This window comes from Micromonospora sp. B9E7, assembly GCF_039871815.1.
Taxonomy (GTDB): domain Bacteria; phylum Actinomycetota; class Actinomycetes; order Mycobacteriales; family Micromonosporaceae; genus Micromonospora.
Genome location: NZ_JBDPLX010000014.1, coordinates 1 through 115,343, shown reverse-complemented (window position 1 = coordinate 115,343; position 115,343 = coordinate 1). Strand labels below are relative to the sequence as shown.

At 70.5% G+C, this 115,343-nt stretch carries 84 protein-coding genes (1 of these 84 running past the window's edge); 51 read left to right on the top strand and 33 right to left on the bottom strand.

The features are described 5' to 3' along the window. From ABGB10_RS22050 to iolB, 6 genes are all read left to right on the top strand, one after another. Positions 1–1,298, top strand: partial view of an extracellular solute-binding protein gene (locus ABGB10_RS22050; protein ID WP_347662788.1) — the 3' portion only. The gene continues 7 nt to the left of window position 1, outside the view; 1,298 of the gene's 1,305 nt are visible here — the last part of the coding sequence; the start codon falls outside the window, past its left edge; the stop codon is at positions 1,296–1,298. A 116-nt stretch (positions 1,299–1,414) separates the two neighbouring features. Then, positions 1,415–2,278, top strand: a complete 864-nt coding sequence (locus tag ABGB10_RS22045; protein WP_347662787.1) for a sugar ABC transporter permease — start codon at positions 1,415–1,417, stop codon at positions 2,276–2,278. Then, the gene (locus ABGB10_RS22040; protein ID WP_347662786.1) at positions 2,278–3,174 is read left to right on the top strand and encodes a carbohydrate ABC transporter permease; all 897 of its coding nucleotides are present in this window, start codon (positions 2,278–2,280) and stop codon (positions 3,172–3,174) included. The genes ABGB10_RS22045 and ABGB10_RS22040 overlap by 1 nt, the downstream gene beginning before the upstream one ends. 5 nt (positions 3,175–3,179) lie before the next feature. Beyond that, on the top strand, positions 3,180–3,857 hold the full coding sequence (locus tag ABGB10_RS22035) for a hypothetical protein (RefSeq protein ID WP_347662785.1): 678 nt from the start codon (positions 3,180–3,182) through the stop codon (positions 3,855–3,857). 84 nt (positions 3,858–3,941) lie between these two features. Next, positions 3,942–5,126, top strand: coding sequence for a glycoside hydrolase family 88 protein (locus ABGB10_RS22030; RefSeq protein ID WP_347662784.1), 1,185 nt, complete (start codon positions 3,942–3,944; stop codon positions 5,124–5,126). A 46-nt stretch (positions 5,127–5,172) separates the two neighbouring features. Further along, on the top strand, positions 5,173–5,997 hold the full coding sequence (gene iolB, locus ABGB10_RS22025; RefSeq protein WP_347662847.1) for a 5-deoxy-glucuronate isomerase: 825 nt from the start codon (positions 5,173–5,175) through the stop codon (positions 5,995–5,997). A 345-nt stretch (positions 5,998–6,342) separates the two neighbouring features. Here iolB and ABGB10_RS22020 read toward each other — a convergent pair whose 3' ends face one another. Further along, positions 6,343–7,353 carry a mechanosensitive ion channel domain-containing protein gene (locus ABGB10_RS22020; RefSeq protein ID WP_347662783.1) on the bottom strand — a complete coding sequence of 337 codons (1,011 nt, stop codon included), beginning with the start codon at positions 7,351–7,353 and terminating at the stop codon, positions 6,343–6,345. A 490-nt stretch (positions 7,354–7,843) separates the two neighbouring features. Here ABGB10_RS22020 and ABGB10_RS22015 point away from each other — a divergent pair, with 490 nt between their 5' ends. Beyond that, a complete protein-coding gene (locus ABGB10_RS22015; protein ID WP_347662782.1) occupies positions 7,844–8,971 on the top strand; it encodes a hypothetical protein in 1,128 nt (375 codons plus the stop codon). Positions 8,972–9,153: 182 nt separating this feature from the next. Here the strand turns inward: ABGB10_RS22015 and ABGB10_RS22010 are convergent, their stop codons facing one another. Then, the gene (locus tag ABGB10_RS22010; protein WP_347662781.1) at positions 9,154–9,498 is read right to left on the bottom strand and encodes a cupin domain-containing protein; all 345 of its coding nucleotides are present in this window, start codon (positions 9,496–9,498) and stop codon (positions 9,154–9,156) included. Between the two features lie 164 nt (positions 9,499–9,662). Here ABGB10_RS22010 and ABGB10_RS22005 point away from each other — a divergent pair, with 164 nt between their 5' ends. Together ABGB10_RS22005 and ABGB10_RS22000 are read left to right on the top strand one after the other, a co-directional pair. Further along, the gene (locus ABGB10_RS22005; RefSeq protein WP_347662780.1) at positions 9,663–10,976 is read left to right on the top strand and encodes a M48 family metalloprotease; all 1,314 of its coding nucleotides are present in this window, start codon (positions 9,663–9,665) and stop codon (positions 10,974–10,976) included. Between the two features lie 28 nt (positions 10,977–11,004). After that, positions 11,005–11,358: a hypothetical protein gene (locus tag ABGB10_RS22000; protein WP_347662779.1), complete on the top strand. Its 354-nt coding sequence runs from the start codon at positions 11,005–11,007 to the stop codon at positions 11,356–11,358. 918 nt (positions 11,359–12,276) lie between these two features. Here the strand turns inward: ABGB10_RS22000 and ABGB10_RS21995 are convergent. The 6 genes from ABGB10_RS21995 to ABGB10_RS21970 all read right to left on the bottom strand — a co-directional run bounded on the left by ABGB10_RS21995 (position 12,277) and on the right by ABGB10_RS21970 (position 25,612). Next, positions 12,277–13,146 (bottom strand): oxygenase MpaB family protein, encoded by an 870-nt coding sequence (locus tag ABGB10_RS21995; RefSeq protein ID WP_347662778.1) that lies wholly within the window; start codon positions 13,144–13,146, stop codon positions 12,277–12,279. Positions 13,147–13,258: 112 nt separating this feature from the next. Continuing rightward, positions 13,259–19,435 (bottom strand): S8 family serine peptidase, encoded by a 6,177-nt coding sequence (locus ABGB10_RS21990; protein ID WP_347662777.1) that lies wholly within the window; start codon positions 19,433–19,435, stop codon positions 13,259–13,261. Positions 19,436–19,450: 15 nt separating this feature from the next. Beyond that, entirely contained in the window at positions 19,451–19,603 is a 153-nt protein-coding gene (locus ABGB10_RS21985) for a hypothetical protein (RefSeq protein ID WP_347662776.1), read from the bottom strand. Between the two features lie 53 nt (positions 19,604–19,656). Further along, positions 19,657–22,638 carry an AAA family ATPase gene (locus ABGB10_RS21980; protein WP_347662775.1) on the bottom strand — a complete coding sequence of 994 codons (2,982 nt, stop codon included), beginning with the start codon at positions 22,636–22,638 and terminating at the stop codon, positions 19,657–19,659. A gap of 255 nt (positions 22,639–22,893) precedes the next feature. Then, entirely contained in the window at positions 22,894–24,153 is a 1,260-nt protein-coding gene (locus ABGB10_RS21975) for a glycosyl hydrolase family 18 protein (protein WP_347662846.1), read from the bottom strand. Between the two features lie 229 nt (positions 24,154–24,382). Beyond that, entirely contained in the window at positions 24,383–25,612 is a 1,230-nt protein-coding gene (locus ABGB10_RS21970; RefSeq protein ID WP_347662774.1) for a helix-turn-helix domain-containing protein, read from the bottom strand. Positions 25,613–25,869: 257 nt separating this feature from the next. Between ABGB10_RS21970 and ABGB10_RS21965 the strand changes: the two genes are divergently transcribed. The 5 genes from ABGB10_RS21965 to ABGB10_RS21945 all read left to right on the top strand — a co-directional run bounded on the left by ABGB10_RS21965 (position 25,870) and on the right by ABGB10_RS21945 (position 32,107). Further along, positions 25,870–26,787 carry a dihydrodipicolinate synthase family protein gene (locus tag ABGB10_RS21965; protein ID WP_347662773.1) on the top strand — a complete coding sequence of 306 codons (918 nt, stop codon included), beginning with the start codon at positions 25,870–25,872 and terminating at the stop codon, positions 26,785–26,787. A 179-nt stretch (positions 26,788–26,966) separates the two neighbouring features. Beyond that, complete coding sequence (locus tag ABGB10_RS21960; RefSeq protein ID WP_347662772.1) at positions 26,967–29,012, top strand: M6 family metalloprotease domain-containing protein; 2,046 nt, start codon at positions 26,967–26,969, stop codon at positions 29,010–29,012. 83 nt (positions 29,013–29,095) lie between these two features. Further along, positions 29,096–29,530: a hypothetical protein gene (locus tag ABGB10_RS21955; protein ID WP_347662771.1), complete on the top strand. Its 435-nt coding sequence runs from the start codon at positions 29,096–29,098 to the stop codon at positions 29,528–29,530. Continuing rightward, positions 29,527–30,111 (top strand): TlpA disulfide reductase family protein, encoded by a 585-nt coding sequence (locus ABGB10_RS21950; RefSeq protein WP_347662770.1) that lies wholly within the window; start codon positions 29,527–29,529, stop codon positions 30,109–30,111. The genes ABGB10_RS21955 and ABGB10_RS21950 overlap by 4 nt, the downstream gene beginning before the upstream one ends. Positions 30,112–30,211: 100 nt before the next feature. Beyond that, on the top strand, positions 30,212–32,107 hold the full coding sequence (locus ABGB10_RS21945; RefSeq protein WP_347662769.1) for a CocE/NonD family hydrolase: 1,896 nt from the start codon (positions 30,212–30,214) through the stop codon (positions 32,105–32,107). A gap of 66 nt (positions 32,108–32,173) precedes the next feature. On the opposite strand, the gene ABGB10_RS21940 is transcribed toward ABGB10_RS21945, so the two are convergent. After that, positions 32,174–33,415: a PQQ-dependent sugar dehydrogenase gene (locus ABGB10_RS21940; protein ID WP_347662768.1), complete on the bottom strand. Its 1,242-nt coding sequence runs from the start codon at positions 33,413–33,415 to the stop codon at positions 32,174–32,176. Between the two features lie 215 nt (positions 33,416–33,630). Then, positions 33,631–35,808, bottom strand: coding sequence for a UvrD-helicase domain-containing protein (locus ABGB10_RS21935; protein WP_347662767.1), 2,178 nt, complete (start codon positions 35,806–35,808; stop codon positions 33,631–33,633). 333 nt (positions 35,809–36,141) lie between these two features. Between ABGB10_RS21935 and ABGB10_RS21930 the strand changes: the two genes are divergently transcribed. Then, positions 36,142–36,801 (top strand): MSMEG_1061 family FMN-dependent PPOX-type flavoprotein, encoded by a 660-nt coding sequence (locus ABGB10_RS21930; RefSeq protein ID WP_347662766.1) that lies wholly within the window; start codon positions 36,142–36,144, stop codon positions 36,799–36,801. A 173-nt stretch (positions 36,802–36,974) separates the two neighbouring features. Here the strand turns inward: ABGB10_RS21930 and ABGB10_RS21925 are convergent, their stop codons facing one another. The 3 genes from ABGB10_RS21925 to ABGB10_RS21915 all read right to left on the bottom strand — a co-directional run bounded on the left by ABGB10_RS21925 (position 36,975) and on the right by ABGB10_RS21915 (position 42,111). Continuing rightward, positions 36,975–39,296, bottom strand: coding sequence for a trypsin-like serine protease (locus tag ABGB10_RS21925; protein WP_347662765.1), 2,322 nt, complete (start codon positions 39,294–39,296; stop codon positions 36,975–36,977). 154 nt (positions 39,297–39,450) lie between these two features. Next, the gene (locus ABGB10_RS21920) at positions 39,451–40,191 is read right to left on the bottom strand and encodes a class I SAM-dependent methyltransferase (RefSeq protein WP_347662764.1); all 741 of its coding nucleotides are present in this window, start codon (positions 40,189–40,191) and stop codon (positions 39,451–39,453) included. Positions 40,192–40,263: 72 nt separating this feature from the next. After that, complete coding sequence (locus ABGB10_RS21915; protein ID WP_347662763.1) at positions 40,264–42,111, bottom strand: glycoside hydrolase family 15 protein; 1,848 nt, start codon at positions 42,109–42,111, stop codon at positions 40,264–40,266. 253 nt (positions 42,112–42,364) lie between these two features. Between ABGB10_RS21915 and ABGB10_RS21910 the strand changes: the two genes are divergently transcribed. Further along, positions 42,365–43,558, top strand: coding sequence for a low temperature requirement protein A (locus ABGB10_RS21910; protein ID WP_347662761.1), 1,194 nt, complete (start codon positions 42,365–42,367; stop codon positions 43,556–43,558). Between the two features lie 79 nt (positions 43,559–43,637). Here the strand turns inward: ABGB10_RS21910 and ABGB10_RS21905 are convergent, their stop codons facing one another. Further along, entirely contained in the window at positions 43,638–44,678 is a 1,041-nt protein-coding gene (locus tag ABGB10_RS21905) for a LacI family DNA-binding transcriptional regulator (protein WP_347662760.1), read from the bottom strand. Between the two features lie 659 nt (positions 44,679–45,337). Between ABGB10_RS21905 and ABGB10_RS21900 the strand changes: the two genes are divergently transcribed. Next, a complete protein-coding gene (locus ABGB10_RS21900) occupies positions 45,338–47,041 on the top strand; it encodes a cellulose binding domain-containing protein (protein WP_347662759.1) in 1,704 nt (567 codons plus the stop codon). A gap of 149 nt (positions 47,042–47,190) precedes the next feature. Here the strand turns inward: ABGB10_RS21900 and ABGB10_RS21895 are convergent, their stop codons facing one another. Continuing rightward, positions 47,191–47,745 (bottom strand): hypothetical protein, encoded by a 555-nt coding sequence (locus tag ABGB10_RS21895; RefSeq protein ID WP_347662758.1) that lies wholly within the window; start codon positions 47,743–47,745, stop codon positions 47,191–47,193. Between the two features lie 505 nt (positions 47,746–48,250). Here ABGB10_RS21895 and ABGB10_RS21890 point away from each other — a divergent pair. The 10 genes from ABGB10_RS21890 to ABGB10_RS21845 all read left to right on the top strand — a co-directional run bounded on the left by ABGB10_RS21890 (position 48,251) and on the right by ABGB10_RS21845 (position 57,005). Then, positions 48,251–49,027, top strand: a complete 777-nt coding sequence (locus tag ABGB10_RS21890; RefSeq protein WP_347662757.1) for a hypothetical protein — start codon at positions 48,251–48,253, stop codon at positions 49,025–49,027. A gap of 510 nt (positions 49,028–49,537) precedes the next feature. Then, positions 49,538–49,867 (top strand): TraR/DksA C4-type zinc finger protein, encoded by a 330-nt coding sequence (locus ABGB10_RS21885; RefSeq protein WP_347662756.1) that lies wholly within the window; start codon positions 49,538–49,540, stop codon positions 49,865–49,867. A gap of 196 nt (positions 49,868–50,063) precedes the next feature. After that, positions 50,064–51,107 (top strand): aromatic ring-hydroxylating dioxygenase subunit alpha, encoded by a 1,044-nt coding sequence (locus ABGB10_RS21880; protein WP_347662755.1) that lies wholly within the window; start codon positions 50,064–50,066, stop codon positions 51,105–51,107. Beyond that, a complete protein-coding gene (locus ABGB10_RS21875) occupies positions 51,104–51,310 on the top strand; it encodes a hypothetical protein (RefSeq protein WP_347662754.1) in 207 nt (68 codons plus the stop codon). Before ABGB10_RS21880 ends, ABGB10_RS21875 begins: the two co-directional genes overlap by 4 nt. Further along, positions 51,307–52,260 carry a PDR/VanB family oxidoreductase gene (locus tag ABGB10_RS21870; protein ID WP_347662752.1) on the top strand — a complete coding sequence of 318 codons (954 nt, stop codon included), beginning with the start codon at positions 51,307–51,309 and terminating at the stop codon, positions 52,258–52,260. The genes ABGB10_RS21875 and ABGB10_RS21870 overlap by 4 nt, the downstream gene beginning before the upstream one ends. Before the next feature lie 30 nt (positions 52,261–52,290). Further along, a complete protein-coding gene (locus ABGB10_RS21865) occupies positions 52,291–53,046 on the top strand; it encodes an IclR family transcriptional regulator (RefSeq protein ID WP_347662750.1) in 756 nt (251 codons plus the stop codon). A gap of 76 nt (positions 53,047–53,122) precedes the next feature. Next, positions 53,123–54,049 carry an SDR family NAD(P)-dependent oxidoreductase gene (locus tag ABGB10_RS21860; protein ID WP_347662749.1) on the top strand — a complete coding sequence of 309 codons (927 nt, stop codon included), beginning with the start codon at positions 53,123–53,125 and terminating at the stop codon, positions 54,047–54,049. Positions 54,050–54,071: 22 nt separating this feature from the next. Continuing rightward, the gene (locus ABGB10_RS21855) at positions 54,072–54,950 is read left to right on the top strand and encodes an amidohydrolase family protein (protein WP_347662748.1); all 879 of its coding nucleotides are present in this window, start codon (positions 54,072–54,074) and stop codon (positions 54,948–54,950) included. A 17-nt stretch (positions 54,951–54,967) separates the two neighbouring features. Beyond that, positions 54,968–55,420 (top strand): MaoC family dehydratase, encoded by a 453-nt coding sequence (locus tag ABGB10_RS21850; RefSeq protein WP_347662747.1) that lies wholly within the window; start codon positions 54,968–54,970, stop codon positions 55,418–55,420. Positions 55,421–55,478: 58 nt separating this feature from the next. Next, a complete protein-coding gene (locus ABGB10_RS21845) occupies positions 55,479–57,005 on the top strand; it encodes a long-chain fatty acid--CoA ligase (RefSeq protein WP_347662746.1) in 1,527 nt (508 codons plus the stop codon). Here the strand turns inward: ABGB10_RS21845 and ABGB10_RS21840 are convergent. The 7 genes from ABGB10_RS21840 to ABGB10_RS21810 all read right to left on the bottom strand — a co-directional run bounded on the left by ABGB10_RS21840 (position 56,929) and on the right by ABGB10_RS21810 (position 64,185). After that, on the bottom strand, positions 56,929–57,816 hold the full coding sequence (locus ABGB10_RS21840) for a PaaX family transcriptional regulator C-terminal domain-containing protein (RefSeq protein ID WP_347662745.1): 888 nt from the start codon (positions 57,814–57,816) through the stop codon (positions 56,929–56,931). The two genes, ABGB10_RS21845 and ABGB10_RS21840, sit on opposite strands and share 77 nt — an antisense overlap. A gap of 39 nt (positions 57,817–57,855) precedes the next feature. Then, the gene (locus tag ABGB10_RS21835; RefSeq protein WP_347662744.1) at positions 57,856–58,668 is read right to left on the bottom strand and encodes an ABC transporter ATP-binding protein; all 813 of its coding nucleotides are present in this window, start codon (positions 58,666–58,668) and stop codon (positions 57,856–57,858) included. Continuing rightward, positions 58,661–59,485 carry an ABC transporter permease gene (locus ABGB10_RS21830; protein ID WP_347662743.1) on the bottom strand — a complete coding sequence of 275 codons (825 nt, stop codon included), beginning with the start codon at positions 59,483–59,485 and terminating at the stop codon, positions 58,661–58,663. The genes ABGB10_RS21835 and ABGB10_RS21830 overlap by 8 nt, the downstream gene beginning before the upstream one ends. Continuing rightward, the gene (locus ABGB10_RS21825) at positions 59,482–60,282 is read right to left on the bottom strand and encodes an ABC transporter permease (RefSeq protein WP_347662742.1); all 801 of its coding nucleotides are present in this window, start codon (positions 60,280–60,282) and stop codon (positions 59,482–59,484) included. The genes ABGB10_RS21830 and ABGB10_RS21825 overlap by 4 nt, the downstream gene beginning before the upstream one ends. Before the next feature lie 71 nt (positions 60,283–60,353). Next, the gene (locus ABGB10_RS21820) at positions 60,354–61,328 is read right to left on the bottom strand and encodes an ABC transporter substrate-binding protein (protein ID WP_347662741.1); all 975 of its coding nucleotides are present in this window, start codon (positions 61,326–61,328) and stop codon (positions 60,354–60,356) included. Positions 61,329–61,524: 196 nt separating this feature from the next. Further along, positions 61,525–62,706: a 4-hydroxybenzoate 3-monooxygenase gene (pobA, locus tag ABGB10_RS21815; protein WP_347662740.1), complete on the bottom strand. Its 1,182-nt coding sequence runs from the start codon at positions 62,704–62,706 to the stop codon at positions 61,525–61,527. An 18-nt stretch (positions 62,707–62,724) separates the two neighbouring features. Then, a complete protein-coding gene (locus ABGB10_RS21810; protein WP_347662739.1) occupies positions 62,725–64,185 on the bottom strand; it encodes a benzaldehyde dehydrogenase in 1,461 nt (486 codons plus the stop codon). 303 nt (positions 64,186–64,488) lie between these two features. Here ABGB10_RS21810 and ABGB10_RS21805 point away from each other — a divergent pair, with 303 nt between their 5' ends. The 8 genes from ABGB10_RS21805 to ABGB10_RS21770 are packed head-to-tail and all read left to right on the top strand — an operon-like array spanning position 64,489 to position 70,680. Further along, positions 64,489–65,307, top strand: coding sequence for a CoA transferase subunit A (locus ABGB10_RS21805; protein WP_347662738.1), 819 nt, complete (start codon positions 64,489–64,491; stop codon positions 65,305–65,307). Between the two features lie 38 nt (positions 65,308–65,345). Continuing rightward, positions 65,346–66,092 (top strand): CoA-transferase, encoded by a 747-nt coding sequence (locus ABGB10_RS21800; protein WP_347662845.1) that lies wholly within the window; start codon positions 65,346–65,348, stop codon positions 66,090–66,092. Beyond that, positions 66,089–66,844, top strand: coding sequence for a protocatechuate 3,4-dioxygenase subunit beta (gene pcaH / locus ABGB10_RS21795; protein ID WP_347662737.1), 756 nt, complete (start codon positions 66,089–66,091; stop codon positions 66,842–66,844). Before ABGB10_RS21800 ends, pcaH begins: the two co-directional genes overlap by 4 nt. Continuing rightward, complete coding sequence (pcaG, locus tag ABGB10_RS21790) at positions 66,837–67,409, top strand: protocatechuate 3,4-dioxygenase subunit alpha (RefSeq protein WP_347662736.1); 573 nt, start codon at positions 66,837–66,839, stop codon at positions 67,407–67,409. Before pcaH ends, pcaG begins: the two co-directional genes overlap by 8 nt. Then, entirely contained in the window at positions 67,384–68,724 is a 1,341-nt protein-coding gene (gene pcaB / locus ABGB10_RS21785; protein ID WP_347662735.1) for a 3-carboxy-cis,cis-muconate cycloisomerase, read from the top strand. The genes pcaG and pcaB overlap by 26 nt, the downstream gene beginning before the upstream one ends. Further along, positions 68,721–69,500, top strand: coding sequence for a 3-oxoadipate enol-lactonase (pcaD, locus tag ABGB10_RS21780; protein ID WP_347662734.1), 780 nt, complete (start codon positions 68,721–68,723; stop codon positions 69,498–69,500). The genes pcaB and pcaD overlap by 4 nt, the downstream gene beginning before the upstream one ends. Beyond that, positions 69,497–69,877 (top strand): 4-carboxymuconolactone decarboxylase, encoded by a 381-nt coding sequence (gene pcaC, locus ABGB10_RS21775; RefSeq protein WP_347662733.1) that lies wholly within the window; start codon positions 69,497–69,499, stop codon positions 69,875–69,877. The genes pcaD and pcaC overlap by 4 nt, the downstream gene beginning before the upstream one ends. After that, positions 69,874–70,680 carry an IclR family transcriptional regulator gene (locus tag ABGB10_RS21770; protein ID WP_347662732.1) on the top strand — a complete coding sequence of 269 codons (807 nt, stop codon included), beginning with the start codon at positions 69,874–69,876 and terminating at the stop codon, positions 70,678–70,680. The genes pcaC and ABGB10_RS21770 overlap by 4 nt, the downstream gene beginning before the upstream one ends. Here the strand turns inward: ABGB10_RS21770 and ABGB10_RS21765 are convergent. The 3 genes from ABGB10_RS21765 to ABGB10_RS21755 form a co-directional block, all read right to left on the bottom strand. After that, the gene (locus tag ABGB10_RS21765) at positions 70,671–72,047 is read right to left on the bottom strand and encodes a permease prefix domain 1-containing protein (RefSeq protein ID WP_347662731.1); all 1,377 of its coding nucleotides are present in this window, start codon (positions 72,045–72,047) and stop codon (positions 70,671–70,673) included. The genes ABGB10_RS21770 and ABGB10_RS21765 overlap by 10 nt on opposite strands. Continuing rightward, complete coding sequence (locus ABGB10_RS21760) at positions 72,044–72,409, bottom strand: PadR family transcriptional regulator (protein ID WP_347662730.1); 366 nt, start codon at positions 72,407–72,409, stop codon at positions 72,044–72,046. Before ABGB10_RS21760 ends, ABGB10_RS21765 begins: the two co-directional genes overlap by 4 nt. Positions 72,410–72,567: 158 nt before the next feature. Then, positions 72,568–73,311 carry an SDR family oxidoreductase gene (locus tag ABGB10_RS21755; RefSeq protein WP_347662729.1) on the bottom strand — a complete coding sequence of 248 codons (744 nt, stop codon included), beginning with the start codon at positions 73,309–73,311 and terminating at the stop codon, positions 72,568–72,570. A 147-nt stretch (positions 73,312–73,458) separates the two neighbouring features. On the opposite strand from ABGB10_RS21755, the gene ABGB10_RS21750 reads away from it, so the two are divergent. The 3 genes from ABGB10_RS21750 to ABGB10_RS21740 all read left to right on the top strand — a co-directional run bounded on the left by ABGB10_RS21750 (position 73,459) and on the right by ABGB10_RS21740 (position 76,824). Continuing rightward, positions 73,459–75,180 carry a phosphodiester glycosidase family protein gene (locus ABGB10_RS21750; RefSeq protein ID WP_347662728.1) on the top strand — a complete coding sequence of 574 codons (1,722 nt, stop codon included), beginning with the start codon at positions 73,459–73,461 and terminating at the stop codon, positions 75,178–75,180. Positions 75,181–75,270: 90 nt separating this feature from the next. Then, positions 75,271–75,840: a sigma-70 family RNA polymerase sigma factor gene (locus ABGB10_RS21745; protein WP_347662727.1), complete on the top strand. Its 570-nt coding sequence runs from the start codon at positions 75,271–75,273 to the stop codon at positions 75,838–75,840. Positions 75,841–75,858: 18 nt separating this feature from the next. Further along, on the top strand, positions 75,859–76,824 hold the full coding sequence (locus ABGB10_RS21740; RefSeq protein WP_347662726.1) for a CU044_5270 family protein: 966 nt from the start codon (positions 75,859–75,861) through the stop codon (positions 76,822–76,824). Between the two features lie 20 nt (positions 76,825–76,844). Here ABGB10_RS21740 and ABGB10_RS21735 read toward each other — a convergent pair whose 3' ends face one another. The 3 genes from ABGB10_RS21735 to ABGB10_RS21725 all read right to left on the bottom strand — a co-directional run bounded on the left by ABGB10_RS21735 (position 76,845) and on the right by ABGB10_RS21725 (position 79,883). Then, positions 76,845–77,603, bottom strand: a complete 759-nt coding sequence (locus ABGB10_RS21735; RefSeq protein WP_347662725.1) for an alpha/beta hydrolase — start codon at positions 77,601–77,603, stop codon at positions 76,845–76,847. 189 nt (positions 77,604–77,792) lie between these two features. Next, entirely contained in the window at positions 77,793–78,878 is a 1,086-nt protein-coding gene (locus ABGB10_RS21730) for an SMP-30/gluconolactonase/LRE family protein (RefSeq protein ID WP_347662724.1), read from the bottom strand. Positions 78,879–79,481: 603 nt separating this feature from the next. Beyond that, the gene (locus ABGB10_RS21725) at positions 79,482–79,883 is read right to left on the bottom strand and encodes a hypothetical protein (RefSeq protein WP_347662723.1); all 402 of its coding nucleotides are present in this window, start codon (positions 79,881–79,883) and stop codon (positions 79,482–79,484) included. Positions 79,884–79,996: 113 nt separating this feature from the next. On the opposite strand from ABGB10_RS21725, the gene ABGB10_RS21720 reads away from it, so the two are divergent. Together ABGB10_RS21720 and ABGB10_RS21715 are read left to right on the top strand one after the other, a co-directional pair. Further along, positions 79,997–81,175: an aminotransferase class I/II-fold pyridoxal phosphate-dependent enzyme gene (locus tag ABGB10_RS21720; RefSeq protein ID WP_347662722.1), complete on the top strand. Its 1,179-nt coding sequence runs from the start codon at positions 79,997–79,999 to the stop codon at positions 81,173–81,175. A gap of 155 nt (positions 81,176–81,330) precedes the next feature. Continuing rightward, a complete protein-coding gene (locus ABGB10_RS21715) occupies positions 81,331–82,005 on the top strand; it encodes an HNH endonuclease family protein (RefSeq protein ID WP_347662721.1) in 675 nt (224 codons plus the stop codon). A 108-nt stretch (positions 82,006–82,113) separates the two neighbouring features. Here ABGB10_RS21715 and ABGB10_RS21710 read toward each other — a convergent pair whose 3' ends face one another. Next, the gene (locus ABGB10_RS21710; RefSeq protein ID WP_347662720.1) at positions 82,114–82,758 is read right to left on the bottom strand and encodes an alpha/beta hydrolase; all 645 of its coding nucleotides are present in this window, start codon (positions 82,756–82,758) and stop codon (positions 82,114–82,116) included. 74 nt (positions 82,759–82,832) lie between these two features. On the opposite strand from ABGB10_RS21710, the gene ABGB10_RS21705 reads away from it, so the two are divergent. Both ABGB10_RS21705 and ABGB10_RS21700 read left to right on the top strand, forming a co-directional pair. Next, a complete protein-coding gene (locus ABGB10_RS21705) occupies positions 82,833–83,198 on the top strand; it encodes a DNA polymerase ligase N-terminal domain-containing protein (protein WP_347662719.1) in 366 nt (121 codons plus the stop codon). A 91-nt stretch (positions 83,199–83,289) separates the two neighbouring features. Continuing rightward, on the top strand, positions 83,290–83,940 hold the full coding sequence (locus ABGB10_RS21700) for a TMEM175 family protein (protein ID WP_347662718.1): 651 nt from the start codon (positions 83,290–83,292) through the stop codon (positions 83,938–83,940). A 209-nt stretch (positions 83,941–84,149) separates the two neighbouring features. Here ABGB10_RS21700 and ABGB10_RS21695 read toward each other — a convergent pair whose 3' ends face one another. Next, entirely contained in the window at positions 84,150–85,997 is a 1,848-nt protein-coding gene (locus tag ABGB10_RS21695) for an Ig-like domain repeat protein (RefSeq protein ID WP_347662717.1), read from the bottom strand. Between the two features lie 410 nt (positions 85,998–86,407). Here ABGB10_RS21695 and ABGB10_RS21690 point away from each other — a divergent pair, with 410 nt between their 5' ends. Together ABGB10_RS21690 and ABGB10_RS21685 are read left to right on the top strand one after the other, a co-directional pair. Continuing rightward, the gene (locus tag ABGB10_RS21690; protein WP_347662716.1) at positions 86,408–87,847 is read left to right on the top strand and encodes an AMP-binding protein; all 1,440 of its coding nucleotides are present in this window, start codon (positions 86,408–86,410) and stop codon (positions 87,845–87,847) included. Positions 87,848–88,103: 256 nt separating this feature from the next. After that, positions 88,104–91,298 (top strand): BTAD domain-containing putative transcriptional regulator, encoded by a 3,195-nt coding sequence (locus ABGB10_RS21685; protein ID WP_347662715.1) that lies wholly within the window; start codon positions 88,104–88,106, stop codon positions 91,296–91,298. 105 nt (positions 91,299–91,403) lie between these two features. On the opposite strand, the gene ABGB10_RS21680 is transcribed toward ABGB10_RS21685, so the two are convergent. Continuing rightward, positions 91,404–91,589 (bottom strand): hypothetical protein, encoded by a 186-nt coding sequence (locus ABGB10_RS21680; protein ID WP_347662714.1) that lies wholly within the window; start codon positions 91,587–91,589, stop codon positions 91,404–91,406. A 272-nt stretch (positions 91,590–91,861) separates the two neighbouring features. Between ABGB10_RS21680 and ABGB10_RS21675 the strand changes: the two genes are divergently transcribed. Genes ABGB10_RS21675 through ABGB10_RS21665 form a run of 3 tightly spaced genes read left to right on the top strand, consistent with a single transcriptional unit; the run spans position 91,862 to position 96,879 of the window. Beyond that, entirely contained in the window at positions 91,862–92,200 is a 339-nt protein-coding gene (locus ABGB10_RS21675) for a hydroxyisourate hydrolase (protein ID WP_088990103.1), read from the top strand. Positions 92,201–92,258: 58 nt separating this feature from the next. After that, entirely contained in the window at positions 92,259–94,058 is a 1,800-nt protein-coding gene (locus tag ABGB10_RS21670; protein WP_347662713.1) for a 2-isopropylmalate synthase, read from the top strand. Between the two features lie 46 nt (positions 94,059–94,104). Further along, positions 94,105–96,879, top strand: a complete 2,775-nt coding sequence (locus ABGB10_RS21665) for an AAA family ATPase (protein ID WP_347662711.1) — start codon at positions 94,105–94,107, stop codon at positions 96,877–96,879. An 88-nt stretch (positions 96,880–96,967) separates the two neighbouring features. On the opposite strand, the gene ABGB10_RS21660 is transcribed toward ABGB10_RS21665, so the two are convergent. After that, positions 96,968–97,825, bottom strand: coding sequence for a metallophosphoesterase (locus tag ABGB10_RS21660; protein ID WP_347662710.1), 858 nt, complete (start codon positions 97,823–97,825; stop codon positions 96,968–96,970). A gap of 214 nt (positions 97,826–98,039) precedes the next feature. Between ABGB10_RS21660 and ABGB10_RS21655 the strand changes: the two genes are divergently transcribed. Together ABGB10_RS21655 and ABGB10_RS21650 are read left to right on the top strand one after the other, a co-directional pair. Beyond that, complete coding sequence (locus ABGB10_RS21655; RefSeq protein WP_347662709.1) at positions 98,040–99,008, top strand: ATP-binding cassette domain-containing protein; 969 nt, start codon at positions 98,040–98,042, stop codon at positions 99,006–99,008. 13 nt (positions 99,009–99,021) lie between these two features. Further along, entirely contained in the window at positions 99,022–99,774 is a 753-nt protein-coding gene (locus ABGB10_RS21650; RefSeq protein ID WP_347662708.1) for an ABC transporter permease, read from the top strand. A 78-nt stretch (positions 99,775–99,852) separates the two neighbouring features. Here ABGB10_RS21650 and ABGB10_RS21645 read toward each other — a convergent pair whose 3' ends face one another. Next, positions 99,853–100,227, bottom strand: a complete 375-nt coding sequence (locus ABGB10_RS21645) for a DUF5988 family protein (RefSeq protein WP_347662707.1) — start codon at positions 100,225–100,227, stop codon at positions 99,853–99,855. A 305-nt stretch (positions 100,228–100,532) separates the two neighbouring features. On the opposite strand from ABGB10_RS21645, the gene ABGB10_RS21640 reads away from it, so the two are divergent. Then, positions 100,533–110,594, top strand: a complete 10,062-nt coding sequence (locus ABGB10_RS21640; protein WP_347662706.1) for a type I polyketide synthase — start codon at positions 100,533–100,535, stop codon at positions 110,592–110,594. Positions 110,595–110,627: 33 nt separating this feature from the next. Beyond that, positions 110,628–115,343 (top strand): type I polyketide synthase (locus ABGB10_RS21635; protein ID WP_347662705.1); only part of this gene is annotated, 4,716 nt, incomplete at its 3' end.

Below are 115,343 nucleotides of genomic sequence, written 5' to 3'. Positions count from 1 at the left end.
GTGCGATACCGGCCGTCATCAGCGCTGCGACGGCCCTGACGCTCGTTCTCGCCGGTTGCGGCGGCGGAGACGAGCCAGTCGACCCCAACGCCCCGGTGACGATCACCCTGGCCGGCTGGACCCTGTCGTCCACGCCCGAGTTCAAGACGCTCGCCGACGGCTTCAAGGCGACCCACCCGAACGTGACGGTGGAGCTCAAGGAGTACGCCGCAGGCAACGACTACGACACCCAGATGATCACGGACCTGGCCGCCGGCACCGCCCCGGACGTCTACGTCATGAAGAACCTCAAGAACTTCTACACGTACCAGAGCGGTGGTCAGCTGCTCGACGTCTCCGACGCCACCTCCGGTCTCGGCTCGAGCCCGGCGCTCGCGTCCTACCAGGTGGATGGCAAGGCGTACGCGGTGCCGTACCGGCAGGACTCGTGGGTGCTCTTCTACAACAAGGACCTGTTCGCGAAGGCGAAGGTGGCGCCGCCGGACGGCAGCTGGACCTGGGACGACTACACCGACGCGACGAAGCGACTGCACACCGGGCTGAAGGGGGCCGGCTCGAACGCGACCGGCGCGTACCAGCACACCTTCCAGTCGACCGTGCAGGGATTCGCGCTCGCGCAGACCCCCAACGCGGACCTGCTCTCCGGGGACTTCGGCTACCTGAAGCCGTACTACGAGCGGTCACTGGACCTGCAGGCGGCCGGCGCGCAGCCGACCTTCGGCACCGCGAAGACCAACAAACTCACCTACCAGGCGCAGTTCGGCAAGCAGCAGTCGGCGATGCTGCTGATGGGCACCTGGTACGTGGCCACGCTGCTCAACCAGCGACAGAGCGGTGACGCCGACAAGTTCCAGTGGGGGATCGCACCGGCACCTCAGTTCGACAAGTCCACCACCGGCGCCTCCGCCACACCGGTCACCTTCGGTGATCCGACCGGCCTGGGGATCAACCCGAAGATCAGCAAGTCGAAGGCCGGCGCGGCCAAGGCCTTCCTCCAGTACGCGGCCGGCCCGGATGCCGGCAAGGCGCTGGCCGGGATCGGCATCACCCCGGCCCAGGTCACCGAGGCGGCCACCGCGACCCTGTTCGGGCTGGACGGCATACCGCAGGACGACCTGTCGAAGTTCGCCTACGCCAAGCACACCATCAAGCCGGAGAACCCGGTGTCGAAGCACACCGCCGGCCTGCAGAACCTCCTCAACGAGACGCACTCGGCGATCCTCTCCGACAGCAAGGGCGTCGACGCGGAGCTGAGCAAGGCGCAGACCCGCGCCAAGAACGAGGTCCTCAACCAGTGAGCTGATGGCGGGCCCGGCGCACCTGAGCCGCACGCCGGTCCCGCCACCATGCCGAACGCTTCCGGAGACTCCCTATGGCAACATTGCCGCGTACGAGACCCAGGAACCGGCGGCTGGTGTCGCGCAACACGGTCGCCGGTTGGTCGTTCATCCTGCCCAACTTCGTCGGCTTCGCCGTGCTCACCCTCCTGCCCGTCGCGGTGCTGTTCTACGTGGCCTTCACCAACTGGAACGTCTTCGGGGTGGCCGAGTGGACCGGCACCGCCAACTTCCGGCGAATGTGGGGCGACGCGAGCTTCTGGACCGCACTGCGCAACACCGCCTACTACACGGTCTTCCACATTCCGCTGACCCTCGCGGCGTCACTCGGGCTGGCGCTGCTGCTCAACCGCAAACTGCGCGGCGTACGGTTCTTCCGCACCGTCGCCTTCTTCCCCTACATCACCTCGATCGTGGCGATCGCGATCGTCTGGAACCAACTGTTCAGCCCGGAGTACGGCCCGATCAACGCACTCCTCGGTGCCGTCGGCGTGGACAACGCGCCGGGCTGGACCACGTCGTCGACCTGGTCGATGCCGGCGGTCATCATCGTCGGCACCTGGCGGTACATGGGCTACTACATGCTGCTGTTCCTGGCCGGCCTACAGACCATCCCGGCCCAGCTCTACGAGGCGGCCGAGACCGACGGCGCCTCACCGTGGCAGCGGTTCGTGCACGTGACCCTCCCGGGGTTACGACACACCACCTTCTTCGTCACCGTGCTGCTCACCATCGAAAGTTTCAAGGTCTTCGACCTCATCCTCGTGATGACCGGTGGCGGACCGGGCCAGTCGACACTGGTGCTCTCGCAGTACATCTACCAGAAGGGCTTCGAGGAGAACCAGTTCGGCTACGCCTCGGCGGTCTCCGTCGTCCTGTTCGCCATCTGCTTCGGCATCACGGTCATCCAGTTCATGGTCAACAAGCGGAGGAACAGCTGATGACCGCGACCGACCTTTCCATGCCCCCACCGGCCGTCGCCGCGCCCGGCGACCGCGGGACACCCACCCGACGTGTCGGGTCCCGGGGCTGGCGGCTCGTTGGGTACGCCGCCCTCGTGCTCGCGGCGGTCGGGCTGCTGCTGCCGTTCTACTGGATGGTGGTGGCGTCGTTGAAGACCAACAGCGACGTCTTCACCATCCCGATCACGTGGCTCCCCGATCCCGTGGTGTGGCGAAACTACCTCGACATCTGGCAGCGCTCGGACATGACGACCTGGTTGGGGAACACGCTGCTGCTGTCGGTGGTCGTCACCCTCCTACAGGTGGTGACCGGCAGCTTCGCCGCCTACGGCTTCGCCCGGGTCCGCTTTCCCGGCCGCAACGCGCTCTTCCTGGCGTACGTCGGGACGATCGCGGTGCCCTGGCAGTCGTACATGATTCCGCAGTTCATCCTCATGTCGAAGCTGCAGTTGTCGAACACGCTGTGGTCGATCGTCGCGCTGCAGGCGTTCGGCGCGTTCGGCGTGTTCCTGATGAAGCAGTTCTACGAGACGATCCCCGAGGAGCTGAGCGAAGCAGCGCGGGTCGACGGGCTCACCGAGTTCGGCATCTACCGACGGATCATGCTGCCGTTGTCCCGGCCAGCGCTTGCCAGCCTGGCCCTGCTGACGTTCGTGACCACCTGGAACGACTACCTCGGCCCACTGATCTACCTGCGCAGTCCGGAGTTGCGCACCATCCAGTTGGGGCTGAACACCTTCATCTCCCAGTACAACGCCGAGTACGCGCTGATCATGACGGGCTCGGTGCTGTCCGTGCTGCCCGTCGCGGTCATCTTCCTGCTCGGCCAGCGCTACTTCATCGAGGGCATCGCCTCGACCGGACTGAAGGGTTGAGGGCCATGCGTTCGCGCCACAACACCATCGCGGCCGTCTTCGACGGGTTCTACGTCGCGCTCGTCACCAACCTTCTGCTGGTACTCGGTTGCCTGCCACTGGTGACGCTCGCGTTCACCACCGAGACGGCACGCTCGTGGCCGCTCTACGCGCTGACCGCCCCGCTCTGCGCGCCCGGGCTCTGCGCGGTCTTCGCGGTCATGTCCGCCTACTCCGCCGGCGACACCGGCGGCGTGCTGCGCACCTACGGCCGCGCCTGGCGAGCCACCGCCCGGCCGGCGATGCTCTGGACGGCGGCAGCCATGGCCGCCCTGGTCGTGCTCGCCGTCGACGCCCGTGCCGCGTGGGGTCACCGGGTCGGGGCACTCGCCCTGCCGGTACTGGCGACCCTGATCGTCCTCACCGTCGCGACCACGCTGCTCGGGTTGGTGACCGTCGCCGAGCGACCCACCGCGCCGCTGCGCGAGGTGGCCCGTGCCTGCGTGTATCTGGCGGTGCGCCGGTGGTACCTCACCGCCGTGTCTCTGCTCGTGCTCGCGCTGCTCGCCCAGATCCTGGCGGCCCGCCCCGCGATCGCGCTCGGCCTCGCCGCCGCGCCGCTGCTCTACGTCGTCTGGGCCAACAGCCGCTTCACCCTGCGGGCCGCCCTCGACCCACCGACGATCGCACCCCAGCGCACCTGACCAGCACGTTCCAGCCATCGAGCGGGGACGCCGATGACACACCTGCCCGGCACCGGACCGGACCCACGAGGGAGAACAACATCCATGACGGCGACCGACGTCCGTCCCAGCTCCGACGCAGAGGCCACGGCGGCTGCGGTGGCCGCCGCGATACGCACCGTCGACGCGAACATCGCCACCTTCGACGACCGGTACCCCGCGGACACCACCGACGCCAACCGCTACCCGCTCCGACCACCGCACGCTGGCCAACCCGAGGGCGCCAACGTCGGCTGGACCACCAGCTTCTGGCCCGGCATGCTCTGGCTGGCACACGACCTGACCGGTGACGACCGCCATCTGCGGGCCGCCCTGTCCCACGTGGCCAGTTTCGCCGGCCGGGTGAACCGCGGCATCGACCTGGACACCCACGACCTCGGGTTCCTCTACACCCTCGCCTGCGTCACCCCGGCCCGCCGTACCGGTGACCCGCAAGCCCGAGGCGCGGCTCTCGCCGCTGCCGACCACCTGATGACGCGCGTGCTCGAACCCGCCGGAATCATCCAGGCCTGGGGCGACCTCAACGACCCCCGCCAACGCGGCCGCACCATCATCGACAGCCTCATGAACACACCGCTGCTCTTCTGGGCCAGCCACACCACCGGCGACGACCGCTACGCCGCCGCGGCCCGCCGGCACACCGCTCAACTGCGCCAGCACATCCTGCGCCCGGACGGCACCACCTTCCACACCTTCTACTGGGACCCGGACAGCGGTGTGCCACTGCGGGGCGAAACCGAACAGGGCCACGCCGACCACTCCTGCTGGGCCCGCGGGCAGGCATGGGGCATCTACGGGTTCAGCCTCAACCACCGGCACATCGGCGATCCCGCGCTGCTCGCCGCCGCGAGCGCCTGCGCCGAGCGTTTCCTCGCCCACCTGCCAAACGACCACGTCGCGTACTGGGACCTTGAGTTCGGCGACGGCAGCGGCCAGGAACGGGACAGTTCGGCCGCGGCCATCGCCGTCTGCGGCCTGCTCGAGCTCGCGGACAACCTCACCGACAGGGCCAGCGCCGGCCGGTACCGGACAGCCGCCGCCGAGATCCTGCGTTCGCTCATCGACCATTACTCCACCGGCGGCCATCCGGTCTCGAACGCGCTGATCCTGCACGGCGTCTACGACAAACCCAAGGGCGTCGGCGTCGACGAGGGAACCCTGTGGGGCGACTACTTCTACCTGGAAGCCCTCACCCGCGCCACGATCCCCGGCTGGACCAGCCCCTGGTAATCACCGCGACCGACCCGCACTGCCCCGCATCCCGCGAAAGGTGACCATGGACTACCGCTACCACTGCTCCATTCCCGCCGCTGTCGGCCGGAACACGCTGCCCTTCAATCCCTGTCGGCTGTTGGACTTCACCCTGCTGCGGCTGTCGGCCGGCGAGTCCTGGACCGGCGGGTCCGGCGACCGGGAGATCCTGGCCGTCATCCTCGGTGGCACGGCCAGCTTCACCGTCGCCGGCCACCACTTCCCGCAGGTCGGCCGACGCGCGGACGTGTTCTCCGGCAAACCGCACTCCGTCTACCTCCCGGCCGGCTCCGAGGTGACCGTCGAGGCCGTCACCGACGTGGAGATAGCCCTACCCAGCGCTCCCAGCGAACTGGCCACCGACCCGTATGTCATCGCACCGGAGCAGGTCGCGACCGGCCGCTGGGGAGCGGCCAACTTCGGCCGTACCTACCACCAGATCCTCACCGAAATCTCGCAGCCGGACCTGCCCGCCCGCCGGCTCATCGTCGGCGAGACCTACACGCCCTCGGGCAACTGGAGCACCTACCCGCCGCACCGGCACAGGGTCGACGACCTGCCCGCCGAGGCCGCACACGAGGAGATGTACTACTACCGCGTCAACCCGGCGGACGGGTTCGGCATCAGCCGGGTCTACACCGACGACGGGTACGAGGAGAACGTCACCATCCGTGATCATGTGATGCAGATGATGCCGGAGGGGTACCACACAGTTGTGAGCGCGCCCGGCTACACCACCTACTTTCTGTGGTTCCTGGCCGGCACACAACGCACCCAGGGCGCGCGCGAGGACGCCGACCTCGCCTGGGTGGGCCAGACCGTGCCAACCCTGCGCAGCCTGGGCCTGTAGCGACGATCCTGGACACGTCTTCGCCTCGACGGCCGCGTCGCGATGGTCTCCAGCGACAGTGGGATGGAGCAGACCATCGCGACCAGGCCGGCGCTGACATCGCCCGATGCCGCGGACCGAGTCGGCACGCACCGCGACCGCTCCGGGCATCGACCGGTCGATGCCGCGGCCCCCTGCCGGTGCGAACTCTGCGGCTCAGCGGCTTAGGCAGAGGGGATGCCATGAATGGGACCGGCGCTTGTTCGTTCGGCCATCGCCGGGCCGCGATCAACCGCCGACGCGGCTCCTCGCGGCCGCCGTCGTCAATGGTGGTGGGCGGACGTCATAGCAGACGCGCGCCGCTGGTCAGGGCTGATACTGGTTGCGGGCGCGGGGTAGCCACTGGGGATGGTGGTCCCGCAGATAGCGGATCAGTCCCTCGCGCAGGTCGCAGCGCAGGTCCCAGGCGCTGGCGCCGTCGGCGGCTGATGCCTGCACCTGGATGACCGCGGTCTGCGGGGTGGAGTCGACCATCTGGAGCACCCACTGATGGCGATCCCACAGCGGTGAGGACTCGACCAGCCTGCGCGTCTCCCGGCGTAGGTCGTCCAGGTCGGCGGTGTGGTCGACATGAATCTGCACCTTGCCGACAACCCGGGACTCGTTCCGGGTCCAGTTCTGAAACGGCCGCTCGGTGAAGTACGTGGTTGGCAGGATGAGCATCCGGTCGTCCCAGAGCCGGATCACCACGTTGGTCAGCTTCACCTCCTCAACCCGGCCCCATTCACCGTCCACCACCAGCACGTCGCCGACGTGCAGCCCGTCGGCGAAGGCGACCTGGACGCCGGCGAACGCGTTGCCGAGCGCAGTCCGGGCGGACAGGCCGATCAACGCGCCGACCACTCCTGCCGAGGTCAGCACGGAGACGCCGAAGAGGCGAACCGGCCGGAAGGTGATCAGGATCAGGCCGACCGCGACGATCGTGACCACGGCGACGGTGAGCCGCCGCACGGGGCGGATCTGGGTCCGGGCTCGCCGGACCCGCCGGCTCGTGACCGGGTCGCTCGGCAGCCGGCTGAACGCAACCCCCTCGGCGACGTGCAATGCCTTGACCACCAGCCACGCACCGGCCGCGACCAGGATCAGCAGGATGGCGTGCCGCAGATAAGGCAGCCACCGGGGCGGGCCGGACGGCAGGGCATAGTACAGCGCCCCGACCACCAGGACTGCGGCCGCCGGGCGACGGCAGGCGTGCCGCAGCGGATCCAGCAGCCACCGATAGCGGCCACGAGCGACCCGGCGGACCAGCACGCCGGAGACAACCTCCACGACGATGGCCGCCGCCAGCGCGGCCAACACAATCAACGCGGTACGCATCAGCAGCCGTTCACCGTGATCCCGGGTCCGCCTCTCCTGAACGTGCGACCGCACTCCCCGCGTTGAGGGTGTCATCGGATCCGGTGGCAAGTGGCGGATATCGGGAATGCCAGACGGTAGTGACGGACGCCGGTGGCCACCCGACGGCGTGCCGGCAGGGGGGTGCCGTGGCCCATGGCAACAGCGGCGTCCTCCCCGCCCACCCACGTCAACTGCGGGTGGGCCGTGCCCTGACCCTCACGAAGCGGCCTTGAGGCCGAGAAGGTCTGCGAGGATGTGAACGCCGGAAGGGTGTGGACTCACGCGGTGAGGGATTGCTCATGGAGGGCTGCCGGCGTGTCGACGCCAGCAACATTCTGAACCACAGGAGCATCTTCCACCGGATGCGCCCCGGCGAGAGGGAAGCAGGTTGACAACCGTCGGAGAGCTCGTGACGGGTCGGTTGGTGACCATCGACGGCGACGCGCCAGGTCGTCGGTGAGGAGCGCCGGTGACCCGCAGTGAACAGCAGCGCCCGGAGATCGTCGTCGGGCTGGTGGCGACCCCGCCGGACCAGCCGGCCCGGGTGGCCGCGCGGCTCACCGCCGAGCTGGCCGGGCGGCTCGCCGACCAGGTGGACGCGGGCGTGCGGTGGACCATCCGGGAATGCTGGGGCGATGTGGCGCCGCGCCGCGACGGCGGCGTTGAGGCACTACTCGACGATCTTGCTCAACGGCGCATCGACGACCGGTGGGACGTCGCAATCTGCCTGACCGACCTGCCGCTGCACGCCGAGCGTATGCCGCTGGTCGCGCAGACCTCCGCCCGGCGTCGGGTCGCGATGGTGTCCCTGCCCGCGCTGGGTCTGCACCAGCTGCGGGCAGTCCGCGCGGCCGTTCCGGATCTGGTGAGCCAACTCATGACCGACGCTTTCGACCAGCGGGTCCCGCCGGCCGGCTGGGCACCGACCGAGATGACACGCCGGGTTACCGCCATCCACAAGGTGGTCGGCGACACCGACGGCGGGGAACTGAGGTACGTCGCCTCGGGGTTGATCGGCCGGGTACGGCTGTTGGCCGGAATGGTCCGAGCCAACCGCCCAGGGCGCGCCTTGCTGGGCCTGTCCAAGTTGTTGGTCGGCGCGTTCGGCACGGCGGCGTTCGCGCTCACCACGGACACCATCTGGCAGATGGGCGATGCGCTCGGCGGACTCCGGCTCGCCGTGATCATGCTACTGGGGCTGACCGCGTTGGTGGCCTGGCTGATCGTCGCGCACGACCTGTGGGAGAAACCAGACCGCGAGACACCGGTTGAGCTGGCCCGGCTGTTCAACCTGGGCACGATCTTCACCCTCGCTCTGGCCACGGCGGCTTCCTACCTGGTGCTGTTCGCCGGAACGGTGCTGGTCGGAGCGCTGCTGATCGACACATCCGTGCTGGAGCAGATCTTGCAGCGGCCGGTCGATTTCAACGACTATCTGACGCTCGCCTGGATCACCAGCTCGCTGGCCACCGTCGGCGGCGCGATCGGTTCCGGGCTGGAAAACGAGGAAACGGTCCGGGCTGCCGCCTACGGCTATCATCCCGAGCCCGGCGGCTGGCGGGACGAGAGGGACGGGAAGTCTCACCGGCGGGGGTAATTAGCGTCTCGCTACGTCTCGATGATCTCGGGATCGGAGGATGTCGTGCAGCAGGGGGCCGGGTCCGCACCCCACGCCTGCTGACGTGGCTGGCCGACCACGGCGGTCCCACCGGCCGGCAGGTCCGCCAGATGAACCACCTGTCCACCCAGCATGCTGCGATGTGGCGAGGTCTCGGCCGCCTACTCGACTCGCTGATCCGGAGCGCGCGAACCGTACGCCGGGCCGAACACCACCAGCAGCGCCAGGTCCTCGGTCACCTCCTCGAACCGGTGCTCCTCGCCGGCCGGCACGAAGATCACCGAACCCGGGCCTACCTCGGCCGCGCCGTCCGGGGTCACGATCCGGGCCTGCCCCGCGGTGACCACGTAGATCTCATCCTCGGTGTGCGGGCTCTGATCGTCGAGACCGCCCGCCGGGATGCAGTACGTTCCCACCGACAGGTCCGGCACCCTCAGGTGTTCGACCCAGTCGTTGGCAGCCCCGGCGGGTGCGGTCCACCGGCCCGCGCCTTCGATGATCAGCATGGCAGCACTTTATGGGACATCTCGTAGCTGGGTGAAGGTGTTCTCAGCGCCGACCCGGCGGTCCGCCGGTCAGGATGAGGTTGTGAAGGTCGGCTATTCCGGAATCGGCGTCCTGGGGTGGACAGGCTCCTGCGGCAGGTGCCCGGCATCTACACTCCACCCTCGTGCCGACCAAGACGACGACGTCGAGCAGGTGTCCGAGCTGTGCCCACGACCTGGTCCTGCCGGAGGCGGGGGCGCTCTCCTGGTGCCCTGCCTGTCGGTGGAACCTGGACGTGTACGACCCCGCCCTGGCCCCATGGCGCGGCACCACGATGGTCGGCCGGTGGGGGTTCCGGCGAGGGCTGAGGCTCGACCGGGCGGCGCATGAGGACCTGCTGGCTGACCCGGAGGCCCGCCCGGCTGGGCCGTCGTCCGGTGAGGTCTGGCTGACGGCGGTCTCCGTGGTGCTGGCACTGCTGGGTGTGGCGGCAGTGGGCTACCTGGTCTGGCTCGTCGTGGCCAGCGACCTGCCGCCGGGGGTACGGCTGGCGCTGGCGGTCCCCGCTGTGCTTGTCCTGCTGCTCGTCAAGCCGTCGATCGGGCGGGTGCCCAGGCATGGCGTGATCACCGAGCACGAAGCCCCGCAGTTGCACCGCCTGGTGCGGGAGGTCGCAGATGCCGCCGGGACACCGGTTCCCGATGTGATCTGTGCGGACCTGAGCCTCAACGCCGGTGTGGGTCGGCTGGGCTGGCGCCAGCGGTCGGTGCTCGTCATCGGGATCCCCCTGTGGGTGATGCTGCCGCGGCCGGCTCGGATCGCGCTTCTGGCCCACGAGCTGGGTCACCTCGCCAACGGCGATCCGCTGCGGGTGCGCAGGACCCTGCTGGCGAGGACGTTCGGCACCCGGGCGGTGATGGCCACCGGTGGGCGAAACCCTTGGCGGCGGGCCCTTCACGCGACGGATTCGCTGGCCGCGAACGTGAGCGGTACGGCCGTCCTCTTTGGGATGATTGTTAATGGAACTGTCGCGCTGGCGAACGTCGCCGGCGCGACCGCGCAGCTGCTCGTCGACAGCGTGGCGATGCCCGACAGTCGCCGCGCCGAGTACCGGGCCGATCTGGTCGCCCGCCGGGTCGCCGGCAGCGCACCCTTCCTCGGGTCCTCCGAGACGGTCCTGCTCGCCGACCGGATCTGGCAGGACCTGTGGCATCAGGCCCCGCGTATCGACGGTGAGCAACTGGAGGTGATGGCTGCTGAAGCCCGCCAGCGCCTGGCCGCCGACCTGCCGCTGGCCCGTCAGCTCAGCCGGCGAGCCACCGATCTGTGGAGCACCCACCCGGGCGAAGACCAGCGGATGCGGTTGATCGAGGCATTGCCTGACGTCGACGGGGTCCTCTCTGTCGATGACATCCGCTGGGCCGAGGTCGACACCGAACTCGCGCCGTGGCGCCGTAGCGCACACAACGCCCTCCTTGGCACCCGGGATCGATTCTGAAGAGCGTGCGCCACCGGGGCGGGCTCGGATGCTCGCTCCGAGCCTGACGGCGGAAACGCTGGTCAGGGCTTTACGGCTGGCTGCGCCGAGTCCTGCGCGCGGTGGGGACAGCCGCCCGATCGACGGTGAGCGATCCGGCGGTCGGGTATCGGCTTCGGGGCGAGATGGGCTTCGGTGTCAGGCACCGATCCGGTGCGGCGGCGACGGCAGCCTGACCATCAAAGCGCCAGAGGCCATCGACGACGTCGACCACCTAGCCGAACACTACAGTCGAGCGTTCCGCCGCTACGCGGCCCAGGCTGTCCAGATCCGCACCTTCGACGAATTCCACAACGCGATCGACGACCTTCTGGCTCCTCCCCACACCGCCGGCACCTACTGACGGGTCCGCAGCCAACATCCACATTTACCAAGGACAGTACGCTCGATCGTCTTGGCCAACGCGCCCCGCCGCCTCGGGCGCGTTGGAGCTGTCTTGTCGGCTGATTTCGGGCAGCACCCGGCCGCAGTAGATTCGGAACCATGGAGTCGCAAGGTGGCGCGAGTCGCATTGGCTGGGACGGCCTCACCGATCGCGAGCGTGGAAAACCGGAGCCTGACCGGCCATCCACGAAGTCCCGTCGACACGGAAGCGCTGCCGTCTACCGATCGGAGCTCGCTGCTTCGCCGTCCCCTGAAGAGGCGCATCTGTCGGAAAACAGCGGCAGGAACGGTTTTCGTGCAGAGCGCATCGGCTGGGACGGGCTTACTGATCGCGAACGTGGAAAGCCAGAGCCGGCCCCGGCGGGCAGGGGCGGGGTGTACCGAGGCGGCTCTTCTACCTATGAAGCCGGGCAAGCGAAGACATCGCGCTCCAATTCTGCTAGCATCGCCCATCGGGATCAGTGGCTCCAGTCTGCCTTCTCGTTAGGATTGCCCAGTGGCACACCAGGCTCGCCGGTAGCCCCGGGCAATGGGGCAGCGTTGGTCGCGAGGCGTCCAACATCGATAACCAGCCGGGACGACGGCGCGGATTTTCCGGCCAGGACGAGTTCGCGTCGAGAAACACCGGCACCCATTGCCGATCGCTTGACGGAAATCCGGGGTTTGCTCATCGAGATCAGAGACCTGCCGCGGGACGGCGAAGCGAAAAGTCGTCGGAACCTGGCGCTTGGTGTGATCTTCGGAATCCCGGCAAGCTTGATCGCGAATTACCTTGACCGAAGCATCGGATCCGATTAGTTCGGCGAACAACGATGGCTTGCTTTCGTGTCGCTGAGAAGGCGCCGCGGCGGTGCCGATCGCGGGGCCGGCCGGATGCTCAGGCGTTGGGCCGACCAGACACATCCTGCTGCGGACCGAGCTGGCTGATCTCGTACCCGTCGGGGTAGCTCTTGGCCTTGATCCCCTCGGCGAACAGCGGCGTGCTGCGCGGCGCCCCGAACCACCGTTGCAACCGCGAGCGCATCTTCAGCGCGCCATGCAGGCCGGCCCGGATCGGCCAGGCCGGCGGATCCACCCGCGTCGCGTGCCGCAGCGGGGCGTCGTACATGGCGCTGACCAGCGCGTTCCCGAGCGGTGCGAGCAGCCGGGGGATCCGGGTGAGCATCAGCATTCGGGTGGCTTGCTCGATAGCCGCCGCATCGTCGTTTGGCTGCAGGTGGGCAGCGTCGTGGGCGGTGAACCAGGTGTCGAACTCTTCGTACGACCCGGGAATGTCCGTGATGCCCATCCGTCGGCCCAGCTCTCGGTAGAACAGGTGCGTGGCCTGCAGTTCGTGGCAGCAGGGCGGGCGCCAGCCGTACTCCTGCAGCCACCGCGTCGGGATGACCACCAGGCAGCCGAGGACGTAGCGGAAGTCGTCGTTGCTGATGTCGTATGGGCGGTGGATCTGGTTGACGCGCCGTAACGCGTCCCGGCCACGGGGCTGTTCGAAGCCGTTGAGCACCATCTCGTACATCAGCAGGCCGGTGTCGTCGATCCGCTTCTGGGTGCGTTCGGTCAGCTCGCCGGTGGCGGTGTGCACTGCGGCGATGGTGGGGATGGAGAAGGACCGGTTGAAGGCGAGGTTGAGGCCGAGCTTCATGTCCCACGGGAACTCGTAGCGCAGCAGGCTCTGGTAGATGTCCAGGTAGTCGTGCTCGGGGTCGAGGGTCCGGATCCGGGTCAGGTTGGCGTAGCGGCCTCTCATCGGCGGGCGTCTCCTGCTGTGGGATGTGGGGCATACGGTAATCGTGGTCAGAGCCTCCCCGGAGAACTTTCCGGGAAGGCTCTGACCACTGTCGGCGGACTGGTTGGCTATCTCAGAGGCGCGGGTCCTGTTGAACCGTCAGAGCGTTGAGGATCGGGTCGCTCTCGCCCTTGTCCCGGCGAAGCTCGATCTTCAGATCGCCACCGGCGTGCTCGACGGTGACCGTGTTCATGTCCGCGGTCAGCGCACCCACCTTCGCCTGCACGTCATGGTCGTAGAGCACGACCTTGCCGTCGGCCAGCACGTCGAAGGCGCGCGTGCCGGCCTTGACCTTTTCGATCTCCGCGAAGTCGAGGCCGATCCGGTACGTCCCGGCGGGGGCGTTCTTGAACACGTAGCTGAACGTCTGGCCGCTCCGCTGGGTGCGGAACAGCGCGTCGTCCTCGGTGCCGGCGATGTCGGCCCTGGTGGAACGCGCCTTGCCGCCGACGTAACCCCACGGCCGCGAGCCGAGGCCCTGGTCGGGTGACCAGAAGAAGCCGTCGGCATCGAGGTACCCGGATCCACCGACGTCGACGCCCTTCCAGTAGGCCGAGGTCGCCAGACGGACCGGCTTGAGCTGGGCTTCGCCCTTGCCGGCGTTCGATGCCACGAGCACGTCCCCGACGAGTACGCCGGGCTCGACACCCGCGTTGTCGGCCGTCACCGTGACCGTGGTGGACGTGCCGGCCGCGAGCGTGACCGTGCCGGTTGCGGCCGGACCGGCGAGGGTCAGCCAGGGAAGGTCGCCACCGTCGCTGGTGCGCTTCTGCTCGCTGACTCGCACGTCGAGCGGGGCGGAACCGGTGTTGGTGACGGTCACGTCGGCCGTCGCCTTCTGGCCCTTGTCGAGGAGCCAGTCGAGGTCACCTGTGGCGACGGTGGCGATGCCCGTGGTCAACGCCGTGTCGACCGTCTCGGCCTGATCCTTCTTCGCGATGGTCACCGGGTGGCTGGCGGTGACGTAGTTCGGCGCGTCGACCTGCACGGTGTTCTCGCCGACCAGTGCCTGGGCCTTCCATCGGCCCTTCTCGTCGGTGGTGATGACCCGTTCACCGTTCGGCCCCTTGAGCGTGACGATCGCGCCCGCGATCGGCTTGCTGTCGTTCCTGTCGGTGACCGTGCCCTCGATCGTGCCCGCGGACGGCAGGGTGTACTCCAGCCCCAGGCCGGCCTTCAGGGTGGGCTGGTTGAAGGAGTACTGGCTCGCGGGGTTGCGGTTCAGGCTCTCCACGCCGACCGTCGCCGACGAGCCCTTGGTGAGGGGGTTGTCGCCGCCGACGCCGTCGCCGTACCCGATCTGGATCCGTCCGTCCGCGATCAGGGTGACCGAGAAGCTCACCCGGGCCGTCCGGTCACTGTAGAAGGCGACGTTGCGCCACTCGACGACCTGCGCCGCCAGCCCGTCCACCTCGGTCCTGCCGAAGTAGATGCCCGCCTCGTCGTCGACGATGAGGTCGTCCCAGAGCGGATAGATCGCGTCGATCGGGTACGGCGACGGCAGTGCCGTGTTGTTGCCCAGCGTGCTGGCGCGGTCGAAGGTCAGCGTGCCGTTCGTCGTCACGCACACGCCGTCCCAGGCCGTGTCGTAGAACGGAGCCAGGAAGCTGGAGTCGAACCACAGCGGGCCGCAGAGGTCGTCGCCGTGCCACCCGGACTCCTGCGTGCCCTGGCGGTAGAGCCCGTCGGTCACCTTCATCGAGTACGAGCGACCGGCGGGGGCCACCGGCACGGGACCCGGCTCCGGCTGCTCGGGCTGGGGCTCCGGCTCCGCCGTGTCCGCGCGCGGGTCGAGCGTCACACGCAGCGCGGCGATGGTCGGGGACTTCAGACCCTTCGAGCCTCGCAGCTCCACGGTCAGCGGACCACCCTCGTGCTTCACGACGGCGGTGCGCCAGTCGGCCGCGTTCGGCCCCACGGCCGCGGCCGGGTCGTACGCGTAGTTCGTCAGCGTTCCGTCCACGACTACGTCGAACACCCGCTTGCCCTTGGCCACCTTCTCGATCTCGGCGAATCCGAAGTCGATCGCGTAGGTGCCCTTCGGCGCGTCGGGGAAGCGGTAGAACAGCTGCTTGTCCGGCGCGGTGCGCTGCGACTGGAACAGGGTGTCGTCCGTCGTGCCGTCGATTCCGGCCGTCGTGGCGGTGACCTTCGTCTTCCCCTCGTAGCCCCACGCCTTCTTGCCGGCGGCTTGGTCGGCGAGCCAGGTGTAGCCGGAGCCGTCGGTGAACTTCGCGCCGCCGGCGTTGACGCCGACCTGGTACTTCGTGGTCGTGAGCGTCACCGGGACGTAGCTCTTGGACTGACGTCCGGAGTCGGACCGCACGACGATGTTCGCGCCGAGGACTCCTGGCTTGGCGCCCTTCGCGGAGATCGAGACCTTGACGGTCGTCGACTGCCCCGGGGCGAGGGTGCCACCGGTCGAGGAGAGCGACAGCCACGGCAGGTCGGTGAGCAGATCGTCCTCGACGTCGACGAGCACGACGTCGTCGGCGAGCTGGTCCACCGCCCACAGCGCACCGGTCGAGTCGGTCTCCAGACCGCCGCCCTGGCCCGCCTTCTGCCCGGGGAACCACCACGCGTTCACCAGCGAGCAGTCGTCGGGGTCGACCTGCAGCAGCCGGGTAGACCGGTTCGAGGTGAGGTCGGTGTACCAGATGGTGTCGGACGCCTGGTTGTAGGCCAGACCCATCACCTCGGGCAGCGGCGGGGCGCAGAAGGACAGCAGCGCACCCGGGTTGTCGTGCGACGTCCCGGCGACGGTGCCGATCATGCCGTTCCTCCGGCCGCCGACGTAGAACACGTCCGCCGTCGGGTTGTAGGCGAGGCCGGTCAGCTGCAGCGTGGACCAGTCACCCTTGATCTGCCGGGTCTCCTTCCCGGTCGTGCGGTCGAAGCAGTGGATGAAGCTGGCCGGGCTGTCCTCCATCTGGCACATGTCACCGGTCTTGGTGTCGAGCGCCATGTCGAACGCCCGGTACGCGGGGTTCCACGACGCGTCGAAGACCTTCCCGGTCCGTTTGCCCGTCACCGTGTAGGCGGTGTTGGTCCGCGCGTTGTAGTCGTGGACCCAGACGTCGCCGTCGTACCCGATGCCGGAGGGCTCTTTGTCCTCGATTTTGCCCGGGATGGCGATCCGGGTGATGACGTCTCCGCCGGAGGTCGCGCCGACCTTGCCAGCCGCCTGTGCTTCCGCGGCGCTCGACGTCGCCGCCTTGCCGTCGACGTTCGACGGCTTCACGCCGCTCGCGCCGGCCTTCCAGGCGGCGAGGTCGATCGTGCTGGCCGTACCCGTGCCGGTGCGCGCGGTGGCGGCAGCGCCGTCGAGGTCTGGGTGCCGGGCGGCCTCACCCAGGTCGTACGTGAGTGGGGCGGAACCGTTGTTGGTCAGCGTCAGCGATCCCACGCCGTTCTGGTCGGCACCCAACAGCGCGTCGAGGCCGTCGGCCTTCAGGCCGGCGACGCCCGTGGTCAGACGTGCGTCGATCGTGGCCTTCGCGTAGAGCTTGTCGAGGGAGAAGGGGTATGCCGCGGTCGTGTAGTTCGGCGTGTCGACCGTCATGGTGTAGTCGCCGACCGGAAGCTGGCGATGCACGACGCCTGTCCCGTTGGTCGTGACGGTCTCGACCAGCCCCAACTTGTTGGTGAAGGAGACCTTGGCCCCGGCCACCGGCAGCCCGTCGTTCTGGTCGACGACTGTCGCGTCGAGGTACCCGAAGTCAGGCATGTCGTAGGTGACGACCATCCCGTCGCTCAGCACCGGGGCGTGGTCGGAGAACCGGATGCCGTCGACGCCGGCCCAGCCCTGGATGCCGGTGACGGCGTGCGCGCCGGCGGTCACCGGGTCGTCGGTCCCGACGCCGTCGCCGTACCCGAAGATCATCGTGCCCGAGCGGGTGAGCGTGGCCGAGAAGTTGACCGGCTCCGTGTACTCCGTCCGGGTCGGGTATGCCCAGAGCTTGGCGTTGCGGTACTCGACGACGAACGCGTCCTCACCGTTGACCTTGGTGGCCGCCGTGAAGACGCCGCCGCCGGGAGCGAACTCGACGGGGGTCTCGACGTAGAGCGGGAAGATGCCCGCACCGCCATGGCCGGGTCCGGTGGAGCCGTCCGGGGCGATCACGCCGCGCAGGCCGACACCGAGGGTGTCATGGCTGCCGTTGTAGAGCGCGATCGGGAACGGCAGCTTCACCGTCGCCCACACGCCGCTGGTGAACGCGACCGGTTCGGTGCCGCGAAGGTACTCGCCGTCGGAGACGGCGCAGCTGTAGCCGCCCTTGTCGACGACGAGCCCGACGGGGATCTCGCGCGACTCGTTCTGCGCGCCGACGGTCAGCGGGACCGTCGTGGGCGAGAAGCAGGCGTTGGGCTTGACGTTCAGCGTGTACCCGCCCTCGGGGACAGCGCCGATCGTGAACGCGCCGTTGGCGTCCGTGCGTACCGGCTTGAGCGGCGTGCCCGTGACGGAGACGTCGGCGTTCGGGACGGGCCGCTTCTTGTCGTCGACGACCCTGCCGCTGATGTCGTGCTTCGCGGCGGCCGTGAGCGGCAGGTTGACGGAGGTGTCCTGGCCGAGGGAGACCGTGACGTTGGCGGTCGCGGTCAGGTAGCCGAAGACCTTGGTGCTGAGCTGGTAGTCGCCGACCGGGAGGTTCGTGGTGAACCGGCCGTCCTTGTCGGTGCCGATCGAACGGCTGAACGGTCCGCTGATCGTCACCTCGGCGGCGGGGACCGGGGCGCCGTTGGCGGTGACCACACCGGTGAGGGTGCCGCCCTTGCGAGGCGCGAGTTCGAGCAGGCGAACGAGGTCGAGCCGGCCTTCGCCGTACTTGTTGTTGACCTCGGCGGTGCCGCCGCACTCGGTGTCGTCGACGTCGACGGCCGACTCGCCGAGCAGACGGCGGGTCTCCTCGACCTGCCCGACGAGGGTCGGGTCGTAGCTCCACAACGCCGCGACGGCGCCGGCGACGTGGGGTGATGCCATCGAGGTGCCGGACATCTCGACGTAGCTGTTACCCGGGTACGACGAACGGACGCCGTCGCCCGGCGCGGAGATCTCGGGCTTGATCCGGCCGCCTTCGCCTTCGCCCTTGCGGGAGAACAACGCGAGCGTGCCGTCCGACCGGTAGGCGCCGACGGAGTAGGCACTCTCGGCGGAGCCGGGCGAGGACACGGTGTCGCAGGCCGCGTACGGCGTGGTGTTGCCCGACGACCAGACGCTGAAGATGCCCGCGGCGCTCCAGGCCTCGTCGATGGCCTGGAAGAAGTCGTCGAAGTTGTGCTCGACGTTCTGGCCCCACGAGTTGTTGACGACGTGCGGGCGCTTGGACGGGTCGGGGTTGTTGCCCTGGACGTCGGTCGGGGCGAGCAGCCACCAGCCGGACCGCAACAGTGACTCGACGCCGGTGCTCTCGCAGCAGCCGTTCGTCGCGATCCACTGCGCGTCCGGGGCGACGCCGACGTGGTCGGTGCCGTCCTCGCCGACCATGGTGCCCATGGTGTGCGTGCCGTGTCCGTTGTCGTCGCACGGTGCGCCCGTGCACGTTCCCCGGGTGGCCATCCAGTTGTAGTTGTGGTCGACGGTGCCGTCGGGCTTCGTGCCGCGGTACTGGTGGACCAGGGCGGGGTGGTCGAACTGGACGCCCGAGTCGAGGTTGGACACGGTGATGCCCGCACCGGTGGCGCCCATGGCCCAGGCCTGCGGGGCGTGGATGGCGTCCAGACCCCACGTGGAGGTGCCGGCCTCGGCAGTGGCCTTCGGGGCGGAAGGGCGGGTGGCCTGGTCAGTGGGGATCTTCTCGTCCACGGGCTCGACCAGCGCGACCTGCGGCGTCGCGTGGATCTCGGCGACCTGCACCCTCGATGCCACGTCGAGGGCGAGCTTCTCGGTGCCCCCCTTGACGAGCACGGCGTTGGCGATCGGGTACGAGGTGTACTTCACGCCGGCCCGGTCGAGCTGCGGCGAGACGGCGGCCAGGGAGTCCTTCGCCGCCGCGCCCAACGCGTCGTAGACGAACCGACCGCGGGCGGCCCAGTCGGTGATCTTCTTCGCCGGACCGAGGTCGGCCTTGGTCTCGAACGTGATCCAGAAGTCCGAAGCCGGCTGTGTGCGGAAGCGGTCCTTCAGGCTCGACGCGATCTTCTTGGTGGCCGCGCCGGGATCCGGTTCAGCGGCGGACGCCGGTATTGGCTGGAGCATGCTCAGGCCGACCGCTGCGGCAAGTGTTGCCGCGAGGGCTCTGAATCTCATGGGGGTTCCTTCCGCCTACAGGGGTTGGTAGGGGTCGTGGCTCTCGTGGCCGTCGGCGTCGTGGCCGTCGGAGGCGTCGGGGGCGCTGTCGTGCGGCTTGGGTGACTGTTCGAGAGGCGGTTGGTGCTCGATGGCGGCGTCGTCACGCACGGCAGGTCGCTCAGGCATGCATCGCCCTACGGCTATGGATCATGCAGCCATGCTCGGCGGGCCGAGTGACCTTAGCTATCCAGCGGATACGTCAATTTTCCCGAGACGTCATCGAGGGAGTCCTCTTCGGCGAACACCCCGGCCTCCACCGCCTTGACCGCGAGCGCGGTACGGGAGGTCACCTTCAACTTGCGCATCGCCGCACGTAGCTGCTGATCCACAGTGGCCGGCGACTTGGCCAGAATCCGGCTGATCTCCCGGTTCGTCTTGCCGGCGACCACCAGTTGGACCACGTCGAGCTCACGAGGTGAGAGCTGGTCGCCGTACCCGCGTCGGCCCCCGCGCCACAGTCGCGGGACATCGGCGCCATGTTCGCGGAGCCGCTGTGCGACACGGTCCGCATCGCCGCGGGCTCCGAGCCTGAACAGTTGCTCGTACTGTGCCGCCAGTAGCTCTTGGCCCTGTTCGATCTGGCCCTGCGCGATGAGCGCCTCGGCTTGACGCTCACGGGCGAGCATGGCGTCGTAGGGGCGCGGCAACGCGCTCCAGGCCCGCGCCGCCCGATCCCATGCAGTCGCCGCACGGGCGTGGTCTCCGGCTGCGCCGAGCAGCAGGGCACGGCACACGGTGAGCGCGGCGCGGGGCGCGGGCGCCGTACGGCCACGCAGTCCTCTGGCGAACTGGTCGCCCAGGCGGGTCGCGGCCTTCAGGTCGCCCGCGGCGAGGTGCGCCTCGATCCGGGCGGGGACGAGGTCCGTCGCCCAGACCCAGATGCCCTTTCTCCGGACCGTCTCCATCGGCTCGTTCGTGACCTGCAGCGCCCGGCCGCTGTTCCCGTCCGTCAGCCACAGTCTGGCCAGCGCGGCGGCGGCCTCCATCGTGTCGTCGGCTGCGCCGAGACGGGCGGACTCCTCGAGGACCAGCCGGAACTGCTCCTCCGCAGCCCGCCGCCGTCCTGCTGCGGCTGCCAGCCGGGCAGCGAGGCGAATGCTGCCGAGGTAGTGCGCCGGCCGGTCTCGGTCGGCATCGGCGAGCGCCTCGCTTCGCTCCGCGAGGCCCTCCCACCGACCGGTGAGCCACGCCAGGTTGGCCTGTTCGAGTCGGACGTTGTGCTGCAACCGGGACGCCTGCTCGGCCTCGGCAAGGCGCATGGTCACGGCGAGGTGTGCCTCCGCGTCGGCGTACCGACCCCAGATCAGTGCGCCGGTCCCGACATTGGCGTGGATGCGGGCCACGTCGAGACGCTCCGCCGAGGTCGCGCCGTCGGTGGGCAGGTCGGCGACGACGTCCCAGGCCTCCTCTTCGCCGAGCATGAGCAACGCGGCGGCTCGGTTGCCGGCCAGGTTCAGCCGTTCCGCGGGAGAAGCGAATTCGGCGGTGAGCTCGGCGGCACGATCCAGCCAACGCCGATGGGTCGACGCCGGCCACGGTCCCGCGTACGCCCATCCGAGATAGGTCATTGCCCGAGCCGCCTCGATCGGGTCATGGTCGAGGTTGGCCACCGCTTGTTCGAGCTCGCCGAGCGCGGCCTGCGCCTCACCCCCAGTGATCAGGAGCCGACCCAGGGGATTGCGGATCTCGGCCTGCTGGCGGGCGGAGAGGCCGGGGGTCTCCAGCACCGAACGCAGGGTACGGATCACGCGGTGGTAGACCGCGTCGACCGGTTCACGGCGGGCCAGTGCGGCAACTCCGGCGATCCGCGCGACTCGTGCCCGATCCACCGGTGGCAGCACGGCCCACGACAACAGGTCGACCAGCAGGTCGACCGCCTTGGTGTGGTCACCCGAGGCCATGGCCAGCTCGGCACCCTGCTCGGCGTACCGCGCCCAGGACTGCGTCTCGCCCGCCTCGCGGAAGTGGTGGGCAAGGCGTGCGACAGGCGGCGGATGGATGTCCTCCAAGGCCCGGCCGGCCAGCAGGTGGATGTGTCTGCGGTCGGTCAACGGGATCGCTTCGTAGACAGCCGTGGCGGCCAGCACGTGCCGGAATCGCCACCGGCCGCGGTCGTCTCCGTCCAGGACGCCGGCGCTTGCCGCCTCCGCGACAGCGCCTCGGCACGCAGCTGGCGACAGGCCGGCGGTCACTGCGATCGTGGCCACCGACGCCCGCTCGGCCAACGTGGCCGCGGCTCGCAACACGTGCTGCGCCGTCGGCGACAGACGGCCCACCCGCTCCCGGGTGGAGTCACGCACCGTTGGCGGCACCTGTAGCTCACGCAGCTTCAGCCGGACCCACTGCCCGTCGCGGACGACGAGGTCGGCACGGTCGCACATGAGGCGAACCGACTCCTCCAGCGCCAGCGGAACGCCACCGGTCCGCTCGTGCATGAACGTCGTGAACTCCTGCGATATCGGGTTGCCGTCCAGCATCGAGGACACCAGCGCTGCCGTGTCGTCGGGTCGCATCGGTGCCAGCGCGATCCTCAGCTGGGTCACGCCAGCAGGCAACCGGGACGTCAGCCGCAGCAACAGTGATCCGACGTCCACCTCCTCCGGCCGGTAGGAGATCACCAGGCTCGGCCCGTCCGAGTGCTGTCGGGAGGTGACGAACAGCAGGAACTCCAGGGTCACCTCGTCGGCCCAGTGAGCGTCCTCGAGCACGAGCACGTCCACACGTAGAGCCCGCAGCAGCTCGTCCAGGGCGCGGAACAGGCGATGCCGTGCCGCCTTCGCGTCGTCCAGGGGCGGCAACGCGGGCGGTAGGTCCGAGGACCATTCCGGGAACAGGGGCCGTAACGCGCCCGCAAGCGCGGTGAGCCGCGATCGCGGCACCGGGTGGTCGATCCCACGGAAGGCGTCGACGATCGGCCCCAACGTCAGCGACTCGCGAAGCGGTGGGCACACCGACACCAAGGCGGTGCGCTGGTCCGGCGCGGCCAACCACTCTCGCAGCAGTCGGCTCTTTCCGATCCCCGCCTCGCCCTCTACCAGCACGATCGCCGGTGGCCGGGCCAAGGCGCCCCGAAGCGCCCCCATCTCCCGATCACGTCCGACGAAACGCGGCGCGGAGACCGTCGGTGAGGTCCCGTCGTCCTCGGGTGAGGGGTCGAGCATGCGTGATGATCTCGCTTTTCGATGCTCGGGCACAAGTACCCGCTCGTCAGGATCCGCGCTGTCGCGACGACGCCGGGTTCGGCCCGTCGTTCGAGGAGCGACGATCTAGCGAAGGCCGAGCTGAGGCGCAGACTCCTGGTGAACCGATGCGAGGTGAGCGAGCCGGGTGGGGCTCGCGGGACACCCTGCCGGTTTACGTCCGCGATCTTGCTCTGCGGCCGCTGGTCTTGCGGTGGCCGCACCAGCCGGTGCCCGTCAGCGGCCCTGCAGGCGCTTCACGTTGTCGCCGAAGGTCCAGCCCTTGGACCCGTCCCAGTTCGCGGACCAGGTCATCAGGCCCTTGAGGCCGGGCACGGAGTTCCAGGCCTGCGTGACCAACGACGTCGACATGTAACCGCCGCCTGCCCCGTTCTGCGCGGGCAGGCCGGGGACCTGCTTGTCGTACGGCACGCGGATGGTGGTGCCCTGGATGGTGAGGCCGTTGTTCAGGCACTGCGTCTGCACCGTGAAGCCCTGCACGGTGCCCGCCGGGTACGAGTCGCCGGCGCAGCCGTACATGCTGCCGTTGTAGTACTGCATGTTCAGCCACCAGAGCCGGCCGTTGTCCACGTACCTCTTGATGATCGGCAGGTACGAGCCCCAGATCGAGCCGTAGACCACACTGCCGCCGGTGACGTAGGCCGTCTCCGGCGCCATGGTCAGGCCGAAGTTCGACGGCATCCGGGCCAGCACGCCGTCGATGATCCGGATCAGGTTGGCCTGCGACGTGGACAGGGTGTTGATGTTGCCGCTGCCGGTCAGGCCGGTCTCGATGTCGATGTCGATGCCGTCGAAGTGGTAGGTCGTCAGGATCGGCACGATCGTCGCGATGAACCGGTCGGCGACCGCGGTGGAGCTCAGGTCGATGCCCGCGGCGGCCCCGCCGATCGACATCAGGATGGTGGCGCCGGCCGCTTTGGCCTGGCACATCTCGGCCGGGGTGGCCACCTTCACGCCGACGTCCATGCCGTTCTCCCAGAGGACCGTGCCGTCCGAGCGGATCACCGGGAACGCCGCGTTGATCACGTTGTAGCCGTGCTGGTTGAGCCGGCTGTCGGTGATCGGGATCCAGCCGAGTCCGGGGTGTACGCCGTTGGAGGCGCCGTCCCAGTTCTCCCAGTAACCCTGCAACACCTTGCCGGTGGGCCGCGACTTCACCGCGCACGTCCCACCGGTCGGAGGCGGCGTGGTGGGAGGTGGCGTGGTAGGTGGTGGCGTGGTGGGAGGCGGGGTCGTCGGCGGTGGAGTGGTGGGTGGCGGAGTGCTTCCCGAGCACGCGCCCAGGTCACGCCACAGCGACGGGGTGGCGGCCGGGTTCCAGCCGGCGCCGGGGTGCGCGGTGTGGGTGACCAGGGCCTGGTAGAGCCGGCCGCCGTAGGTGGTCTGGGCGCCCGCCTGGTAGGTGGTGCCCTCGGCCCAGGCCGGGGCGGTACAGGCGACCATCGGGACGGCGTTGGCCGAGGACACGGCCGCCATGCTGCTGGGGACGAAGGCGACGGCGGCCGTGACGGTCATCGCCGCCCCGACCGCCACTGCGAAGATCCGACGGCTTCCCATGGCTCACTCCCCAGGCTTCGGTGACCCCCGACCTCCACATATTGACGTCCGTGAAGGTTAATATCAAGGGTTGTTTACAGATTCGGGGAAGTCGGGGTGCGGGCTCGGCCACCCATCGGGCTCGACCGCAGGTGCGTAGGCGTCGGCGTCACGCCGTGCGGTAGTGACCGGTGAGCCGACCGAGCTTCATGGCCAGGTGCAGGCACAGCCGTTCGTTGCCGTCCTTGAGGTCGGTCCCGGCGAGCTGTTCCACCCGTTGCAGCCGGTAGTAGAGGGTGGTCCGGTGCAGTCGGAGCTTCTCGGCGGTCGCGTGCGCGTTACCCGCCAGGTCGAGGTAGGCCTCCAGGGTCTCCAGGAGCACCTGGTGGGCGTCGTCGCGCAGCAGTCGCTCCAGCCCGGGATGGACACCCCCGACGTCGAGGTGCTGACTGTCCAGTTGGGACAGCACCCGGTAGATGCCCAGCCCGGCCCAGGAGACCACCCGACCCAGCGCGGGCAGTTGCGTACCGACCCGGGCGGCCTGCGCGGCCTCCTGGTAGGACTCGATCGCGCTGGACAGCCCGGCACGAGGCTGGCCGATCCCGGTCACGGTCCGGTCCACGGAGGCCAGACCCCGGGTCGCGGTGCCCAACGCCTCGTTCAGGTGCCCGGCGGAGGCCTCCGGCGAGGGACGGCCGGCGACCCGGTCGCCGCAGACCAGCAGCACCCCGTGGTCGTGCCAGACGAGGTGCAGCGTCTCCCGCACTCCGATCCACCGGCGGGTGGTGACCAGAGCCTGTTCCAGGGCGATCCGGGCCACCTCGTCGGGTTGCCGCCCGCCGGCCGGCACGAGCTGCGCCACGAGCGCGAAGGTGGACCCGTCGGCGGCCACCACGCCCTCCTCCAGCAGCGCCCGCGCCGCGTGCTCGCGCGCCTGCCGGCTCTCCACGAGCAGAGTGCGGGTGGCCTCGGTCTCCCGCTGCGAGGCGAGCTCACCGAGCAGGTTCTCCCGGTACAGGGCCAGCGACAGGTCGGTGAAGGGGCCGGTCGCGGTGGCGATGTCGGCGTCGGTCATCGAACCATCCGCGTCGATGAACCAGACGAACCCGAGCAGCAGGTCGTCGTGCCGGATCGGCACGCAAACCCGCGCCAGCAGGTCCAGTTCGGCGCACGCGGGGGTGCGGATCGGCGCCTGCGCCGTGAGCACTCCCATGCCCCGGAACCAGGCGATCACCTCCGGCGTCGTCTGCCGGCGCAGGATCGACGTCCGGCGGACCTCGTCCATCGGGCCGTCGTGCTCGCTGTAGGCGACCACCCGCTGTCGCCGGTCCTCGATGAGGGCGGGTCGCCCCACCCTGGCGGCGACGGCGTCGACGATTCGCTGGAGCTCACCGTGCATGTAACTCCCATGGTTGCGCTGCGTGACAGGGCTCGCACGACCGCCAGTCCTTACCCTCCGGTGCGGGTGGGGCATCGCGCAAGGTCCACTGTCGAAGTCTCGACAAAAAGACGGGCGGCACCGCGACTGTTCCGGCATCTGTCCGAAGACCGGAGGCGACAGACGTTCCTAGGGTTCCGGTACGAACCGCACCAGCGGCGTTGCGCGCGGTGCGGGTGTGTTGCCGGGTGGTGCCGGCGCGGAGAGGGGATTTCCGAGTGGGAACTGGTAGGCCCTGGCGGGGCGTGCTGGTCGCCATCACCACGCCGTTTCGCGCCGACCTGTCGGTCGACTTCGACCAACTGCAGGAACACGTCCGTCGGCTCGCCGCCGAGGGGTGCCACGGGGTCGCGCCGTGCACGTCGTTGGGGGAGTACCGGGCCCTCTCCGACGACGAACGGGCCGCCGTGGTGCAGGCGACGGTGGAGGCCGCGCCGTCCGGCTGCGCGGTGGTGCCCGGCGTCGGCGGCTACGGCAGCAGGCAGGCCCGCCGCTGGGCGGAGCAGGCCGCCGAGGCCGGCGCCCACGGCGTGCTCGCGCGGCCACCCGACGGGCCCGCCGCCCGAGCCGCCGACGTGGTCGCCCACTACCGGGAGGTGGCGGCGGTCGGCCTGCCGGTGGTAGCCCACAACGAGCCGTACGACACCCGGTTGGACCTCACGCCGGACCTGCTGGCGACCGTCGCCGAGATCGACGGGATCGTCGCGGTCAGGGAGGTCACCGGCGACGTACGCAGGCTGCACCGCCTGCGGGACCTCTGCCCGCACGTCGACGTGCTGGTCGGCGCCGACGACGTGGTGCTCGAACTGGTGCTGTGCGGCGCCGCGGGATGGGTCGCCACCCTGCCCAACGCGCTGCCCCGCCAGGCGGTTCGGCTGTACGACCTGTGCGTCGCCGGTGACCTGGGCCGGGCGCTGCCGCTCTACGCCGAGTTGCATCCGATTCTCGGCTGGGCCTCCCGGCCCGAGTCCGTGCAGGCCGTCAAGTTCGCCATGGAGTGTGCCGGACGGTTCGGCGGGCGGTGCCGCCCACCGCGCGGACCCCTGTCCGGGTCTGCCGTCGACCGGGTGCGCCGGGACGTGCTGCGGGCTCTCGCGGCAACCGCCGAACCCGCTCCCGGCGGTCAGTCCGGCTGATCCGGCGGCAGGCGCCGGTCCTTCAGGTGTCGGAAGTCGCCGGCCCACCTGCCGACATCTGCACGGTGACCGGCACCGGCCCGCCCTCCTAGATTCGCTGCGCGGCCTGCTGACAGATGTTCCGCGAGACCCCCACCGGAACGCCGGCGCCGCGTTTCCCTCCGAGGAGAGGTGGTTCCGTGCACCGTGCTACCCCCAACCGAACCCGGCTGAGGCGGGCCGTGCTGGCCGCGGCCGTGGTGACCACGCTCGTCGCGACCGGGGCGGCGCAGGCCGCCGCGGCCCCGGCCAACCCGGCCGGCGGCACCGCGCCCTTCCAGGTCCTCGACCCGCAGGCCTGGCAGAACCCGGACACGATGACCTGGAACGACTACAAGGCCGTGCCCGGCAAGAACTGGGCGGACCCGAGCGTGTCGGGGTCGGTCCGCAACTTCAAGATCGCCCTGGTGGCGCTCGACTATCCCGACGAGACGTTCGCGGTCTCCCAGCGGGCCCGCTCGACGGTCTTCGGCAACCCCCAGTCCGTCGCGACGAACATCCCCCGGGCGGACGTGCCGAAGTTCTACCAGGACTTCCTGAACACCCCGAACACCCTCAACAAGGGCCACACCCTGCACGAGTACTGGATGCAGGACTCCAACGGCCGCTACGGCGTCGACCTCGCCGGGTTCGGGCCGTACCAGATGCCGGCCAAGTCCTACCAGTACGGGCTGGACAACGGGTTCAACCCGGGCGCCTGTCCGACCGGGGACGTGTGCGGCAAGAACATCCGCACCGACGGCCTGGGCGCCTGGAGGGCGGCCGTCGGCGAGGAGGTCGCCAACCAGTACGAGCTGGTGTTCATCCTCAGCGCCGGCCAGGACGAGTCGTCGACCTGGCAGGAGTTCGGGCAGATGATCTTCCAGAACAAGGAGGACGTGCCGGACGCCTGGGGCCCGCCGGATCCCACCATGCCGAACTGGGCGAAGACCCGCTACGTGGACTGGACCTCCTGGAAGGCGGCGGCGACACTGTGGCCGAACGCCGGTGGCGGCTCCTCGACGCAGGCGGAGAGCTCCGGCATGGGCGTCTACGCCCACGAGTTGACCCATCTGCTGGGCATCGGCGACAACTACAACAACCCGTACGGCGAGCCGCTGCGCAGGGCGTACACCGGGATCTGGAGCATGATGTCGCGCGGGACGTTCAACGGCCCGGGCGGTCCGCACACCCGCTGGCAGATCCCGCCCACGAACGGCGGCTCGATGGGCTCGCTGCACACGGTGCGGGACAAGCTCAAGATCGGCCTGCTCGGCGAGGAGCACGTGCTGCGGCTGTCCCGGGAGTCGCTGGCCTCCTCGGGCCTGGTGGTCGCGCAGGTCACGGCCCGGGCAGTCGACGCCGGCCCGAAGGGTCTTACCGGCGTGAACATCGCGCTGAACAAGGACCTGTCGCCGACGTGTGGTGTCACCACCGACCCGCTGTGCGACGGTGGCAGCTTCAACAACTACACCGTCGAGGTCGTCGACCGGATGGGCGCGGACTCCTTCACGCCGGACAGCGGTGTGCTGCTGAGCAAGACGAAGAACGCCGACAGCGCGCCCTTCCAGTGGGTGGTGGACGCCAACCCGCAGGACATCGACATGATCGATTTCTACCGGCCTGACGGCACCCCGCAGAAGATCACCATGGGTGACTACCGGCAGCTCTCCGACGCGCTGTTCCACGCCGGAGCGGACACCGGCAGCCAGTACGAGTACGTCGACGAGGCCAACCGACTGCACTTCTACGTCATCGACCTCAAGAGGGACTCGGCCGGCTCGCTGTCGTACACGGTGGCGGTGCGTTCGCTGGACGGCACCGGCGGGCCGAGCAGCCACGGCGTGACGCTGGGCAAGGGCGAGGTGACCGGTGGCGGCAAGCCGACCAACCGCGGAGTGACCTGCTCGTTCGAGCTGACCAACACCGGTTCCTACTCGGCCGGCGGGCAGCAGCACCCGGAGAACGTCACCGCGTACCTGAAGTCGGATGTGTACCGCCTGTCGGCGGAGGTGGCCGGCAAGGGCTGGCGGACCTGGCTGCCCAACCAGCTCGCCACCGCGCAGTTCGGCAAGGCCACCACGGTCAAGGTGTCGGTGGGCGCCACCGCCGCCGCCGCGGACACCGGGTTCGTGAAGCTCACCGCGACCTCGGAGAGCGACCCCACGAAGACGGTGACCAAGCAGTGCCGGGTCGAGAAGTCCTGACCGACGCCCGAGGTTGACCCCCGTTCCTGCCGGGTCCGCGGCGGCCCGCCGCGGACCCGGCAGGCCGGCGAGAGGAGGATGACGTGCGGCGAAGCACCATGACTCTGCTGCCCTTGCTGCTGGCCGGCGTGACCGGCTGCGGTGCCGTTGGCCCCGCCCAGGAGGCGGTCTCCCCGACGACCGTCCGCGTCCTGGTCCGCGACATCAACATCCGGGCCGCCGGCGTGGACTGCGCCGGCACCGGTCCCTACCAGCACTTCCACAACCGGGCGCCGTTCCGCGTGCTGGACCCGGACGGGGCGGCGCTGGCCAGCGGGCGGCTGTCGGCGGGGACTGCGGTGGCCGCCTTCGCCGAGGACCTGGGGGTCGAGCGCCTGCCCACCTACTGCGAGTTCGCCGTCGGGGTGCGCGTGCCACAGCGGGACTCCTACCGGCTCGAGGTGGACGGCCGGCCGGCGCTCGACCTGACGCCGGACAGCAGCGAGGGCCCGGCGCTGGTGGCGGTGGTCCCGTCATGAGGCGGGCACTCCTGCCGCTGGCGCTGGCGCTGGCGGTGGCGCTGCTGGGCGGATGCAGCACGCCCGAGCCCGAACCCACGCCGGCGCCCGCCGGAGGGGCGGCGGCACTGCCCGGGCCGACCCCCGCCGACCTGGCGCTGCGCCCGGCACCCGGCACCGCCCCGGCCGCCCCGGCGTTCACCGGCACGCTGACCGATGGCACACCGTTCGCCGCCGCCGAGCTGTGGGCGCAGCGCCCCGTCGTGCTCACCTTCTTCAGCTCCTGGTGCACCACCTGCGCCAGCCGCCAGGCCGCCCTCAGCGAGCTTGCCCGCAGTTATCGGGACCGGGTGGTCTTCGTCGGGGTGGCCGGCGCGGACCAGGCCGACGAGGTCCAGGACTACCTACGCGCTCACCGGGTGGAGTATCCGGTCGTGCTGGACGACCAGCAGACGATCTGGCGTTCGTACGCGGTGCGGGAGCCGCCGGCCGTCGTACTGGTGGCCAAGGGTGGCGCCCTGCTCCGCGGCTGGCCGGGTGGCCTGGACGCCCCGGCACTCGACCAGCGGCTGCGGGAGCTGGTGCTCGTCGGTCAGTCGTAGTCCCGTCGAACCACACCGGGCGAAGTTCCTACACGTGCAGATGGTGGCGCCGGCCACCGGCTCGTAGCGTACGCAGCCTCGGACACATCAAGGAGACTGCATGTCTACAGTGGGAACGCGCTGGCGCGCAGCCGTGGCCGTACTGTCCGCGACAGTGCTCGCCACCCTCGGCGCGGCGCCGCAGGCGCTGGCGGCGGACGACCCGCCGTCGATCGTCGTCCAGGACGGCGTCACCCAGCCGGTCTTCGGCTACGCCGACGCCATTCGGGAACGCCTCTTCATCGACTCCACCTTCGACAGTGACAACGACGGTCTGCGCGACATCATCGCGTTCGACCTGATGCGACCGGCGGCCACCGCGCAGGGGCTCAAGGCCCCCGTGGTGATGGACGCCAGCCCTTACTACTCGACGGTTTGCCGAGGCAACGAGTCCGAGTGCAAGGCGGACCTCGACGGCGACGGGCTGCTGGACAAGTGGCCGTTGTTCTACGACAACTACTTCGTGCCGCGCGGCTATGCGGTCATCCTGCTGGACATGGTCGGTACCAACAACTCCACCGGCTGTCCGACCACCAACGCCAACCAGGACAACCTGAGCGCCAAGCAGGCCATCAACTGGCTCAACGGCCGGGCCACCGCCCGTAACGCCGCCGGTGAGATCGTCAAGGCGGACTGGCACAACGGCAAGACCGGGATGATCGGCAAGTCGTACGACGGCTCACTGGCCATGGCCACGGCGGTGACCGGCGTGAAGGGCCTGACCACGGTCGTGCCCATCAGCGGACCGACCGAGTACTACGACTACGTGCGCAGCAACGGCGTGATCACCCGCGGCAACAGCTACGTTTCGTCGCTGGCCAACACGGTCACCAACCCCGAGCGCCGGGACTACTGCAAACCGGTGCGCGACGCGATAGGCGCCGCCGACGGCGACGAGCACGGCGACTACACGGCCTTCTGGAACGAGCGCAGCTACGTCAAGAAGGTCCCCAACGTCACCGCCAGCGTGCTGCTCTACCACGGCCTCAACGACGACAACGTCCGGCCGGACCACTTCAGCAAGTTCTGGTACGCCCTGGCGGAGAACAACGTGCCGCGCAAGCTGTGGCTGTCGCAGGAGGGCCACGTCGACCCGTTCGACTCGCGCCGCGCGGTGTGGGTGTCGACGCTGCACCGGTGGTTCGACTTCTGGCTGCAGGGCGTCGCCAACGGCATCATGGACGAGCCGCGGGTGGACCTGGAGCGCTCCGCCGACGTGTGGGAGACCCACGCCGACTGGCCCATCCCCGGCAAGGCCGACACCGAGGTGTTCCTCCAGCCCGGCACCACCGGGGCTGGCGGTCTCGGGCTGGTGCCCACCGCGAAGCCGGCGACCGGGGCGTTCCAGGACAGTCGTACGCAGAGCCAGAACACCATGATCCTCAACCCGGACGTGGTGCAACCCAACAGGCTCGCCTTCCTGTCCGCGCCACTGACCGCGCCGCTGCACATCTCCGGCACCCCCACTGTGCAACTGCGGGCCTCCGCCGACCAGACCGACACCAACCTCGGTGCGATCCTGGTCGACTACGGCACCGACGAGCGGGTCGCACACCGGGCCTCCGGCGAGGGCATCATCACCCTGACCACGGAGGACTGCTGGGGCCAGAGCAGCCCGACGGACGACGGCTGCTACAAGCAGACCACGAAGCGGGTGGCCACGGCCGACAACGAGCTGGTCACCAAGGGCATCATGGACGCCCAGAACCGACAGTCGATCCGCGTCGGCGTGCCGCTGGTGCCGGGGGAGTCGTACAACTTCAGCTTCCCGCTGTTGCCGGAGGACTACGTCTTCAAGCCGGGCCACCGGATCGGCGTGATCATCGTGGCCAGCTACCCGCAGTACTCCAGCCAGGCGGACACCACCGCCGCGAACCTGCAGGTCTCGCTCAAGAGCAGCAACATCGTGCTACCCGTGGTCGGCGGCACCGCCGCCGCGCACGCCGCCGGCCTCTGACCGGCTGATCGGGGACGGCCGCCCGAGAGCGGCCGTCCCCACGGGTGTTGCGGATGGCTCCGAGGGTCAGCGGGTCGCCACCCCGGCGGTCGGGGTCGGCTGGACCCGCTCGAACCGCACCTTGCTCAGCCAACCCGGGAGGTCGCTGAGCACGTACAGCTCGCCGCTCACATCGGCGCCGAACGCCGTCGGCTGGGTGGGGAAGGTGCCGATCTCAGCGGACTCGTAGCCACCCGTGGACTTGGGACGGATGGCGAACGCGCGGGTCGAGCAGTAGTCGCTCGCGATGTAGGTCCCCCGGGCCTCCGGGGTGACCGACCCCCGGTACACCAGGCCGCCGATCACGGAGCAGTTCTCCGTCATGTAGTGGTCGTACTCGACGATCGGGTCGGTGAGCCGCACGCCCGGCCGGCACTGCGTCTCGTCGAAGACCGGCGTGCCCTCTCGGCAGGACCAGCCGAGGTTCGCGCCACGCTGCGACGGGCGGATGTGGTTGATCTCCTCGATCAGGCCCTGGCCGACGTCACCGATCCACAGCGAGTTGTCGACCGGGTCGATGGAGAACTTCCACGGGTTGCGCAGCCCGTAGACCCAGATCTCAGGCCGCGCGCCCGGCGTGCGGACGAACGGGTTGTCGAAGGGCACGCAGTACGGCTTGCCCCCGCAGCTGCGGTTGACGTCGATCCGCAGGATCTTGCCGAGCAGGGTGCCGAGGTTCTGGCCGCTCTTGAACGGGTCGTTCGCGTGGCCGCCGTCGCCGAGGGACCAGTAGAGGTAGCCGTCGCGGCCGAACGCCACCTGTCCGCCGTTGTGGTTGCCGTACTCGGCGTGCTCCTGGGTGAGCAGCACCTGCACCCGATCGGGGGCACCGATGGGCACTCGTGCCAGGGTCAGCGCACCGGCCGGCAGGCTCGTGTAGGCCACGTAGAGGATGCCGGTCCGCGCGAAGTTCGGCGCAGGCGTGATGCCGAGCAGGCCGCGCTCGTTGTCCGACGCGTCGATCCGGGCGGTCAGGTCGAGCACCGGCTCGGCCGCCAGGCCGGTGTCGGGGTGGTACGCGCGGACGGTGCCGCCTTTCTCCGCGATCAGCATCCGGCCGTCCGGCAGCCCGGTGATCGCGACCGGACGCTGCAGGCCGAACGCCACCCGTTCGGACACCACGGTCAGCTCAGCGAGTGGCGTCGCACGGGTGTGGGATGGGCCGGCCGCAGCGCTGCCGGTCACCGACACCGGTGGCAACACGAGCGCGGACAGGGTGAGGATGAGCAGCCCGGCCAGGGTGGCCGGGCGACGACGTCGTCGCGACATGTTCAGCTCCTCGAGCAGGTGGGTGGTGGACGCGGTCTGGGAGCGTTCCCACGCTACATCGAATCAAGTCAATATCCAACTCGTCCGTCGCCCACGTGCACGGCTTCGTCGGTGGAGACGAGGTGGAGCAGCGGCGCGCCCGCGAATGCGGCGGCCCGCTCACAGAGCCGGCGGCGATGGCAGGCCCCCGCGTCCCTCGACATCCGGAGACGTTGCTAGTGCCGCGGGAGTATCAGCTGCCCGAGTTCCTGGGTGCACCGGGTGAGCGCGACGTAGAGGCCGTTCCAACCGCGCGGCTCGGCGGCGATGCCGTGGGGGTCGATCAGTAGCGTCGCGTCCCATTCCAATCCCTTGGACTGGGCCGCGGTGAGCACTGGTACATCAGTCAGCACGGTCAGGAGTTCGGTGACGCGGTCGGCGGGGGCGACGACGCCGACCGTGCCGCCCTGCCAGCGTTGCCGCAGCTGTCGCACAGCTTTGGTGGCGGCGTCGGCAAGCTCGGCGGATGTGACCGTGAGCTCCCAGGGGGTGATGCCCGAGGAACGTACCGCCCGTGGCGGCGTGTTGTGGCTGCCAGCCTTCTTCAGGACCGGTCCGGTGAGTTCCATGACCTCACGCGGGGTCCGATAGCAGATGGTCAGTTCCGCGGCGGTCCAGCGGTCTCCGAAAGCAGCCTGCACCGCCTGTGCCCAGCTGGTGTGCCGGTGCGCTGCCTCGGCCTGGTCGATGTCGCCGACCGCGGTGATGGATCGACTGGGGCAGCGCCGTAGGACCATCTGCCACTGCATCTCGGACAGCTCCTGCGCCTCGTCGATGACGACGTGGCCGTACACCCAGCCGCGCTGTCGGCGAGCGCGGTCGGCGACGAACTCGCCCTGTGGTTGCGGGGCGTCGACCTCGCCGAGAAGGTCGGCGAGGGCGTCGAGCAGGGGAATGTCGCTCGATGCCCACGGCGCCGGCTCGGCCGAGACAGCGGTGATCTGCTCCGGGGACAGTTGCGGTGCGAACCGGGCCAGCAGGGTGCGGTCGGTCAGGAAATCGTGCAGCAGGGTCTCGGCGTCGAGGGTGGGCCACCATGCCTCGATGTACCGGGCGATGGTGGCGTTCCCGGCGATACGGTCACGGAGGTGTTCGACCTCCTCCTCGGAGAGCAATCCGTCGATATCGCTGCCAGTGGACGTCCGGCCGGAGTGGTGGTCATTCCGCATGTCCTTGTCGACGCGGGCGAGGATGTCCTCGAAACCCTCCTCCATCGCGTTCATCAGCGCCTCGCGCTGCTCGACGACGACTTCGGCAAGAAGGTGGTGCAACTGCTCGGCGAACGCCGCGCGGGCGCGGTGGTACGCGCGTCCCTGCACCGCCGAGGCGAGGGCCTGCGCCACTGTCTCGGCTGTGATGACGTAGAACTCGCCCTCCCAGCGCAACTTCAGCTCGCGGGCCCGGGGGAGCAACGACATGACGTAGCGCTCAAGGGCGAGTTGCCAGAGGGCGCGGCCCTTGATCTCGGCGAGCAACCGGCTCTCGTCGCGGCCCACCCGGATCCCGCGCAGCAGGGTGTCGCAGGTCGCCGAGACGACGGCGGTCTCACCGAGCGCGGGTAGCACCTGGGCGATGTACTGGAGGAACCGCGGCGAGGGCCCGAGGACCAGGACCGCTTGGTCGGCCATCTTCCGGTGGGTGAACAGCAGGTACGCGACGCGGTGCAGAGCAACAACTGTCTTACCGGTGCCGGGACCGCCCTGAACGATCAGCGGACCGGTCGCCTCGGCCCGGACGATCTCGTCCTGTTCGCGTTGCAGCGTGGAAATCGCCGTCGACATGCGGCCGGTGCGCCGCTGGCCGAGGGCGGCAAGTAACGCGCCCTCACCGACGAGTTCCCCCGTCATCGTCCCGTCCAACGGCTCGTCGTCCACGCCGACGACGGTCGATCCCCTCGTGCGGATGTGCCGGCGACGGGCCTGACCTTGCGGGTCGACAGCGGTCGCGGTGTAGAACGGCCGAGCCGCGGGAGCGCGCCAGTCGAGCAGCAGTGGGTCACTGTCCTCGCTGTCGTCGCGGAGACCGACCCGGCCCACGTGTCGCACGGTGCCGTCAAGACCGTCGAGGCGGCCGAAGACCAGCCCTTCCCGTGCGCGCCGCAGCTCGTCGTACTGCTGGCGGAGCATGCGCTGCCGCGCCCGTTCCAACGCGTCCAGGGCCTCGGCGGAAAGCTCGGCCTGTAGGTGGTCGGCCAGTCTGTCGCGCCGTGCCGTGGCCACGTCGAGAAACGCCTGCTCCTCAGCGACCGCAGTTCTGTGCGCGACGCCTTCTGCGGTAGAGGTCGGTGGTTCGCCGACCGGTGTCACTCCGCTGACCCCAGCATTGCCGTTGTTCAGGGCAGACTCCCGGCGCATTCGCAAGTCCTTGCATTCGTGTCCTCCCGGCCCGGATGAGCCGCAGCGCATTCGGCGGCAAGCATAGAAGTGGTTTCCCTCGCCGGCCAGGAACTCCGCCGACAGAGATCGGAATCTCAATTCCTTGCGGTTCCGTGTCGCTTGTGGCCGCAATCAATCGCTATTTTCTTATTGACAGGGCGGTCCTTATCTGATCTGCGAGCGAGGGTTGGAGGGGCGGCGGTGAGCCTGCTTCATCCCGGGCGGCTGAAGCGACCTCCGGCGGTTACCGCTGGTGGAGCATCGGTGTTCTCGGGACGTCCTCGGCCGAGTCGTTCCATTAGTGTCGGCGGTATGACGTCAGCCCCTGCCACCAGTGCCTTCGACTCGCTGCGTCACGATGCTGTGCGCGACCACGAGACGCTGCGCCGGGCCTACGAACTCCCCAGCGACGTGGCCGTGCGCAAGCAGATGACCGAGCTCACCGAGCAGACCCGGCGGTTGATCGGCTGCTCGTCGCTGGTCCTGGTCGCCAGCGTGGACGCCGAGGGCAACTGTGACGTCTCCCCGCGTGGTGGCCCCGCCGGGTTCGTCGCCGTCCTGGACGCACGGACGGTGGTGATACCGGACGCGACCGGCAACAAGCGTCTGGACAGCCTGCAGAACGTCGTGACCACCGGGCGGGCCGGGCTGCTGTTCATCATCCCGGGGCGCACCACGACGCTCAGGGTGAACGGCCGGGCCTGCGTATCCACTCGTCCCGACCTGCTGTCGCAGCTCACCGCCGTGGGCAAGCCACCGGCCAGCGCGTTGGTGGTGGGGATCGAGGAGGTCTACCCGCACTGCCCCAAGGCGCTGCTGCGCGGTGGGGCCTGGAAGCCGGAGCAGTGGCTGCCGGCGGACGCCCAGCCGACCTCCGCCGAGGTGACGTTGGCTCAGCTGCGCATGCCGGAACTGACGATCGCCGACATCGAGCAGTCGGAGGCCGACTCGCTCAAGTACCGGTACGAGTGAAGGTCAGCCAGGCGGCACGTACCCGGTCGTGCAAGGTCGGGGTATTCATCCAGGAGGTGTTCGACGTAGGTCCGGGTCAGCGGCAGTAGCGTGAACATGCGGACCCGCAGATCGATCAGCGACAGCTGGATGAGGGCAGCGGTCTGGTCTGTGAGTCGGACAGCCTGTGCCGTTCAGGAGATCGGCCCGAACTCGGTCGGGTCGCCCCACACCTGGCCGCCAGTGGGGGTGCCGGGGTAGACCCAGACCTGTCCCGTCGCCGCGTCGCCCGCGACCAGGTCGTCGTAGCCGTCCTGATCGAAGCGGAGGGAGGCGAGCTCGTTCCGGCCCGCCCAGCCCCCGCCGAAGACCTCGACCCTGCTGGCGAAGGAGCCGCCTCCAGCGGCGCCGGGGAAGAGCCACACCTTCCCGGTGGCCTTCTCCACGGCCATCAGGTCGTCGTACGCGTCCCGGTTGAACCGGCCACGCACCACCGCGCCGAGGGCGTTCCAGTCGCCGGAGTCGATGATGCTGCTCGCACCCCAACTGCTGCCGGCAGCGGTGCCCGGGTAGAGGCGCAGCTTCCCGGTGGTCTTCTCCACGGCCACCACGTCGTCGTACGCGTCGGCGTTGAAGCGGCCCGCGGTCAGCCGCTCCAGGCCCAGCCAGTTGAAGCCGACCGGCGTCGTGCCACGACTGCCCCAGAAGGTGCCGGCCGCCGTGCCCGGGTAGAGCCACAGGCTGCCCGTGCTCACCTCCATGGCGAGCAGGTCGTCGTAGTCGTCCCGGTTGAACCGGCCGACCGTGAGATCCCGGTAGCCGTTCCAGCCCGAGCCGACGGCGATTCGAGCGCCCCAGGTGCCTGCGGCGGTGCCCGGGTACAGCCAGAGCCGCCCGGTGCCCTTCTCGACACCGATCAGGTCGGCGTACTCGTCGCGGTTGAACTCGCCGGTCACCGACTCCAGCAGACCATGCGGCTGCAGGACGGGAACCCGGCCGACGGGTTGGACACGGGCGCCGAGCGTGCCGCCTGCGGCGGTGCCCGGGTACAGCCAGACCTGGTCACTCTCGACGGCGAGTAGGTCGTCGTAGCCGTCCGGGTTGAGCTTGCCGGCCGCGAGCGCGGTCAGCCCCTTGCCTCCGGTCTGAATGGTGGCCAGCTGTCCCCAGGCCGATCCACCGGTCGCGGTGCCCGGGTACATGTGGATGTCGCCGCTGCTCTTGTCCAGCGCCAGGAGGTCGTCGTAGTTGTCGCGGTTGAAACGCCCCGCGACCAGCTCGCGCTTTGTCGTCCACCCGCTGAAACCGATCTCCGTCAGCTCGCCCCACAGGGTGCCGCCGGCCGACGTGCCGGGGAACATGAGCAACTTGCCGGTGGAGAGTTGGATGCCCGCCAGGTCCTCATAGGCGTCCCTGTTGAACCGGCCGACGACCAGGTCGGTCAGGTCCTGCCAGTTGGTGCCGGCCACCAGGCGGTCTCCGAAGTCACTGCCGCCTGCGGTGCCCGGGAAGAGCCACAAGGTGTTGGTGGAGATTTCGACGCCCAGCAGATCGTCGTATGCGTCCCCGTCGAACTGGCCGGCGACGAGGTCCCGGTAGCCGCTCCAGTTGGTCTCCGGCTCGATCTGGACACGCTCGCCCCAGACCCGGTCCGTCGACGTGCCGGGATAGAGCCAGAGCTTGCCGGTGCCCGGCTCGGCAGCTACCAGGTCGTCGCGTCCGTCGCGGGTGAACTCTCCTGCGATGGTGTTGGACAGCGCGTAGGGCTGAAGGTGGAGGGTCTGCCGGAACCATTCGCCCAGGTCGTCGAGCCGGGTCTGGGTGACGCCGGTGCGGGTCTCGGTCTCGCCGAGGCAACCGTGTTGCCAGCTCGAGTTGTTGATCGCCACCAGTTCGATGTCGGCGCCTGACTCGCGGAAGGCCGGACCGCCCGCGTCGCCCTTGCAGACCGTGGCCGCGGCGGAGGTGCCGGTGACGTCCACGGTCGTCGCGCCTACCGCGCCGACGGTGAAGGTGGCGGTGTGCAGCCGATCGGGTGTCCACTCGGTCGCGGTGCGGCCGAAGCCGGTGACCCGCAGCGTTTCCGCCGATGTGGGCGGTGTGCCAGACCAGCGAACCGGCGTGACGTCGGTGACCGGCGCGGACAGTTCCGCGAGCAGGACGTTGCGGGTCGGGTGCGGAACCAGGGTGGTGACCGCCAGACGATGCCCTGCGGCGCCAGCGAGGTTCGTCCGACCCACCACGGCGCTCGTGGGGCGGCTCGGCGCACCCTCGGCGACCGGCGCTGTTCCGTCGGTGAAGCAGGTCTTCGCGGTGACGATCCACCGGCTGGCGACGAGAGCACCGGTGCAGCTGTGCAGGCTCCCGAACGTCACCTTGGCGGTGAACGGATAGCCGCCGTCCGGAACATCCTGGCCGCCCGAGACTGCGGATGCGCCACTGCCGGCGAGCACCCCTGCGGCCAGCCCAGCCGCCGCCAAGATGCCGCCCCAGGTGCGTGCAGGCCTACTGAACAAGATGATCCCCCGTCATCCAGATGGCCGACCCGACGTCGGGCTGGTGGTCGAAGGCTATCCATGTCTGCAGGGTGGGCGAGACCCGTGAGAATAAGTCGGGCGAATCGCCGGGCGTCGGTCGCCGCGGTCCGGAACGAGGGCTAAGCCGTGAAGTTCACCCCTCGCTGGGGCTACGACGCGGCTGACCGCACGTGCTCACGAGCGAGAACACGATGAAGGCGGGACTGGCGGACAGTCGTTCCGCGACATCCGGGTAGCGATCGCGCATCTGTGCTGTCGGTCGTGGTTCGTGCACCCGCTCGATGAGGAAACCACCCGCGCGGAACTCGTCACACGTGACGTCCAGCGGTTGACGCCAGTAGGCCACGTCCCACCCCTTGTTCCAGCGTTCCTGCACCCTCTCCACGGTGAAGTAGCTCCCGCCCAGACGGCGCCAGTCGTCCATGGGGTGATGTGTGGACACGACGAGCCGGCCGCCTGGCCGCAGCAGACGGGCGATCTCCCGCAGAGCACCGACCCGATCGTCGACGTGAGGCAGCACCAACGGCATCACGGCCACGTCGAACTCCCCATCGGTGGCCCACGACATCGGGGTGTTGAGATCGTGATGACGGAACTCGACCGGCCCGCGAACCCGCTCACCTGCCAACCGCACCATCGCGGCGCTGGCATCGACGCCGACGACCCGACGGGCGCCCTGGGCCACCAGACTCTCGGCATACAGCCCCGGCCCGCAGCCCACGTCGAGCACCGCGAGGTCACGCACGGAGCCCAGGACGGCCAGCACCGCGGGCCGATCGTAATAGGCGTTGTACGCGCCATCACGGGCGTGCTCGAGGAACTCCTCGGCGAAGGCGTCGTACATGCTGACGTCCGACTGCGAATTCTCCCTCACCGAGCCATGCCTACCAGCGCTGGTGCCGCTTGTCGCTCGCGCAGGGCAGCTGGGCCCACGCTACGGTCCGACCTACCGGCGGCGTCGGGCGTCGGCCTCGGTGTCGAGCAGGTCGTTGAGGGTCAGCGCCGAGTTGATCAGCGAGAGGTGGCTGAAGGCCTGGGGGTAGTTGCCGATCTGCTCGCCGGTCGACGCGATCTCCTCGGCGTACAGGCCCAGGTGGTTGCTGAAGGTGAACATCTTCTCGAACGTGAGTCGGGCGTCGTCGAGGCGGCCGGAACGGGCCAGCGCCTCGACGTACCAGAAGGTGCACATGTTGAAGGTGCCCTCGTGGCCGGGGAGACCGTCGGGGGAGTGGACCGGGTCGTACCGGTGGACCAGGCTGTCGGAGACGAGTTCGCGCTCGATCGCGGCCAACGTGGACTGCCACAGTGGGTCGCTCGGCGTGACGAAACCGACCGCCGGCATGGCGAGCAACGCCGCGTCCAGCACGCTCTCGTCGTACGCCTGCACGAAGGTGCCGCGACCCCTGTCGTACCCGCGTTCCATGACCTGGTTGTAGATGCGGTTGCGTTGCTCGGTCCAGCTGGTGGTGTCTCCGGGTCGGCCGGTCCGAGTAGCCAGGCGGACCGCCCGGTCCAGCGCGACCCAGGACATCACCCGACCAAAGGTGTAGTTGCGGGGGTGGTGGCGGCTCTCCCAGATGCCGGCGTCGGCCCGGTCCCAGTGGTGGCAGAGCCAGTCGACAAGCCGGACGGTGCTCTTCCACACCTGGTGTGAGACGCGGATGCCCTGCTCGTCGGCGAGGTGCATGGCGTAGAGCGCCTCGCCGTGGATGTCGAGCTGGAGTTGGTCGGCGGCGCCGTTGCCGATGCGCACAGGCCGTGAGCCGCGGTAGCCCTCCAGGTGATCGAGGGTCTCCTCGTGCAGGTCGGACGAGCCGTCCACCCGGTACATGATCTTCAGGGGGTCCTGGAGGTCGCCGGCTTCGCGGATCCGCTCGTCCAGCCAGTCCATGTACCGGCTGACCTCCTCGGTGAAGCCGAGGCCGAGCAGCGCGTGCACCGAGAACGACGTGTCGCGCACCCACGTGTAGCGGTAGTCCCAGTTGCGGGTTCCGCCCACCAGTTCGGGCAGCGCGGCGGTGGGTGCGGCGATCATCGCGCCGGTCGGGGCGTACGTCATGAGCTTCAACGTGATGGCGGAGCGCTCGACCATCTCCCGCCAACGGCCGGTGTAGCGCGAGCGTTCGAGCCAGCGTCGCCAGTAGTCCCGGGTCCACTCGAACATGGCCTGGACCTCTTCCGGCGCGAAGATCCGCGGCTCGGCGCCGGCCGTCTCCAGCACCACGCCCCCGGTGTCGCCCTGGTGCAGGGTGCCGTACGCGACCAGGTCGCCGTCATCGAGACGGATGTCGCCGCGTTCGGAGATCAGCTGCCGGACCGGGTCGATCGGGTTGAACGTCAGGCTCGCCGACCGGCTGCGGAAGACGTAACCGTTGCGGTGGGTCTCCAACTGGTGCTCTTCGCGGGCGTAGTCGAACCGGGGCCGGCACTCGACCTTGAAGCGCATGCTGCCGCGGACCATGGTGACGAGGCGGACCAGGCGGTGCGCGTCGGTGGCCCGCTCGCCGGTGACCGGCATGAAGTCCATCACCTCCGCCACGCCGTCCGCGCTGATGAACCGGGTGATCAGGATGGGTGTGCCGGGAAGGTAGAGCTGCTTGGTGACGTACCGAACGTCGCACGGCGCGATCCGGAAGTAGCCGCCCTTGTCCTTGTCGAGCAGCGCGGCGAAGATGCTCGGCGAGTCGAAGCGCGGCGCGCAGAACCAGTCGACCGTCCCGTCACAGGTCACCAGCGCGGCGGTCTGCAGGTCGCCGATGAGCCCGTGATCCTCGATCGCCGGATAGCTGTCCACGTCTCTCCCCGGTTCGGCGGCGTCCTGCGCATCGAACCTAGGGGAGAAGTTGTCGGGTTAGGTGTGTTTCACGTTCCGCCACCCTGTCGCGTACCCCGACGGGTCTCGACCTCCTCCCGACCAGGCCCGCTCGTCGGTCCGGCTGCTCAACTGGGTGAAAGACGCGGTTGCTCGCGGTAACGACCTCGGCAAAACATCAGGAATGGTATCAATTCTCGGACGATGAACGAAGCTGGCAGGATCGGGCGGCCGTATGTCAACGAAGGCGGCAGCGCTGCTTCGTAAGCCAGGGCAACCGGAGCGGCCGAACCTCCTGGAGCTCTTCTTCGACCTGGTGTTCGTCTTCGCCCTGAACCGGGTCTCCCACCGGCTGGTGGAGGATTTCACCGAACGGCGGACGGTCCTCGCCGACGCCGGCGAGACGCTGCTGTTGCTGCTGGCGTTCCTCATTCTCTGGTTCGTCACGGCGTGGGTCACCGATATCTACGACCTGCAGACGCCGCAGGTTCAGGGGATGGTCTACGCGGCCATGCTCGGTGCCATGACGATGGCGGTCGCGGTGCCCCGGGCGTTCGGCGACGGGAGCCTGGCGTTCGCCGGCGCGTACGTCGCGGTCCACATCGTCCGCGGCCTCATCTTCGTGCCGGCGCTGCGCGGTCACGAAGCGCAACGCCGCGCCGCCGGGGTGCTCCTCTGGTTCTCGCTGTCCGGCGTGCCGTGGATCGCTGGCGCGATCCTGCCGGACCCGGCGCGCGGCCTGCTGTGGGCGCTCGCGATCGCCATCGACGGCACCGCACTTCTGCTCTTCTACCCCGCGCCGTGGACCCTGCGTACACCACAACAGTGGCCCGTGTCCGCCGAGTACATCTCCGAACGCTACCGGCAGTTCTTCATCATCGCGCTCGGAGAACTCATTCTGACGACCGGATCGGCCTACAGCGACTCCTCGTCCCGGGATGGTGGAGCCGCTGCGGCCTTCGCGGTCTCGTTCGTCACCACGGTGCTGCTGTTCCGCGTCTATGTCTTCAAGGCGGGCCAGCTGTTGCCCGAGGCGCTCGCCGCCGCCCGGGAACCATCCCAACTCATCCGGGAGGCGTTCATCGCGCACGTCCTCATGGTCACGGGCATCGTCGCGGTAGCCGTCGGCTACGAAATCGTGATCAGACACCCGTTCGGGCACACCGAGGCAGCCTGGACGGTCGCCATCCTCGGCGGGCCGGTCCTGTTCCTGATCGGGCGTGCTCTGGCGGAGCACACGGTGTTCGCCCGGGTCTCCCGTTCCCGGCTGATCGGCGCACTCGTGCTCGCCGGGATCGCGCCCGCCATGATCTTCGTGCCGCCGCTGGCCGTGGCCGTCGCCGCAGTTCTTGTTCTGGCCGGCATCACCTTCTCCGACATGATGCGCGCCAGAGGCAAACCCCCCGAGCAGCCGTCCGTACCCCACTGACAACAGTGAGGTGGGGCGCGGGGCACGGTTGGTGGTTGCACCCGAGGAGGCAACGCAAGGCGGGGTCGCGCGACCAGCGTCATCGGGCAGCTGGCGGCGCGGTGCTGCCACGGACGACGAGGGTGGTGCCGAGTTCGTACCGTTCCTGCGCCAGGCGACCGCCGTCGACCAGGGCCAGGGCGAGCCGAGCGGCCGTGGCGCCGATCTCGCCGAAGGGCTGTCGGATGGTGGTCAGGGGCGGGGACAGCCAGGCCGCCTGATCGACGTCGTCGAATCCCACGACGCTGAGGTCCTCCGGGATCCGCAGGCTGCACTTCTTCGCCGCGGTGTAGACGCCCAGTGCCTGCAGGTCGTTGCCGCAGACGACCGCGGTCGGCGGTGCGTCCTGGGTGAACAACTCGGTGCCGAGTTCGTGGCCGTCGTCGAAGCTGAAGATGCCGCGTCGCTCGAGGGTCTCGTCGAACGGAACGTCGGCGTAGTCCAGAGCGGCGCGGAAGCCGTCCAGGCGAGCCCGCGCGGACAGGTCGTTGACCGGCCCGGTGATCACACCGATCCGCCGGTGGCCGAGGTCGAGAAGGTGCCGGGTGGCGGCGAGTGCGCCACTCCAGTTGTTGGCCCCGACGGCCGGCGTGGGGGACAGGTCACCGGTCGGATCGATGGCGACCAGCGGTATGCCGCCCGCGGCGAACCGCTTACCGTCATCGGCGGTGATGAGGGAGAACGCGGTGATGACGGCGGCCGGCTGGCGCAGGAGCAACGGCTCCACCCACGGTTGGCCTGCCAGTATGCGTCGTCGGACATCGCTGAAGCCGACCGTGTAGTCCCTCGGGCCGGCGACCTCCTGCACACCGCGCATGATCTCCATGGCGATCGAGGGCAGCATCTGGTGAAAGACCACCTCGATGCAGCGAGCCGCACCGCTGGTCTGCCGTCGGCGGTAACCGTGGTCGCGCAGCAGCGCCTCCACTCGTTGCCGGGTCTGCTCGCCCACGCCACCACGGCCGTTGAGAACCTTGGAGACCGTCGGCGGGGAGACCCCGGCCAGCTCGGCGATCGTGGCGATGGGCAGGTCACCGCGCCAAGGCTTGCGGGAGTAGCGCCCCTGACCTTCCTCGATCACGAGCGAAATTCTACGGGTGGTCCATGGCCTGCTCAGCCAACTGGTAGGCCGCAGCGGCGTACCAGCCGACCTGTTGAAATGTTCACGACAACATTTCGCGCTCCAAGCGTCCCGACGTCCACCCGTGGATTGTCGGGGCGCCCAGGGTCGGGCGGGCGTTGCGTCGGTGCCGGGCTGGCCCACATCTGAACTGGTCAATTGGTTGAGCGCCGCCGTCGGCGGGCTGCTCGTTCTCGCACCGCAGGTGTCGGAGCGAGCGGACTTCGGCCTGCTGACCGTACTGCGGTTGCAGGACAAACTTTCGCGAAACCTGTCGGCGCATCTTGACGAGCGGTATATGAATCCACGAAAGTCGATGTGGGCAAGGTGGCGCTCCGGCTGGGAGCACGGGCGCCGCCGAGACATCGACGATTTCAGCGCCGGGTGCGACGGGCCGCCCCTGTTAGCGCTAACGATGATTTTCGCAACGGACCTGACCAGGGTTTCGGTTCGCCCACGTGATCGATCGACCACTGCCGGGCCCCGTCGTGACCGTCGCGGTCCCTACCGGCACCTCGCCGGCGACGTTCGGGTTCACCGCCAACGGCAGCGCGACGACACCTTCCCTCACCTGTAACCGCCTCTGATCCGGGCGGCTCCCAACACCCAGGAGAATGTCGATGAGAAGACCGAGAAAGACCAGCCTGGCACTGACGTCGGCGGGTGCCGTCCTGTTGGCATCGACCGCGGTGGCCACGGCTGTGCCAGCCGGTGCCGCAGCCGCCGGTTGTTCGGTGGACTACGGTGTGTCGTCGCAGTGGCAGGGCGGCTTCGGGGCCAACGTGACCATCACCAACCTCGGTGACGCGGTGTCGAGTTGGACGTTGACCTGGTCCTACGGCGCCGGCCAGACGGTGACGCAGGCGTGGAACGCGACGGTGACCCAGAGCGGTGCGGCGGTGACCGCGAGGAACGTCAGTTACAACGGGGGCATCCCGACCAACGGCACGGCCTCGTTCGGTTTCAACGGCTCGTGGACCGGCAGCAACCCCGCTCCGACCAGCTTCGCGTTGAACGGGGTGGCCTGCACCGGAGGGACGACGCCGACCACGCCTCCGCCGACCACACCGCCCCCGACGACTCCGCCTCCGAACGGGCCGGCGGACATCACGGTGAACAGCGCGACCAGGTACCAGACCGTCGACGGGTTCGGGGCGGCGCAGTCGATCTGGGGTAGCGCGTGGTCGACGGCCGAGACGCAGACGTTGGTCGGGATGGGCGCCAACCAGTTGGGGTTGTCCATCGTGCGGACAGGTCTCTCGCCGGTGTCGAGCGAGTGGGCGACGCACGTGAACTCGTTGAAGGCGGCGAAGTCCGCTGGATCGAACGTGAAGATCCTCGCCTCGCCGTGGACCGCACCGGCGGCGTGGAAGACCAACAACAGCCGGGTCAACGGCGGGAAGCTGAGGACCGACTACTACGACGACTACGCCAACCACCTGAACAGCTACGTCCAGTACATGCGTGGCCAGGGTGTGACCATCGACGTGACCTCGGTGCAGAACGAGCCGGACTGGCACCCGGACTACGACTCGATGGACTGGAGCGGCACCGAGCTGCGCACCTTCGTCCGCGACCAGGGCGCCAGGGTGCAGAACACCAAGCTGATGGTCGCCGAGGCGGTGAACCTGAACTACAACTTCACCGATCCGACCCTCAACGACGCGACCGCCCGCAACAACATCGGCTACATCGGCGGGCACCTGTACGGCACCGAGGAATCCGGCCGGCTGCGGCCGTACTCCCTGGCCGAGCAGCACAACAAGCCGGTCTGGATGACCGAGTGGAACCTGCACGCCGCCGACGGCGGCGGCTCCAACATCTGGGGCAACCCCGCCAACGCGGCGGTCTGGAACGAGACCCTCGACGACATCATGCGCACCGTGCACAAGTCGATGGAGGCCAACTGGAACGCCTACATCTGGTGGTACGGCAAGCGCTACTACTCCTTCATCGGTGACGGCGAGTCGGCGTTCGGCACCGTCGCGGGTGCTCCGCTCAAGCGCGGCTACGCCTTCTCCCAGTACGCCAAGTACGTGCGCCCCGGCTACCAGCGGGTCGCCCTGACGAAGAGCTCCAAGGCGTCGCCGTTGGAGGTGACGGCCTACCAGGGTGACGGGAAGATCACCCTGGTCATCCTCAACCGCTCGAACAGCGCGGTCAACAACGCCGTGATCCAGGCCCCGCAGAACGTCAGCAGGGCCGAGCACTACCTCACCTCGCAGAACGCCAACGCGGCCAGCCAGCCGACCACCGTCAACGGGGGTCAGGCCACCATCAACGTCGGCGCACGCAGCATCTCCACGCTCGTGTTCACCCTCTGAGGTCGCCCTCCGGGCGTCTCGTCAGGCGGTCGGGCTGGTGCGGTGCGGACGATCGGTCGCACTCCACCGGCCCGACCGCCCGGCACGCTCTGGCCGCCGCCAGACGGGCACCGCTGCCGCGAGCGCCGTCCCGGTGATCCGCCCGGTGGTCAGCTCAACGTGAAGGTCACGTCGTCGACGTCGAAGGCCGTGGTGCCGTTGCCGGCCACCTCGCTGGCCAGGAAGCTGGCCGTCGCGGTGCGCTCGGTGGTCGCCGTGCCGGTCGACATGGCGTACTGCCGCCACTGCGACCCGCCGTCGAAGGCCAGCGAGAACCTCGTCTTCGGGGGTATCCCGGTGACCGCCAGCCCGACGTTCAGGTAGTCGCCGCGGCTGGTCTCCGTGGTGGTGGTCCGGACCCAGAAGCGGACGGTCAGGTCGCAGTTCGCGGGCACCGTCACGGTGGTGCGCAGCAGGTCGCTGCGCGTCACGTCCAGGCCGGCGAAGGTGGCGTACGCGCGGCCGGTGCGTGCGGGCCGGGCCTCGTCGCCGAGCACGACGATGCGGGGGCCGGCGGTCCAGCCGGTGGTGCCGCGCTCGAACCCCGGATTCGCGTGGATCTGCCCGGCGCATGGCGCGTCGGCCGTTGGCCGGCCGTGCGACGCGCCGCCCGTGGCCAGGAGCAGCAGGGTCGCAGCCGAGACGGTGGTGACGAAGGCCTTCATCAGTCCTCCCCGAGGTTAAATATCCAAGACTGTCGATGTCTGAATGACCATGCGTGATGGGCCTCGGCTCGTCAAGTCCTTCCCGGCGCCAGCGGTGCCTGGAGGTCGCCGGTTACGGACAGCGTCCGAGCCGGTCGCCCGCGCCGGCATCTCCGACAAGCGTCACCGGACAGAGGCGTGTGTCGATGTTGCCGGGACGGTTGCGGGTGTGCTGGAATGGCTCGGCCGCAGCACGGGGGCAACCGTGCTGGCAACGGTCAGCACGGGAGCATCGCAGTGCCGGCAACCCGCCGCCTGGGCGGACGTACGCCGCATCGCCGGGCCGTCTCCACGACGACGGGCAGTTGTCCCGTCGTCCGTGTCCCGCCACGACCTCTGACCCGCCGGACCGTTGCGCCAGTCGGCGCACCCAGACCGGCCGCGAGGTAGGCAGCGATCGCCCTGTTCGGATAGCTGCTCCCGCCCCTGCCCGCTTGGTGGGGACCCCACGTCACGAGGGATGACCATGCGCCGTCACCTCGCGGTCTTCACCGCAGCCCTGATCCTCGGCACGACCGCCGGCAGTGTCCCGGCCGGCGCGTCGGGTGCCTCCCAGCGTTCGTGCGCCACCCGTGGCCTGCTCTTCTGCGAAGACTTCGAGCGGCTGCCGCCCGGCGGTGCCAGCACGTTGGCCTGGGGCGTCGACACCCGCAACGGCACGCTCACCGTCGAGCGCGGCCGACACGGCAACCAGGTGCTGCACATCCACACCGTCGACAACGGGCGCGCGTTCCTGCGCGTGGACGACTTCGCCGCACCCGGCAACCGCTTCTACGGCCGGATGCGACTGCGCGTCGACGCCTTCCCCACCGCCCCCGACTGGGCGCACTTCACGCTGGTGGAGGCGACCGGCACCGGCAGTTCGGAGGTCGTCCGTCCGGTCGGCGGCCAGTACGCTCCCACCGTCCCCGGAATCTTCTGGGGTGTGGGTGCCGACGGCGGCCCGACCGGGGACTGGACCAACTGGCGCGAGTCCGCCCCGGTCAGCGAGGACACCTGGCAGTGCTTCGAGTGGAAACTCGACCCGACGGACAACCGCGTCGCGGTGTGGATCGACGGCGTGGCGAACCCGGAACTGACCGCCTCCACGACCGAGCACGGGGGCAACGACGTGCCCTTCGTCCTGCCGACGGTGGACACGGTGAAGGTCGGCTGGCAGCTCTACCAGGGCGGGACCACACCCGGCGAGTTCGACCTGTGGATCGACGACATCGCTCTCTCGACCAAGCGGCTCGGCTGCTGACGTCGTTCGTCACGTTTCACCGCTGGCGATGGCCGGCCACCGCCCCGGGCTCCACCCGAGCTCGGGGCGGTCCGCGTCCCGAGGGAGCGGCGCTCCGGTGACGTCTGGAAGGCCGACCGCCCCCGGCCGGAGCCGAGACGGTCGGTCGCGGAGCGCCCCCGTCGGCCTCCTCCGCGCGTACGCCGCCCCTCGTCCCGCCGCAGGCATTGGTGTTCGGGTGATTGTCGTCCTATGGTGGAGGGCATGCCGCCGGTGACTCTCCGCTCGCCTGCCGTCACTCAGGTGGCGGCATTCGGTGCTGCCCGCGTGGCGACGGCGGCTCGCCTGACGGCTGACCTGCGGGTGCCGGTCGTCCGTGCGCCTCACATCGCGCCCACACACCGGCTGTCCAGCCCGGCGCGAACCGGCCGAGACCCTCCCGCGGAATCGTTGCATCCAGAACGACCGCCAGGGCGAAGCTATTCGAGCTTCGGCCTTTTTCTTTTTTGCACCCCTTTTGAAAGGTAGGCCATGAGCCTCGATCATCGAACTGTCGACCAGGGTTGGCTGGCTGATCTGCGAGCGGCGCTGGCGGACGATTTCGCCACACAGACGGCTCGGCTTCGGGAACTGACCGAGCTCAACGCGGACACCGGCGACCCGGGCGAGGCCCACAACCAGGCCGCGCTGCTGGCGGCCGCCCGCCGCAGCATCGAGCAGATCACCGGTGCGCTGGGCCGGATCAGCGACGGCACCTACGGCCTCTGCGAGAGGTGCCGCAAGAGCATCCCGGCCGAGCGGCTCGAGGTGCTCCCGCATGCCCGCTTCTGCGTGCCGTGCCAGGAGAAGCAGAACAGGTGACGTGCCGTGTGGCTGCCGTGCCGCTGGCGCGGCAGCCACACGCCACCGCGCCCGGGAGGCTACCGCCTGCGGCGGACCGAGGTCGGTGAGGACGAACGCTGGAGTTTTCACTCAGTGAAAGCTCCGCTCTCCACTGCGGAGACCGCACGGGATGATTCGACTCTATCGACGTTCGTCTGGCTGGAGGGTCGGTCGCATGGCATTCGCTCGTAACCAGTGGTATGTGGCGGCCTACGGCAGTGAGGTCGGACGGGACCTGCTCGCCCGCACGGTGCTCGGTGAACCGCTGGTGCTGTACCGCACCAGCGCCGGGCAGGCGGTGGCCCTCGCCGACCGGTGCGTGCACCGGCGCTACCCGCTGTCGGAGAGTCGGCTCGACGGCGACACGATCGTCTGCGGCTACCACGGCTTCACCTACGACCCGACCGGCGCGTGTGTCTTCGTACCCGGTCAGCAGCGCATCCCCCGCACCGCGCGGGTCGTCTCCTTCCCGGTGGTGGAACAGGACTCCTTCGTCTGGGTCTGGATCGGCGACCTGGACCGGGCCGATCCGGCCGCGATTCCCCGCGCGCCGTGGCTGGCGGACCCTCGGTATGCGGTGGTGCGGGGCATGGCGCCGTTGAACGCGCGGTACGGCCTGCTGGTGGACAACCTGTTGGACCTGTCCCACGAGACGTACCTGCACGGTGGCTACATCGGCACGCCGGAGGTGGCGAACACCCCGATCACCACCACCGTGGACGAGGACCGGGGCATCGTCCACGTCAGCCGGCACATGGACGACGCCGAGTGTCCGCCGTTCTACGCGCGCTCGACCGGGATCCAGGGCCGCATCACCCGCTGGCAGGACATCGAGTACCACCCGCCCTGCCTCTACCTCCTGCACAGCCGAATCGCTCCGCAGGGCGTCTATCCGCCGGTCGAGGGCGACGACAACGAGGCCTTCCACGCCGAGATCGTGTACGCGATCACCCCGTCGACCGAGCACACCACCTACGACTTCTGGGCCGTGGCGCGTGACTTCGCGATCGACGACGAGTCGGTCAGCGAGTACCTGCACGACAGCAACCACACGGTGGTGATGCAGGACGTGACGGCGCTCAACATCCTGGAGAAGGTGATCGCCGCCGAGCCGGACCGGTACCAGGAGTTGAGCATCAACATCGACACCGGGGGCCTGGCCGCCCGGCGGCTGTTGGCCCGGCTGGTCGGGTCGGGGACGGTGGGAGTGCCGCGGTGAGTTCCCACGACGGGGATCGGGTCTACCGGATCCACTGGATGCCGGGCACCGACACCCTGCGGGGGAGCTGTCACTGCGGCGCCGAGCGCCTCGCCGACGAGCCGATCGAGCTGTGGGAGTGGCTGCTGGCCCACCCGCAGGGCCACCAGGGCGCAGCCGTGCCGGCGCCCGACCAGCCGACCCGGGTGGCGATGCCAGCGTGACCGTGGACGAGCTGGCCGGTGTGGAGCTGGTGGTCACGCGCCGGGACCGGGTGGCGACGGAGGTCGTTGCGATCAGCCTGGGCCGCCCGGATGGCGGTGACCTGCCCGACTGGACGCCGGGCGCGCACATCGACCTGGAGCTGGGCACGGGACTGACCCGTCAGTACTCGCTCTGTGGCGACCCGGCCGACCGCTCGGTCCTGCGGATCGCGGTGCAACGCGAACCGGACGGGCGCGGCGGCTCCCGGCTGGCGCACGAGCGGCTCACCGTCGGCGCGACAGTCCGGGTGCGTGGGCCCCGCAACACCTTCCGGCTGGTCGCGGCCCGGCGATACCTCTTCGTCGCCGGCGGCATCGGCATCACCCCCATCGCACCGATGGTCGCCGCCGCCGACGCCGCAGGCGCCGACTGGCAGCTGGTGTACGGGGGACGCAGCCGCGCCACGATGGCCTTCGCCACCACCATGGGGGAGAGGTACGGCGACCGGGTGAGCCTGTATCCGCAGGACGAGACCGGGTTGCTCGACCTGGCCGGGTTGCTGGGCCGGCCGGCCGACGGGCTGGTCTACTGCTGCGGCCCGGAACCCCTGGTCAAGGCGGTCGAGGAGCAGTGCCGCGACTGGCCGCCCGGTTGCCTGCACGTCGAGCGCTTCACCCCGCTGGCCAGCGCCGGCGGGGAGGAGACGACAATCGAGGTCGAGCTGGTGCTCTCCGGGCGGACGGTCACCGTGCCACCGGGCACGCCGATCCTCCAGGCGGTGGAGGAGGCCGGGGTGACGGTCCTGTCGTCCTGCCGGGAGGGCACCTGCGGCACCTGTGAGACGCCGGTGCTCGACGGTATGCCGGATCACCGCGACAGCCTGCTCACCGCGCAGGAGCGGGCCGCCGGGGACACCATGATGATCTGTGTTTCCCGGGCCCGTACGCCCCGCCTCGTGCTGGAGCTGTGACCTGCCGGCGCGGGCGGGGATGATGGCGGAGTGCGCGCGCAACCGGGGCGGTCGGTGACGAGCAAGGTGCTGGCCCTGCTCGACGCGTTCAGCCCGGCCACCCCTGCGCTGACCCTGAGCGAGCTGGCCCGTCGCGCCGGGCTGCCACTGCCCACTGTGCACCGACGGGCCGCGGAGCTGGTCGAGTGGGGTGCGCTGGAGCGCGGCGACGACGGGCGGTACCGGATCGGCCTGCGGTTGTGGGAGGTGGGCTCGCTCGCACCGAGAGGTCTGGGGCTGCGGGAACTCGCCCTGCCGGTCATGGAGGACCTGTACGAGGTGACCCACGAGAACGTCCAGCTCGCCGTCCGGCAGGACCTCGAACTCGTCTTCATCGAACGGATCTCCGGGCGGCACGCGGTGCCCGTACTCACCCGGGTTGGTGGTCGCTTCGCGTTGCACGCCACCGGAGTCGGGCTGGTCCTGCTCGCCCACGCGCCTGTCGACGTGCAGGAACAGGTGCTGGCCGCGCCGTTGGAGCGGTACACCGACATGACCATCACCGATCCGCGGCGGCTCCGCCGCTGCCTCGCCGAGGTGCGCCGGGCCGGCTACGCGGTCAGCGACCGTCAGGTCACGATGGACGCCCTCTCGGTGGCCGCGCCGATCCGCGTACCGGAGGGTGTGGTGGCGGCGATCTCGCTGGTGGTCGCCCACGACCGGGCGGACCCGGTGGCGCTGGCCCCGCTGGTGCGGGCGGCGGGTCGGGCGCTCTCCCGGGCGCTGGGAAAGACTGCAGATCGTTGACGCCCGATCAAATTCTGCATTACGTTTCCGGTGCGCGTGTTACCCGGAGGTCCGGCACCGACGAGAGGGAGCACTCATGTCTCTGCACGGCAAGGTCGCCATCGTCACCGGGGCCGGGCGCGGTCTGGGCCTCGCCTACGCGCAGGAGTTGGCGCGGCGCGGTGCCGCCGTCGTGGTCAACGACGTCGACGCCGAAGCCACCGCCGACGCCGTGAGGGCGATCCAGGCGTCCGGCGGCCGGGCCGTCGCGGTGGTCGCACCGGTCGGCCCGACCGAGACCGCGAAGGAACTCGTCAGCACCGCGGTCGAGCACTTCGGACGGCTGGACATCCTCGTCACCAACGCCGGCGTCCTGCGCGACACGGTGCTGTGGAAGATGAGTGACGACGACTTCGACACCGTCATCAACGTGCACCTGCGCGGCACGTTCACCACCGTGCGCGAGGCGGTGCAGCACATGCGGCAGGCCGGTGAGGGCGGGCGGATCATCTGCGTCGGGTCACCCACCGGGCAGCGGGGCACCTTCGGCCAGACCAACTACGCGGCGGCCAAGGCAGGCATCGTCGGCATGGTCCGTACCTGGGCGCTGGAGCTCAAGCGGGCCGGCATCACCGCCAACACCGTCGTCCCGGTCGCCGCGACCGCGATGACCGCCACCGTCCCCTACTTCGCGGCGGCGGTGCGGGCCGAGGCGAACGGTGAGCCGATGCCCGCGTTCTTCCGACACGAACTGGGGTTCGGCACCGCGGACGACGTGGCCGGGCTCGTCGCCTTCCTCGGCTCCGACGCGGCGGCCTCGGTGACCGGGCAGGTGATCGGCGTCGGCGGGGACCGCCTCCAGATCTGGACCCACCCGGAGGCGGCGTTGACCGCGCACCGCGAGGGCGGCTGGACGTACGACGCGCTCGTGGACGCCTGGCCGACGACGTTCGCCGGCGCCGCGCAGAGCGTCGGCGAACGCTTCCCGAAACTCCCCGAGGAGTTCGAGCCCGCGACGTCCTGACCGCCCGACGAAGGTTGGCCCCATGTACCAGCCCGCGATCGACCTCGACACGGTCACGGCGATCGACATGCACGTGCACATCGAGGTCGACGACCACGGTCACGCCTCACTGCCCGAGCCGCTCGTGGCGGCGGCGTCGGCGTACTTCAGGACGGACGGCCCACGGCCCGCGGTCGACGCGGTGGCGCAGTACTACCGCGAGCGGAGCATGGCGGCCGTCGTCTTCACCGTGGACGCGCGTACCCAGCTGAAGCACCAGCCACTGTCGAGCACCGACATCGCCCGCGCGGCGGCCGAGCACGCCGACGTGCTCATCCCGTTCGGCTCGGTCGACCCGCGCACGGGGGGGGCCGCCCTCGAACTCGCCAGCCGGCTGATCGAGGAGGGCGTACGCGGCTTCAAGTTCCATCCCACCGTGCAGGGCTTCGACCCCAGCCACGACGAGTACGCGCCGCTGTGGGGTCTCCTGGAGCGGGCGGGCGTCCCGGCGCTGTTCCACACCGGGCAGACCGGCATCGGCGCGGGTACGCCGGGCGGCTTCGGCCTGCGGCTCGGCCTGTCGAATCCGATCCTGCTCGACCCGATCGCGGCCGACTTCCCCGACCTGCAGATCATCATGGCCCACCCGTCGGTGCCCTGGCAGGACGAGGCGTTGTCGGTGGCCACGCACAAGCACAACACCTGGATCGACCTGTCCGGCTGGAGCCCGAAGTACTTCCCGGCCGAGTTGGTGCGCCACGCCAACTCGATGCTGAGGCGACGGGTGCTCTTCGGCACCGACTACCCCCTGCTCACCCCCGACCGGTGGCTGCGCGACGTGCAAGCGACCGACCTCAAGCCGGACGTGCTCCCGGGCATCCTCAAGGACAACGCGGCCCGACTGCTGGGCCTTGCCCGGTGACGACGAGAGGAACCGCCATGACGACGACCATCACCTACGACCGGCTCGGCGACCTCGCCGGCACCGACCTCGGCCACACCGGATACCGAACGGTCACCCAGGACCAGGTGGACCTGTTCGCGGACGCCACGGACGACCACCAGTGGATCCACGTCGACCCCGAACGGGCGCAGAACGGCCCGTTCGGCGCGCCGATCGCGCACGGCTTCCTCACCCTCTCCCTGGCCGTTCCCTTCTGGACCGAGCTGTTGGAGGTCAAGGGCGTGACCACGAAGGTGAACTACGGCCTCGACAGGGTGCGCTTCCCCTCGCCGGTCGTGGTCGGGGCGCGGGTACGCATGCAGGCCACCGTCGTCGAGGTCGTCGAGGTCCGCGGTGGCTACCAGATCGCCGTCGACCAGACGATCGAGATCGAGGGCGGGACCAAGCCGGCGGTCGTCGCGCGAGGGCTGTACCGCTTCTACGCCTGAGCCCGGGGCGTCCGCCGAGCCGGGTGAGCACACCACCTCCACCACCAGGAGACTGATGATGCACCAGCACGGAATCGGCGCCTGGGTGGCCAAGCGCCGGCTCAAGTCCCCGGACAAGGTCGCCCTCATCCACGGCGACGGGTCGACGATGACGTACGGCCAGTTCGCCGACGCCACGGACCGGATCGCGGCGTTGTTGCGAGAGTGGGGCGTCGCCAAGGGTGACTCCGTCGCCTACCTGGGCGAGAACAGCCCCGAGTTCCTTCAGGTGATGTTCGGGGCGGCGCAGGTCGGGGCCGTCTTCGTGCCGGTCAACACCCGGCTCGCCGCGCCCGAGATCGCCTACGTTCTCGCGGACTGCGACGCGCGGGTGCTGATCCACGATCCGGACTTCGCGGTGCCGGTGGGCTCCGCCGCGCCGACCGCCCACACCCCGTTCGTGGTCGTCAACGGCGAGGGCACCACGGACCGGCCCGGGCTGGCCCACCTGGCGCGGGCCGCCGTCGCCGGATTCACCGACCAGGCCGACACCGCCCACCGGGATCCCGCGGCGATCGTCTACACCTCGGGTACGACCGGCCGGCCCAAGGGTGCCGTGCTGACCCACGGCAACCTCACCTGGGTGGCGCTCAACTGTGTGGTCGACTACGACGTCGTCTCCACCGATGTCGCGCTGATGATCTCGCCACTGTTCCACGTCGCCTCGCTCGGGATGGGCGCCCTGCCCGTCATCCTCAAGGGCGCCACGATGGTCATCGAGAAGGGCTTCGAGCCGGGCCGCGCGCTCGCGCAGATCGAGCGGCACGGGGTCACCATGCTCAGCGGTGTGCCGACCACCTACCAGTTGATGGCCGACCATCCCGCCTGGGAGTCGACCGACCTGTCCACGCTGACGAAGCTCACCTGCGGAGGTTCGGCGGTGCCCGCTCGCATCCTCAACGCGTACGAGGCGCGGGGTCTGTCGTTCTCACAGGGTTACGGCATGACCGAGGCCGCGCCGGGCGCGACCGCGCTGCCCCCGACGATGACCCGCGCCAAGCAGGGCAGTGTCGGTCTGCCGCACTTCTTCACCGACGTGCGGATCACCGATGCGACAGGTGTCGTGCTGCCCACCGGCGCTGTCGGCGAGATCGAGGTGGCCGGTCCCAACGTCTTCCCCGGTTACCACGGGCTCCCGGAGGCGACCACCGAGGCGTTCACCGCCGACGGGTGGTTCCGCTCCGGCGACCTCGGCCACCTGGACGCCGACGGCTACCTCTACATCTCCGGTCGCCTCAAGGACATGATCATATCGGGGGGCGAGAACATCTACCCGCTCGAACTCGAACAGCTCCTCACCGAGATCGACGGGGTGACCTCGGCGGCGGTCATCGGCGTACCGGACGAGCGTTGGGGAGAGGTGCCGTGGGCGATCGTGACCGTACGGGAGGGGGCATCGGTGGACACCGCCACCGTCCGGACGTGCCTCGACGGCAGGATCGCGCGCTACAAGATCCCGAAGAACGTCGTCATCGTGGACGAGCTGCCGCGGACGGCGTCGGGGAAGGTGCGGAAGGCCGATCTGCGGACCCGTTTCGGCGCCTAGTCACGGGCCCGGCCGCGACGAGTGCGGCGAACTCCGCCGTCGACGCCGCGGCCAGCTTCTCGTGCACCCGACGGTAGGTCTCCACCGATCTCGCGGCGGGCCACTCCGCGTCCATGAACTCGGCCGGCAGCCTCGGGTCGGCGCGCAGCAGCGCGAGCCAGTCCGCCACGAGCATCGTCCGTACGGTCAGGGCGCTCGACACCATCGCTGTCGCGGACGGGTCGTCCCACACCTCGATGAAGGCGAGGTGCGCGCGCCGGATCGCCTCGATGTCCCACGCCGCGCGTACGCTCTCGCCGATCGGAAACCCGGCGAGTTCACGGGCGTGGAAGGCGACCACGGTGTTGGGCGCGAGATCCTGCCGCAGCGGCTCCAACGATCCGGCGAGGTCGACCTCGCCGGGCGCGAGCCAGAGCCCGTCCCGGATCGGCGCGAAGCCCTCCCAGGTGAGGATCGAACGCAGTCGGTGCCGCAGCGTCCGCTGACCCTCCGGGATGGAGAAGGTGACGAGCGTCCACCCGCTGCCCTGCGGGTCGAACGGCCGCGGCCCGCGAACGCGGGACTTCGCCTCGCGCAGCACCGCCACGCCGTGCTCGGTCAGCGAGAACAAGGTCTCCCGGCCACTCCTGCTGCGGGCCAGGATGCCGCTGTGCACGAGGCGGTCGAGGGTCGCGCGGGTGGCCGGCGCGGCGACGTCGGCGCCCTCCAGCACGGTGATCAGGACGCTCGCCCGGATCGGGCCGGTGGCGCCGTCGACGACATGCTCGCCGAAGAAGGCGAGCAACAACTGCTTCGGCTGACGACTACCCACAGCCCTTCCCTTCGGGGAACTCGTTGGCCTGGCCGCCGATCACCGCGCGGATCGCGGGGCCACAGCCTGCCCGCGCTTGGCCCGCTGGATCTGGTCGTAGACGTGCGTCCGCAGTTCCGTGAAACGGGGCAGGGCGCGGGTCGTGATCTGATCGCGCTCCGGCGGCAGGTCGATCGCGAGGTCCTCCTGGACCCAGGTCGGCGACGTGGACAATACTAGAACCCGCTGGCCCAGATACACCGACTCGTCGATGTCGTGGGTGACGAAGACAACCGAGATGGTCCGGCTGGCATGCAGCTCGCGGACCAGGTCCTCCAGATCGGCCCGGGTCTGCGCGTCCACCGCCGCGAACGGCTCGTCCATGATCAGGACGTCGGGCTGGTAGGCGATCGCCCGCGCGATCGCCACGCGCTGTTGCATCCCCCCGGAGAGCTGCCACGGGTGGCTCCGCGCGGCGTGCGCGAGGCCCACCGCCTCCAGCGCATCGACGACCAGTTTGTTCCGGTCCGCCCGGGGGAGCTTCTTGTGCCGCAGCGGAAGCTCGACGTTTCCGCGCACCGTCAGCCAGGGGTAGAGGCTGCGACCGTACTCCTGGAACACGACGGCCATGGCCGGGCTGGGCCCGGTCACCGGCGAGCCGTCCATCTCGACCACCCCGCTGGTGGGCCGCAGCAGGCCGGCGAGGCACTTCAGGAGGGTGGTCTTGCCGCAGCCGGACGGCCCGACGATGCAGACCAGCTCGCCGGCGTCCATCGTGAAGCTGATGTCCCCGATCGCCTCGACGTTCCCCGTCGCGGACTCGTAGACCTTCCGCAGATGCTCCACCCGCAGCAGGGCGCTCCGATCAGGCACGGTTGACCTCCCTGATTCCGTGGTACCAGCGCAGGACGCGCCGTTCGACGAGACCGAAAGCTACGGCGAGGAAGACGCCGACGAGACCGAGCAGGAGGATGCCGCTCCACATCTCGGCGATCAGGTAGTTGCGCTGGAAGTAGGCGATCCGGTAGCCCAGGCCGGAGGACGACGCGAACATCTCGGAGATGACCATCAGGATCAGCGCGACCGAGAGGGCCTGGCGAACCCCGGCCATGATGCGTGGGCTGGCGGCCGGGAGCACGAGGAACCAGAGGCGCTCCCACCAGGAGACCTGGAACGAGTCCGCGGTCTCCGTCATGACGCTGTCCGTGCCCCGGACCCCCTCGATCGTGTTCAACAGGATCGGCCAGACCGCCCCGGAGACGATCACGACCACCTTCATGGTGTCCGTGATCCCGAGCAGGAGCATGGCCACCGGAATCAGCACCGGTGGTGGGATGGCCCGGAGGAACTCCAGCAGCGGTTCGAGGAGTTCACGCAGCCAGTGGGTCAGGCCGATGACGGTGCCGGCGGCGATGCCGAGCACGATCGACGCGGCGACACCGAGGCCGAGGCGGGCGAGGCTCGGCAGCACGTCCTCGACGAACGCCGGGCCGACCCAGGTCTCCCGGAAGGCTTCGGCGATCGTCAGCGGGTCGGGGAAGAACTGACTCGTCGCCCTCGTCGCCACCAGACCCCAGACCACCAGAAGCAGCGTCGGCAGCCCCAGCGTGTGGAGGACGCTCGCCGCGATCCGGGTTCCGACCTTCCGGCTGCGCGGGGTGGTGGCGATCCGACCGGTGTACGCGGTCACCGCGCCTCCTCTCCTCGTACGGACTGGTGCCACGACAGCACCCGACGCTCGACGAACCGGAAGACGATGTTCACCGTGAGCCCGAGCAGGCCGGTGACCACGACCAGCGCGTACAGGCCGGCGGCGTCTCCCGCGGACCGGGACAGCTCGATCATGCGCCCGAGGCCGGGGTTGCCGATCACCATCTCCGCGGTGATGGCGAGGATGAGCGCGACCGCCGCCGCGAGCCGCAGACCCGTCATGAGGTACGGCAGGGTGGTCGGCAGGACGAGGTGCGACAACTGCTCCCGCCGGGTCAGACCGAAACTACGGGCGGTGTCGCGGGCCACCGCGTCGACGTCGGCGACGCCGTAGATCACCTGCACGAACACCTGCCAGAACGACGCGTAGATGATGATGACGAGGGCGGCCTGCATCTGGATGCCGAACATCAGCACGGCGAGTGGGATGAGGGCGACCGACGGGATCGGTCGAAGGAACTCGACAACCGTGTGGGTGGAGCGCCGCAGGAACGGCACCAACCCGACGACCGTGCCGAGGACGACCGCGGCGATCGTCGCCACCGTCAGGCCGATCGCCCAGGACGTCATGGTGCTGCCCAGCCGCCGCCAGAACGCGAGGTCGACGATCTGCTCGAACAGCCGCGCCAGGACGTCCGTCACGTACGGCAGATACAGCGGGTCGACCAGGCCCAGTGTCGGGATCAGCTGCCAGACGACGAGGAACCCGGTCAGGCCGACGACACCCAGCATCGCCTTGCGTAACGCGCGCAGGCGTCGGGTGGGAAACACGCGCATGTCACTCCCGTCGTCACGCGGGCGGCGAAGCCCTCCCCGGTCCGGGGCAGGGGAGGGCGGGATCGCGCCGGCTACTGCTGCTGGATGAGACGGTCGAAGTTGGGTTGCTTGTCGAGCACCTTGTACTTCTGCGCGAGCTCGGCGAGTGTCTGCAGGCTCGACCGGTCGACCTCCCAACCGAAGGCCGGGAGCCGCACCGACTCGGCCACCGGCGGGGGCAGCTCCAGGTTGTCCTTGATGGCCTGCCGGAGGGGCGCCACGTTGGCCGGGTCGTTGGCCCACTGCAACGTCTTCTTCATCGCCGCCGTGAAGTCCTCGACCAGCTTGGCGTCCTTCTCCGTGCGTTCCTTCGAGGTGATCGTGGTGAGGGTGGCCAGGCCGGGCACCACCGCCTGGTACGGCGCGACGACGAAGGTGTCGCCACGGGCCTTCAGCTGCGTGACGAACGGCTCCGGCACCCAGGCGGCGTCGATGTTGCCGGACTCGAGTTGGGCCGGGGCGTCCGGGAAGGCGACCTCGACGAACTTGATCGTCCTGGGGTCGCCGCCGTCCTTCTCGACCGCCGCCATGATGGTCACGTCGCCGGCCGCGCCCAGGCTGTTGACCGCGACCCGCTTGCCCGCGAGGTCGGCCGGCCGCTTGACGCCGGACTTCGCCGAGGCCACCACGGCGTTGATGTCGTCGCCGTCGGCGTACGAGGAGGCGTAGTTGCCGATGATGACGACGCCGAGGTTGCTCAGGTCGGCCCGGAACGGGCCGAAGGGTTGGCCGATCGCGAAGTCGATGTCGCCGTTCATCAGCGCGGGAATGGCCTGCGCGCCACCCTGGGCGGGCAGCACCTCGACCTGGAGCCCATGCTCGGCGAAGAGGCCCGCCTTGATGCCGCCCCAGAGCGCGGCGGTCTCGGTGATGGGCAGCGCCGCGACCCGGACCTTGCGCAGATCGCCCGAGGTCTGTTCGGACGGGTTGGACGCGTCGGAGTCGGTACATCCGGTGAGGGCGATCGCGGTAGCGGCGATCAGCCCGAGAGCCATGACCTTCTTCATTGACGAGGCCCTTCCTGGGCGGGGGGTGGTGGGTGCGTCGGAAGTCGGCGGATGCCTCGGATCTGCAGGTGAACTACCGCTGCGTGGGGGCGCACGCCGCTGTGTTGGCCATGGTCAGTCACCCCGGCATTGAAAGTCAATAATTTCTGACGCCCGTCATGAATAAGTTGAATAATGCTCCGCGGCGCGGCTGCGCTCACACCTCGGGCAGGCCCACGTAGTTCTCCGACAGGCTCGTGGCGTAGGCGTCGGACGTGGCGACGTACCTCAACGTGGCGGTCTGCAACTTCGTCTCGTACGGGTCGTCGCGCTCCAGCCGGTGCAGCATCGAGGTCATCCACCAGGAGAAGTGCTGGGCCCGCCAGACCCGGCGCAGCGCCGTGGCCGAGTAGGTGTCCAGCAGATCGGTGCGCCCCTCGTCGTACCACGCGGCGAAGGCGTCCCCGAGCAGCGCGACGTCGGCGAGGGCCAGGTTCATTCCCTTCGCGCCGGTGGGTGGGACGATGTGTACGGCGTCCCCAGCCAGGAACAGCCGCTCCCACCGCATCGGCTCCACCACGAAGCTGCGCATCGGCGTGATCGACTTCTCCAGGATCGGCCCCTCGTTGAGCGACCAGCCCGGCACCGTCTCCAACCGCGCCCGCAGCTCCGCCCAGATTCGCTCGTCCGGCCACTCGGCGATGTCCTCGTCCGGCGCGACCTGCAGATACAGCCGGGAAAGCTCGGGGGAGCGCATGCTGTAGAGGGCGAAACCCCGTTCGTGGTTGGCGTAGATGAGCTCCTGCACCGCAGGTGGGGCGGCGGCGAGAACGCCCAACCAGGCGAACGGGTACGCCCGCTCGTAGGTGGTCAGCACCCCGTCGGGCACCGCCCCGCGGCTCACCCCGTGGAACCCGTCACAGCCAGCCACGAAGTCGCAGTGCAGCTCCTCGTCGCGCCCGTCGCGTCGAAAGTGGACGACCGGTGAGTCGGTGTCGAGACCGTCCAGACGGACGACCTCGGCCTCGAAGAGGACCGAGCCGCCGGCCGTGAGTCGGGCGGCGATCAGGTCCTTGACCACCTCCTGCTGGCCGTAGACGGTGATCGCCCGTCCCGTCAGATCGGTCATCGGCACCCGGTGCGACTCCCCGGCGAAGCGCAGCTCGATGCCCTCGTGCCGCAGCCCCTCCCGTTGCAGCCGCTCGCCGACACCGGCGCGGCAGAGCAGGTCGACCGAACCCTGTTCGAGGACTCCCGCCCGCAGCCGATGCTCGACGTGGTCACGACTGCGGCTCTCCAACACCACGGACTCGATTCCGCGCAGGTGCAGCAGGTGCGACAGCATGAGTCCCGCCGGCCCGGCGCCGACGATGCCGACCTGGGTACGCATTCCCGGCATCTTCCTCTCTCCCTGGGGTCAGAACGGGTACCGCGTGATGCTGCCCTGCACGGTGAGCCACTGGGTCTCGGTGAACGCGTCGACGTTCGCCGCGGCCCCGCCGAACCGGGAGCCGGTGCCCGAGGCCCCGACGCCGCCGAACGGCGCCACCGCCTCGTCGCTGACCGTCTGGTCGTTGATGTGCACGATCCCGCTGGGGATGCGGTCGGCGAGGGCCATCGCCCTCATCACGTCCCGGCCGAGGATGCCCAGCGACAGGCCGTACTCGGTCTGCCGGGCCAACTCCACGGCCTCGTCCTGGTCGACGAAGGTGGTCACCGGCGCGACCGGGCCGAAGACCTCCTGGGCGTACGCCGGCGTCGTGGGGGTGACGTCGGCGAGCACCGTCGGCCGGTAGAACAGCCCCTCGTAGGTGCCGCCGGCCGCCAGCCGGGCGCCCGCGTCGACGCTCGCCGTGACCAGCGCGTGGATCTTGTCGCGCTGGCGCTCGTCGATGATCGGCCCGAGCGCCACCTGTTCCTTCGCCGGGTCGCCGACCGGCAGGTGGTCCGCCTTCGCCGCCAACTGCTCCACGTACCGCTCGGCCAGACTCTCGTGCACCAGGTGCCGACCGGTGGTCATGCAGATCTGACCCTGGTGCAGGAAGGACCCCCAGGCACCGGCGGAGACGGCGAGGTCCAGGTCGGCGTCGTCGAGCACGATGAGCGCCGAGTTGCCGCCGAGTTCCAGGTGCGCCCGCTTGAGATGCCGTGCGGCCGCCTCGCCGACCCTGCGGCCGGCCGCCGTCGAACCGGTGAAGCTGACCACCCGTACGTGCGGGTCGGCCACCAGCGCCTCGCCGACCTCGACCCCGCCGGGAAGGACGTGCAGCAGGCCGTCAGGCAGGCCGGCCTCCTCGAAGACCCGGGCGATCGAGACGCCACCGCAGACGGCGGTGCGCGGATCGGGCTTGAGCACCACGGCGTTGCCCAGTGCCAGGGCCGGAGCGACGGAACGGGTGGCCAGGATGAGCGGGAAGTTGAACGGCGCGATGACCCCGACGACGCCGACGGGCAACCGGCGGGCCAGGCTGAGCCGCGGTTGCGCGCTCGGGATGATCTCGCCGAGCGGGTGCGAGGCCAGCGCCGCCGCCTCGTAGCACTCCTGCGCCGCGGTGTCGGTCTCGACACCGGCCTTGGGTGGGATGGACCCGGACTCCCGCACGATCCAGTCGCCGATCTCGGTGGCGTGCTGTTCGAACAGCTGCCCGGCCCGGCGCAGCACCGCGGCCCGCTCGGCGTAGCCGGTGGCGGCCCAGGCGCGTTGGGCGGCGGCGGCGCGGGCGCAGGCTCGCGTCATGTCGTCGGCGTTCGCCACGCCGACCTGGCCGATCTCCTCCCCGGTGGCGGGGGACCGCACGGACGCCGTGCCGCCGGCCGGCTCCACCCAGCCGCCGCTGTGCAGCGTGCCGTGCCAGGTCGTGACGTCCAGCAGTGTCATGGCGGTCCTCCTGGGAGCGTGGGGCGGTGGGGTGGTCCCGGGCGTGACCGGGCGTGGCGTGCTTCCGCTCACGACGGCCCGGGGGGTGTTCGCGTGCCGAACGGCCGTTCTCTCCCTGAACGTTGGCACGTGGTCCGGCTCGCGTCAACGCATCGGTCGGCGTGACTTGGCAGCACTGTGGACAGGCCGGGCCAACCTGTCGTTGACGGATGTCGTCGCTCGCCGTACGTTCGATATGAGTACGGCAGTCCGCATAGCGAACGGCTGGCGGCACCACGGTTCTCGGTGGAGGCGGGGAGGCTCATGGCGAAGCTCGTCTCGTTGGCCGAGGGCGTGGCGCACCTGGTCCGCGACGGTGACGTGGTGGCCCTGGAAGGGTTCACCCACCTCATCCCGTTCGCCGCCGGCCACGAGATCATCCGCCAGGGACGGCGGGATCTGACCCTGGTGCGGATGACACCCGACGTCATCTACGACCAGCTCATCGGCGCGGGTTGTGCCCGTCGCCTGGTCTTCTCCTGGGGCGGCAACCCGGGCGTGGGGTCGCTGCACCGCTTCCGGGACGCCGTGCAGCACGCCTGGCCGCGTCCGCTCGAGTTGGAGGAGCACAGCCACGCCGGCATGGCGAACCGGTACGTCGCCGGGGCGTCCGGGCTGCCGTTCGCCGTCCTGCGCGGCTACACCGGCACCGACCTGCCCAGCCACACGACGAACATCCGGCCCATCACCTGCCCCTTCACCGGCGAGACGCTCACCGCCGTTCCCGCCCTGCGTCCCGACGTGACGGTGGTGCACGCCCAGCGCGCCGACCGCGACGGCAACGTGCAGATGTGGGGCATCACCGGGGTGCAGAAGGAAGCGGTGCTCGCCGCCGACCGTTCCCTGGTCACCGTCGAGGAGATCGTCGACGAGTTGGAACCCGTACCCGGGCAGGTGGTCCTGCCCGGCTGGGCGGTCACCGCGGTGGCAGAGGTGCCCGGTGGCGCACACCCCTCCTACGCGCACGGCTACTCGGTGCGGGACAACGACTTCTACCGGAGCTGGGACGCCGTCAGCCGGCACCGCGACACCTTCCGCGCCTGGCTGGACGAGCACGTGCACCGGGCGGGGGCAGCGGCGTGACCGACGAGACCACGACGACCGGCTGGACCGCGGACGAGATGATGACCGTCGCCGCCGCCCGGCAACTGCGCGACGGCACGGCCTGCTTCGTCGGGATCGGGTTGCCCAGCACCGCGGCGAACCTCGCCCGGGCGACCCACGCTCCGAACCTGGTGCTCATCTACGAATCCGGGTGTCTCGGCGCGAAGCCGGACCGGCTCCCGCTGTCCATCGGCGACGGAGTCCTCGCCGACACGGCGGACGCGGTGGTGTCGGTGCCCGAGGTGTTCAACTACTGGCTCCAGCCCGGTCGGATCGACGTGGGTTTTCTCGGGGCCGCGCAGCTCGACCGGTACGGCAACATCAACACCACGGTCGTCGGAGGGGACTACCACGCCCCGAAGGTCCGCCTGCCCGGCGCCGGTGGCGCCCCGGAGATCGCCGCCTCCTGCGGGGAGGTCGTGGTGATCGTCCGGCAGGACCTCCGGACGTTCACCGAACGGGTCGACTTCGTCACCTCGGTCGGGTACGGGAAGGGTCCGGGCGACCGGGAGCGCCTCGGCCTGCGGGGCGGAGGTCCCCGAGTGGTGATCACCGATCTCGGTGTCCTCGAACCCGATCCGGTCACCTGCGAGCTCACGTTGACCCGCCTGCACCCCGGTGTGACGCGGGAGCAGGCGCAGGCGGCCACCGGTTGGGACCTCGCCGTCGCCGAGGGGCTGACTACGGGCCATCCGCCGACGGCGCGGGAACTCGCGGTGCTGCGGGCGCTGGAGGCGACGAAGTCCGACGGGAGACGACAATGACCACTCAGGACACCCGGGCCGGCAGTGGCCTGGTGCTACCGAGCTACCGGCGCGACGACGTCGACGCCCACCCACCCCTGCTCAGCCCCGGCTACAAGTCGACGGTGGCGCGGGCGCCGAGACACCCACTGGTCCACCTGCCGCAGCGGCTGACCGAGGTCACCGGACCGCTGCTCGGCGAGGGGCGGCTCGGTGACCTCGACCACGACCTGACCCGCCAGCACGACGGTGAGCCGCAGGGACAGCGGATCATCGTGCACGGACGGGTCCGCGACGGTGACGGTCGACCGGTGCCCCGCACACTCGTCGAGATCTGGCAGGCCAACGCCGCCGGCCGGTACCGCGACGCCCGGGACACCTGGCCGGCGCCGCTCGACCCCCACTTCGAAGGGGTGGGCCGGGCGCTCACCGACGACCAGGGGCGGTACCGGTTCGTCACCGTGCAGCCCGGCGCCTACCCCTGGCGTAACCACGACAACGCCTGGCGGCCCGCGCACATCCACTTCTCCCTCTTCGGCCGCGCGTTCACCCAGCGGCTGGTGACCCAGATGTACTTCCCGGGCGACCCGCTCTTCTTCCAGGACCCGATCTTCAACTCGGTCCGCGACCCGAGGGCCCGGGAACGGATGATCGCCCGGTACGACCACGCCAGCACGACACCGGAGTGGGCGCTGGCGTACGAGTTCGACATCGTGCTGCGCGGCCGGGAGAGCACACCCTTCGAGGACGAGGACGAGGACGACGATGAGTGAGCAGTTGGGCGTCATGCCCGCGCAGACCGTCGGACCGTACCTGCACATCGGTCTGCGCTGGCCCGACGGCCCGTACGTGGTACCCGAGACCACGCCGGGCGCGTTCTGGATCAGGGGTCGGATCTTCGACGGCACCGGGGCGCCGGTGGTCGACGCGATGGTGGAGAGCTGGCAGGCCGACCCGGACGGCCGGTTCGACCACCCGGACGACCCGCGTGGCGCCCGCCCGCCCGCGCTCGCCGGTTTCCGAGGATTCGGGCGTAGCGAGACCGACGGGCAGGGCTGGTACCGACTGCTGACCGTCAAGCCGGGTTCGCTGCCCGCGCCGGACGGCGGCACCGAAGCGCCCCACCTGACCCTGTCGGTCTTCGGGCGTGGGCTGCTGCACCGCCTCGTCACCCGGATCTACTTCCCCGACGAACCGGCGGCGAACGCCGCCGACCCCGTGCTGCGCAGCGTCGACGCCGACCGCCGTGACACCCTGCTGGCGAAGCCCGCGACGGACGGGCTGCGGTTCGACATCCACCTGCAGGGAGACCATGAGACCGTCTTCTTCGCCGTCTGACGGCCTGCTCGGCGGCGTCTCCGGTGCCCCGGACGTCGACGCGGAACTCAGCGACCCGTCCCTGCTCCAGGCGATGCTCGACGTGGAGGCGGCGCTCGCCCGGTCCGCGGCGGACGCCGGCATCCTGCCCACACCGGTGGCCGAGGCGATCGTCGAGCAGTGCCGCGCCGACCGGTACGACCCGGGGGCGCTCGGTCGGGCGGCCGACGCTGCCGGCAACCCGGTCGTCCCGCTCGTGGGCGCGCTGACCGCCGCCGTGCCCGAGCACGCCCGAGGCTGGGTGCACGTCGGGGCGACCAGTCAGGACGTCCTGGACACCGCGCTGGTCCTGGTGGCCGTACGGGCGCTCGGGCCGCTGCTGCGTCACCTCGACGCCGCGGTGGACGCCGCCGCCCGGCTGGCCGACGCGCACCGCGGCACCGTGCTGGTCGCCCGAACACTCGGGCAGCAGGCGGCACCCACGACGTTCGGGCTCAAGGCCGCGGGATGGCTGACCGGTCTGGTCGAGGCCCGGGACCGGCTGCGTCAGGCCGGCGCCGCCCAGCCCGCGCAGCTCGGCGGGGCGGTCGGCACCCTGGCCGCGTTCGGCCCGGCCGGCACGGAGGTCGCCGAGCGGTTTGCCGCGCACCTGGGCCTCCCGTCGAGCCCACTGCCCTGGCACACCCGCCGGCAGTCCTGGCTCGACCTGGCCGCCGCCCTCGGTGGGCTCCTGGTGAGCACCGGCAAGGTCGCGCTCGACGTCGGGCTGCTCGCCCAGAACGAGATCGGCGAGGTCGCCGAGGGCGGCACCGGCCGGGGCGGCTCCTCGGCCATGCCGCACAAGCGCAACCCGGTGGACTCCATCCTCGTCAGCGCCGCGGCGCGACGCGGTCCGGGTCTCGTCGCCACCCTGTTCGCTGCGGCGGTGCAGGAGCACGAGCGGGCCGCAGGCGCCTGGCACGCCGAGTGGGAGCCGCTGCTCGACCTGCTGCACCTGGCCGGCGGCGCCGCCGCCCGGTGCGCACGGATGCTGGTCGGGTTGCAGGTCCACCCGGAGCGGATGCGGGAGAACCTCGACGCGACCGGCGGCCTCCTGCTCGCCGAGGCCGTCGCCGCGCGACTGGCACCCGCCGTCGGTCGCGGCGTCGCGCACGACCTGGTGACCCGCGCCGCCGCCGAACCCTCGTTCCGCGCCGCGCTGCTCGCCGACCCCGAGATCCGCGCCCACCTGTCCGAGGCGGAGATAGACGAGGCGCTCGACCCGTACCGCTGGCTCGGCTCGGCCGGCCGGTTCGTCGACCGGGCCTTGGTCGCCGCTCGGGGAGCGGCCCGGTGACCTCCCGGTTGCATCTCGTCGTCGACGGCCCGCACGACGCGCCGACGCTGCTGCTCGGCAGTTCCCTCGGCACCGCCGCAGCGATGTGGGAACCGCAGGTCCCGGCGCTCGCCGAACGGTTCCGGGTCATCCGGTACGACCACCTGGGTCACGGCCGCTCGGCGGTGCCGTCCGGGCCGTACACGATTGATCTTCTCGGCCGGGAGCTGCTGCGGACGCTGGACGATCTGGACGTGCCGTGGGTCCACTACGCGGGGTTGTCCCTCGGGGGCATGGTGGGCATGTGGCTCGCGGCGCACGCGCCCGACCGGGTGCGGCGGATGGTGCTGCTCTGCACGTCGGCGTCGCTCGGCCCGCCCGAGCAGTGGCACCAACGGGCGGCGACGGTACGGGCCTCCGGAATGCCGGCGATCGCCGACGCGGTGGTGGCCCGTTGGTTCACCCCGGCCTTCGCCACCGCCCGGCCGGACGTGGTCGCCGATCACCGCGCGCTGCTGACCGCAACGCCCCCGGACGGCTACGCCGCCTGCTGCGAGGCGATCGCCGCGATGGACCTCCGACCCGACCTCGGCCGGATCACCGCGCCGACGCTCGTCGTCGCGGGAGCGGACGACCCGGCCACCCCGGTCGAGCACGCCCGCGAGATCGTCGGGGGCATCCCTGGGGCCCGACTGGCCGTGGTCGGCGCGGCGGCGCACCTGGCCAACGTCGAGCAACCCGAGCAGGTGCGCCGGCTCCTGCTGGAACACCTTCACGAGGAGCGCGGTGACAGATGAACGACCGTGATCGGCACGAGGCGGGCATGACGGTACGCCGGCAGGTGCTGGGCGACGACCACGTGGACCGCGCGATCGACGGCACGGACGAGTTCACCGCCGACTTCCAGGACTTCATCACCCGCTACGCCTGGGGGGAGGTGTGGAGCCGCCCGGGCCTCGACCGGCGTACCCGTAGCTGCATCACCCTCGCCGTGCTCGCCACCCTGCACCACGACGACGAGTTGGCGATGCACGTCCGCGCCGCGCTGCGCAACGGGCTGAGCCCGGCCGAGGTGGCGGAGGTCCTGCTCCAGGTCGGCGTCTACGCTGGCGTACCGGCGGCGAACCGGGCGTTCAAGGTGGCCCGGGAGACCCTGCGACAGGAGGCCGGGTGAGCGTGAGCGAGGACGCGGCGAGGTCGTCGGAGTTCGTCCAGTCACTGGAACGCGGACTCGCGGTGATCCGGGCGTTCGACGCCGAGCATCCGCAGCTCACCCTCAGCGAGGTGGCCAGGAGGACCGGGCTGACCCGGGCCGCGGCGCGTCGGTTCCTGCTCACCCTGGTCGAGTTGGGCTACGTGCACACCGACGGCCGGCTCTTCTCGCTGCGCGCGCGGATCCTCGAACTCGGCTACGCGTACCTGTCGAGTCTGAGCCTGCCCGAGGTCGCGCGGCGGCACATGGAGGCGCTGGTCGCGCAGGTGCACGAGTCCTGCTCGGTGTCGGTGCTCGACGGCGACGAGGTGGTCTACGTGGCCCGCGTTCCCACCAAGCGGATCATGACGGTGGGGATCAGCGTCGGCACCCGGTTCCCCGCCTATGCCACCTCGATGGGTCGGGTGCTGCTCGCCGCGCAACCGGTGGACTGGTTGGACGACTACCTCGCCACGGCGGAGCTGCGGCCGTTGACCCGGCGCACCGTCACCGACCCGGCGAAGCTGCGCACCGCCCTGACGAAGATCGCCGCCCAGGGGTACGCCATCGTGGACCAGGAGTTGGAGGAGGGGCTGCGCTCGGTGGCCGCCCCGATCCACGGCGAGAACGGGTCGGTGATCGCGGCGGTGAACGTCTCCGCGCACGCCACCCGAGGGTCCTTCGAGATGATCCGTCGGGAACTGCTCCCGCCGCTGTTGGCCGCCGCGAAGCGGATCGAGGAGGACGTCCGCGGCGGCCCGAGCAGCCTGCCCGGTCAGACGTAGCCGAACAGTGGCGGGAAGACCAGGACCACGAACCACGCCCACCCGGCGTACACCGGCAGGTAGCTGGTCTGCCACCGTTCGAGCGCCGCGAACGGTGCGCGCCGGCGGATGAAGGTCAGCAGGAGCCACGCCGACCACGCGAGGTTGACCAGCAGGATGACGTTCTCACCGAGCGCGGCAGCCCGGTTGGGCGTGCTGCCGTAGTCGTCGGTGATGCGTCCGGTGATCTCCACCAGCACGAGCACGTCGATGGCCAACGCGCTGACCACGAGCGCGAGCTGGAGTTTGTCGAACGGGCCGGGCGGAGCCAGCGGATCACGGGCCGAGAGCGAGTAGAGCAGCAACCCCAGCACCACGACCAGCAGGAGGTCGAACAGGATCAGGGTCTCGCGTTCGACGTCGATGCCGTGGCTGGTCCAGACGACAGCGACGAGGAACGCGAGGAGGGCGGCCGTGAAGAGCGGCGTGAACAGTCGGGTGAGGACCGGCGCGATGTTCTCGACGACACTCTGCTTGGCCTCGACCAGCCACCCGGCCACGACGACCGCGGCTGCCGCGCCACAGGGCAGGAGCCACTGCGAGATGAACTCCTCCGGGGCGATTCCGATGGCCGCGAACGTGTTGAACAGGAACGCGGAGAGTACGCCGCCGCCGAGGGCCATGAGGACGAGGTAGATGAACCACTCGCCGGTGAAACGGATGAAGTCCATGCGTCGACGCGACGACCGCCAGTCGTCGGCGACGTAGGCCAGACCGACCACCAGCCACAGGGCGATGGGGAGGTGGATGCTGGTGACGACGATGGACTGCGAGTCGTCTGCCAGTGGGTAGACATTGGCCGCCACGACACCGAGGGCGAACAGCGCCACCAGTACCACGATCACCGACTGTCGGGCGCTGCGCCGCCAGGCCAGGAACGCCGCCAGCCAGGGCAGCGCGAACAGGGTGAAGTTCCGCGCGTAGAACGAGCCGTCGTCGTCGAAGTCGAACCCGAACAACTCGGGCACCTTGACGGACGCCACCGCGCCGGCCGCGCAGGCGAGCATGGCCCACAGGTCCCGCCGGGAGCGCGTGTCGGCGACCGGGCTGCTGGAGTCGGCGGTCAGCACCAGCTGCTTCCACAGCCGTTCCGAATGCTCCCGGGCGAACTCGCGGGAGAGCTCGTCGAGGCTGCCCATTCGCTTGACCGCGACCAGGAACGCCTCGTCCGGGCTCAGTCCTCTCGCGACGAGCTCGTCGACGGAGCCACGGAGGTGGTCCTCCAGCTCGTCGGCGTCCGTCGGTTGCAGCTCCCGGCGGCGGAGCACGTAGCGGCGCCACTGCTCGAACTGGGCCTCCAGCTCCTGCTGCCCGTCGTGGTCCGTCATGCGAGGCCCTCCAGTGGGTGCACCGTCAGTGGCACCCGGTCATGCCAGATTTCCTTCAGCGCGCCCACCACGGTGTCCCACTGCCGGCGCTGCTCGGCCAGCTCGGCCAGGCCCTTCTCGGTGATGCGGTAGTACTTGCGCTTGCGCTCGCCGGTGACCGACTGCCAGCTCGACTCGACGTGGCCGAGGCGCTCGAGCCGGTGTAGCAACGGGTACAGCAGCCCTTCGGTCCAGTCGAGCTCGCCCCCGGACAGCTCGTTGATCCGTTTGAGGATCGCGTAGCCATAGCTCTCACCCTCGGTCAGGATGCCGAGCACCATCGGCGTGGCCGAGGCGGCCACCAGATCCTTCGCAACCTTCACAGAAGTCACCCCACTCTCAACCCTAGAGATACTAGGCATAGTACTGCTAGGTATTCGCGTGACGCAACGCCCGGTGGGCCACGGCCCGTCCCCGCTCGGACCGAGGAGGGACGGGCCGCAGCCCTGGATGGGTGGACAGGACGGCGGTGAGCCGACGATCAGATGGTGAAGCCACCGTCCACGTTGACCGTCGCGCCGGTGATGTAGCGCCCGTCCGGGCCGGCGAGGAAGGCCACCGTGGCGGCCACGTCACTCGGCTGGGCGAAGTGGCCGAGGGCGGTGAACCCGTTGATCGTGTCGGCATTGGGACCGTCGGACGGGTTCAGTTCGGTGTCGGTCGCCCCTGGATTGACCAGGTTCACGGTGATCGCCCTTCCGCCGAGTTCGCGTCCGAGCGCCTTGGTCAGGCCGATCAGTGCGGTCTTGCTCATCGCGTACAGCGCGAAGCCGGGGAAGACCGCCCGCTCGGCCACGTTGCTGCCGATGTTGATGACCCGACCGCCAGCCCTCATGTGGCGTACCGCCGCCTGCGCAGCGACGAACGGCGCCCGGACATTGACCGCGACGGTCTGTTCGAACTCCTCCAGGCTCAACTGCTCCAACGGGCCGAGCAGGAACGCGCCGGCGTTGTTCACCAGGATGTCCAGTCGGCCCAGCTCGCCGACTACCCGGTCGACCGCGGCGACCACCGCCGCCGGGTCGGAACTGTCCGCCCGCATGGCGACAGCTCGCCGTCCCGCGGCCTTGATCTGGTCCACCACGCCGTCCGCGCGTCGCTGATTCTGCTGGAACGTGAGTGCCACATCGGCACCCTCCTCCGCCAGGCGCAACGCCACCGCCGCGCCAATACCACGACCACCACCGGTGACCAGGGCCACCTTTCCGTCAAGTGCGTTGTTCATGACGGCAAGCCTGGTCGGCGAGAGACCATTCGTCTGGCGATGATCGGACGTCGCGTTCCGTTCGCCGGGCCGCACGACGCTGATCCGGATGCGAAACTCCACTGCGCCACATGGTGGCCGCGAGCATCGATCCACGGGGGAGTCGTCATGAATCACCATCGCCGGTTTCGCGCGACCGCGCTGGCCGTCGTCGTCGCGATCGGGTCGGCGGTCGTCACGTCGGCCGTGTCGTGTCCGGCCGCCGCCGAGGCCGGTGCGATCGCCGCGAGCAGTTCGGTTCCCTTCAAGGACCCGGTGAACCGGATGCCCCTGGGGCCGGAGGGCCTGGTGACCAAGATCGGGTCGGTCCAGACGCCCGCCCCCGGAGTCACCTACCGCAAGTACACCCAGGGCTACGCCTCATCGTCCTGGACCATCGCCCTGCACTTCCCACCGGCGCGCGCCGACCTGGTGACCCGCGACTCGCAACGGGCCGACACCTTCGTGGCGGACCTGCACGCGGCCGGATACCCGGAGGCCACAAAGGTCAGCTACGACCCGCCCCTGCCAGCGGACCTGCAGTATCGCCCGCCGACCGACTTGACCATGTTCTACGCCGTGCACCTCGGCACGTTCGGCGACGCCGCCTCGGCGGAGGCAAGACTGGCGCAGGTCAGGAGCGCCGGCATCACGGGTGTCGTCGAACACGAGGCGTTCCGGGGGCAGGTCAGCACCGGCCCGTGGGAGGTACGGGCCCTGGTCGTGGAACCGGATGCCGCCGTGACGGTCGGCGCCGCGCACGGGCCGGAGCTGCGCAGCGCCGACCGGGTTCGGGACATCGCCCGGTACGCCGGCGCTCTGGCCGCGGTGAACGCGAGCGAGTTCGACATCAACAGCCCGAACAACCCGGACTTCAACGGCTTCGACGGCGATCCGATGGGCATCTACGTGCAGGGCAACAACCTGCTGAGCGAGGCCGTGAACGGACGTACCGCGCTGCTGCTCAACGGAGCGAACGGTCCGCTACGAATCACGGAGCTGACCTCCACGACTACCGTGAAGGCCCCGGACGGTGCGCAGTGGCAGGTCGACGGCTTGCACCGCAAGCCGGGGAAGATCGCGCACTGCGGCGGTGTCGGCGGGGACCTCCGGCCGCCGTCCACGCCCGGCGGTACGCCCGGTGACCTGCCCTACGCCGACCAGCCGTGGCGGTTCGAGACCTGCACCGACCCGGACGAGATCGTCGTCTTCCGCCCCGAGTGGGGAACGGAGACGCCGGTAGGACCGGCCGGCAGTGTCGACGTCGTGGTCGACGGCAACTGGGTGGCGAAGCAGCTTCGCAGCCCGGCCGGTGGCCCCATCCCCGCCGGTGGCCGCGTACTCCAGGGAATCGGCGCCGGCGGGACGTGGCTGCGCGACCACACCGTCCTCAACCAGGCGTTCCAGCCCGGCACCCAGATCCTGGACCCGCAGGGGCAGCGGGTGACGAGCCAGACGTTCGCCGCGGTCTCCGGTGGCCCGGCTCTGGTGCGCGGCGGCGAGGTGTGGATCAACGTGGGAGCGAACGGCTACCGGTCCCGCGACGGCTACCACACCAGCCTCTTCCTGGACCGGCACCCGCGAACCCTCGCCGGCATCACCGCCGCCGGTCAGCTGCTGCTGGTAGTGATCGACGGGCGCCGCCCGGGGGTGAGCGTCGGCGTGACCATGCCGGAGGCCGCAGCGGTGATGAAGTGGCTGGGGGCGGTCGACGCCATGATGCTCGGCATCGGCGGGGACAGCACCCTCGTGATCAACGACATCCTGTACAACAGGCCCACCGACTACTGGGGCCACGAGCCGGTCACCGAGCGCCGCGTCGGCAACGCGATCGTGCTGCGGGCGAAGTGACCGCCGTCCGTCCGTTTCTCCTGCTGCGCGGTAACACCCGCGCTCTGCCGTACGAAGAAGAGGTGTGACGGCAACCAGAGAGGACGGCCTGTGAATGACCCCAGCCCAGCGGAGGGTGACATCTGCGGCATCGGCGTCGACCCGGCGGCCTTCGCGGTCTTCTACCGGCGGCACCTGGAGGCGGTGAGCCGGTTCGTGGCGCGACGGGTCGACGATCCGCACCTGGCTGCCGACCTGACCGCCGACGTGTTCCTGGCGGTGATCGAATCCGCGGGCGGCTACCGGCCCGACCGGGGAAGCCAGGTCGGCTGGCTGTTCGGGGTGGCCCGCAACGTCATCGGCGACGAGCGGCGTCGGGCGGCTCTACGGCTGCGGGTGTCCGGCCGACTGGCCGGACGACGGGACCTGGGCCCGGACGACATTGCCCGCATCGAGGAACGGATCGACGCCGAGTCCGCGGCTCGCCGGACCTATCGGGCACTGCGCGAGCTGCCCGAGGGCACCCGGACGCTCGTCGAACTCGTCGCCGTGGACGGCCTCACTGTCGCGGAGGCGGCGACCGTGCTCGGGATCTCCCCGGTCGCGGCCCGGGTCCGCCTGCATCGTGCCCGTCGCGTCGTCCGCGCCGTGCTCGCCCGCCCGGCCACCACCCTCGCCTGATGAGACGGAGATGACGCTGTGCACAAGATCGATGAACCACCGCGCGGTTTCGAAGAACAACTTCTCACCGATCTGACGGCCCACGTCAGCCGGCGCGCCGAGGAGGTCGGGGCAGCCCGTTCGGCCGGACGCCGTAGGCGGTTCCTTCCCGGTTGGCGTGTGGCCGGCGCGTTCGGGCTGGCGGTCACGCTGACCGTCGGTGGCCTGGTGGTCCAGACCATGAGGGTGGGTGACCGTCCGCCGCCCACGGCCAGCGCCTCGGAGATCCTCCGGATGGCCGCCGATGCCGCCCGCCAGCAGCCCGAACTCACCGCTCGACCCGATCAGTTCGTCTTCACGGAATCCGTGACGACGTTCCGGGACCTGCCGGACAGCGGCCCGTACACCAATTCGCGGGTGCAGCGGTGGGAGTCGGCCGGGGGCGTGGCGCACACGCAGAGACGACACCGACTGGAATCCGAGCCGAACGGGTGGAGCGATCTGCAGGTGCTCCGCCTGGACGATCCGGCCGACCCCACCAAGGAACTCGACGTGTTCCCGGAGCCCGCGTACCACGGCGACCTGCCCTCCGACCCGGACGAGCTGTTTCGCTACCTCCGGGACCACCCGGTCGACCTGCACCTGCCCGAAGGCGCCGACGAAGAGGCCGTCTACGGGGGCGAGCACATGGTGTACACCACCGCGCGGTCGATGCTCGACGGCTACGTCCCCCCCCGAGCACTGGCGGCGCTGTACGAGATGATGGCACGGGAGCCCGGCGCGGTCGTCCTGTCGGGCGGCGTGGTGGATGCCGCCGGCCGGCCCGCGGTGGCGATCCGGACGCCCGGCGTGATCGGCGGAAACGTGGACCTCCTCTTCGACCGCGACACCCACGTCTACCTCGGCCGCCGAATGTCGGTGGTGCGCAACGGCAAGGAGTCGCTGCACGCGGCCGGCGCGGTGATCCGGATCGCCATCGTCGACCGGCCGGGTCAGCAGCCCTGAACGCGCCGGTACCGGTCGGGTCAGACCCGGCTGAGGTGACGGGGCAGGAACGCCTCGTCCAGTCCGACCCACCGGACGGTGCGGTGGTCGCCCGGGTTCGCGTGCAGCGTCTTCTCCGCGGAGGCGAACGCGTCGAACAACGCGAGCCCGGAGGAGCGGTCGACGTGCTCGTCGTCCCAGGGCAGCAGGAACTGGACCGGCACGGTGATCTGCCGCGCAGCCGTGATCACCGGCTCGTCCACGGGGACCGCGCCGCCGAAGATCGCGGCGGTGATCCGGGGCTCGGCCGCGGTCAGGCGTACCCCGATCGCCGTGCCCATCGCGATGCCCCCGCCGTAGCCGACCGGCGCGTCCGGGCCGATCTGCGGCAACGCCTGCAGGGCGTCCAGCGTCGCCCGCCACTCCGACACCGCCTGCTCGGCGAACGAGGCCATGAAGCGGGTGCTGGCGGCCGCGAACCGCTGGGTGTCACCCGCCGTCACGGCGTCCCGGATCTCCAGACGGGCCTGCTCGTCCTCGTCCGTACGGGGGCGGTCGCCGTGCCCCGGCGCGTCGATCGCGACAACGGTGAACCCCCAGGTGGCTGCGGTGTGCAGGGCGCGGGCCCGGAGCCCCGGCGCCTTCCTGTGCATGCCGCCGTTGTGCCCAAGGAGCACGATCGGGGCATGGTCGGCGCCGGTCACGGGTGCCCAGAGCACACCCGGGATCTCGCCGACGAGGAAGTCGCGTTCGACCACACCGTCCGACGAGGTTTCAGCGGTGAAACGGACAGAATGCATTGTGGTGCCTTTCGGGAGTGCCAGCCTGATGGGCGCTCCCGGCGACGGTTACCTCAGTCGCCCGTCCGTGACGGGAGAGAGCACCACGTGCGAACTGCGTTCACGGGTCCCACCTCCTCGGCCGAGTCACGGATCTGGGCGCACGCTACCAAGCCGGCCACGATGCCGGCCAGTGAATTACCGTCGGCGTCAGTAGGGATATCCGGGGACGTTGAGCCGCACGCTGTACAGGCCGGAGTCGTTCCTCGGGCCCGAGGTGACGTAGAGGGTCTGCCGGTCGGACCCGCCGAACGCCACGTTGGTCGTGCCGGAGGTGCCGGACCGGATCGTGCCGAGCTGGGTGCCGGCGGGGGAGTAGACGTGGACGAGCGAGTCCCCGCCCGACGCCCAGTACACGTTGCCGGCGCAGTCGATCGTGACGCCGTCCGGACCGCCGATGTAGTTGACGAAGACACTGCGGGCGCCGGTGCTGCCGTCGGGCTGCACGGCGTACTTGTAGATCTTGTTCTCGGAGTAGGCGCCCACGTACAGCGCGGTGCCGTCCGGCGAGAGCGCGATTCCGTTGGGCTGGCGTAGCCGGTCGTCGACCAACGTCACCTGACCTCCGGAGACGCGGAAGACGCTGGTACGCCCGCTCATCTGGTCCGGGCGGTTGCCGCGCTGGAAGTTGGGGTCGGTGAAGTAGACGACGCCGTCGGAACGGACTGCCACGTCGTTCGGTGAGTTGAACGCCCGGCCCTGGTAGTTCGCCGCGACGGTGCTGCGGGTGAGGTCGCTCAACCGGTACGCGGAGACGCTTCGCTGGTCGTGTGTGGCCGCGATGATCTGCTGACCGTCGGCGCTCAGTGCCAGACCGTTGCTGCCGGCGTCGGCGAGGAACGTGTCGAAGGTCGCCGGCGGGGTGAACCGGCGGATGGTGGACGGCTGGACGTTGTACGGCCCGCTGCCGGCCGCCATGTCGGACATCAGCAGGTAGCCGCCGTCCGCGACCCAGACGGGTCCTTCGAGGAAGGAGAATCCACTCCGGATCTTCGCCGCGGTCATGGAGCTTGCCGGCAGCGGTGGCCCGTACCCGGTGCCCGCCGGGCAGGCGCCAGGCGGTGTGCCGGGCGGATTGGCGAGCGTGGCACCGGCCCCGGTGGCCGCAGCGTGAGCGTTGACATGGACAGCACGCGGGTTTCCGGCGGGTGCTGCGGCTGCCCCGGTGGGTGCCGCTGCGGTGCCGAGCACGAGGCACAGCCCGGCCAGCGGGACCATGGTTGGACGCCAGTTCATCGACGACTCCAATCGGCATCGGCCGGTCGTGGAAACCGGCGATCGACGGCGCGCGTGGGTCGCGGGGCGGCGCGGGCGTAGGCCGTTGGCGTGGATCAGGATGAGCATAGATGAACAACGATGTGATCTCCATCGACCCCACGCTGGTTCGTTCCGCTCAGGATCGATGGAAGCACACGGAGGCTGGTCAATGCAGGTGGCTGTTGCCGGTCGTGGCAGCGAATCAGTTCGATCCGCTGCCACGCCCGGCGGTCGTCACCTACCTGGGCCGACCTCGACAGCCGGCGCCCATCTGGTGGCACTCGACCCGATGACCCCATCCCCCACGGCGTGGGCGGATGCCGTGCGGTGCCACCAGGACGCCGCGGATGGGCTCACTGCATCCCACCGGGCTTCGCTCACGGGTCGCGGGGTGGTTTCTGGCTCGCGAGTTGCAGCAGACGGTCGAGGATCGCCTGGTGTCCGGGCTGAACCAGCGACGCCGGACCCTCAGGCCCGAGGACCTCCACCGAACCCAATACACCGATACGCATACCCCACCCCCGTGACGTGAGTCGAGTCTATCGATGAATCCGCAATGCGGAGTCCCGCTCGGTTGGCGCGTCAGGCGGTGGTGGACGGTCGCAGTGAGCTGGTGCCTGCGGCGGCGCTGGCGATCAGGAGCACCACCGCCGGCAGGAACGCCACGCCGATGCCCAGCCCGAGCAGGAGCCCCCACCCGGTGACGCCCAGCGCGGCCACCACGTCGGCGACCCCGGCCAACCGGCCGATCCGCTGCGCGAGAACCGGCAGCACCGCGGCGACGACGGGCACGCCGAGCAGGTAGGCGGCTGCGGCGCCGGAGTCGTCCACGGTGTACGGAGTCAGTGCGGCGGCGACCAGCACGGTGACTGCCAGGGCCGACCATCGCAGCACCCGACGAACATCGGCCGGCCTGCGGACCAGCACCACGACACCGACGAGCAGGACGGCCGCGACTGCGCCGACGGTCACCAGACCGATCATCATGCCTCCTCGACCGCGGTGGCCTCTCATCGACGGTAACAAGTGCGCGCGGCGCGACGACATGCCCGGCGGTAGCCGAACGGGTCCGAAACGCAGCGGATTAGGCTTCGGCCATGAGTGGTGTGCCGAGTGGTGCCCTGGACGCGGCGAACCCCCTTCGCCAGCTCACGATCGCCCAGCTCCGGCAGCGGACGAGCCTCAAATGGCGGGAGTACCCCGACGACGTGCTGCCGCTCTGGGTGGCGGAGATGGACGTACCGCTGGCCGAACCGGTGGCCCGGGCGATCACCGACGCCGTCGCGCGCGGCGACACCGGCTACACCGCCGGCACGGCGTACCCGCAGGCGCTGGCCGAGTTCGCCCACCGTCGGTGGGGTTGGGACGGGTTGGCCGTGGAGCGCACCGCGCTGGTGCCCGACGTGATGCACGGCATCGTCGAGGTGTTGCGGCTGGTCACCGAGCCGGGGGACGCGGTGGTCGTCAACTGCCCGGTCTACCCGCCGTTCTACGATTTCGTGACGAACGCCGACCGTCGGATCGTCGAGGCGCCGCTCGGCGAGGACCTGCGGATCGACGTCGGGGCACTGGCGGACGCGTTCCGGCAGGCGCGGGCCGGTGACCGGCCCGCCGCGTACCTGCTGTGCAACCCGCACAACCCGACCGGCGTCCTGCACACCGCGGCCGAGTTGGCCGCCGTCGCCAGTCTGGCCGACCGGCATGGGGTACGAGTGGTCGCCGACGAGATCCACGCTCCGGTGGTGGTCGGGGAAGCGCGCTTCGTGCCGTACCTCTCGGTGCCCGGCGCGGAGAACGGCCTGTCGTTGATGTCTGCTTCCAAGGGGTGGAACCTGGCCGGTCTGCGCGGTGCGCTGCTCATCGCCGGCCCGGCAGCGGCGGGAGACGTCGCCCGGGTTCCGTTCGAGGCCAGCGTCAGCACCAGCCACCTCGGCGTGATCGCCCACACCGCCGCGTTCCGCGACGGCGGCGAGTGGCTCGACGCCGTGTTGACCGGTCTGGACGACAACCGCCGCCTCCTCACCGCGCTGCTCGCCGAGCACCTGCCGGCCGTCCGTTACCACCCCGGTGAGGCCACCTACCTCGCCTGGCTCGACTGCCGCGCCCTGGGCCTCGGCGACGACCCCGCCGGCGTGTTCCTCGACCGGGGCCGGGTGGCGCTCAATTCCGGTACGGCCTTCGGCACCGGCGGTGGCGGCCACGTCCGGTTGAACCTGGCCACCGCACCGGAGCTGATCACCGAAGCGGTACGCCGGATGGCCGCCGCCGTCGCCTGAGAAGTCTGGAGGCACGCGCCGCTTCGGCACGCGGTCGATGGTTGCCAACTGATCCGTCTGCTCAAGAGCTGTACGGCAATTCTTCAGCATCGCATCGATCGATGGACATGGGCGACAGAGATGGTTGTCCTCCACCCCCACAGAGGAGACCCACCATGTCGACGACCCGATCCGCACCTCGCCGTACGCGCGTGATGCAGCGCGCCGCCGCGCTCGCCGTCAGTGCGCTCGCGATGGCCGGCCTGACCGCCACGAACGCCCAGCCCGGTTGGGCCGCGCCGCCCGGGATCCCGTCCAAGGCGACTGCGCAGTCGCAACTCAACGCCCTGACGGTGGCGGCGCAGGGCTCGACCAGTGGCTACTCGCGGGACCTGTTCCCGCACTGGATCACGGTCAGTGGTAGCTGCAACACCCGGGAGCAGGTCCTCAAGCGCGACGGCACCTCCGTCGTCGTCGACAGCTCCTGCGCGGCCACCTCCGGTCGCTGGTACAGCCCGTACGACGGCGCGACCTGGACGGCGGCCTCCGACGTCGACATCGACCACGTGGTGCCCCTCGCGGAGGCGTGGCGCTCCGGCGCGAACTCGTGGACGACGAGCCGTCGGCAGAGCTTCGCCAACGACCTGAGCCGCCCGCAGTTGATCGCGGTGACGGACAACGTCAACCAGTCCAAGGGCGACCAGGACCCCTCCACCTGGCAACCACCGCTGTCGTCGTACCGGTGCACCTACAGCAAGATGTGGATCACCGTGAAGTACAACTGGGGTCTGACGCTGCAGTCGTCGGAGAAGTCAGCCCTGCAGAGCATGCTCAACACCTGTAGCTCCTGAGCACGACCACGGCCGGCGGGGCGTCCCGACGACGCACCGCCGGACCGGGCCGCCATGGCACCGGCCCGACTGCCGCACTGAGGTTCGCCGTTGATCGGTGCGGCGTCCTCAGCCCGGCAGGTACGCGATGAGTCGGTCGGCGAGTTGCTTCGGGTGGCTGAGCGCGACAGCGTGCCCACCGACGATCTCGTCCGGGGTGACGCCGAGACGGTCGGCGGCCACCCTTCGCAGGAAGTCCACCGGGAAGAATCGATCGTCGCGGGCGATGAGCACCCTCGTCGGCACGTCCGGCCAGGCATCCAGCGGCCACGGCTCGCTGCCCTCGGCGCTGACCTGGTCCCGGACGTGCCCCGCGGCCCGCGCGACGATCTCGGCCGGCACACCGTTGTAGAACTGCTGCTCCTCGCTGAGCCCTTCCACACCCTGGTAGCCGGTGTTGCCCCACCAGTCGCCGGGCTTCTCCCCGGGCTCGGGGATCATCGGTGTGAGCAGGACGATCAGTCGCACCGGCACCTTGTCGGCGATCAGCGGCGCGGTGAACGCCCCGTACGAGTGCCCGACGACGACGACGTCACGCCGGTCACCGATCGCGCCGACGACCGTCTCGCAGAACTGGGCGAACCCCGCCGACCTGTCCTCGATCGGCAGCTCCGGCACCACCACCTCGTGGCCGCGGCTGCTCAGCTCGGGGACGAGGAGGTGCCAGTCCCAGGCGCTGCCCCCGCCACCGTGGATCAGAACGAAAGTAGCCATGGTCCGAAGCCTCACAGGTGGGTACGACAGCCAACCCACGCGTTGACAGGCGAACGAGCCGCCCAGCGCCGACAATGGCAAGAGTGGCACCCGCCTTCGTCCTGCACCACCACCGCAAACCACGACCGCACTTCGACCTGCGGCTCGAGGAGGGCGGTGTGCTGCGCTCCTGGGCGGTCCCTCGTGGCCTGCCGGACAGCCCGGACGACAACCGACTCGCGATAGCCGTGCCCGACCACCACCTCGATCACCTCACCTACGAGGACGCCGACAAGTCGATCGCGGACATCGGCACGTGGGAGGAGCACGACCGTACCGACCGTCGGATGCTGTTCACGTTGCACGGCCGTACCGGCCGACGGCGTTACGCGTTGATCCGTACCGGCGAGGGCTGGCTGCTGCATTTGACGAAGGAGCAACCGTCGGACGAGCGCGGATAGTCGGCGCGGTGGTGGCTGTGCGCAGTTCTCCTCAGCAGGCGATGTATCGGTATTCGGCGGTGACAGGGCTTCGTCTCCGCATAATCAGGGCGTGGAGTCCGAAAATGGCAATCGTCGGTTGGTACGTCAGCCGGGCCGGCTGATGTCGTTCAGCGATGCGGTATTCGCCATCGCCGTGACGCTTCTGGTGCTGGAAATCCAACCGCCGCGGGATTTCGGGCATCTCCTCCGGGGTCTCGGCGCGCTGTGGCCGTCCTATCTGGGATATGCGTTGAGCTTCCTGCTCGTCGGGCAGGTGTGGGTCAACCACCACGTCATGTTCGACCGTGTCCGGCACGTCGATCGGACGGTCCTGTTCCTCAACACGTTGCTGTTGATGGTCATCGCCTTCCTGCCGTTCTCCACCTCACTGCTGGCCGACGCGATACGCGCGGAGCTGGGGCTGCGCACGGCGGTTGTCGTCTACGGTGCGACGCTGTGGACAGCGGCAGCTCTGTTCAATGTCATCTGGGCCCATCTTCGCCGGGCCAACCTGCTGGACCCCGACCTCGGACCCCTCGGCATTCGCGCCATCGGCCGCCGATTCGCACTCGCGCTGGTCTGGATCGGCTCCGGCATCCTCGTCGGCGCCTTCGTGCCGCTCGCGGGCGTCGTCATCATCGCCGGCTTCCTACCCGCCTACTACCTGCCCATTCGCGGCGAGTACGGCGAGGACGACACGGCCGCCGATCGGCCCACCTAGACAGGCAATTCCTGCCTCAAGTCGGGGCTGCGGGGGGCCCGTCAGGTCGCTCACTGATGCATCCGCCCCCACGGAGATGACCGAGGGTCACCGCCGGGCCGCGCCCAACAGCCCGAGCCGGCTCAGTGGCGGATGGCGAGTCGGAGCGGGTAGCGAGCGCGTCCGGCGTGGGCCGACGACGGGAGGTCGCCGGCCCACCGTGCGACTGGTCAGCGAACCCGAAGCTGTTGGCGGTCAGCTGTGGCGGGAGCGTAGGTCGGGTCACCGGAGTAGCTGACGAGGACCGGGTGCACCCCTGCGGACAGTCCGGCGGTCGGCAGTTTGACGACGGCCGCGCCTCCGGACAGCGCAACGGTCCGCGTCGTGCCGCCGACGGTGACGGCGACCTCGCCGGTCACCTTCGGGGCCTTGCCGTGCGGCGACCGGGCCCGCACATCGACGTTGACTGTGACCGTCTCACCACGGACGACTGACGTGGGTGTGGCCTTCGCCCGTACCCTCACTCCTGCCGCGCCGGGTGGCGTCAGGGTGACCTGGGCGGCGGCTGCCTTGGTCGGGTCGACCACCGACGTCGCCACGACGGTGAGCGACGGCGCGGTCTCGGCGGCGGCCACCGAGAGCAGGCCGTCGGCGGAGATGGTCGTGCCGGCCGAGGTCGCCCCGTCGATCGACCACGTCACCGCTGGGCTCACACCCTCGTTGGTCGTCACCTGGGCGTTGAACTGCCTGGTCCAGTTCCAGCCCTGCGTCAGGCGCGCCGTCGCCGGCGTCACCGACACGGAGTCGACCCCGGACCACAGGTGGTCCCTCGCGAAGATGGTGAAGAGCTGGCCCGCCGTCATGCCGTCGTGTGCGCCGGGGACCTGGGTCGTCGCGGCGGTGAACCCCCGAGCCCGGAAGTTGTCCGCGATGGCGTTCTGGGCGTTGAGGTTGCCCTCGAAGACCCCGTTACCGAGGAACACGGAGAGTTGGTCGTCCCCGACCGCGTCCGCGATGGTGTCGTAGTCCTGCGCGGTGAGGGACGGATTACCGGAGAAGTGTCCGTAGAACGCGAACGTGGTCGGGTAGTTCCTGATGACGACCCCGCCCGTCATCCCGCCGTAGGAGAACCCGGCGTAGGCGCGTCCCGTACGCTCGGTCGAGACGTTGTAGTTCTCCTCGATGAGGGGAAGGATCGTCTGGACCAGGTTGTCGGCGGCGTTCGTCTGGTTGTAGGAGGCGAAGCCGAGGCTGGTGCCGGTGAAGTGGTTCCCCATGGTGACGACCACCGTCGGCTCGATCTCACCCCTGGCCGTCATGTTGTCCAGGATGTTCGGGACGTTCGCCGGGACCATGAAGTCGGTCTCGTCACCGAAGATGCCGTGGGCGAGATACGCGACCTTGTACGGCTCGGGACGGTTGGCGTCGTAGTTGGCCGGCAGGTAGACGCCGAGGTGGTGACCACCGTCGCCGAGGATCGTGGTGTACGGAACATACTGGACCGTGCCGCGCCGTGAACGGTCCGCGAGCGGCAGCTCGTAATCCGCACGTTTCCGCAGCACCGGGTCGTTCTGCTTCTTGTCGTACGGCACGTACACGGCATCGAGGACGTCGTTGTTCCTGACCCGGAACGAAGATTCGCCGGGCGGCCGAGGATTCGTCGAGGCAGGATCCCAGATGCGCTTGTTCACCCAGCCCTGGGTCGGGTCCCAGACGCGGTACCAGTAGCTGAGACCGCCGGCGTGCAGCGGGAGGGAGACCGACCAGTATCCCTTCGCGTCCCTGGTCATGTCCCTGAGGAACTCGGTACCGCCGGCGTGGTAGCGCCCCGGCTGCCATGCTTCCGGCTGATAACGGGTGGTGCCCGTGCCCACATCGAGCAGGGTCAGGTCCCCGGCGAGGCGGACCTGCGTGGCCTGAGGATTGCGGTAGACGAACCTGACGGTGTAGCCGGTCGGCGAATGCCGATCCTTCTTGACGGTCGCGCCTTCGACGGCCGTGGGCTTGCCTGCGGCGGCGGCTGGCGTGGGGGCGATGACGCCCGCACCGAGTGACACGAACGTGAGCAACGAGATCACACGCGTGAGCCCGCGTCTTCCGATCGCTCTCCTCATCCGACCCTGCTCCTTTGTCTCATGACGCTTCGTCTGATTCGGACCGTTTCGGGCCGCCGCCTCATTCCACTCGCGACGTGCGTGTCTGGTGCGGGCGCGCACTGGCGGTGGTGCTGGTGAATCCCGAGCCCGGATCCACCATTTGTTGGTTCGGACGGGTTTCGGGCGAAGCCATCGGTGGGTGGCGGCGCGTCCTCGAAAGTGGGCTCGGTCGATGGACGCAGTGTGCAGCTAAATCGAATTAGCATCGGGCAGTGTCGCTGGATGGGTCGTCCGGTGTCAAGGGGTTCGAGGCCAATAGGGGTGGGCCGGCGGCGGGTGGGTCCGTAGATTCAGCTTCGGTTGCGTTCGTGCGGCCGCGAGGGGGCTGGGGCATGCTGTTGCCGTCGTTGTCCGGAGCTGGGCCCGACCGTGCGGACGCCGTGAGCGTCGATGGCCATGCCATCTCCCGGGAAGCATTGCGGGCCAACGCGGGCGGGGTGGCCGCCGACATCGCCGGGGCCGGGACGGTGGCGGTGCTCGCCAGCCCGGGTGTGGCAACGGTGGCCGCGATCGTCGGCGGCCTGCTGTCCGGGGTGGCGGTGGTTCCCGTGCCGCCGGACACCGGTGCGGCCGAACTCGCCCACGTGCTCACCGACTCCGGAGCCGAGCTGCTGCTGGCCGGTGAGCCGGAAGCGCCCGTGCTGGCGGATTGTCCGATACCGGTGATGCCGGTCGACCCGGCCCGGCGTGGCGAGTTGTCGAGCGTCGGCCCAGCACCGTCCACGACCGGGCTGATCCTCTACACCAGCGGCACCACCGGTCCACCGAAGGGCGTGTCGCTGAGCCACGCCGCGATCCGGGCCGGCATCGACGCGGTCGCGCACGCCTGGGACTGGACCGACGAGGACGTCCTCGTGCAGGGGCTGCCGCTCTATCACGTACACGGTCTGATCCTGGGATTGTTGGGGCCGCTGCGGGTCGGCTCGCCGCTGGTGCACACCCGGCGGCCGACGCCGGCCCGGTACGCGGCGGCGCGGGGTTCGATGTACTTCGGGGTTCCCACGGTGTGGGGCCGGGTCTGCGGCGAGCCGGCCGCCGCCCGCGCGCTGTCCGCGGCCCGGCTGCTGGTCTCCGGCAGCGCGCCGCTGCCCGCGCCGGTCTTCGCCGAGTTGGAGGCGCTGACCGGGCACCGGCCCGTCGAGCGGTACGGCATGACCGAAACGCTGATAACGCTCAGTACCCGGGCCGACGGCCCCCGGCGAGCCGGCTCGGTCGGCCGTCCGGTACGCGGAGTGCAGGCCCGGCTCGTGGACGACGCGGGTTCGCCGGTGCCGGCCGACGGGCGGACCTTCGGGGCGCTGCAGATCCGTGGCGCGACGCTCTTCGACGGCTATCTGCACCTGCCCGAGAAGACCGCCGAGACGTTCACCGCCGACGGCTGGTTCCGCACGGGTGACGTGGCGACGGTCGACGAGGCGGGGGACTATCGCATCGTCGGGCGGGCCAGCGCCGACATCATCAAGAGCGGCGGGTACCGGATCGGCGCCGGCGAGATCGAGGACTGTCTCCTCACCCACCCGCAGGTGCGTGAGGTCGCCGTGGTCGGTGCCCCGCACGCCGACCTGGGCCAGGAGGTGGTGGCGTTCATCGTCGGCGAAAAGTCGCTGGCCGCCCGATCACTGGTGACCTATGTGGAGAAACGGTTGTCCCGGCACAAGCGACCGCGCCGTGTGCACGTGGTGGAATCGTTGCCGCGCAATGCCCTGGGCAAGGTGCAGAAGGCAACTTTACTGTCGCTGCTGGAAACGGGGACCTTGCCGGGCGGTGTCTGACGCGTGTCATTCTCATGACTGCCTAGCCGAAAGGTGGAGTTTTGGCTGGGACCTTCGGGCATCTAAACGCTTCTCGTGTTCTCGACCCGTGGTGACTGCTCGTAGTCTCTAGACGAACACGGGGGGTGAGTCGTGTATCTAGATGTCTCGATCTCCGGGCCGATCAGGCCACGGTCAAGAAGCTCGATCGGTAGCCGACCGGGGGGATGGCACCGAGCGACGACGTCGACGTCGCGTCACCACGGGGGAGGTGCGCGTGGAGGTACGGGTTCTCGGGCCGCTTGAGGTACTGGTCGACGGCAGACGACTCGACCTGGGTGGCCACCGCCAACAGATCGTGTTCGCCAGCCTCGCACTGGAGGCCAACCGGGTCGTCCCGGTGGGGCGACTGATGGAGGCCATCTACGGCGACGATCTGCCCAGCACCTCACGTGCCCAGGTGCAGATCTGCGTCTCGGCGCTCCGACGGCTGTTCAACACCCACGACTACCCCGACACCATCGTCACCCGGTCCCAGGGCTACCTGCTCCGGGTCACGGACGGGACGTTGGACCTCGACCGGTTCGTCGGTCTCGTCGAGGGCAGCCGGCGGGCTCGCTCCGCGCAGAACGTCGACGAGGCGGTCGGACACATTCGCGCCGCCCTGGCCCTCTGGCGGGGCCGCGCTCTCTACGGGCTGGAGAGCCGGCTGGTCCAGTCAGCGGCCAACCGCCTCGACGAGCGGCGGATCAACCTCCACGAGGACTGCGTCGAACTCGAACTCGAACTCGGCCGACACCGCGATCTCATCCCGGAACTCTCCGACCTGGTCGAACAGCACCCGCTGCGCGAACGGCTGCGCGGGCAGCTGATGCTCGCCCTGTACCGGTCCGGCCGCCAGGCCGAGGCCCTCGACGTCTACCGGCAGGCCCGCCGCACGATGATCGACGAGCTGGGTCTCGAACCGAACCAGTGGCTACAACAGCTGGAACACGCGATCCTCACCTCGGACGAGGAACTCGCCGCGCCGATCTCACCCGCGCCGGCCCCGGCAGCGTCGACCGCCCCCGCCCCGCTGCCGCCGGTCCCGCCGGCGCTGGTCGTCGCGCCGGTGGACGACATCCCCCTCGGCGCGATCACCCCGCCGGTGATCGTCGCTCCCACCGAACCGGTCATCCCGGTCACCGTGCCGTGCCTGCTACCCACGGACATCGCCGACTTCACCGGCCGGTCCAAGCAGATCGACGTCATCGAGCAGCAACTGTTGATGGCCGCCGAGAGCCCGACGCAGTTCGCGGTGCCGATCGTGGTGGCCGCCGGCAAACCAGGCATCGGCAAGACCACCCTCGCCGTGCACGTGTCGCACCGCGCGGCGACGCGGTACCCGGACGGGCAGCTCTTCGCCGACATGCACGGCCGCAGCCCGCAGCGGGTCGGCCCGATGCAGGTGCTGGAACGCTTCCTGCGGACCCTCGGCGTCCCCGGCACCGCGATGCCCGAGGTGCTGGAGGAACGCGCCGAGCTCTACCGTGACCTGCTCTCCGACCGCCGGATGCTGATCGTGCTGGACAACGTGGCCGGTGAGAGCCAGGTGCTGCCCCTGCTGCCCGGCACCCCCCATTCGGCCGTGCTGGTCACCAGCCGCAGCCGGCTGGCCGGCCTGCCCGGCGCGATCCACCTCGACGTCGACGTCTTCGACGAGGAACACTCGCTCGAACTGCTGGCGCACGTCGCCGGACGGGAACGGATCGAGCAGGAGCCCGAGGCGGCGGCACAGCTCGCCTTCCTGTGCGGGAACCTGCCCCTGGCCCTGCGGATCGCCGGGGCCCGGCTCTCCGCACGGCAGCACTGGACCGTCGAGCACCTCGTCGAGCGGCTCGACAACGAGGCGCGACGCCTGGACGAGCTGAAGCACAGCGGGATGGGCATCAGGGCCAGCATCTCGCTCACCTACGACAGCCTCACCGAGGAGGCCCGCCGGCTCTTCCGCCGGCTCGCCGTACTCGACGTGCCGTCGTTCTCCGGCTGGGTCAGCGCCGCACTGCTGGACGAGCCGGTGATGGACGCCCAGGACCTGTTGGACGACCTCGCCGAGGCGCAGCTCGTGGAGAGCACGAGCATGGGTCCGGGGCAGGTCCCGCAGTACCGGTTCCACGACCTGATCCGGGTCTTCGCCCGGGAACGCCTCGCCGCCGAGGAGACCGTCGCCGACCGCAACGCCGCGCTGTGTCGGGTGCTCGGTGCCCTGCTGTTCCTCGCCGAGGCCGCCCACTGCGGTCTGCACGGCGGGCCCTACTTCATCCTCAGCAGCGAAGCCCCACGATGGTCGTTGCCGCAACGGCTGACCGAGCAGCTGGTCAGCCGTCCGCTGAGCTGGTTCGAACGGGAGCGGCACTCGCTCGTCGCCGGCGTCCGTCAGGCCGCACAGGCCGGCTTCACCGACCTGTGCTGGACGCTCGCCCACATCGCGGTGACCCTCTTCGAGCCGCGCATCTACCTCAACGACTGGCGGGAGACCCACCGCGTCGCGCTCGCCGCCAGCAAGGCGGCGGGTGACAACCGGGGGCAGGCAGCCATGCTCTACTCCAACGGCTCGCTGTTCCTCGCCGAGCAGCGGTTCGACGAGGCGCGCCGCGACCTGGAGGCGGCCGGGACCATCTTCCGCAGCCTCGACGACGAGCAGGGGCTGGCGCTGGTCACCCGGCAGATCGCGTTCGCCGACCGGATCCGAGGGGACCTGCCGGCCGCCGCCACCCGCTACGAGCACGCGCTGGACAGCTTCCGGCGCAGCGGCGACCTGGGCGCTGCGGCCTACGTGCTGCACAGTCTGGCGCAGGTGCACATGGAGAGCGGCAATCCGCAGGAGGCGTTGGCCATCCTGCCCGAGGCGCTGGTGATGAGCCGCAGTGCCCGCAGTCGTCGGGTGGAGGCGCAGGTGCTGCACCGCATGGGCGACACCTACCTGCACACCGGGGACCCGCACGCGGCGGCCAGCGCATTCGCCGAGGCGTTGGCGGTGGTGCAGGACATCGGCGACCCGGTCGGCGAGGCGTACGCGCTGCACGGGATGGGTGTGGCGCACATGACGGCCGGTGATCTGACCGCCGCCGAAACAGCGTTGCAGAGCGCCCTGGGCCTGGCGAGCACGGCCGGTGAACGACTCATCGAGGCGCGGGTGTCGCTGGCGCTCGGCGAACTCGCGCTCGAACGCGGCAGCGCGACGCAGGCGGTGGTGCATCTGCACCGGGCACTGGGGCTGTTCCGGGGCATCCGCGCGCCGAAGTTCGAACAACGGGTGTTGACCAAGCTGACCGAGGCGTACGTGGCGGCCGGCGGCCGGGAACATCCGGCGGCTCTGGCGGCCGAACCGGTGCGAGACAACGTGGTTCCGCTGGTGCGTCAACCTCGGCCGCAACGGCCGGATCGCACGGGCAGCGGTTCCTCGATGGTGCAGGGCATTCGTCAGGGCTGAAACTCGGGGTGCGACCGGCCGGCTCGTCAGCCGTACCGGGCTCCCGGGACGTGCGCCCGGTGGCCGTTGATCAGATGGCCCGCCGGAGGCCCACGTGGTGCTCCATCAGCCCCAGGGCTGGCTGGGGGAGGCGGTCGTGCTCGGCGTGGGGGTGGCCGCCGGCGCCGGGGTGCTGCCACTGGCGTCCTCGGCGTGCGCGGCGGTCGCTCCGAACAACCCGACCGTGACGGCGGCGGCGGCGACAGCGATGGCGATGCGGGTCTTGACGGTGAGCGAAACGTTGTTGCGCATGGCGATGTTCCTCCAGGTGAGGGGGGATTTCGTTCCGCCGTGTTCGGCGATGTCACAAACGTAGGAACGAGCCCCATCACCGCGTTATCTGTTCGCCTGCCGACCCCTATCACCGCTATCGGATCGCGACCGATAGCCGGCGATAGAACGGCGAAGGCCATCCGATAGCCAGCCGGCGCAGGCTTCTGCCCTAGGCCGGGAATCCGGCAACCAACCGTCGCCCGCTCGCGTCGCGGGTCACAGCGACGGGACCGACTGGCAGGTGACAACACATGAGTGTTTCGGCGCAAGCTTTGGACGGTGTGTTCGGCCGCCCGGCGGCGGGCATCCGGGCGCGATTGGAACGCGCTGACGACGGCGGCTGGAAGCCCGTCGCCGATGCGGAGTCCGACCCCGACGGCCACATCGACGACTGGGCGGCAGAGCTCCTGGAACGGGGCCCCTACCGGATCGTCTTCGACAGCGACCACTACTTCTCCGGTCTCGGCGTCAGCGCCGCCTATCCGGAGATCGCGGTCACCTTCCGAGTCCAGGACGAGTCCGACACCTGTCAGGTCCAGGTGCTCCTCACTCCCTACTCGTACTCGATGTACTTCGGCACCCGCGGATGAGTCAGGTGGCGGCCGGGCTTCGCGTGCCGGCTCCGTACAGCGAGGAAAGGAATCCATCGTGAACCCGAGTCGACGATCCGCCGGCCGCTACCTGCCCTCCGTCCCGGTGAGCCTGCCGGACCGAAGGTGGCCGGGCCGTACGGTCACCACCGCGCCCCGGTGGCTCTCGACCGACCTGCGCGACGGCAACCAGTCGTTGGCCAATCCGATGAGCCCGGCCCGGAAGCTGGCCATGTTCCGGTTGCTCGTGGAGATGGGCTACCAGGAGATCGAGGTCGGTTTCCCGGTCGCGAGCCAGGACGACCACGACTTCGTCCGGCTGCTGATCGAGGACGACCTGATCCCGGACGACGTCTGCATCACGGTGCTGACCCAGGCCCGCGACGAGCTGATCCGGCGCACGGTGGAGAGCCTGGCCGGCGCACCGAGGGCACGCATCCACATCTACAACGCCACGTCACCGCTGTTCCGCCGGGTCGTCTTCGGCATGACCCGGGCGGAGTGCCTGGACCTCGCGGTGCAGGGAACGCGCCTGATGATGAAGTACGCGGACCGCACCCTGGCCGGCACCGACCTGCGCTACCAGTACTCGCCCGAGCTGTTCAACGACACCGAGCTGGAGTTCTCCCTCGAGGTGTGCGAAGCGGTCATGGACGTGTGGCAGCCGGAGACGGACCGACCGATCATCCTGAACTTCCCGACCACGGTCGAGCGGACCATGCCGAACGTCTTCGCCGACCAGATCGAGTGGCTGGACCGCAACCTGTCCCGCCGCGAGCACGTGTGCCTCTCGGTGCACCCGCACAACGACCGTGGCACCGGTGTCGCGTCCGCGGAGCTGGCGACCCTCGCCGGCGCGCAACGGATCGAGGGCTGCCTGTTCGGCAACGGCGAACGGGCCGGCAACGTCTGCCTGGTCACACTCGGGCTGAACCTCTACACCCAGGGCATCGACCCGGGCATCGACTTCTCCGACATCAACCGGATCCGGCGGACGGTCGAGTACTGCAACGAACTGCCGGTGCACCCGCGCCACCCGTACGGCGGGGACCTGGCCTACACCGCGTTCTCCGGTTCGCACCAGGACGCCATCAAGAAGGGCTTCGACGAGCGCGCCCGGGCCGCGATGGCGATCGGCGCGTCCGTGGACGACCTGCCCTGGGAGGTGCCGTACCTGCCGCTGGACCCGGAGGACGTCGGCCGCACCTACGAGACCGTGGTCCGGATCAACAGCCAGTCCGGTAAGGGCGGCGTCGCGTACGTGCTGGCCAGCCGGCACGGCATGCTCCTGCCGCGCGACCTGCAACTGGAGTTCGCCGCCGTGGTGCAGGCGCAGGCCGACGCCGCCGGGGTGGAGATCTCACCGACGCGCATCGGGGAGCTGTTCCTGGAGGAGTACGTCGTGCGGCGCCCGCTGTCGGTGCCGCTGCGCTTCCGCGACATGGTCGCCACCGAACTGCACGTCGGGGGCGGCGGCTTCACCGTCGGCGCGGCGCGGGCCGACGCGGTCGAGCAGATCCGCGCCACGATGCTGTCCTGGGGGATCGACGTGCGCGCCGTGCACCGGACCGGGGTCGGTGCGGTCCGCGAGCGCGACGACGTGGTCGTGTACGCCGAGTGTCGTCTCGGCACCCGTACCGTCTGGGGCGTCGGCATCGACGCGGAGCCGGACACCGCGGCCTTCGCCGCCGTCCGCGCGGCGCTGAGCCGTGCCCTGCGCTCCGGCAACGCCCTGGAGACCGTCGGGGATCTCGACGCCCCGGTGATGCACCCCGCGCCACCCCGGCTGCGCCCGGTCCTGGCTGGCACCGTCGGCCTCGACCTGGCTGGCACCGTCGGCCTCGACCGGGCCGGCTGAACACCATTCGAGGCCGTTCACCATTCCAGACCTGGGGGAAATCCACATGGGACTCGTTGAGAGAGACAAGGCGGTGACCAGCCTCGAGGGTCTGCTCACCGAGGCGGTCGCGGGCCGTGGCCGGGTGGCGATGATCACCGGTACCGTCGGCACCGGCAAGAGCGAACTACTGCACACCCTGGCCGACCGGGCGGTCGACTTCGGTGCCCTGGCGGTCACCGCGAGCGGCGCCCACGCCGAGCGCAACCTGCCCCTGGCGCTGCTCAGCCAGCTCTTTCACGACGCGCCCCTGCAGGACCGCGAGCGTGAGCGGGCGATGAGCCTGCTGCACGAGGGCACGGTCGCGGCCCTGGCCGCCGACAACCGGGACGACAACGAGCACATCGACGTGCAGATCGTGCACGGGCTCTGCACCATCCTGCTGGAACTGGCCGAACGCTATCCGCTGGCGTTGCTCGTCGACGACGTGCACCACGCCGACCGCGCCTCGGTGGTCTGCCTGGCGTACCTGGCCCGGCGTGCCCGGTTCGCGCCGGTCCTGGTCGCCTTCACGCAGACCGAGTTCGGGCGCAGCGCCGATCCCTCCTGGCAGGCGGAGCTGCTGCGCCCGGGGCACGGAAGCCGGCTCCAGCTGGCTCCGCTCACCGGCCTCGGCGTCCAGCAGCTCGCCGCCGAGACGGTCGGCACGGAGGTCGCCGAACGGCTGGCCGGCCAGTGGTACCAGCTCACCGGCGGCAACCCGCTGCTGGTCAGCGGCCTGCTGGAGGACTACCAGGCCGTCACCGAGGAGACCGGCGCCGCGCCGGACGAGGTGGTGGTGGGGGAGCGGTACGCCCAGGCCGTCGTGTCCTGCCTGCGTCGCGGTGAGCCGCAGCTGCTGGAGGTCGCCCGCGGAGTCGCCGTGCTCGCCGACACCGAGGCGCTCGACCGGCTCCTGCGTACCGACGCGGGCGTGGTCGCGCAGGCCATGCGGGCGCTGACCACCGCCGGCATCTTCACTCTCGGTGGGTTCCGGCACCCGGTGGCCGCGGCCGCCGTGCTCGCCGGGTTCGACCAGGACGAGCGGGCCGAGCTGCACCGGCGCGCTGCGGTGCTCGCCTACGACGGCGGCGCGTCGGCGCGGGTCGTGGCCGAGCACCTGCTGGGCGCCAAGGAGGCCAGTGAGGCGTGGGGCGTGGCGGCGCTGGAGGACGCCGCCCGGCAGGCCCTGCGTGAGGGCCAGGTGGAGTCGGCCGTCAGCTACCTCAAGCTGGCCTGGCGGGCGTGCACCGACGAACGGCAGAAAATCAAGATCATGACCACTCTGGTACGCGCCGAGTGGCGGGTCAACCCCAGCACCTCCAGCAGCTACCTGCCCGAACTCGCCGGCGCCCTGGACAAGGGCTTCCTCCAGGGCAGCGACGCGGTGATCCTGGCCAAGGCGCTGCTGTGGCACGGGCAGCTCGCCGAGGCGGAGGTGATCCTGGCGCACCTTGCCGCCACCGGAGTGGACCTCGACCCGGCCGCCGCCGGCGAACTGGCGATGACCCGACCCTGGCTGCGCTGCTCGTACACGCCGTTGGCCCAGCACTTCCGGCCGGCGCCGGTGACCGTCTCCACGGTCTCGGCCAGTCGCCGCCTGGAAGCGGCCAACGCGCTGTCCACGGTGCTCAGCGACACCCCGTCGGAGAGCGTGGCCGGGGTCGTCGAGCGCATCCTGCGCAGTTCCCGGCTCGACGAGATGAGCCTGGACACGGTGGAGAGCGCCCTGCTCACCCTCACCTACGGCGGGCACGCCGAACAGGCGGCGCCCTGGTGCGACCTGTTCATCGAGGAGGCGCACACCCGGCGCGCCCCCAGCCGGCAGGCCCGTCTCGCCGCGATCCGGGCCGAGGTCGCACTGCGCCTGGGTGACCTGCCCGGCGCGGCCCGGCACGCCCGCCTGGCCCTGGAGATCATGCCGCCGAGCAGTTGGGGTGTGGGCGTCGGCGTGCCGCTCGCCAGCCTCGTCACGGCCTGCACCGCGATGGGTCGCTTCGACGAGGTGTCCGAGTGGCTGGACCAGCCGGTTCCGGAGACCATGTTCCAGACCCGGTACGGGCTGCACTACCTGCACGCCCGTGGTCGCTACAGCATGGCGACCGGGCACCTGCCGCTCGCGCTTCGCGACTTCCAGAAGTGCGGTGAGCTGATGACCACCTGGGAGTTGGACGCGCCGGGTCTGGTGGCCTGGCGCACCGACGCCGCCGAGACCCTGCTGCGGATGGGACGCCCGGACCAGGCCCGCCGGCTCATCGAGGACCAGCTGGGCCGCTGCGGCAAGGACATGCCGCGCGTGCACGGTTCCGCGCTGCGCCTCCTCGCCGCGACCAGCCAGCTACGGCACCGGCCGATGCTGCTGCGCCAGGCGGCGGACCTGCTGCAGTCCGGCGCCGACCGGTACGAGCACTCCCGGGTGCTCGTCGACCTGACCGAGGCGTACCACGCGCTCGGTGAGTCGCGGCGGGCGGGAATGATCGGCCGGCGGGCACGGGCACTGGCGGAGGAGTGCGACGCGCAACCCCTGCTCCGTAGGCTCTCGCGGGACATCGGCTGGGACGACAAGGAGACCGCCGCGGCGCAGCCCAGCGTCACCGGCAGTGCCGCGATGCTCAGCGACGCCGAACGCCGGGTGGCGGCCCTGGCCGCGATCGGCTACACCAACCGGGAGATCTCCGACAAGCTCTACATCACGGTGAGCACTGTGGAGCAGCACCTGACGCGCATCTACCGCAAGCTCGGCGTGGTGGGGCGTACCGACCTGCCGGCGCACCTCGAACTCGACCTGTCCGCGACCGTCTGACCGCACACACCGGGGCCCCGTACCGCGTCACCGCGCGGGCGGGGCCCCGGTGTGTGTGCTGCCCGAAAGTGATCGCCGGTCCGCGAGGTCAGGCCGGCTCGGGCGCGGGAAGGATGACCCGCAGCGGGTCGCCGTGGCGGCCGTACAGGTCCTGTTCGCGGGGGTAGCCGAGCGACACTTCCTCGAAGCGGACGCCGTCTTCCACGGTCGTGCGCGGGATGTGCAGATGGCCGTAGACCACCACGGCCGCCCGGTGGTCCAGATGCCAGGTGGCGGTGCCGGTGGTGCCGCACCACTGGGCGAACTGCGGATAGCGCAGCACCCACGTCGGCTCCCGGGTCAGCGGGAAGTGGTTGACCAACACCGTCGGCAGCGCCGGATCGCACTGGGCGAGACGCCGTTCGGTCTCCCGCAGCCGGGCCCGGCACCAGTCGTCCGCTCCCGGGTAGGGGTCCGGGTGCAGCAGGAACTCGTCGGTGCAGACGATCCCGGCCGACTCGGCCCAGTGACGCGCCTGCTCCTTCGTGGTCCCCGGCGGGCGGAACGTGTAGTCGTAGAGCACGAACAGCGGCACCACGACCACCGGGCCGCCGGCCCCGCGCCACACCGGGAAGTCGTCCTCGGGCGTGACGACGCCCAGGTCACGGCACATCCGTACGAGGTCGCGGTAGCGCTGCTCGCCGCGCAACTGCACCGGGTCGTCGGCGGGCGTCCACAGCTCGTGGTTGCCCGGCACCCAGACCACCTTCGCGAAGCGCCCGGCGAGCAGGGTCAACGCCCACTCGACGTCGGCCATCTTCTCGCCCACATCGCCGGCGACGATCAGCCAGTCGTCGGCGTGTCCGGGGCGCAGCCCGAGCACCGTCTCCCGGTTGCGGGCATAGCCGACGTGCAGATCACTGATCGCCAACAACCTGCCGTGCGGGACCGTACCGGGAACACTCACGACGCCGATCGTAGGCGCGCACCGGCATCGGCCGGAACGCTCGCCGATCGGTTCTCGGGCCGTCTGAGCTGGGCTACGGGGCGCTAGGGGGCCGGCTAAGGGTTGTCCGGGCACTGGCCTCTCTCGATGCTGGTTGCGATAGGCGAATGCCGGTACCAGCGCCGTTTCGAGGATTTCCGCCGACGGTGGGATCCCTGTCGAGAGGAGACCACCGATGATCAAGGCGCGGGGTCTGACCAAGACGTTCCAGATCAACAAGTTCACCGTCGAGGCCGTCCGTGGCATCGACCTCGACGTCTCGTCCGGCGAGATGGTCGGCTTCCTCGGCCCCAACGGGGCGGGCAAGTCCACCACGTTGCGGATGCTGACCACGTTGCTGCGGCCCACCTCCGGCGAGGCCAACATCGGCGGCTGCGACCTGCTCAGTGACCCTGCCGGAGTCCGCAGGTTGATCGGCTACGTCGGCCAGAACTCCTCGGCCGGCGTCGAGTACAAGGTCCGCGAGGAGCTGGTCACCCACGCCCGACTGCAGGGCCTGTCCGCGTCGGCCGCCCGCACCCGCGTCGGCGAGATGCTGGAGCAGTACGACCTGGCCGGGCTGGAGGACCGCCTGATCGGCGCCCTCTCCGGCGGTCAGAAGCGGCGTATCGACATCGTGATGGGCGTGCTGCACCGGCCGCCGGTGGTGTTCTTCGACGAGCCGTCCACCGGGCTGGACCCGCAGAGCCGCAGCAACCTGTGGAACCACATCCGCAACCTGCGCCGCGAGCACGAGACGACGGTCTTCCTCACCACCCACTACCTGGACGAGGCCGACAGCCTCTGCGACCGGATCCTCGTCATCGACGGCGGTCGGATCGTCGCCGAGGGCACCGCCGACGAGCTCAAGGCACAGGTCAACGGCGACCTGGTGACCCTGGAAACCTCCGCACCCGCGCAGACCGCCACCGCCGCCGAACGGCTCGACGGCGCGAAGGAGGTCACCGTCGACGGCACGACCGTGCGGTTCCGCATCGCTCGCGGCGACAGCGTCCTGCCCGGCCTGCTGCGCGAACTCGACCGCAACGACGTCGACGTGTTCTCGGTGCGAACCAGCCGGCCGACACTCGACGACGTGTTCCTGACCGTCACCGGGCGCAGCCTGCGCGACAGCGAGACCGCCCCGGCGTTCCCGGGCCTGTGAAGTGAGGATCCCCATGTCGTTCCTGCGAGACACCTGGTTGACGTTCGACCGGGCGGTCCGTCCCGCCCTCCGCAGCCCCGGCACGCTGATCGTCGGTGTCGCGGTGCCCCTGGTCTACCTGGTCCTGTTCGGGCCGTTGCTGAGCGACACCACCGACGAGAGCGGCCTCAGCTCCTGGCAGTGGTTCGTCCCCGGCATGCTCATCCAGCTCGCCCTGTTCATCACCGCCAACGCCGGCTTCTCCCTGATCCCGGACACCCGCTCCGGCGTGCTGGAGCGGATGCAGGTCACCCCGCTCAGCCGGGTGGCCCTGCTCACCGGCCGGGTCCTCAAGGACGTGGTGCTCCTGCTCGTCCAGGCCATCCTGATGATCGGGCTGGCGTTCATCCTCGGCTTCCGGGCCGGCGTACTGCCGATCCTGGCCGGGCTGGTCCTGCTCGCCATCACCGCGGTCGCGGTCGGCTTCACCTCCTACGGCCTGGCGCTCAAGCTCAAGCACGAGTTCGCGCTGGCCCCGGTGGTCAGCGGCATCGTCGTGCCGCTGATGCTGCTGTCCGGTGTGCTGCTGCCGATGGACCGTGCCCCGGACTGGCTGTACTACCTGTCGCGGGCCAACCCGCTCAGCTACGTCGTCGAGGCCGAGCGTGAGCTGATCAGCGGCAACTACGACCAGCGGATCGTGCTGATCGGCGCGCTGGTCGCGATCGGCCTGCTGGTCCTCAGCACCACCTGGTCCCTGCGGCTGCTGCGCCGCCAGCTCGCCTGACCCGCGTACGCCCGACGCCGCCGGCCTCGGCGCCATGGCCCCCCGCAGGGGCCGTGGCACCGAGGCCGGCGGCGTGTGTCAGAAGGCCATCGAGGTACGCATCGACCAGACGAACACGTCGCCCAGCTCCGCGTCGCGCTCGAAGTGCTCGTACCCGTCCAGGTAGCAGATCTTCAGCTTCTCGTTCGCCGCCAGCGTCTTGCTGACGACGAGGCTGCGCGGGATGGCGCTGGGGCCACCGACGAGCATCACCTGCACCACGGAGGTGAGCTGTTCGGCGGTCACCACGGTCCGGGACTGGAAGGCCGCCTTCTCGAAGTCCAGCGGCGGGTTGGTCGCCGGGTTCGCGGCGTCGTGGCTGAAGTAGTGCTGACCCAGGAACCTGCTCAGATCGGCCGGCGGGCCGAACGGGTCAGTAGGAGAATCGATCGGCGTCAACAGTGTCGTGGTCATTGTTCTGCCTTCCCGAAGAGTCACCCGGTCCTTCCGGTGGAGCCCGGGTCGGCGCTTCCTCGCTGCCATCCCGCTCTGCTCCGTGCTTTGTGTATTGAGAATGACCTGGGCGGCACCCCCGTAGATATCCCCTACCTACCCCTATCGGCTGGCCGGTATCGGGGTGCCGTCGGGGCGCGCGAGGGTCCGCCGCGAGTCCGCAGGGGTTGTTGGCCCACCAGGGCGACCATAGCGTCCTGATTGCGGATCGTCGTATTCCGGCCCAGCTCATTCCGGGTCGCTCTGCCTTGAAGAGGTGGCATCGTATGGCAAGCGAAGAAACGCTCCGGGACTATCTGAAATGGGTCACGACCGACCTCCACAAGGCGCGTCAACGCATTCGGGAACTGGAATCGGCTGGTTCCGAGCCGATCGCCCTGATCGGAATGGCCTGCCGTTATCCCGGCGGTGTGCACAGCCCCGACGACCTCTGGCAGCTGGTCGCCGAGGGGCGCGACGGGATCGGCGCGTTCCCCACCGACCGGGGCTGGGACCTCGACGGGCTCTACCACCCCGACCCCGACAACCCGGGCACCTGCTACACCCGCGACGGCGGCTTCCTGCCCGACCTGGCCGCCTTCGACGCCGAGTTCTTCGGGGTCAGCCCCCGCGAGGCGATGGCCATGGACCCGCAGCAGCGGCTGCTGTTGGAGACCGCGTGGGAAGCCACCGAACGGGCCGGTATCGACCCGCACCACCTGCGCGGCACCCGGACCGGCATCTTCGCCGGCACCCCGAGCACCCAGGACTACGTCTCGCTGCTCCAGCAGAACCCACCCGAGGGCAGCGAGGGCTACTTCCTCACCGGCACCGCGCCCAGTGTGATCTCCGGCCGGGTCGCGTACCTGCTCGGGCTGGAGGGCCCGGCCGTCACCCTGGACACGGCCTGCTCGTCGTCGCTGGTCGCGCTGCACCTCGCCGGTCAGGCGCTGCGCCTGGGCGAGTGCGACCTGGCCCTGGCCGGCGGCGCCACGATCCTCGCCTCGCCGACCGCGTTCATCGGCTTCAGCCGCCAACGCGGTCTCGCGCCGGACGGGCGGTGCAAGTCGTTCGCCGCCGCCGCGGACGGCACCGGCTGGTCCGAGGGCGTCGGCCTGCTCATGCTGGAACGGCTCGGCGACGCCCAGCGCAACGGCCACCCGGTCCTCGCGGTGCTGCGCGGCTCCGCCGTCAACCAGGACGGAGCCTCCAACGGGCTCACCGCCCCCAACGGCCCCGCCCAGCAGCGCGTGGTGCTGCAGGCCCTGGCCAACGCCGGGCTGACCACCGCCGACGTGGACGCCGTCGAGGCGCACGGCACCGGCACCGTGCTCGGCGACCCGATCGAGGCCCAGGCGCTGATCGCCACGTACGGTCAGGACCGGCCCGAGGACCGCCCGCTGTGGCTCGGCTCCCTCAAGTCCAACCTCGGGCACTCGCAGGGCGCCGCCGGTGTCGGCGGTGTCATCAAGATGGTCGAGGCGCTGCGGCACGAGACGCTGCCCCGGACCCTGCACGTCGACGAGCCGAGCCCGCACGTCGACTGGGCCGCCGGCAACGTACGCCTGCTCACCCAGGAACGCGCCTGGCCGACCGGGGACCGGCCGCGCCGCGCCGGGGTGTCCTCGTTCGGCATGTCCGGCACGAACGCCCACGTCATCCTGGAGGAGGCACCGGCCGCCGAGCCGGCCTCGGTGGTGGAGCCGGCCGAGCCGGTCACCCCGGCCACCGGGGAGCTTCCCTGGCTGATCTCCGCCGGCACCGCCGACGCACTCCGGGACCAGGCGTCGCGGCTGGCCGCCCACCTCGACGGCCCCGGCGTCGCCACCGTACCGGCGGACGTCGCGCACACCCTGCGTACCGCCCGCTCGCTGCTCACCCACCGCGCGGTCGTCCTCGGCCCGCGGCACCGCGACGGCCTGGCCGCCCTCGCCACCCCCGGCGGTGCCACCGACGCCGACGTCGTCACCGGCACCGCCGTCGCGGACGCCGAGGTGGTCTTCGTCTTCCCGGGCCAGGGCTCCCAGTGGAGCGGCATGGTCGCCGACCTGCTCGACACCGCGCCGATCTTCGCCGACCGGATCGCCGCCTGCGCCGACGCCCTCCACCCGCACGTGGACTGGAACCTGCTCGACGTGCTCCGCTCCGACGACCCCGGCCTGCTGGACCGGGTGGACGTGGTGCAGCCGGCGCTCTGGGCCGTGATGGTCTCGCTGGCCGCACTCTGGCGCGGCCACGGCGTCACCCCGACGGCGGTGATCGGCCATTCGCAGGGCGAGATCGCCGCCGCGGTCGTGGCCGGCGCGCTGTCCCTCGACGACGGCGCGAAGGTCGTCGCGCTACGCAGCCGGGCCCTGCTCCGACTCGCCGGCACCGGCGGCATGGTCTCGGTCAGCGCCCCGCTGAACACCGTCGAGGACCTGCTGGCCGACGGTCTGACGATCGCCGCCGTCAACGGACCGTCCGCCGTCGTGGTCGCCGGCCCGGTCGACGCCGTGGACGCCTTCCTGACCCGGTGCGAGAGCGCGGGCGTCCGGGCCCGGCGGGTCGCGGTCGACTACGCCTCGCACTGCTCGGCCGTGGAGCCGGTCCAGGCCGACCTGACCACCGCGCTGGCCGGCATCACCCCCGGCCCGACGTCGGTGCCGTTCCTGTCCACAGTCACCGGCGCCCCTGCCGACGGCGACGCACTCGACGCCGCCTACTGGTACGCCAACCTGCGCAACCCGGTCCGCCTCGACCAGGCCGTCACCGCAGCGGCCACCGCCGGAAACCGGCTCTTCCTCGAGGTCAGCCCGCACCCGGTGCTGACCGCCGGGATCAGCGACACGGTCACCACCCCCGTGCTGCACACGCTCCGTCGCGGCGAGGGCGACCAGCGCCGGATCGTCCGCGCGCTCGCCGAGGCCCACGTCGCCGGTGCCCCCGTCGACTGGTCCACGGTGCTGCCCGAGGCTCACCGCACCGACCTGCCCACCTACGCGTTCCAGCGGCGTCGGTTCTGGCCGGAACCGGCGCCCGAGCGGATCGCCGCCGACCCGGTCGACGCCGAGTTCTGGGCGGCCGTCGAGGGCGGCGACCTGACCGGTCTCGGCATGGGCCACCTCAACGACGCCGTGGCGTACCTGGGCGAATGGCGGCGGGAACGCCGCGAGCACCGGGCGCTGGACACCTGGCGCTACCGGGTGACCTGGAGGCCGCGTACCGACCTGCCGGAGCCGCGCCTGCACGGCGGCTGGCTGCTGCTCGTAGCGGAGCAGGGCACCGACCACGACCTGGTCGCGACGATCACCGACCGGATGACCCGGGCCGGCGCGACGGTCACCGTCACCCCCGGGGCGGAACTCAGCGCGGCGCTGGACGGGCCCGCCCCGGTCGGCGTCCTGTCCCTGCTCGCCCTGGACGAACGCCCCACCGAACAGCACCGGGCCCTCACCCGGGGCGCCGCCGCCACCACCGACCTGCTCGCGGCCCTGCGCGACACCCACCCGCAGACCCCGGTCTGGGCCGCCACCCGTGGCGCGGTCTCGACCGGGCCGGCCGACCCGGTACGCCGAGTCCCGCAGTCGTTCGTCTGGGGTCTCGGCCGGGTCGCGGCCCTGGAACAGTCCGCCTCCTGGGGCGGTCTGGTCGACCTGCCCGAAACCCTCGACGAGCGGACCGCCGACCGGCTCTGCGCCGTCCTGACCGGCATCACCGTCGGCGACGGAGTCGAGGACCAGGTCGCGGTGCGCCCCTCCGGTGTCCTCGCCCGCCGGCTGACCCGCGCCGCCGCCGGCACCGCGCCGACCTGGCAGCCGTCCGGGACCATCCTGATCACCGGTGGCACCGGTGGCATCGGCACCGAACTCGCCCGGTGGCTCGCCCGCAACGGCGCCGACCACCTCGTCCTCACCAGCCGGCGCGGTGCGGCCGCACCGGGTGCCGCCGAGCTGACCGAGGAACTCACCGCGACCGGTGTACGTGTCACCGTCGCCGTCTGCGACGTCGCCGACCGCGACGCGATCACCGCACTGGTACGGCAGGCCGCCGACGCCGGTGACCCGATCCGCGCGGTCATCCACACCGCCGGTGTCGCCCAGCACACGCCGATCGCCGACGTCACCCTCGACGAGTTCGCCCACGTGCTGGACGCCAAGGTCACCGGCGCGGCGAACCTGGACCGGCTCTTCGGCGAGCCCGACGACCTGGACGCGTTCGTGTTGTTCTCCTCGGTCGCCGGCACCTGGGGCAGCGGCGGGCAGATCGCGTACGCGGCCGGCAACGCCTACCTGGACGCGCTCGCCGAGGCCCGCCGGGCCCGCGGCTGCGCGGCGACCGCGGTGTCCTGGGGCGCCTGGGGCGGCGGCGGTATGGCCACCAAACAGGAGACGGCCGACCACCTGCTGCGCCGCGGCCTGCCGCCGATGCCACCCGAGCAGACCACCGTCGCGTTGTCACAGGCGGTCGCGCTCGGCGAGGCCACCGTCACGGTCGCCGACGTGCGCTGGGACCGGTTCGCCCCGTCGTTCACCGTCGGACGGCCCAGCGCCCTGCTTGCCGACCTGGACGACGCCCGTACCGCACTGTCCGACGCGGCCCCCGACGACGACAGCCAGGCTGCCGGGCTGCGCGAGCACCTCGCCGGCATGACACCCGGTGAACGGGACACGTTCCTGGTCGACCTGGTCCGCGCCGAGGCCGCCACGGTGCTCGGGCACGCCGACGCCTCCGCCGTCACCCCGGACCGGGCGCTACGCGACCTCGGCTTCGACTCCCTGTCGGCCGTCGAGTTCCGCAACCGGCTCTGCGCCGCGACAGGTCTGCGGCTGCCCACCACCCTCGCCTTCGACCACCCGAACGCCCACGCCATCGCCCGGCTGCTCCGCGACGAGGTGGCCGGCACCGCCCCGGCCCCGTCGGCGAACCCCACCACGGCCCCCACCAGCACCGACGAACCGGTCGCCATCGTGGCGATGAGCTGCCGCCTGCCCGGCGGCGTCCGCACCCCCGACGACCTGTGGCAGCTCGTGCTCGACGGGCGCGACGCGATCGGTGACTTCCCGGCCGACCGTGGCTGGGACGTCGACGCCCTCTACCACCCCGACCCGGACCACCCGGGCACCAGCTACACCCGCTCCGGCGGATTCCTGCACGAGGCCGCCGAGTTCGACGCCGCGTTCTTCGGCATCTCCCCGCGCGAGGCGCTCGCCACCGACCCCCAGCAGCGGCTCCTGCTGGAGACCGCCTGGGAGGGCTTCGAACGGGCCGGCATCGACCCGCACGCGCTGCGCGGCAGCCGGACCGGCGTGTTCGTCGGCGCGTCCAGCCAGGGCTACGGCGCCGGCGTCCGCAACGCCCCCGAGGGCACCGAGGGTTACCTGCTCACCGGCACCGCCACCGCGGTCATCTCCGGCCGCATCTCGTACGCCCTCGGCCTCGAAGGGCCGGCGCTGACCGTCGACACCGCCTGCTCGTCGTCGCTCGTCGCCCTGCACCTGGCCGCCCAGTCGCTGCGCCGGGGCGAATGTGACCTCGCCCTGGCCGGTGGCGTAGCGGTGATCGGCAACCCGATGGTCTTCGTCGAGTTCAGCCGGCAACGGGGCCTCGCCGCCGACGGCCGGTGCAAGGCCTTCGGCGCCGACGCCGACGGCACCGGCTGGGCCGAGGGTGTCAGCGTCCTGGTCGTCGAACGGCTGCGCGACGCGCAGGCGAACGGTCACCAGGTCCTCGCCGTGATCCGGGGCAGTGCGATCAACCAGGACGGCGCCTCCAACGGCCTGTCCGCCCCGAGCGGCCCGGCCCAGCAGCGGGTCATCCGGGCCGCCCTGGCCGACGCCGGACTCACCCCGGCCGACGTCGACGTGGTCGAGGCCCACGGCACCGGCACCGTCCTCGGCGACCCGATCGAGGCGCAGGCGGTCATCGCCGCCTACGGCCACGGCCGCGACGGGACCGAGCCGCTGTGGCTGGGCTCGCTGAAGTCCAACATCGGCCACACCCAGGCCGCCTCCGGCGTCAGCGGGGTCATCAAGACCGTCCTCGCGCTCCAGGCCGGGGTGCTGCCCCGCACCCTGCACGCCGACGAGCCGTCACCGCACGTGGACTGGTCCGCCGGCACCGTCCAACTGCTCACCGAACCCCGCGAGTGGCCGGACACCGGTCGTCCCCGGCGGGGCGCCGTCTCGTCGTTCGGCGTGAGCGGCACCAACGCCCACGTCATCCTGGAACACCCGGCCGACCCGGCGCCGGTCGCGTCGACCGACGGCGGGCAGCTCCCCGCCGTACCGGTCGTGGTCTCCGCCAAGACCGCCCCCGCCCTGCGGGCGCAGGCGGCGGCGCTGCTGGACCACCTCGCCGGCGAGCCCGCCGCGCACCTCACCGACCTCGGCTGGTCCCTGGCCACGACCCGGGCGGCCCTCGAACACCGCGCGGTGATCGTCGCGACCGACCTCGACGACGTACGCCTGAGCCTCACCGCCCTGCGCGACGACACCACGGCTCCCGCCCTCACCGCCGACGTCACCGTCGACGGGCGCACCGCGGTGCTCTTCACCGGGCAGGGCAGCCAGCGAGCCGGGATGGGCCGGGAACTGTACGACGCGTACCCGGTCTACGCGGACGCGTTCGACGCGGTCTGCGCCCACCTGGACACCCACCTCGACCGGCCGATCCGCGACCTCGTCCTCGACCCGGCACACGCCGACCTGCTGGACCGCACCGAGTACACCCAACCCGCGCTGTTCGCCGTCGAGGTCGCCCTGTTCCGGCTCTTCACGCACTGGGGCATCGTCCCGGACTACCTGGCCGGGCACTCGATCGGCGAGCTGAGCGCCGCCCACGTGGCCGGTGTCCTCGACCTGGCCGACGCGGCCGCCCTGGTGGCAGCCCGTGGCCGGCTCATGCAGGCGCTGCCCGACGGCGGCGCGATGGCCGCCGTCCAGGCCGACGAGGCGGAGGTGCTCGCCTCGCTCGACGGGGTGGACGGCCGGATCACCGTCGCCGCGGTCAACGGACCATCCTCCACTGTGGTCTCGGGAGACGAGTCCTCGGTCGAGCAGGTCGTCGCGTACTGGCGGGACGCCGGGCGGCGGACCAAGCGACTCCAGGTCAGCCACGCCTTCCACTCGCCGCACCTGGACCCGATGCTCGGCGAGTTCCGGCGCGCCGCGACCGCGGTGACCTACCAACCGCCGCAGATCCCGATCGTCTCCACCCTGACCGGTCACGTCGCGACCACGGCCGAACTCACCTCGCCCGACTACTGGGTACGGCACGCCCGGGAAACCGTCCGCTTCGCCGACGCGGTCCTCGAACTCCACCGGCACCAGGTGCGTACGCTGCTCGAACTCGGCCCGGACCCGGTGCTCGCCGCGATGGCCGAGGAGACCCTCGCCGACCAGACCGGCCGCGTCGCGATCGCCGTGGCCGCCCTGCGCGCCGGGCACCCGGAACCGGTCACCGTCCTCACCGCGCTCGCCCGACTGCAGACCCGGGGCGCCGACCCCGACTGGGCCGGGGTCTACGCCGGCTCCGACGCCCGCCGCACCCCGCTACCCACGTACGCCTTCCAGCACCAGCCCTACTGGCTGCACGGCGACCCGGCCGACGCCGCGTCCAGCGGCACCGGGCACCCGCTGCTGCACACCGTCACGACGCTCGCCGACACCGGCGAGGTGTTGTTCACCGGCCGACTGGCCACCGCCCGTCAACCCTGGCTCACCGACCACACCGTGCTCGGCACCGCGATCCTGCCCGGCACCGCCTTCGTCGAGATGGCCGCGCACGCCGCCGACCACGCCGGCTGCGGCCAGGTCGAGGAACTCACCCTGGAAGCGCCACTGGTCGTCCCGGACGGTGTCGGGACCCGGCTGCAGGTACGCGTCGGCCCGACCGACGCCGACGGCCGCCGCGCCCTCAGCGTGCACTCCCGTCCGGACCGGGACGACGACAGCCCGTGGACCCGGCACGCCGCCGGCACCGCCTCCCCGGCGCCGGTCACCGAACCCGACCCGGACGAGACCTGGCCGCCCGCCGACGCCACCCCGATCGACGTCGACTTCCTCTACGACTTCCTGCCCCAACTCGGATACGGATACGGCCCGGCCTTCCAAGGCCTGCGCGCGGCCTGGCAACGCGGCGAGGAGACCTACGCCGAGGTCGCCCTGGCCGAGCCGACCGCCACCGAAGCCACCCGCTACGGCGTACACCCGGCGCTGCTCGACGCCGCCACCCACGCCATGGGTCTCGGCACGGCGGCCGAGGCGCAGCAGGGACTGAGCCCCACCCAGAGCCGGATGCCGTTCTCCTGGACCGGCATCAGCGTGCACGCCACAGGTGCCGCCGCAGCCCGGGTACGGATCACGCCCAACGGCGACGACGGGGTTCGCATCGACCTCGCCGACCAGACCGGACAACCGGTCGCCACCGTCGGCAAGCTGGTGCTGCGCCCGGTCTCGGTCACCCAACTGCGGCAGCCGACCGACGAGGCCCCGCTGTTCACCGTCGACTGGACGCCTGTCGAGCCGCAGATCGCCCCCACCGGAGGCCGGTACGCCGTCATCGGCGCACCCGACTCGTTCGTGGCCGACGCGGCAGCCGCCGTGGGGTCCCTGGTCGACGACTACCCGGACCTGGACGCGCTGGCCGCCTCGGGTGCCGTACCCGAGATGGTCTTCGTCCCGACCCGGCCCGGCGGGAACGCACCCGGCCCGGCGGTCGACGCCTGGCTGGCCCTCGCCCAGCGCTGGCTCGCCGACCCGGACTTCGACAGGGCCCGCCTGATCCTGCTGAGTCGCGGCGCGGTCGAACCAGACCCCGCCGCCGACGCCCCCGACCTGGCGCACGCCGCCGCCTGGGGCCTGATCCGCTCCGCCCAGTCCGAGGACCCGGACCGGATCGTGCTCGCCGACGTCGACGACTCGCCGCTCTCCGCGGCGAGCCTGCCCGGTGTCCTCGCCAGCGGCGAACCGCAACTGGCTCTCCGCGACGGCCGCGCCTACGCGCCGCGCCTCGCCCGGGCCACCACCGCGCCGACCGGCCTGGACACCGACCCGGACGGCACGGTCCTGGTCACCGGCGGCACCGGCGCCCTCGGCGGCCTGCTGGCCCGGCACCTGGTCACCACCCACGGGGTACGACACCTGCTGCTGACCAGTCGCCGCGGACCGGACGCGCCCGGCGTCGAGGACCTGACCGCGCACCTGACCGAACTCGGCGCGCGCGTCACCGTGGCGGCCTGCGACGCCGCCGACGCCGACCAGCTCGCCCACGCCCTCGCCGCCGTCCCCGCCGAACACCCGCTCACCGCCGTGGTGCACGCCGCAGGCATCGTCGACGACGGTGTCCTCGCCTCACTGACCCCGCAGCGGGTCGCCGCGGTCCTGGCGGCCAAGGCCGACGCCGCCCACAACCTGCACCAGCTCACTCGGGACCGCAACCTGACCGCGTTCGTCCTGTTCTCCTCCTCGGCCGGCAGCTTCGGCGGCCCGGGGCAGGGCAACTACGCCGCGGCCAACGCCTACCTCGACGCGCTCGCCCGGCACCGCCGCCACCACGGCCTCGCCGCGATCTCCCTGGCCTGGGGGCCGTGGGCGGTCGGCGGCGGCATGGCCGGGCAGCTCAGCGACGCCGACATCAGCCGGATGACCAGCTTCGGCATCACCCCGTTCACCGCCGAGACCGGGCTCGCCGCGTTCGACGCGGCGGTGGGCGCCGACACCCCCGTCGTCCTGCCGATCGGACTGCAACCGGCCGCCGTCGCCGGCAACGGCCCGGTGCCGCCGCTGCTGCGCGGCCTGGTCCGTCGAGCCGCCCGGCGGGTCGCCGAGAACACCACCGACGGCGCCGACCCCGCCGAGGCGCTCAAGCGGCGACTCGTCGCCGCCGCACCCGCCGACCGGCCACGGATCCTGCTGGAGATGGTGCAGAGCCAGGTCGCCGCGGTTCTCGGCCACGCCTCCGCCGACGCCATCCAGCCCGACCGAGGGCTCGTCGAGTGCGGCCTCGACTCTCTCGCCGCCGTCGACCTGCGTAACCGGCTCGCCGCCGCCACCGGTCTGCGGCTGCCCGCCACGATCGTCTTCGACCAGCCGACGCCCGGGGCGCTGGCCCGCTACCTCCAGGACGAGTTGCTCGACGAACGCGCCTCGTCCGCCCTGTCGGTGCTCGGCGAACTGGACCGCCTCGAAGCGGGACTGGCCGCCGTCAGCGCCGACGACCCGGACCGGGCCAAGGTCGCCGGCCGGCTACGCAGCCTGCTCGACACCTGGACGACCGGCGCGAACCCGACACACGACAGCGGCGCCCTGCACGGCGCCACCGCCGAGGAACTGTTCGACCTCCTCGACGACGAACTCGGCATTGCCTGACCGCATGGAACACCGACGGGGAGTGACGTTCTGATGGCCGACGAAGCCAAGCTCCTGGACTACCTCAAGCGCGCCACCAGCGACCTGCGCGACACCCGTCAGCGGTTGCGCGAGATGGAGGAGCGCGATCGCGAGCCGATCGCGATCATCGGCATGGCCTGCCGCTACCCCGGCGGTGTGGAGACCCCCGAGGACCTGTGGCGCCTGGTCGCCGACGAGCGGGACGGCATCACCGAGTTCCCCGTCGACCGCGGTTGGGACCTGGAGTCGCTGTACCACCCCGACCCCGACCACCCCGGGACGTCGTACACCCACGAGGGCGGCTTCCTGCACGAGGCGGGCCGGTTCGACCCGGCCTTCTTCGGCATCTCACCCCGTGAGGCGATCGCCATGGACCCGCAGCAGCGCCTGCTGCTGGAGACGTCCTGGGAGACCTTCGAACGGGCCGGGATCGACCCGACCCGGTTGCGGGGCAGCCGTACCGGGGTGTTCGCCGGCGTCATGTACCACGACTACGCGGTCAACCTGACCAGCATCCCGGACGACGTCGCCGGCTATCTCGGCACCGGAAACTCCGGCAGTGTCGCCTCCGGGCGGGTCGCGTACACCCTGGGCCTGGAGGGGCCGGCGGTCACCGTGGACACCGCCTGCTCGTCGTCCCTGGTCGCCCTGCACCTGGCCGTCCAGTCGCTGCGCCAGGGTGAATGCTCCCTGGCCCTGGCCGGCGGCGTCGCCGTGATGGCCACCCCGGTCGTCTTCGTCGACTTCAGCAAGCAGCGTGGGCTCTCGACCGACGGCCGGTGCAAGTCGTTCGCCGCCGCCGCCGACGGCACCGGCTGGGCCGAGGGCGCCGGCATGCTGCTCCTGGAACGGCTCTCCGACGCGGTCCGCAACGGTCACCGCGTCCTCGGCGTCGTCCGCGGCACCGCGGTCAACCAGGACGGTGCCAGCAGCGCCCTGACCGCCCCGAACGGCCCGGCCCAGCAGCGGGTCATCCGCAGCGCCCTGGCCAACGCCCGGGTTCCCGCCGAGCACGTCGACCTCGTCGAGGCCCACGGCACCGGCACCACCCTGGGCGACCCGATCGAAGCCCAGGCGCTGCTCGCCACCTACGGCCAGGACCGGTCCGCCGACCAGCCGCTGTGGCTCGGCTCGATCAAGTCGAACATCGGGCACACCCAGGCCGCCGCCGGCGTCGCCGGGATCATCAAGATGCTGATGGCGATGCGGCACCGGACCATGCCGCGAACGCTGCACGTGGACGAGCCGACGCCGCAGGTGGACTGGACGGCGGGCGCGGTGGAACTGCTCACCACGGCCCGGTCGTGGCCGGACGCCGAGGACCGGCCGCGCCGCGCCGGGGTGTCGTCCTTCGGAGTTTCCGGTACGAACGCGCACGTCATCATCGAGGAACCGCCGGCCGTCGAGGTGCCGCCCCGGGACGAGGCGGTCGTGTCCGCCCTGGTGCCGTGGGTGCTGTCGGCGCGGTCGCCGGAGGCGTTGCGGGGGCAGGCTGCCCGGTTGGCGGTGGTGTCGGATGCGGATCCGGTGGATGTCGGGTTCTCGTTGGTGTCGTCGCGGTCGGTGCATGCGCATCGGGCGGTGGTGTTCGGGCCGGACGAGCTGGCGGCGGTCGCGGCTGGTGAGCCGGGTCCGGTGGTCGGGTCGGTGGTGCGGGGCAAGACGGCGTTCGTGTTCTCCGGCCAGGGTTCGCAGCGCCCAGGCATGGGTGTGGAGTTGGCGGCGTCGTTCCCGGTGTTCGCGGAGGCGTTCGACGTGGTCTGCGCTGAGCTGGACCTCCATCTTGATCGGCCGATCCGGGAGGTGATCTCGGACGACGCGGAGGCCCTGGACCAGACGGTCTACACGCAGGCGGCGTTGTTCGCGGTCGAGGTGGCGTTGTTCCGGCTGGTCGAGTCGTTCGGGGTGACCCCGGACTTCCTGGTGGGGCATTCGATCGGGGAGATCGCCGCCGCGCACGTTTCCGGGGTGCTCTCCCTTCCGGACGCGGCAACGCTGGTGACCGCCCGGGGCCGCCTGATGCAGGCGCTCCCCGCCGGGGGCGTCATGGTCGCGGTGCGGGCGACCGAGGCCGAGGTGCTGCCCCTGTTGACCGACGGGGTGTCCGTGGCGGCGGTGAACGGCCCCCGGTCGGTGGTGCTGTCCGGTGTGGCCGACGAGGTGACGGCGGTCGCGGCGCACTTCGAGAAGTCGAAGCGGCTGCGGGTGAGTCATGCGTTCCACTCGGTGCTGATGGAGCCGATGCTGGCCGAGTTCGCGTCGGTTGCGGCTGGGTTGTCCTACGAGTCCCCGCGTATCCCGGTGGTGTCGAACCTGACCGGGCAGGTCGCCGAGACGCAGGACGCCGCCTACTGGGTGCGGCACGTGCGGGAAGCCGTCCGGTTCGCCGACGGGATCACCACCCTGGAGAGCCTCGGTGTCGCCACGTTCCTGGAGATCGGCCCGGACGGGGTCCTGTCCGCGATGGGCGCGGACTGCGTGACGGACGCGGTGTTCGTACCCGTGCAACGCGCCGACCGGGACCAACCTGCCACGCTGCTGACCGCCCTGGCGCAGGTCTTCGTGCGTGGCGTCGCGGTGGACTGGACGCCGTGCGTGACCGGCGGGCGGCTGATCGACCTGCCCACCTACGCCTTCCAACGGCAGCAGTACTGGCTCACCTCGCCACCCGCCGAGCGGCCCGAAACGGCCGGCGACCCGGCCGACGGACACTTCTGGTCGGCGATCGAGCGCCAGGACACCGCCTTCCTCGCGGAAACCCTCGGCCTTGGCTCGGACGAGGACCGCGAGACCCTGGAAGCGCTGTTGCCGGCGTTCTCCGCGTGGCGGCGACGCCGGCACACCCACGCGGTGCTCGACACGCTGCGCTACCGGATCGGCTGGGAGCCGTCGACCGGCGCACCCCACCCGCCGACGACCGGCCGGTGGATCGTGCTGACCAGTGCCGACGCCGACGACACCACGACGCTCCTGTCCGCACTCGGCGACGCCACCGTGCTCACCGTGACACCCGATCGCGCCGCCCTCGCCGAACGACTGCGCACCGCCGGACCCACCGACGGCATCCTGTCCCTGCTCGCCCTGGACCCCGCGCTCGACCCGGCGGCGACTCTCCTGACCGTCGCGCAGGCCTGCGCCGACGCGGGTCTGGAGGCGCCGCTCTGGGCCGCCACCCGGGGCGCCGTCTCCACCGGCCGCGCGGACCGCCTCGACGCGCCCCGCCAGGCCCTGGCCTGGGGTCTCGGTCGTGTCCTCGGCCTGGAACGCCCCCACCTCTGGGGCGGACTCATCGACCTGCCGGACAAGCTGGACCAGCGCGCCGCCGACCGGGTGGCCGCCGCGCTGCACGGCAGCGGCGAGGACGAGATCGCGGTACGCGGCTCCGGCACCTACGTACGCCGACTGCTGCGTCACCCGCACACCGAGGCTGTGCCCAGTGACGCGTGGCTGCCGCGCGGCACGGTCCTGGTCACCGGTGGAACCGGCGGCCTCGGCGCTCGGGTGGCGAGCTGGGTCGCCGTCCGGGGAGCCGAACACGTGGTCCTGGTCAGCCGTCGCGGTCTCCATGCTCCCGACGCCGACGTGGTGGCCGCCGAGGTGCGCCGCCACGGGGCCCGGGTGACAGTCACCGCCTGCGACGTCGCCGACCCGGACGAGGTGAACCGGCTCGTCGAGCAACTACGGGCGGCCGGCGAGCGGATCGACACAGTGGTGCACGCCGCCGGCGTCGACCACCACACCGATCTCAGCACCGCCACTGCCGTCGACCTCGACGCCGTCCTGGCCGCCAAGGTCGCCGGTGCGATCAACCTGGACGCCGCGCTCGGCGACGAGCCCAGCACGTTCGTCCTGTTCTCCTCCATCTCCGGTGTCTGGGGCAGCGGCGGGCAGGCCGCGTACTCGGCCGGTAACGCCTTCCTCGACGCGTTCGCCGAGTGGCGCCGCGCCCGTGGTCTCGCGGCCACCTCGATCGCCTGGGGCGTCTGGGCCGGCGGGGGCATGGCCGACGACCCGGAGATCACCGAGCAGCTACGCCGGCGCGGCCTGCTCACCCTCGACCCGGAACTCGCCCTCTCCGGCCTCCAGTCGGTCCTCGACCACGACGAGACCAGCGTGACCATCGCCGACGTCGACTGGGACCGCTTCCTCCCGATGTACGCGTCCGCCCGCGTCCGTCCGCTGGTCAGCACGCTGCCCGACCACATTCGCCTCCAGGCCAGCGACTCGACGCCGACCGCTCCCGCCGCCGGCCGGTACGCCGCGATGAGCGCCGAGGAGCGGGCCCGCCAGCTGCTCGACCTGGTGGTCACCAGCGCGGCTGCCGTCCTCGGGCACACCGGCGCCGGTCTGATCGACGCCGACCAGCCGTTCAAGGAACTCGGGTTCGATTCGTTGACTGCGGTGGAGTTGCGTAATCGGTTGAATGTGGTGACCGGTTTGTCGTTGCCGTCGAGTGTTGTTTTTGATTATCCGTCGGCGGGTGTGTTGGCGGGTTATCTGGGGTCGTTGTTGGGTGCGGATCAGGGGTCTGGTCCGGAGTTTGTTGCCTCGTCGGTGGTGGTGGATGAGCCGATTGCCATCGTCGGGATGGCTTGCCGCTATCCGGGTGGTGTGGGTTCGCCGGATGAGTTGTGGGATTTTGTGGTTTCTGGTGGGGATGGGGTGGTGGAGTTTCCGTCGGATCGGGGTTGGGATTTGGCGGGGTTGGTGGGTGATGGGGAGTCGTTC

What these genes read in the sequence shown, in the direction of transcription:
- ABGB10_RS22040 (WP_347662786.1), top strand. Translation starts at nt 2,278, where the DNA reads ATGACCGCGACCGACCTTTCCATGCCCCCACCGGCCGTCGCCGCGCCC.
- ABGB10_RS22035 (WP_347662785.1), top strand. Translation starts at nt 3,180, where the DNA reads ATGCGTTCGCGCCACAACACCATCGCGGCCGTCTTCGACGGGTTCTAC.
- ABGB10_RS22030 (WP_347662784.1), top strand. Translation starts at nt 3,942, where the DNA reads ATGACGGCGACCGACGTCCGTCCCAGCTCCGACGCAGAGGCCACGGCG.
- iolB (WP_347662847.1), top strand. Translation starts at nt 5,173, where the DNA reads ATGGACTACCGCTACCACTGCTCCATTCCCGCCGCTGTCGGCCGGAAC.
- ABGB10_RS22020 (WP_347662783.1), bottom strand. Translation starts at nt 7,353, where the DNA reads ATGCGTACCGCGTTGATTGTGTTGGCCGCGCTGGCGGCGGCCATCGTC.
- ABGB10_RS22010 (WP_347662781.1), bottom strand. Translation starts at nt 9,498, where the DNA reads ATGCTGATCATCGAAGGCGCGGGCCGGTGGACCGCACCCGCCGGGGCT.
- ABGB10_RS22000 (WP_347662779.1), top strand. Translation starts at nt 11,005, where the DNA reads ATGCTCGCTCCGAGCCTGACGGCGGAAACGCTGGTCAGGGCTTTACGG.
- ABGB10_RS21995 (WP_347662778.1), bottom strand. Translation starts at nt 13,146, where the DNA reads ATGAGAGGCCGCTACGCCAACCTGACCCGGATCCGGACCCTCGACCCC.
- ABGB10_RS21990 (WP_347662777.1), bottom strand. Translation starts at nt 19,435, where the DNA reads ATGAGATTCAGAGCCCTCGCGGCAACACTTGCCGCAGCGGTCGGCCTG.
- ABGB10_RS21985 (WP_347662776.1), bottom strand. Translation starts at nt 19,603, where the DNA reads ATGCCTGAGCGACCTGCCGTGCGTGACGACGCCGCCATCGAGCACCAA.
- ABGB10_RS21980 (WP_347662775.1), bottom strand. Translation starts at nt 22,638, where the DNA reads ATGCTCGACCCCTCACCCGAGGACGACGGGACCTCACCGACGGTCTCC.
- ABGB10_RS21975 (WP_347662846.1), bottom strand. Translation starts at nt 24,153, where the DNA reads ATGGCGGCCGTGTCCTCGGCCAACGCCGTCCCGATGGTCGCCTGTACC.
- ABGB10_RS21970 (WP_347662774.1), bottom strand. Translation starts at nt 25,612, where the DNA reads ATGCACGGTGAGCTCCAGCGAATCGTCGACGCCGTCGCCGCCAGGGTG.
- ABGB10_RS21950 (WP_347662770.1), top strand. Translation starts at nt 29,527, where the DNA reads ATGAGGCGGGCACTCCTGCCGCTGGCGCTGGCGCTGGCGGTGGCGCTG.
- ABGB10_RS21945 (WP_347662769.1), top strand. Translation starts at nt 30,212, where the DNA reads ATGTCTACAGTGGGAACGCGCTGGCGCGCAGCCGTGGCCGTACTGTCC.
- ABGB10_RS21940 (WP_347662768.1), bottom strand. Translation starts at nt 33,415, where the DNA reads ATGTCGCGACGACGTCGTCGCCCGGCCACCCTGGCCGGGCTGCTCATC.
- ABGB10_RS21935 (WP_347662767.1), bottom strand. Translation starts at nt 35,808, where the DNA reads ATGCGCCGGGAGTCTGCCCTGAACAACGGCAATGCTGGGGTCAGCGGA.
- ABGB10_RS21930 (WP_347662766.1), top strand. Translation starts at nt 36,142, where the DNA reads ATGACGTCAGCCCCTGCCACCAGTGCCTTCGACTCGCTGCGTCACGAT.
- ABGB10_RS21910 (WP_347662761.1), top strand. Translation starts at nt 42,365, where the DNA reads ATGTCAACGAAGGCGGCAGCGCTGCTTCGTAAGCCAGGGCAACCGGAG.
- ABGB10_RS21900 (WP_347662759.1), top strand. Translation starts at nt 45,338, where the DNA reads ATGAGAAGACCGAGAAAGACCAGCCTGGCACTGACGTCGGCGGGTGCC.
- ABGB10_RS21895 (WP_347662758.1), bottom strand. Translation starts at nt 47,745, where the DNA reads ATGAAGGCCTTCGTCACCACCGTCTCGGCTGCGACCCTGCTGCTCCTG.
- ABGB10_RS21890 (WP_347662757.1), top strand. Translation starts at nt 48,251, where the DNA reads ATGCGCCGTCACCTCGCGGTCTTCACCGCAGCCCTGATCCTCGGCACG.
- ABGB10_RS21885 (WP_347662756.1), top strand. Translation starts at nt 49,538, where the DNA reads ATGAGCCTCGATCATCGAACTGTCGACCAGGGTTGGCTGGCTGATCTG.
- ABGB10_RS21880 (WP_347662755.1), top strand. Translation starts at nt 50,064, where the DNA reads ATGGCATTCGCTCGTAACCAGTGGTATGTGGCGGCCTACGGCAGTGAG.
- ABGB10_RS21860 (WP_347662749.1), top strand. Translation starts at nt 53,123, where the DNA reads ATGTCTCTGCACGGCAAGGTCGCCATCGTCACCGGGGCCGGGCGCGGT.
- ABGB10_RS21855 (WP_347662748.1), top strand. Translation starts at nt 54,072, where the DNA reads ATGTACCAGCCCGCGATCGACCTCGACACGGTCACGGCGATCGACATG.
- ABGB10_RS21850 (WP_347662747.1), top strand. Translation starts at nt 54,968, where the DNA reads ATGACGACGACCATCACCTACGACCGGCTCGGCGACCTCGCCGGCACC.
- ABGB10_RS21845 (WP_347662746.1), top strand. Translation starts at nt 55,479, where the DNA reads ATGCACCAGCACGGAATCGGCGCCTGGGTGGCCAAGCGCCGGCTCAAG.
- ABGB10_RS21825 (WP_347662742.1), bottom strand. Translation starts at nt 60,282, where the DNA reads ATGCGCGTGTTTCCCACCCGACGCCTGCGCGCGTTACGCAAGGCGATG.
- ABGB10_RS21820 (WP_347662741.1), bottom strand. Translation starts at nt 61,328, where the DNA reads ATGAAGAAGGTCATGGCTCTCGGGCTGATCGCCGCTACCGCGATCGCC.
- pobA (WP_347662740.1), bottom strand. Translation starts at nt 62,706, where the DNA reads ATGCCGGGAATGCGTACCCAGGTCGGCATCGTCGGCGCCGGGCCGGCG.
- ABGB10_RS21810 (WP_347662739.1), bottom strand. Translation starts at nt 64,185, where the DNA reads ATGACACTGCTGGACGTCACGACCTGGCACGGCACGCTGCACAGCGGC.
- ABGB10_RS21805 (WP_347662738.1), top strand. Translation starts at nt 64,489, where the DNA reads ATGGCGAAGCTCGTCTCGTTGGCCGAGGGCGTGGCGCACCTGGTCCGC.
- ABGB10_RS21800 (WP_347662845.1), top strand. Translation starts at nt 65,346, where the DNA reads ATGATGACCGTCGCCGCCGCCCGGCAACTGCGCGACGGCACGGCCTGC.
- pcaH (WP_347662737.1), top strand. Translation starts at nt 66,089, where the DNA reads ATGACCACTCAGGACACCCGGGCCGGCAGTGGCCTGGTGCTACCGAGC.
- pcaG (WP_347662736.1), top strand. Translation starts at nt 66,837, where the DNA reads ATGAGTGAGCAGTTGGGCGTCATGCCCGCGCAGACCGTCGGACCGTAC.
- pcaB (WP_347662735.1), top strand. Translation starts at nt 67,384, where the DNA reads ATGAGACCGTCTTCTTCGCCGTCTGACGGCCTGCTCGGCGGCGTCTCC.
- pcaC (WP_347662733.1), top strand. Translation starts at nt 69,497, where the DNA reads ATGAACGACCGTGATCGGCACGAGGCGGGCATGACGGTACGCCGGCAG.
- ABGB10_RS21765 (WP_347662731.1), bottom strand. Translation starts at nt 72,047, where the DNA reads ATGACGGACCACGACGGGCAGCAGGAGCTGGAGGCCCAGTTCGAGCAG.
- ABGB10_RS21755 (WP_347662729.1), bottom strand. Translation starts at nt 73,311, where the DNA reads ATGAACAACGCACTTGACGGAAAGGTGGCCCTGGTCACCGGTGGTGGT.
- ABGB10_RS21750 (WP_347662728.1), top strand. Translation starts at nt 73,459, where the DNA reads ATGAATCACCATCGCCGGTTTCGCGCGACCGCGCTGGCCGTCGTCGTC.
- ABGB10_RS21735 (WP_347662725.1), bottom strand. Translation starts at nt 77,603, where the DNA reads ATGCATTCTGTCCGTTTCACCGCTGAAACCTCGTCGGACGGTGTGGTC.
- ABGB10_RS21730 (WP_347662724.1), bottom strand. Translation starts at nt 78,878, where the DNA reads ATGAACTGGCGTCCAACCATGGTCCCGCTGGCCGGGCTGTGCCTCGTG.
- ABGB10_RS21725 (WP_347662723.1), bottom strand. Translation starts at nt 79,883, where the DNA reads ATGATCGGTCTGGTGACCGTCGGCGCAGTCGCGGCCGTCCTGCTCGTC.
- ABGB10_RS21720 (WP_347662722.1), top strand. Translation starts at nt 79,997, where the DNA reads ATGAGTGGTGTGCCGAGTGGTGCCCTGGACGCGGCGAACCCCCTTCGC.
- ABGB10_RS21715 (WP_347662721.1), top strand. Translation starts at nt 81,331, where the DNA reads ATGTCGACGACCCGATCCGCACCTCGCCGTACGCGCGTGATGCAGCGC.
- ABGB10_RS21710 (WP_347662720.1), bottom strand. Translation starts at nt 82,758, where the DNA reads ATGGCTACTTTCGTTCTGATCCACGGTGGCGGGGGCAGCGCCTGGGAC.
- ABGB10_RS21705 (WP_347662719.1), top strand. Translation starts at nt 82,833, where the DNA reads ATGGCAAGAGTGGCACCCGCCTTCGTCCTGCACCACCACCGCAAACCA.
- ABGB10_RS21690 (WP_347662716.1), top strand. Translation starts at nt 86,408, where the DNA reads ATGCTGTTGCCGTCGTTGTCCGGAGCTGGGCCCGACCGTGCGGACGCC.
- ABGB10_RS21680 (WP_347662714.1), bottom strand. Translation starts at nt 91,589, where the DNA reads ATGCGCAACAACGTTTCGCTCACCGTCAAGACCCGCATCGCCATCGCT.
- ABGB10_RS21675 (WP_088990103.1), top strand. Translation starts at nt 91,862, where the DNA reads ATGAGTGTTTCGGCGCAAGCTTTGGACGGTGTGTTCGGCCGCCCGGCG.
- ABGB10_RS21665 (WP_347662711.1), top strand. Translation starts at nt 94,105, where the DNA reads ATGGGACTCGTTGAGAGAGACAAGGCGGTGACCAGCCTCGAGGGTCTG.
- ABGB10_RS21655 (WP_347662709.1), top strand. Translation starts at nt 98,040, where the DNA reads ATGATCAAGGCGCGGGGTCTGACCAAGACGTTCCAGATCAACAAGTTC.
- ABGB10_RS21650 (WP_347662708.1), top strand. Translation starts at nt 99,022, where the DNA reads ATGTCGTTCCTGCGAGACACCTGGTTGACGTTCGACCGGGCGGTCCGT.
- ABGB10_RS21645 (WP_347662707.1), bottom strand. Translation starts at nt 100,227, where the DNA reads ATGACCACGACACTGTTGACGCCGATCGATTCTCCTACTGACCCGTTC.
- ABGB10_RS21640 (WP_347662706.1), top strand. Translation starts at nt 100,533, where the DNA reads ATGGCAAGCGAAGAAACGCTCCGGGACTATCTGAAATGGGTCACGACC.